General features: G+C 42.5%; 83 protein-coding genes and 1 pseudogene (1 of these 84 only partly in view). 30 read left to right on the top strand and 54 right to left on the bottom strand.

What is annotated here, in order from left to right; genetic code table 11:
- On the top strand, window positions 1–2,741 hold the 3' portion of the coding sequence (locus J2T16_RS25095) for an ATP-binding protein (RefSeq protein ID WP_499019458.1). Its footprint begins 397 nt before the window's first position; the window shows 2,741 of its 3,138 coding nt (coding positions 398–3,138); the start codon falls outside the window, past its left edge; it ends in the stop codon at window positions 2,739–2,741.
- Complete coding sequence (locus J2T16_RS25100; RefSeq protein ID WP_154891665.1) at window positions 2,738–3,856, top strand: response regulator; 1,119 nt, start codon at window positions 2,738–2,740, stop codon at window positions 3,854–3,856. Before J2T16_RS25095 ends, J2T16_RS25100 begins: the two co-directional genes overlap by 4 nt.
- 106 nt (window positions 3,857–3,962) lie before the next feature.
- On the opposite strand, the gene J2T16_RS25105 is transcribed toward J2T16_RS25100, so the two are convergent.
- The gene (locus J2T16_RS25105) at window positions 3,963–5,135 is read right to left on the bottom strand and encodes a DUF4317 domain-containing protein (protein WP_221788447.1); all 1,173 of its coding nucleotides are present in this window, start codon (window positions 5,133–5,135) and stop codon (window positions 3,963–3,965) included.
- A gap of 178 nt (window positions 5,136–5,313) precedes the next feature.
- Between J2T16_RS25105 and J2T16_RS25110 the strand changes: the two genes are divergently transcribed.
- From J2T16_RS25110 to J2T16_RS25125, 4 genes are all read left to right on the top strand, one after another.
- Window positions 5,314–8,118, top strand: a complete 2,805-nt coding sequence (locus tag J2T16_RS25110) for an AAA family ATPase (protein ID WP_499019459.1) — start codon at window positions 5,314–5,316, stop codon at window positions 8,116–8,118.
- Window positions 8,115–9,041: a hypothetical protein gene (locus J2T16_RS25115; protein WP_221788445.1), complete on the top strand. Its 927-nt coding sequence runs from the start codon at window positions 8,115–8,117 to the stop codon at window positions 9,039–9,041. The genes J2T16_RS25110 and J2T16_RS25115 overlap by 4 nt, the downstream gene beginning before the upstream one ends.
- 376 nt (window positions 9,042–9,417) lie before the next feature.
- Complete coding sequence (locus J2T16_RS25120; protein WP_221788444.1) at window positions 9,418–10,587, top strand: glycoside hydrolase family 27 protein; 1,170 nt, start codon at window positions 9,418–9,420, stop codon at window positions 10,585–10,587.
- Window positions 10,588–10,791, top strand: coding sequence for a hypothetical protein (locus tag J2T16_RS25125; RefSeq protein WP_090923182.1), 204 nt, complete (start codon window positions 10,588–10,590; stop codon window positions 10,789–10,791).
- Here the strand turns inward: J2T16_RS25125 and J2T16_RS25130 are convergent.
- Entirely contained in the window at window positions 10,788–11,624 is an 837-nt protein-coding gene (locus tag J2T16_RS25130; protein WP_312027606.1) for a helix-turn-helix domain-containing protein, read from the bottom strand. The genes J2T16_RS25125 and J2T16_RS25130 overlap by 4 nt on opposite strands.
- A 198-nt stretch (window positions 11,625–11,822) precedes the next feature.
- Between J2T16_RS25130 and J2T16_RS25135 the strand changes: the two genes are divergently transcribed.
- Window positions 11,823–13,358 (top strand): carboxylesterase/lipase family protein, encoded by a 1,536-nt coding sequence (locus tag J2T16_RS25135; protein WP_499019460.1) that lies wholly within the window; start codon window positions 11,823–11,825, stop codon window positions 13,356–13,358.
- 238 nt (window positions 13,359–13,596) lie between these two features.
- On the opposite strand, the gene J2T16_RS25140 is transcribed toward J2T16_RS25135, so the two are convergent.
- Window positions 13,597–15,414, bottom strand: coding sequence for an ABC transporter ATP-binding protein (locus tag J2T16_RS25140; protein WP_499019462.1), 1,818 nt, complete (start codon window positions 15,412–15,414; stop codon window positions 13,597–13,599).
- Entirely contained in the window at window positions 15,407–17,143 is a 1,737-nt protein-coding gene (locus J2T16_RS25145) for an ABC transporter ATP-binding protein (protein WP_499019463.1), read from the bottom strand. Before J2T16_RS25145 ends, J2T16_RS25140 begins: the two co-directional genes overlap by 8 nt.
- A 131-nt stretch (window positions 17,144–17,274) precedes the next feature.
- Between J2T16_RS25145 and J2T16_RS25150 the strand changes: the two genes are divergently transcribed.
- Entirely contained in the window at window positions 17,275–18,111 is an 837-nt protein-coding gene (locus tag J2T16_RS25150) for a MerR family transcriptional regulator (RefSeq protein WP_090923194.1), read from the top strand.
- A gap of 117 nt (window positions 18,112–18,228) precedes the next feature.
- Here J2T16_RS25150 and J2T16_RS25155 read toward each other — a convergent pair whose 3' ends face one another.
- From J2T16_RS25155 to J2T16_RS25170, 4 genes are all read right to left on the bottom strand, one after another.
- Window positions 18,229–18,807, bottom strand: a complete 579-nt coding sequence (locus J2T16_RS25155; protein WP_253497247.1) for a DUF4256 domain-containing protein — start codon at window positions 18,805–18,807, stop codon at window positions 18,229–18,231.
- 75 nt (window positions 18,808–18,882) lie between these two features.
- On the bottom strand, window positions 18,883–22,263 hold the full coding sequence (locus tag J2T16_RS25160; protein ID WP_499019464.1) for a HEAT repeat domain-containing protein: 3,381 nt from the start codon (window positions 22,261–22,263) through the stop codon (window positions 18,883–18,885).
- 177 nt (window positions 22,264–22,440) lie between these two features.
- A complete protein-coding gene (locus J2T16_RS25165; protein ID WP_221788431.1) occupies window positions 22,441–23,766 on the bottom strand; it encodes a sensor histidine kinase in 1,326 nt (441 codons plus the stop codon).
- Window positions 23,759–24,457, bottom strand: a complete 699-nt coding sequence (locus J2T16_RS25170; RefSeq protein WP_154960339.1) for a response regulator transcription factor — start codon at window positions 24,455–24,457, stop codon at window positions 23,759–23,761. The genes J2T16_RS25165 and J2T16_RS25170 overlap by 8 nt, the downstream gene beginning before the upstream one ends.
- A 159-nt stretch (window positions 24,458–24,616) precedes the next feature.
- Between J2T16_RS25170 and J2T16_RS25175 the strand changes: the two genes are divergently transcribed.
- Window positions 24,617–25,447, top strand: coding sequence for a TVP38/TMEM64 family protein (locus tag J2T16_RS25175; RefSeq protein WP_499019465.1), 831 nt, complete (start codon window positions 24,617–24,619; stop codon window positions 25,445–25,447).
- Window positions 25,448–25,562: 115 nt separating this feature from the next.
- A complete protein-coding gene (locus J2T16_RS25180; RefSeq protein ID WP_221788429.1) occupies window positions 25,563–26,171 on the top strand; it encodes a GNAT family N-acetyltransferase in 609 nt (202 codons plus the stop codon).
- Between the two features lie 139 nt (window positions 26,172–26,310).
- Here the strand turns inward: J2T16_RS25180 and hemG are convergent, their stop codons facing one another.
- From hemG to J2T16_RS25205, 5 genes are all read right to left on the bottom strand, one after another.
- Window positions 26,311–27,867 carry a protoporphyrinogen oxidase gene (gene hemG, locus J2T16_RS25185; protein WP_308723295.1) on the bottom strand — a complete coding sequence of 519 codons (1,557 nt, stop codon included), beginning with the start codon at window positions 27,865–27,867 and terminating at the stop codon, window positions 26,311–26,313.
- A 24-nt stretch (window positions 27,868–27,891) separates the two neighbouring features.
- The gene (locus J2T16_RS25190) at window positions 27,892–29,082 is read right to left on the bottom strand and encodes a TIGR04053 family radical SAM/SPASM domain-containing protein (protein WP_499019518.1); all 1,191 of its coding nucleotides are present in this window, start codon (window positions 29,080–29,082) and stop codon (window positions 27,892–27,894) included.
- A 188-nt stretch (window positions 29,083–29,270) separates the two neighbouring features.
- Entirely contained in the window at window positions 29,271–30,431 is a 1,161-nt protein-coding gene (locus J2T16_RS25195; RefSeq protein WP_154891652.1) for a cobalamin-independent methionine synthase II family protein, read from the bottom strand.
- Window positions 30,432–30,578: 147 nt separating this feature from the next.
- Window positions 30,579–31,688, bottom strand: a complete 1,110-nt coding sequence (locus J2T16_RS25200) for a winged helix-turn-helix domain-containing protein (RefSeq protein WP_260510831.1) — start codon at window positions 31,686–31,688, stop codon at window positions 30,579–30,581.
- Window positions 31,689–32,183: 495 nt separating this feature from the next.
- Entirely contained in the window at window positions 32,184–32,753 is a 570-nt protein-coding gene (locus J2T16_RS25205; protein WP_221788425.1) for an SF0329 family protein, read from the bottom strand.
- Window positions 32,754–32,982: 229 nt separating this feature from the next.
- On the opposite strand from J2T16_RS25205, the gene J2T16_RS25210 reads away from it, so the two are divergent.
- The gene (locus J2T16_RS25210) at window positions 32,983–35,133 is read left to right on the top strand and encodes an ATP-binding protein (RefSeq protein ID WP_499019468.1); all 2,151 of its coding nucleotides are present in this window, start codon (window positions 32,983–32,985) and stop codon (window positions 35,131–35,133) included.
- A gap of 4 nt (window positions 35,134–35,137) precedes the next feature.
- Complete coding sequence (locus J2T16_RS25215) at window positions 35,138–35,824, top strand: response regulator transcription factor (protein ID WP_221788423.1); 687 nt, start codon at window positions 35,138–35,140, stop codon at window positions 35,822–35,824.
- A 94-nt stretch (window positions 35,825–35,918) separates the two neighbouring features.
- On the opposite strand, the gene J2T16_RS25220 is transcribed toward J2T16_RS25215, so the two are convergent.
- From J2T16_RS25220 to J2T16_RS25235, 4 genes are all read right to left on the bottom strand, one after another.
- Window positions 35,919–40,847 carry an S-layer homology domain-containing protein gene (locus tag J2T16_RS25220; protein ID WP_499019470.1) on the bottom strand — a complete coding sequence of 1,643 codons (4,929 nt, stop codon included), beginning with the start codon at window positions 40,845–40,847 and terminating at the stop codon, window positions 35,919–35,921.
- Window positions 40,848–41,186: 339 nt separating this feature from the next.
- Window positions 41,187–42,302, bottom strand: coding sequence for a response regulator (locus tag J2T16_RS25225; RefSeq protein WP_221788421.1), 1,116 nt, complete (start codon window positions 42,300–42,302; stop codon window positions 41,187–41,189).
- Window positions 42,303–42,336: 34 nt separating this feature from the next.
- Complete coding sequence (locus J2T16_RS25230; protein ID WP_499019471.1) at window positions 42,337–45,417, bottom strand: hybrid sensor histidine kinase/response regulator; 3,081 nt, start codon at window positions 45,415–45,417, stop codon at window positions 42,337–42,339.
- A 315-nt stretch (window positions 45,418–45,732) separates the two neighbouring features.
- Window positions 45,733–46,725, bottom strand: coding sequence for a tRNA dihydrouridine synthase (locus J2T16_RS25235; protein WP_154891645.1), 993 nt, complete (start codon window positions 46,723–46,725; stop codon window positions 45,733–45,735).
- Window positions 46,726–46,936: 211 nt separating this feature from the next.
- Here J2T16_RS25235 and J2T16_RS25240 point away from each other — a divergent pair, with 211 nt between their 5' ends.
- Together J2T16_RS25240 and J2T16_RS25245 are read left to right on the top strand one after the other, a co-directional pair.
- Window positions 46,937–47,410: a DinB family protein gene (locus J2T16_RS25240; RefSeq protein ID WP_154891644.1), complete on the top strand. Its 474-nt coding sequence runs from the start codon at window positions 46,937–46,939 to the stop codon at window positions 47,408–47,410.
- A 110-nt stretch (window positions 47,411–47,520) separates the two neighbouring features.
- On the top strand, window positions 47,521–47,727 hold the full coding sequence (locus J2T16_RS25245; RefSeq protein WP_090923228.1) for a DUF2536 family protein: 207 nt from the start codon (window positions 47,521–47,523) through the stop codon (window positions 47,725–47,727).
- Between the two features lie 158 nt (window positions 47,728–47,885).
- Here the strand turns inward: J2T16_RS25245 and J2T16_RS25250 are convergent, their stop codons facing one another.
- The 3 genes from J2T16_RS25250 to J2T16_RS25260 form a co-directional block, all read right to left on the bottom strand.
- Window positions 47,886–48,701 carry a VanW family protein gene (locus J2T16_RS25250; RefSeq protein ID WP_445260136.1) on the bottom strand — a complete coding sequence of 272 codons (816 nt, stop codon included), beginning with the start codon at window positions 48,699–48,701 and terminating at the stop codon, window positions 47,886–47,888.
- Between the two features lie 161 nt (window positions 48,702–48,862).
- Window positions 48,863–49,690, bottom strand: a complete 828-nt coding sequence (locus J2T16_RS25255) for a prenyltransferase/squalene oxidase repeat-containing protein (RefSeq protein ID WP_221788418.1) — start codon at window positions 49,688–49,690, stop codon at window positions 48,863–48,865.
- Window positions 49,691–49,726: 36 nt separating this feature from the next.
- Window positions 49,727–51,691 (bottom strand): ABC1 kinase family protein, encoded by a 1,965-nt coding sequence (locus J2T16_RS25260; RefSeq protein ID WP_336121129.1) that lies wholly within the window; start codon window positions 51,689–51,691, stop codon window positions 49,727–49,729.
- 221 nt (window positions 51,692–51,912) lie between these two features.
- Between J2T16_RS25260 and J2T16_RS25265 the strand changes: the two genes are divergently transcribed.
- The gene (locus J2T16_RS25265) at window positions 51,913–52,797 is read left to right on the top strand and encodes a GNAT family N-acetyltransferase (RefSeq protein ID WP_336121130.1); all 885 of its coding nucleotides are present in this window, start codon (window positions 51,913–51,915) and stop codon (window positions 52,795–52,797) included.
- A gap of 202 nt (window positions 52,798–52,999) precedes the next feature.
- Here J2T16_RS25265 and J2T16_RS25270 read toward each other — a convergent pair whose 3' ends face one another.
- Complete coding sequence (locus tag J2T16_RS25270) at window positions 53,000–53,785, bottom strand: CPBP family glutamic-type intramembrane protease (RefSeq protein WP_336121131.1); 786 nt, start codon at window positions 53,783–53,785, stop codon at window positions 53,000–53,002.
- 70 nt (window positions 53,786–53,855) lie between these two features.
- A complete protein-coding gene (locus tag J2T16_RS25275) occupies window positions 53,856–54,428 on the bottom strand; it encodes a TetR/AcrR family transcriptional regulator (protein ID WP_154960354.1) in 573 nt (190 codons plus the stop codon).
- A gap of 490 nt (window positions 54,429–54,918) precedes the next feature.
- Here J2T16_RS25275 and J2T16_RS25280 point away from each other — a divergent pair, with 490 nt between their 5' ends.
- Window positions 54,919–56,574 carry a leucine-rich repeat domain-containing protein gene (locus J2T16_RS25280; protein WP_312027605.1) on the top strand — a complete coding sequence of 552 codons (1,656 nt, stop codon included), beginning with the start codon at window positions 54,919–54,921 and terminating at the stop codon, window positions 56,572–56,574.
- Window positions 56,575–56,706: 132 nt separating this feature from the next.
- Here the strand turns inward: J2T16_RS25280 and J2T16_RS25285 are convergent, their stop codons facing one another.
- The gene (locus tag J2T16_RS25285; protein ID WP_336121132.1) at window positions 56,707–63,231 is read right to left on the bottom strand and encodes an InlB B-repeat-containing protein; all 6,525 of its coding nucleotides are present in this window, start codon (window positions 63,229–63,231) and stop codon (window positions 56,707–56,709) included.
- Between the two features lie 427 nt (window positions 63,232–63,658).
- On the opposite strand from J2T16_RS25285, the gene J2T16_RS25290 reads away from it, so the two are divergent.
- On the top strand, window positions 63,659–63,844 hold the full coding sequence (locus J2T16_RS25290; RefSeq protein ID WP_336121133.1) for a hypothetical protein: 186 nt from the start codon (window positions 63,659–63,661) through the stop codon (window positions 63,842–63,844).
- A gap of 206 nt (window positions 63,845–64,050) precedes the next feature.
- Here J2T16_RS25290 and J2T16_RS25295 read toward each other — a convergent pair whose 3' ends face one another.
- From J2T16_RS25295 to J2T16_RS25325, 7 genes are all read right to left on the bottom strand, one after another.
- Entirely contained in the window at window positions 64,051–64,770 is a 720-nt protein-coding gene (locus J2T16_RS25295) for an ABC transporter permease (protein ID WP_221788408.1), read from the bottom strand.
- On the bottom strand, window positions 64,770–65,558 hold the full coding sequence (locus tag J2T16_RS25300) for an ABC-2 transporter permease family protein (RefSeq protein ID WP_221788406.1): 789 nt from the start codon (window positions 65,556–65,558) through the stop codon (window positions 64,770–64,772). The genes J2T16_RS25295 and J2T16_RS25300 overlap by 1 nt, the downstream gene beginning before the upstream one ends.
- 1 nt (window position 65,559) lies before the next feature.
- Window positions 65,560–66,273 carry an ABC transporter ATP-binding protein gene (locus tag J2T16_RS25305; protein WP_418792670.1) on the bottom strand — a complete coding sequence of 238 codons (714 nt, stop codon included), beginning with the start codon at window positions 66,271–66,273 and terminating at the stop codon, window positions 65,560–65,562.
- Window positions 66,274–66,400: 127 nt separating this feature from the next.
- Window positions 66,401–68,662: a lasso peptide biosynthesis B2 protein gene (locus J2T16_RS25310; RefSeq protein WP_221788404.1), complete on the bottom strand. Its 2,262-nt coding sequence runs from the start codon at window positions 68,660–68,662 to the stop codon at window positions 66,401–66,403.
- Window positions 68,662–68,910, bottom strand: a complete 249-nt coding sequence (locus J2T16_RS25315) for a PqqD family protein (protein WP_221788403.1) — start codon at window positions 68,908–68,910, stop codon at window positions 68,662–68,664. Before J2T16_RS25315 ends, J2T16_RS25310 begins: the two co-directional genes overlap by 1 nt.
- Window positions 68,907–70,667, bottom strand: coding sequence for an asparagine synthase-related protein (locus tag J2T16_RS25320; RefSeq protein ID WP_221788402.1), 1,761 nt, complete (start codon window positions 70,665–70,667; stop codon window positions 68,907–68,909). Before J2T16_RS25320 ends, J2T16_RS25315 begins: the two co-directional genes overlap by 4 nt.
- A 133-nt stretch (window positions 70,668–70,800) precedes the next feature.
- Complete coding sequence (locus tag J2T16_RS25325) at window positions 70,801–70,929, bottom strand: lasso RiPP family leader peptide-containing protein (RefSeq protein ID WP_221788401.1); 129 nt, start codon at window positions 70,927–70,929, stop codon at window positions 70,801–70,803.
- Window positions 70,930–71,283: 354 nt separating this feature from the next.
- Between J2T16_RS25325 and J2T16_RS25330 the strand changes: the two genes are divergently transcribed.
- The 3 genes from J2T16_RS25330 (at window position 71,284) to J2T16_RS25340 (ending at window position 74,435) form a co-directional block, all read left to right on the top strand.
- On the top strand, window positions 71,284–71,994 hold the full coding sequence (locus J2T16_RS25330) for a LytR/AlgR family response regulator transcription factor (protein WP_221788400.1): 711 nt from the start codon (window positions 71,284–71,286) through the stop codon (window positions 71,992–71,994).
- Between the two features lie 185 nt (window positions 71,995–72,179).
- A complete protein-coding gene (locus J2T16_RS25335) occupies window positions 72,180–73,262 on the top strand; it encodes a sensor histidine kinase (protein ID WP_336121134.1) in 1,083 nt (360 codons plus the stop codon).
- Window positions 73,263–73,454: 192 nt separating this feature from the next.
- Complete coding sequence (locus J2T16_RS25340; RefSeq protein WP_221788398.1) at window positions 73,455–74,435, top strand: serine hydrolase domain-containing protein; 981 nt, start codon at window positions 73,455–73,457, stop codon at window positions 74,433–74,435.
- 66 nt (window positions 74,436–74,501) lie between these two features.
- Here J2T16_RS25340 and J2T16_RS25345 read toward each other — a convergent pair whose 3' ends face one another.
- The 3 genes from J2T16_RS25345 to J2T16_RS25355 form a co-directional block, all read right to left on the bottom strand.
- On the bottom strand, window positions 74,502–75,203 hold the full coding sequence (locus tag J2T16_RS25345; RefSeq protein WP_499019473.1) for a CPCC family cysteine-rich protein: 702 nt from the start codon (window positions 75,201–75,203) through the stop codon (window positions 74,502–74,504).
- A 63-nt stretch (window positions 75,204–75,266) separates the two neighbouring features.
- Window positions 75,267–75,992 carry a hypothetical protein gene (locus J2T16_RS25350; protein WP_499019475.1) on the bottom strand — a complete coding sequence of 242 codons (726 nt, stop codon included), beginning with the start codon at window positions 75,990–75,992 and terminating at the stop codon, window positions 75,267–75,269.
- Window positions 75,993–76,216: 224 nt separating this feature from the next.
- Complete coding sequence (locus J2T16_RS25355) at window positions 76,217–76,795, bottom strand: TetR/AcrR family transcriptional regulator (RefSeq protein ID WP_499019476.1); 579 nt, start codon at window positions 76,793–76,795, stop codon at window positions 76,217–76,219.
- A gap of 158 nt (window positions 76,796–76,953) precedes the next feature.
- Here J2T16_RS25355 and J2T16_RS25360 point away from each other — a divergent pair, with 158 nt between their 5' ends.
- Window positions 76,954–77,889, top strand: a complete 936-nt coding sequence (locus tag J2T16_RS25360) for a ketopantoate reductase family protein (RefSeq protein WP_499019478.1) — start codon at window positions 76,954–76,956, stop codon at window positions 77,887–77,889.
- 140 nt (window positions 77,890–78,029) lie between these two features.
- Here the strand turns inward: J2T16_RS25360 and J2T16_RS25365 are convergent, their stop codons facing one another.
- From J2T16_RS25365 to J2T16_RS25415, 11 genes are all read right to left on the bottom strand, one after another.
- The gene (locus J2T16_RS25365) at window positions 78,030–79,076 is read right to left on the bottom strand and encodes a hypothetical protein (protein WP_499019480.1); all 1,047 of its coding nucleotides are present in this window, start codon (window positions 79,074–79,076) and stop codon (window positions 78,030–78,032) included.
- Window positions 79,077–79,280: 204 nt separating this feature from the next.
- Window positions 79,281–80,237, bottom strand: coding sequence for a class I SAM-dependent methyltransferase (locus tag J2T16_RS25370; protein ID WP_499019481.1), 957 nt, complete (start codon window positions 80,235–80,237; stop codon window positions 79,281–79,283).
- A gap of 5 nt (window positions 80,238–80,242) precedes the next feature.
- On the bottom strand, window positions 80,243–81,091 hold the full coding sequence (locus tag J2T16_RS25375; RefSeq protein ID WP_499019482.1) for an FkbM family methyltransferase: 849 nt from the start codon (window positions 81,089–81,091) through the stop codon (window positions 80,243–80,245).
- A 38-nt stretch (window positions 81,092–81,129) separates the two neighbouring features.
- Window positions 81,130–81,942, bottom strand: coding sequence for an ABC transporter permease (locus J2T16_RS25380; RefSeq protein WP_154891621.1), 813 nt, complete (start codon window positions 81,940–81,942; stop codon window positions 81,130–81,132).
- A gap of 4 nt (window positions 81,943–81,946) precedes the next feature.
- Entirely contained in the window at window positions 81,947–82,756 is an 810-nt protein-coding gene (locus J2T16_RS25385; RefSeq protein WP_167375794.1) for an ABC transporter permease, read from the bottom strand.
- On the bottom strand, window positions 82,734–83,738 hold the full coding sequence (locus tag J2T16_RS25390) for an ABC transporter ATP-binding protein (RefSeq protein ID WP_090923301.1): 1,005 nt from the start codon (window positions 83,736–83,738) through the stop codon (window positions 82,734–82,736). Before J2T16_RS25390 ends, J2T16_RS25385 begins: the two co-directional genes overlap by 23 nt.
- Window positions 83,739–83,770: 32 nt before the next feature.
- A complete protein-coding gene (locus tag J2T16_RS25395; RefSeq protein ID WP_221788390.1) occupies window positions 83,771–84,949 on the bottom strand; it encodes a radical SAM/SPASM domain-containing protein in 1,179 nt (392 codons plus the stop codon).
- 42 nt (window positions 84,950–84,991) lie between these two features.
- Window positions 84,992–86,080, bottom strand: coding sequence for a radical SAM protein (locus J2T16_RS25400; RefSeq protein ID WP_221788389.1), 1,089 nt, complete (start codon window positions 86,078–86,080; stop codon window positions 84,992–84,994).
- 27 nt (window positions 86,081–86,107) lie between these two features.
- Entirely contained in the window at window positions 86,108–87,223 is a 1,116-nt protein-coding gene (locus tag J2T16_RS25405) for a UDP-glucuronosyltransferase (protein WP_499019483.1), read from the bottom strand.
- A gap of 44 nt (window positions 87,224–87,267) precedes the next feature.
- Window positions 87,268–88,626, bottom strand: coding sequence for an ATP-grasp domain-containing protein (locus J2T16_RS25410; RefSeq protein WP_499019484.1), 1,359 nt, complete (start codon window positions 88,624–88,626; stop codon window positions 87,268–87,270).
- Window positions 88,623–88,874 (bottom strand): acyl carrier protein, encoded by a 252-nt coding sequence (locus J2T16_RS25415; RefSeq protein ID WP_090923305.1) that lies wholly within the window; start codon window positions 88,872–88,874, stop codon window positions 88,623–88,625. The genes J2T16_RS25410 and J2T16_RS25415 overlap by 4 nt, the downstream gene beginning before the upstream one ends.
- Before the next feature lie 423 nt (window positions 88,875–89,297).
- Here J2T16_RS25415 and J2T16_RS25420 point away from each other — a divergent pair, with 423 nt between their 5' ends.
- On the top strand, window positions 89,298–89,555 hold the full coding sequence (locus J2T16_RS25420) for a hypothetical protein (RefSeq protein ID WP_499019486.1): 258 nt from the start codon (window positions 89,298–89,300) through the stop codon (window positions 89,553–89,555).
- A gap of 61 nt (window positions 89,556–89,616) precedes the next feature.
- On the opposite strand, the gene J2T16_RS25425 is transcribed toward J2T16_RS25420, so the two are convergent.
- The 3 genes from J2T16_RS25425 to J2T16_RS25435 are packed head-to-tail and all read right to left on the bottom strand — an operon-like array spanning window position 89,617 to window position 92,448.
- The gene (locus J2T16_RS25425; protein ID WP_221788386.1) at window positions 89,617–90,669 is read right to left on the bottom strand and encodes a hypothetical protein; all 1,053 of its coding nucleotides are present in this window, start codon (window positions 90,667–90,669) and stop codon (window positions 89,617–89,619) included.
- A gap of 49 nt (window positions 90,670–90,718) precedes the next feature.
- Window positions 90,719–92,212, bottom strand: coding sequence for a class I adenylate-forming enzyme family protein (locus J2T16_RS25430; RefSeq protein ID WP_499019487.1), 1,494 nt, complete (start codon window positions 92,210–92,212; stop codon window positions 90,719–90,721).
- Window positions 92,209–92,448: a phosphopantetheine-binding protein gene (locus J2T16_RS25435; RefSeq protein WP_336121145.1), complete on the bottom strand. Its 240-nt coding sequence runs from the start codon at window positions 92,446–92,448 to the stop codon at window positions 92,209–92,211. Before J2T16_RS25435 ends, J2T16_RS25430 begins: the two co-directional genes overlap by 4 nt.
- Before the next feature lie 222 nt (window positions 92,449–92,670).
- Between J2T16_RS25435 and J2T16_RS25440 the strand changes: the two are divergent.
- Window positions 92,671–92,825, top strand: a pseudogene (locus J2T16_RS25440) (IS256 family transposase); the annotation flags it as partial.
- A gap of 215 nt (window positions 92,826–93,040) precedes the next feature.
- Here the strand turns inward: J2T16_RS25440 and J2T16_RS25445 are convergent.
- The gene (locus tag J2T16_RS25445; RefSeq protein WP_499019490.1) at window positions 93,041–93,217 is read right to left on the bottom strand and encodes a hypothetical protein; all 177 of its coding nucleotides are present in this window, start codon (window positions 93,215–93,217) and stop codon (window positions 93,041–93,043) included.
- A 285-nt stretch (window positions 93,218–93,502) separates the two neighbouring features.
- On the opposite strand from J2T16_RS25445, the gene J2T16_RS25450 reads away from it, so the two are divergent.
- From J2T16_RS25450 to J2T16_RS25460, 3 genes are read left to right on the top strand one after another with little or no spacing between them, the layout of a single operon-like run.
- Window positions 93,503–93,688 (top strand): hypothetical protein, encoded by a 186-nt coding sequence (locus tag J2T16_RS25450; RefSeq protein ID WP_499019491.1) that lies wholly within the window; start codon window positions 93,503–93,505, stop codon window positions 93,686–93,688.
- A gap of 32 nt (window positions 93,689–93,720) precedes the next feature.
- Window positions 93,721–94,830 (top strand): DEAD/DEAH box helicase, encoded by a 1,110-nt coding sequence (locus J2T16_RS25455; RefSeq protein WP_499019492.1) that lies wholly within the window; start codon window positions 93,721–93,723, stop codon window positions 94,828–94,830.
- On the top strand, window positions 94,758–94,955 hold the full coding sequence (locus tag J2T16_RS25460) for a hypothetical protein (protein ID WP_499019494.1): 198 nt from the start codon (window positions 94,758–94,760) through the stop codon (window positions 94,953–94,955). The genes J2T16_RS25455 and J2T16_RS25460 overlap by 73 nt, the downstream gene beginning before the upstream one ends.
- A gap of 660 nt (window positions 94,956–95,615) precedes the next feature.
- Here the strand turns inward: J2T16_RS25460 and J2T16_RS25465 are convergent.
- The 4 genes from J2T16_RS25465 to J2T16_RS25480 all read right to left on the bottom strand — a co-directional run bounded on the left by J2T16_RS25465 (window position 95,616) and on the right by J2T16_RS25480 (window position 101,820).
- Window positions 95,616–96,611, bottom strand: coding sequence for an RNA-binding domain-containing protein (locus J2T16_RS25465; protein ID WP_499019496.1), 996 nt, complete (start codon window positions 96,609–96,611; stop codon window positions 95,616–95,618).
- Window positions 96,608–99,718 (bottom strand): ATP-binding protein, encoded by a 3,111-nt coding sequence (locus J2T16_RS25470; protein WP_499019497.1) that lies wholly within the window; start codon window positions 99,716–99,718, stop codon window positions 96,608–96,610. Before J2T16_RS25470 ends, J2T16_RS25465 begins: the two co-directional genes overlap by 4 nt.
- A gap of 1,245 nt (window positions 99,719–100,963) precedes the next feature.
- The gene (locus J2T16_RS25475) at window positions 100,964–101,566 is read right to left on the bottom strand and encodes an HNH endonuclease (protein ID WP_499019499.1); all 603 of its coding nucleotides are present in this window, start codon (window positions 101,564–101,566) and stop codon (window positions 100,964–100,966) included.
- Window positions 101,567–101,568: 2 nt separating this feature from the next.
- Window positions 101,569–101,820 carry a helix-turn-helix domain-containing protein gene (locus J2T16_RS25480; RefSeq protein ID WP_499019500.1) on the bottom strand — a complete coding sequence of 84 codons (252 nt, stop codon included), beginning with the start codon at window positions 101,818–101,820 and terminating at the stop codon, window positions 101,569–101,571.
- 136 nt (window positions 101,821–101,956) lie between these two features.
- Here J2T16_RS25480 and J2T16_RS25485 point away from each other — a divergent pair, with 136 nt between their 5' ends.
- Window positions 101,957–104,218: a DNA-methyltransferase gene (locus J2T16_RS25485; RefSeq protein WP_499019501.1), complete on the top strand. Its 2,262-nt coding sequence runs from the start codon at window positions 101,957–101,959 to the stop codon at window positions 104,216–104,218.
- Between the two features lie 278 nt (window positions 104,219–104,496).
- On the opposite strand, the gene J2T16_RS25490 is transcribed toward J2T16_RS25485, so the two are convergent.
- Complete coding sequence (locus J2T16_RS25490) at window positions 104,497–104,739, bottom strand: recombinase family protein (RefSeq protein ID WP_499019502.1); 243 nt, start codon at window positions 104,737–104,739, stop codon at window positions 104,497–104,499.
- Window positions 104,740–104,767: 28 nt separating this feature from the next.
- Between J2T16_RS25490 and J2T16_RS25495 the strand changes: the two genes are divergently transcribed.
- Together J2T16_RS25495 and J2T16_RS25500 are read left to right on the top strand one after the other, a co-directional pair.
- The gene (locus tag J2T16_RS25495) at window positions 104,768–105,394 is read left to right on the top strand and encodes a recombinase family protein (RefSeq protein ID WP_499019504.1); all 627 of its coding nucleotides are present in this window, start codon (window positions 104,768–104,770) and stop codon (window positions 105,392–105,394) included.
- A 61-nt stretch (window positions 105,395–105,455) separates the two neighbouring features.
- Window positions 105,456–105,689: a hypothetical protein gene (locus tag J2T16_RS25500; RefSeq protein ID WP_499019507.1), complete on the top strand. Its 234-nt coding sequence runs from the start codon at window positions 105,456–105,458 to the stop codon at window positions 105,687–105,689.
- A gap of 222 nt (window positions 105,690–105,911) precedes the next feature.
- On the opposite strand, the gene J2T16_RS25505 is transcribed toward J2T16_RS25500, so the two are convergent.
- The gene (locus J2T16_RS25505) at window positions 105,912–107,279 is read right to left on the bottom strand and encodes a hypothetical protein (protein WP_499019510.1); all 1,368 of its coding nucleotides are present in this window, start codon (window positions 107,277–107,279) and stop codon (window positions 105,912–105,914) included.
- Window positions 107,280–107,566: 287 nt separating this feature from the next.
- Between J2T16_RS25505 and J2T16_RS25510 the strand changes: the two genes are divergently transcribed.
- Window positions 107,567–108,379: a hypothetical protein gene (locus tag J2T16_RS25510; RefSeq protein ID WP_499019512.1), complete on the top strand. Its 813-nt coding sequence runs from the start codon at window positions 107,567–107,569 to the stop codon at window positions 108,377–108,379.
- The last annotated feature ends 139 nt before the right edge of the window (window positions 108,380–108,518 follow it).

Below are 108,518 nucleotides of genomic sequence, written 5' to 3' on the forward strand. Positions count from 1 at the left end.
GCTTTGCCAGTGAAATTTACGTCAATGGCACCAAACTGATGGAAGACGGACAAGCCGTGGAAAAAAATGCAGGATACCAGGCAGGCAATTCACCACAAATCGCATTTTTCCCGTATCATGGCGGTGATATTGAAATACTGGTTCGGGTCGCCAACTATGACTATCCGAATGCAGGCATCTCGGGTCCGCTTTTTTTTGGAGAACAGGCTGCCATGCTAAAAAGCCATCAGAACCGCACAGCCATTGAACTGGCAACTATGGCTGTATTGGCTACCATATCCATCATTTTTCTCATCAGTTATTTGGGATCTGCGCTATATCGAAACCGGGATGACTCTCTGTTACTGCTCGGCCTGGTATGCCTGTTGTATGCCCTCTACAATGGCATGATCAGTGAACGAGTATTGGCAGCAGCAAGCACAGATCTTTCATTTAGTACGTTATATAAATTAAAGGATTTTTGCTCCGTTGCCTGTCTCGGCTTGTTGATCTTTTATTTCTACCGTTTCAGAACGGGCATGTTCTCAGGGGTTCTCACTTCTGTAACGCTGTTTATTTTTGGCGCATATATCAGTTTGCTCGTACTCTTTCCTATCTCCGTCTACGTGCTTACCGCACCTTATGTTATCGGACTGTACACGTTGATTCTGCTATGGCTTTTGGTGCAATGTGCTTTGCGGTTTGTGCTTAGCGAGAAGGGAGAACGGTTATCAAGCTTTCTATGGTACGCAGCCATGCTCTGTATCACGCTGTACTGTCTGGACATCAACCTGTTCTCGATCTCACTAAAGGAAAACGTTAATATCGGACAGGTATGTATCGTACTGTTCAGCATCCTGATGTTATTTCTAGCCGTCCTGCGGCTCTTCGAGGCCTATCTTACGGTTCGCTCTCTGAAGGATCAGCTTCTCCTACTCGATCAGGTTAAGGATGATTTTCTATCCAACACGTCACATGAGCTCAAAACACCGCTCAATGCCATCGTTAATATTAGTGAAAGTCTGCTCAAGGGTTCGGAAGGCCCGCTCACCGATGAACAAGCACATAATCTGGCGATTGTGACGGGCAGTGGCAGACGTTTGACGTACCTAGTGGATGAGCTGCTGGACTATTCCAAAATGAAGCATGGGGACATCTCACTGCACCGTTCAGCCACAGACCTGTCCTCCTATGTCGAATCGGTGTTGCGCATGCACTCCTTCCTGCTTGGTACCAAAAAGGTGGAACTGATCAACTACATCCCAGCCTATTTCCCGGCAATTTATGCAGACGGGAATCGTCTTGTTCAGATTCTGCACAACCTGATCGGTAATGCCATCAAATTCACGGAACAGGGTTCTGTCCGGATAAGTGCTACACTCGTTCAGGGAAAAGCAGCACTGCGCATTACCGATACGGGACGCGGCATCAGCCCCCACAAGTTGGAGCATATCTTCCTGCCTTTCGAACAGGAAGCAGACGCGGGGCCAATGGTTGCCGGAGGCACAGGTTTGGGTCTAAGCATCACGCGCAAACTTGTTGAGATGCACGGAGGAACCATTCACGCCGAATCAACGCTGGGTCAAGGCGCCACATTTATTTTGACGTTCCCACTGGCTGAAGGTAAAAAAGAGAAACGTGCCAACGTGACGCCTTTCAGCATGGCGCCTACGGTTTCGGGAAATCGAGCACTGAGATATGAAGAACCTGTCATTATGCAAGGGGTACGGAATGAGTGGATTCTCGTGGTTGACGATGATGCAGCCAATCTGCAAACGATCGTGAGTATGCTGAAGCTGGAAGGGTACAGTTATGCCGTTACATCCCGTTCCCAATCGGTAATGATGCTGCTGGACAAACTTCCTGCCGTGCATCTGGTGATTGCCGATATCATGATGCCAGGCATATCAGGTTATGAATTGCTTGATCGGATTCGGGAGCGCTTCTCCCCTTCCGAACTCCCTGTGCTCATGCTAACCGCAGGCAATAAAGCTCATCAATTAAAGCTTGCGCTGGAGAAAGGTGCCAACGATTTTGTATCCAAGCCTTTTGAGTCGGAGGAATTGCTTGCACGGATCGGGGGTCTAACCCGGATGAAAACATCTGTTCAGGCTGCACGCAATGCCGAAATTTCCTTTTTGCGGTCCCAGATTAACCCGCATTTTCTGTATAACGCCTTGAATGCCATTGCCGAATTATGTGTGGATGCGCCAGATGAGGCAGAACGATTGATTTTACAATTATCCAGTTATTTGCGAGGCAGTGTTCACTTCAAACATCTGGATTCCAAGACCAGTCTGGAGAACGAACTGGGTATGATCGAGGCCTATGTAGCCATTGAACAGGCACGCTTCGGATCAAGACTCGAAGTCATTATTGATGTAGATGCTGATGTGGATCGAACTATGCAGATTCCGCCGCTGATTCTGCAGCCCTTGATCGAAAATGCTATTCGGCACGGTCTAATGTCCCGTGTTGGCGGCGGCCGTGTGATGCTATCTATTCGCAATCTCAGCGAAACGGAAACCAGATTTACCATTGAAGACAACGGCATAGGTATGACGAAACAGAAAATGAAAGAGCTCCGCCAGGTCGCCGATGGTAGCACAGGTGTCGGTTTATGGAATATATCCAGCAGACTCAAACTGCTGTATAACAGGGATTTTCGGATGGAAAGTCATGATGGTGAAGGAACCCGTATTACGCTCGATCTTCCCATTCAACACCAGAGTATGAAGGGTAACGGGGGGTACATTACATGATAAAAGTAATCATCGTAGACGATGAGGATCTATCGCTCAAACGACTAAAACGGATTTTGACTGAAAGTGGAGCCATTGAGGTATGCGAAGTATTCCATGATCCCGAGAAAGCTTGCGAATATGCAGCAAATCACAGTTTTGATGCTGCTTTCCTGGATATTACCATGCCACGAATCTCCGGGATGCAACTGATCGGCGAATTGCGCAAGCATCACCCCTCCCTGCCGATCGTGCTGGTGACAGGATATGAGGAATATGCCGTACAGGCTTTTGAAAAAGAAGTCATCGACTATATCATCAAACCTGTGACAGCCGAGCGTGTAAGTCGTACGATTCAGCGCTTGCAGCAACTTCTCCGGGACACAGCTATCTCATCGGAGCCGGTATCCCCATCCCCACGTCTGACTGTGCGGATGTTAGGCGAATTTACCGTGCTTGATGGAGCGAATGTGGACATCCCTGTGAAGCTACGAACGCCGAAAACAGAGGAGTTACTCGCATTTCTTTTATGTGCGAAATCGACTAGCCGTGATGTACTGGCTGATACGTTATGGAAGGATCTCAGTCCGCAGAAAGCCTGGACTAATATCAACTCAACACTTTACTACGTCCGGCGTGCGGTTGGAGATAACAGCGATGTTCCCCTTATCCAGAAGGATCGAAACGGGATTCGGATTGACCGGGATTCCATCGATTGTGATCTGTATGAGTTTGAAGCGTTATTTCGCCAGATCCGTCAAACTTCAACCTATTCACCTGAGATGTTCGAAAGAATAGATACCTTGTACCGGGGTGAACTTTTGAAAGGGCGGCATTATGAATGGGCACTCGCATGGTCAAGGCAGCTCGAGAGGGACTTCATCACAATGATGGAAACGGCTGCTCAATATCATATCCAGCAAAAGCAACCCCTGCGTACACTGCATTATTTGGATCGAATTCTGCAGATCGATTCGATTCGGGAGGATATTCACCGTGAAAAAATCGTGATCTATCTTTCGCTGGGGCGGCGGACTGAAGCCCAGTGGCAATACCAGTTACTCGAGGAATCGCTTCACGAGGAGCTTGGCTCCCGCCCAGCAGCCGATATTCAGCTGTTGTTACGTCAATCTTAGCTGAGACAGACACAAAGACAGAGACAAACAGACCAAGACAACAAAGCCCAAGCCTGGCGGAATGACCGCAAGCTTGGGCTTTTTGAATGTTTAAGCTGAAGTTTATTTAGAGATTCTCCGTAGCCAGCGTGAATCCCTCAATCACCGCATCTTCATCCACTTCAATCATAATACAGCGTCTTCCCTGATAGTTGACTTGTCTCACATATTTGAGATCCTGCGGACTGATCGAGATGGTCGCCACCTTGGTATCAATCTTGATTGATTTGGAAGTGTACTTCGGCATCACGCTGTTCGCCTTCAGTTCATAGTTTTTATTGTCGACGATTGTTTCGAATGCACGTTCCACTTTCTCGGTGGTCAGTTCTTCTACGCCGCTGGCTGTAAGCAGACGTTCTACGTCTTTGTAATCCAACTTCGGTGGCTCTTCCTCATGGGATTCCTCGTTCACTTCAATAACCCGGTTGATCTCTTCATATACATGAGCCAGGGTTGTGGCATCCATCTGCTCACCCGTGATTTCTTTGACGATATCCTCGAATATTGCGCGCTCCTCCAAGGCCGTCACCGAACGTTCCCCATTCAGCACATTTTCAACAAAATGAGGGTCCGGGAAATTGGATTTGCCCGTGCAGTACAGCACACGATTTACGTCGGAATAGTTGTCCGTAACGCTTGGATATAGGAAACCCTGTTCCGGCGTGCTTAATTTGATGATCGGATCAACGATGATGTTGTACTTGAATTCCCGCTCTACATAATCGAAGAGCAGCGTCTTCCGCTGTTTCTCCGTGGAATTCACACTACACAGGATGAAGGGATGAGCAAAGACCTCATTTTTCTCGCTTTCCTCTGTTGCCTCATTTCTCGCCTTCGTTGGCAGATAATACTGCCCTTTAATAAACGTAACCACCATATCCCGTTCAAACTTGGCATCAGCCATCATACGATCGACAAGCAACAGCATCAGATCCTGCCACTCATCCGGGTCACCTGTGACGAGTGCCTGGTGAAGCATCACCTGTGCCGGCTCCTCCGCTTCTTCTTGGAACTTCAGTTCGAACAGTTTCTGATCCAGTTCACCTGTCAGCAATTTTTTGAAATTACCCATGTATAACTCTTGCTTCTCCCGATCCACCAGTTCAAACGGATGACGTTCCCAGTGATAGACTTCATTGGTTTCTTTCGTAATATAGACATTCAGGATGTCGTAAATGTTCAGCAGGTCATGATCCAGCTTGAATTGTTTGCGAATGTGCGCGACTTCTTTTTTATTCATGATTCGTTAGACAACTCCTCAAGTAAATTGGCTTTACAAGTATAAACGATAAAAAAAAGCTTCGCCAGAAGGATAATCTTTGTAACCGATTTTTACCATATTTTAACTTCACTCTTTTAATGACCCTAAATAATATATAGTAAGCAATTAAATTTATTAAAGAAAGGAATCTTCAATTATGGAGGAACAACAATTAAGAAAAATCAAAAAAGCAATAATGAATTTTCAACAATACATACCCGCAGGAAAAAAAAAATTGTTAAAGATTTACTCTATGAATATAAAGGAGTTGTTATCTTCTTTAGATAATGTCTTTGAATTGGAAGAACAAGCTATAGAAGTAGTACATTCCAGGCCATATGTAACTGACGATTATGAGAATGATATTATGTTTTTTGCTATACAATTGTTAGATTCCATGGTATCAAGCCACAATGAACTTAAGACCTATGATGAATATAAGAATTTACTTCGCCACAGACATGTGGCTTATGGGTTTTATAATACGATCGAGCAAAAACGTATAAAAGTAGTCGATGTGTTGGATGACCTTCTAATAGAAAGTTTGCTCTACTCAGGCTTGGTTAAATTCTACCAAAATTACTTTGGGACTTTCACGGATAATCAAAGAGCAATCAAATTTCTCTGTAAATTTTATCCTAAAGACAACAGTTCAATTGGACAAAAAGAAAAAGATGCTACAGTTAAAGCAATTTATAGACATATTACTAATGCTGGAACACCAAGTGATTTCGGTTTCGCCTTCAGTGGGATTGAAAGTATTCGGGAGAATATAGAATATCTTCCTGTAGAAATTATTGATCTTTTACTTCAAAAGTACGAGTTATATAAAATCGTTAATAAAGGTGTATACAGAAACCAAGTATTCACCATCATTAATTACTCTGCATTACCTGTTTCAGAAAAGCAAAAATATAAATTCAGTTTTTTGGACAGTTTACTTATAGCAGATTTAATGAACTCTGGTCTTTATCAAAAATACGGAGTCCAAGAACATTTAATTAGAAATTATCTTCATCTCGATGAAAATCTAACGTCGGACAAGCTTGGATTAATAATAGATAATCATAAAAAAAGTATTTATGGCTATTGGACAAATTCTTGTGCTTTCGATAGACAGTTTATCATAGATGAAAAAGCAATTATTAATATGCATCTTCATTCTGACAATAAACAGGTATCTATTACCTACATAGATAATCCTAGTACAGAGGTAATTTTCGAATACTCCTATCAAGATTGGATGTTAGATAACTACCGCTCAATAGAATCAGAACAAAAAGTTTTGGAATTCATAAATGAAGATTATTCAAAAGAATCAGAGTACATTCACAGGCCTCTTAAGTTTTCACTTCTTTATCTTAATCGTTATAGAGGTATTAAATCTCAGCTAATTGATTTTGACCATAAATTCACTTATGACGTTAACACTAAAGAACTCAAAATTTCATTAAACTCCGATGAGATCCCAAACTTTTATGGAAATAAAGTCTACTCACTTTCATGTATAGTTGGCAAGAATGGTATGGGCAAAACCAGTACGGTAGATTTTTTACGAGATACTTTTTTCCGTCTTATCCATATCATAAAAGAGAAGCGTATTTCATGTAATAACGGAGTCGTAAATGAACTTGAATATGAGCCTTATAAAATAATGGAGAATAACATCGAATTTTTTATTGTATTCCATTTAGGAGATCAACCATATTATTTGACAAATATAAACAGTACCATGACTTCAGGTGCCCATTCCTTTAATCACAAAGCATATAAAAGTAGAAATGAATTAAGCAAAGTTGTATATTTCTCAAGTATGCTCAGTGTTAATCAAGATAGTCTATTTGATATTGAAGAACTGATAAAAAGAGAAAAAGAAGACAATGAAGAGGATTATGCCAAATCTCTTATTGATTCAAGGCACGTTGATTATTCTGAAAATTCAAGTTTCATTGAAAAAAGAAATGTTATAAAAAACGCTATAATTAATAAAGATACACGAGACAGGCCATCTGAAACATTCAACAAGGATCTATGTTATCAACTTGCTTTTTTAGACTATTTGGTACAAGAGGAACTTTTGAAATATTTTGATTTCCCAGAAGATAAGAATTTTTTTGTGCTAAGTACCTTATCTGAACCTCCTGAAACACAAATATTAGTTGAAAATCTAGATGAAAATCTTAACTCTATAAGTCAGTTTCTTACTTTACCTGATGCCAAGCTTGGACATTTTTCATCTGGACAGCATGCTAAATTTTCTTTTCTATCTAAGCTCTACTGGTTTCTAGAGGGGCATGGAAAGTATTCAAAAACTTTTGAGAATTTAGCTGGGACCCAACTTTTTAGTGATGATCAAGCATTACAAAAAGGAGAAACTGCACTTCTATTTGTCGATGAAGGAGAGCTTTATTATCACCCCGAATGGCAGCGAAACTACATTAAGATTCTTATTGATCTCATACATGCTTCAAAAACCGAATCTAAGTTCCAAATCGTTATTACGACAAACTCACCATTCATTATCTCTGATGTTCTTAGTGAGGACATTTCTTATCTTTCAAAAGAAGATACCGAGTTTGACCAAACATTTGGCCAAAATATACACAAACTCCTTACACATAATTTTTTTATGAATTACACCATAGGTGAATTTAGTCGTAAATTCATTGTAGATGTCAGTGAATTACTGAGTCCTGATGAAAACAATAACATTAAGCCCAAAATCAGCACATTTCTAAAACAATACTTTGACACTCCTTTTGAATCTGAACAATTATATGAAAAAATGAGCCAATTGATTAATAAAATTGGTGAACTAGTATACAGAGAAAAACTGATGCTCACTCTTAGCCAAAAGTTAGGTGAGGATGCTGAGTTGGATCTTTTAGTTAAACAGAGAGATGAACTAAATCTCAAGATTAAACAGTTTAAATTAATTAAAGAAAGGAAAGAGACAGAATGATTCAAATTCAAAATTATTCAGAAAAGTTTGAAAGTGAATATTGGAAAGCTGTTATTGACAAAATCCCCACCCCTTGTCAAAAACTAATTTTGAAAAGTTGTAAAAAATATCTACCCACTAACTTCTTTGATGAGAGCAGTGATGAATTTAAGACCCTACTTCTTGCACCTTTGCAAAAGTTAAAGGAAGCATACTCCTTTATCAATGAAAATAGCCTTGAAATAATGAATAAAGAATCCTTTATAAAATCAGATAAAAATAATCCTCCTATGAAGAAATTATATAAAAAACTACATGACTCCTACTCAATTATTGCAAATTCGGAGGTTAACAAGGTTTCTGTCCGTGTTAGATTAGTTCGAAGTTCCGGTCTTAATGTATGCCCCTATTGCAATAGAGATTATATCAATTGCAGGGCAGACAATGTTGCAGGAGCACAATTAGATCATTTCTTTAGTAAAGCTAAATTTCCTTTGTTTTCAATTTGCCTGTATAATCTAATACCAGTGTGTGGAAATTGCAACAGAATAAAGGGGGCACAGAAATTAGAATTCTCCTCTCCTTTTGATAGTTCAATCAACTGGATCAATGATATAACGTTCACTTATGATGGAACCACTTCAGATGATATGAAAATTATTGTAAAAACAGAAAGTGGTACCGAACATAATATTGCAGGAATGAGAATTCGTGAAGCGTATCAGATTCATAGCACTGAGGTACTTGAACTAATCGAAAAAAAACAGATGTACAACAACACACAAAACGAGGAAATTCAAAAAGTATTGGGCAAAATCAATTTATCTGATTCAGAAATCAAAAAAATTATTTTCGGACCCGAAATTACTGAGGACCAATTTAAAAATAAACCTCTTACAAAGATGATGTATGATCTACATAAGGAATTGAAAATTTATCCCTGACCATCTGCAATTTTCTGAGAATTATACGGGTTATATTACATAGTGATGGTAATTCAATATTTGTCGCCTTTCGAGATATCGTATTTCACGGTATCTTTATTTTTACTCTTAATGTACACATCCAGATCAGAATTAACAGTGGGACACTAGCTCCCCTCAACATACATTATCTCCTTCCATATACCATTTATTAACCTAAACAACATTTGTCCATGTCCAAGCAACGTCAGGCTATGGTTGAAATGCCCCTTAATCCGTTAAGTTCATGATAGTTATACATGATAATTAATCCCCCTATTTGTAACATGGAGAAGATGGCATTAGGTTTTTTTTAAAAAATTTAGGAATCAGGACAAGGAAGGAAGCGAGTCAGTTCATGAGTATTAACACCAATGCAATGATGGGATTTGCCCCTGCGCTGGGCTGGAATTCATGGAATACGTTTACGTGGGACATCAATGAGCAATTGATTCGGGATGTTGCCGATGTGTTTGTAACGGAAGGATATCGTGACGCCGGGTACGAGTACATTGTCATTGACGATTGCTGGAGCCTGAAGGAGCGGGATGCGGACGGCAATCTGGTCGTAGACCCTGCCAAATTCCCGAGTGGAATGAAGGCGCTTGCAGATTATATTCACGACAAAGGTTTGAAGTTTGGCATGTACTCCTGTGTCGGAACACATACTTGTGCCGGGTATCCAGGCAGCTTCGAGCATGAATTTCAGGATGCGGCATTATTCGCCGAGTGGGGCGTGGATTATTTAAAATATGACTACTGCTTCAAGCCGCGCCATATCTCTGGCGAATTGTTATACAAACGCATGAGTCTTGCGCTCAAAAACTGCGGCCGCGATATTCTTTTCTCCGCCTGCAACTGGGGAGAGGACAATGTCTACGAATGGATTCGTGAATCAGGGGCCCATATGTACCGTTCCACCGGGGATATCCGTGATAACTGGGATTCGGTCAAAGAGCTTGCTCTTTCACAGCTCGGAAAACAAAGCTATACGGGCTCCTTCTGCCACAATGATATGGATATGCTCATCGTTGGTATGTACGGCGGGAGTAACAATGACTTTATCGGTAGCATTGGTGGCTGCAACGATATTGAGTACAAAACCCATTTCTCCCTCTGGTCGATGATGGGTTCACCGCTTATGATTGGGTGTGATGTGCGCAAAGCCAATCAGGTTACCAAAGACATTTTGCTGAACCCCGATCTGCTTGCCATTAATCAGGACGCAGAGGCACGCGGGGCTTACCGCATCAAACCTGAGCCGCAATGGTTCCATACCGATGATGTATTCATGCTGGTGAAGGTGCTTACGGACGGTGATCTAGCGATTGGTTTCTTCAATCTGAGCGACAGCCAGCGCGAACTATCCCTGCAATTTTGGGATATGGGACTGCCTTACGCATCAGGCTACTCCCTGTCTCTCTATGACTGCTGGGAGCACAAGGAACTCGGTGTATTCCGCGAGCGTTATGCTCCCGTCGTAGCGGCCCATGATTGTCTCGTCGTGCGAGCCAAACTGGTGAAATAAATGGCACAAAGCCGGCTGTGCACCAACTGTCAGGTTCCGCTCACTTCCGACGATGTCGGCATCTATCTGAAATTAGTCTCATTAACAGCCCGGCAATTTGTCTGCATCGACTGTCTTGGGGTGAAGCTGAATTGCGGGCGGGAGCCGATTGAGAAGCTCATTCGTTACTTTCGTGAGTCCGGGAACTGTGCACTTTTTCGCTAAACGTTACTTGTAAATGTCTTACTAGTTATTTTTTTCTGGTGCAACATCATATATGCAGATGGCGTGTATGATGTTGCCTTTTTGAATACCCTAGAAAAATAAAGCGGATCATTATATCCTACCGAATATGCTATGGATTGAATGGACAATTGAGATGACTCAAGGAGCTCGCAGGCACGCCGGATACGACATGCCGTTATGTACGTTGACACCGATTCACCTGTAGCTTCCTTGAACTTGCGGAACAGGTAACTTCGCTCCAGATTTACGGCCTGTACAATCTCTGCTACCGTCAAGGATGATTGCCAGTAGTTTTGCTCGATATAAGTTTTCGCCATCCATACCTCATCTCTGGTTTCTGTCTGCTTCTCGCTCGGAAAAAATTCAATGTAATAGGACAGTAACAGCTGCAAACGTGCATCCGCTCTTAATACTTCACTTGGTGATGCACCTGCATTCCAGGCCAAATGAAACCACATCTCCATCGTTTCCGGTGCGGCTGGCAGTACAGGGTGCTTAACCGATAGTTGTGTCAAATCTACGATCCGCCCTGCGTCTCGTCCGTTGAACTCAATCCATACGTACTCCCACGGGTCCGCCGGGTCGGGGTAGTAATAGATTTCTTTTTGCGGAAAAATGATAAAGCTCTCTCCGGCACCCAGCCGATAATGCTGGCCTCCGGTTTCCAATGTACCCTGCCCTCGAATGATGTAGTGTAGCGCATAGACGTCACGTACACCTGGTCCCCACTGATGAAGGTTTACAGGTTTGTGTCCGCCGCTGATAAAAAAAAACTGGCTCGCCCTGCTCCCGTCTCGCCATAATGTGTCCACGTCAGCAACTCCTTTCGTGATCCCAGTCATTATATATCATTATGAGGGGTTATTGGTTTAATTTCGATGCTGGAAACAACGCTTCAAGTTGCTTATGATAGAAACAGAGGGCATATTGCCCAGCAGATTTGTAAGCGCAACCAAACATCTTGGATCGACATACATGAACGATGTTCAATTCAGAGAGGAGAATGTTGTGTGCTTAGAACTGTTACGGTCGAAAATGGTCAAGTTCAGGGACTGCCTGCCGCAGATCCACGTATTACAAGCTTTAAAGGTATTCCGTTCGCCGCGCCCCCTGTAGGCCGGAATCGCTGGCGTGCGCCACAGCCTGCTTCCGATTGGGATGGTGTACTGCAAGCCTTTGATTTTGCACCGACCTCCATGCAGGCACCAACCGTCATTGATGATAATAACATCTATACACGAGAATGGGCGGTTGATCCTGATCTGCCGATGAATGAGGACTGTCTGTATCTAAATGTGTGGACACCTGCCAAACGAACCGATGAGAAACTACCGGTCTTTGTCTGGTACTTTGGTGGGGGGCTCCAAGTCGGTCACACGGCCGAGATGGAATTTGACGGTGAACGTATTGCGCGCAGAGGCATTGTGGTCGTGACCATCAATTACCGCTTGAATGCATTTGGTTTTCTGTGCCATCCAGAAATCAGTGCGGAGTCACCTCACGCACCGGCGAATTTTGGACATCTGGATCAGCAGGCAGGAACAGCCTGGGTGAAGCGTAATATTGCCGCGTTCGGCGGTGACCCGGATCAAATTACAATTGGGGGACAGTCTGCTGGCGGTGGCAGTGTTCTTAGTCAGATGACCTCTCCGCAAAATAAAGGCCTATTTCAGCGAGCTGTCATCATGAGCGGTATTGCAACAGAGTTATATCCAAACGTTCCTGTACCCGCTGTTCGCAGTACGCTGCGAGATGCCGAGCAGAAAGGCGTTGAATTTTTTCGTTTCCTTGGTGTATCTTCTCTGGATGAAGCCAGACAGCTGGATGCCGTCACACTACGGGATAAAATTCTGGAATATCGAAGCTTCTGGGGAACGGTCATTGATGATCAGTTCTGTATAGGTGATCCGTTCACTCGTTTCATGCAACATAAGCGTGAACTTGTTCCCGTCATGCTTGGGCATACGTCCACCGAGTTCTGGACCCGGCCTGCGGTAAACAGTGTGGAGGAACTGAAACAGATGGCTACAGAGCTATTTGACGAGGATGCTCCTTCCTTTTTAGAGCGATGTGAAGCCGATACTGGCGATCTGGATCATGCCTTACAGCTGGCTTCTGTGCGCATGATTGAACATGCGATTCAGCTTGTAATCCGTTCTAATAGCGGTCATCCGTCGGAAACACCGCTCTATTATTATAATTTCGACGCAGACATTCCGGGCTGGGATCAACCAGGCACGTTCCATTCGGTCGATCTGTGGTTCTTTTTTGAAACACTCGCCAAATGCTGGCGTCCTTTCACGGGTAAACATTATGATCTGGCACGCCAGATGTGTAACTATCTCTCGAACTTCATTGCGACAGGTGATCCCAACGGCTTGGACTCCACCGGTAAACCACTTCCCTACTGGATTCCGAGCAGCACCGAGCAGCCGTATCGCATGGAATTTGGTGATCTGGCCCAGCTACAGCGTGCCGTACCGGAACGTGTGCTTGAATTGATCATTGAGCAGTATTTTAAAAAGCAGACTAAACCTGTAGTTTGATGTAGTTGCTGTAAACCACATCGTTCTTGAGCAAACTTCAGAGTATCCGTCCTAAACGCATATCTGCTTCTTCCTTCAGCAAGTATCTGTCCGACAAAAAAGAGCCATGCAATATGCACGGCTCTTTTGGTCTTGTCTATCTTATATTTCGCTATTTTTCTATCTTACCATTTAGCTGTTTACTGTTTTACTGTTTTACTGTTTTACTGTTTTACGAGCACTCTCTGGATCAGTCCCATTAATCCCACTCAAAAGCTCCAGTATACAATTGATAATACGTACCTTTCGCCGCTAACAGCTGTTCATGGTCGCCACGTTCCTTGATCTTACCATGCTCCAGCACCATAATTGCATCGGAATTCCGCACGGTAGACAAACGGTGTGCAATGACAAATACCGTTCTGCCCTGCATCAGATTATCCATCCCCTTCTGAACCAGCGCTTCGGTACGTGTATCGATAGATGAAGTGGCTTCATCCAGAATCATGACCGGCGGACTCGCAATCGCTGCTCTGGCAATCGCTAGCAACTGGCTCTGTCCCTGTGACAGTCCATTGCCGTTACCATCCAGCCGGGTCTCATACCCGTCAGGCAGACGTTCAATAAAACTCGCCGCATACGACAGCTTCGCCGCCTGAATGACCTCATCGTCACTGGCCTCCAGCCTTCCGTAGCGAATATTCTCAGCGACCGTACCCGAGAACAGATGGGTATCCTGCAGTACAATTCCCAAGGAACGCCGCAAATCTGCTTTGCGAATACGCTGAATGTTGATGCCATCATAGATGATCTCACCTTCAGTTATATCGTAGAAACGATTGAGCAGGTTGGCTACAGTAGTCTTGCCTGCACCCGTTGCACCCACGAACGCAAGCTTCTGTCCAGGCTTGGCATATAACGTAATATTCTGGAGCACTTGTTTCTTTCCGCCATACGTAAAACTGACATCCTTAAACTCCACTTTGCCTTTCAGAACAACGCTTGTTCCGTCCTCCAGTTTCCAGACCCATCCGGCCTGATCCTTGTTTTTTTCCAAGGTCACACGGCCTTCATCTGCTTCAAGCTGTTCATCCATCATGTTAAATATCCGCTGAGCCCCTGCAACAGCTACGACAAACATGCTGACCTGCGAGGAGATTTCGGCAATCGGCATTGTGAAATTACGGGATAAACTCAAAAAAGCTGCAATAATCCCCAGACTCAGACCGGCGTTCCAGCCCGATATGGACATAGCTCCGCCCGCAATAGCCACAAGCACGTAGATTAATGTCGACAGATTCTCATTGATTGGCATGAGAATATTCGAATATTTGTTAGCTGTCGCCGAGTCGTCAAACAATTTTTCATTCAGATGTGCGAATTGTTCCATCGCTTTTTGCTCGCGACCAAACACTTGCACTACCTTTTGCCCATGAATGATCTCCTCGATATATCCATCCACAACCCCGATAGACTCCTGTTGCTGAAAAAAATGCTCGGTTGCCTTGGTACCGACGGTTTTGGTAACCCAAAGCATCGCGAGTGCACCTAGCACAACCACGATCGTTAAAGGCACATCAAGAAACAACATCGTACCGAGAACGACCACCACTGTCACGGCAGTGGACAACAGCTGGGGCAATCCATCCGTCAGCATCATGTTCAGCGTATCCACATCGTTCGTGTAATGACTCATAATATCCCCGTGGGCTTTACGGTCAAAATATTTAATCGGCAACTTCTGCATGTGATCGAATAAGCGGTCACGAATCCTCTTCATAATCTGCTGTGAGACGGTAATCATCAGCCGTTTCGAGACAAATGTACTGATGACTCCAGCAGCATAGATCACAGCCAGAATGATTAAAGCCTGTAACAAGGCATCAAATACTGGATTTTGATTTCCAAGTAGCGGCGTAATAAAGTCGTCGATCAGCAATCGCAGAAAGGCCGCTGAAGCAACAGAGACGGCAGAACTCACCAGCACCAGGATCAGCGCTAGTGTCGTTCTGAATTTGTAATACTTAAAGTAGGTTAGCAGACGTTTTATCGTCCGGCCATATTGAATGTTATCCATCCAGTGCTTCACCGCCTTTCGTCTGTGTATAATAAGCCTCTTGATAAATTGTATTTCGACCCAGCAGTTCCTCATGGGTTCCGATATCTACCATCTTGCCTTCATCCAGCACGACAATCTGATCGGCATCTTCCACAGATGCAATACGCTGGGCAATGATAATTTTAGTTGTATCCGGTATGCTTTCTTTGAAAATGTTGCGAATTAACGCGTCGGTCCGTGTATCTACCGCGCTGGTAGAGTCATCCAGAATCAGAATCTTCGGTTTTTTGAGCAAAGCTCTGGCAATACACAGTCTCTGCTTCTGACCTCCCGAAACGTTCGTACCGCCTTGTGCCAAATGAGTGTCATATCCATCCGGAAACGTGGAAATAAACTCATGTGCCTGCGCTGCTTTGCACGCTTCGATCAACTCTTCATCGGTAGCATGTTCATTGCCCCAACGCAGATTCTCCTTAATCGTGCCTTCAAACAGGACGTTTTTTTGCAATACCATCGCGACCTGGCTGCGAAGCAAACTTAGATCGTACTCCTTCACATTGACACCACTGACAAGCACTTCACCCTCACTGGCATCATATAGACGTGGAATCAACTGTACCAAGGTAGATTTTGCACTGCCCGCAGCTCCAATAATACCAATCGTCTGTCCCGAAGAAACTTGCAGATTGATGCCAGACAGGGCATAATTCTCGGCTTTGCCTGAGTAACGGAAGGACACATTGCGGAATTCGATCTCCCCGTTGTGTAGCTCTGTAACGGGTGACTCCGGACTGGTAATGTCCGGCTGTTCACTTAACAGGTCATTAATCCTTCCCGCCGAAGCCCGAGCAATGGCAACCATGATGACAACAATACCCAGCGTCATCAAACTCATTAGAATTTGCATGGAATACGCGAATACACTCGTAAGCTCCCCGGTAGTCATGTTTCCGCCCACAACCAGTTTGGCTCCAATCCATGAGATCATCAGCATCACGGCATACATCACAATTTGCATCAATGGAAGTTCATACGACAGAATGCGTTCTGCCTTAGCCATCTGTGCAAATATTCGCTGGGATACGACCTGAAACTTGGATACCTCACGCTCTTCTCGCACATAGGATTTCACAACCCGGATACCGCGTACGTTTTCCTGCACAACTTTATTGAGATCATCGTAACTGTCAAAGGCACGCTCAAATATCGGAAAAGAATACTTCATGATAATCATCATGCCAATTGCCAGCACGGGTATAACAATCACGAACCATGTAGCGATGGACGGGCTGATACGATACGTCATAATCGTTGCAAAAATCATCATGACCGGGCTGCGGAAGGCAATCCGGATAATCATCAGAAATGCATTTTGCACATGCGTAATATCCGTAGTCAGCCTGGTGACGATCCCTGAGGTCGAGAATTTATCCATATTGGAGTACGACAGCTGCTGCATATGACGGAACAGGTCATAACGCAAGTTTTTTCCGAACCCCGACATCGCAATCGCAGAATGCTTACCCGCCAGCGCTCCAAAGACCAGAGACACCAGGGCAAACAACACCAGAATCAAGCCATACTTGGTCACCTGATTCATCTGGCCCCCCGTGATCCCCTGGTCGATCAATTCAGCCATAAACAGCGGAATAATGACTTCCATGGCCACTTCACCTAGCAAAAACAAGGGCGTCAGCCACGTATCCTTTTTATATTCGCGTACACTTTGCAGTAATTTCCTGACCATAAGCATTCTCCTCATCTAAAAATAAACACCCTGATCTGCGATCTAAAGGTAGATCGGCGGTCAGAACAGCTGTATTATAAACTGTATAGCAACTATACAGTCAATCCATTATTTTCGACCTGGAGGTACTTATGCATTCCAATGAAATGTTGTCCATTAGCGCTTTTTCCAAGCTGTCCGAGGTTTCGCGCAAAACCCTCATTTACTACGACCGCATTGGTCTGTTCAAGCCTGCCTATGTTGCAGATAACGGTTATCGCTATTACAGCCACAGCCAGTTTGAAACAATCGGCGTTATTCATATTTTCAAAGAGCTTGGCATGTCCCTGGAGGAAATTCAGCAACATCTCGGTGAGCGTTCTCCAGAAACGACTCTTCAACTTTTGCGCAAACAGGAGGAGAATCTACAGTTGCAGATTGCCAAACTGACTCAGGCCAAACAAATGATTATTCAACGTGCGGAAAATATAGAGCAATCCATGCACCTCGACACCAGCCAAATGCATGTCATCTGGCAACCTGAAACCCCCTTGCTGCTGAGCCGCCGTATCTACTCATCCAAAAAGGAGTTCCCTGAGGAACTTTGGGAGGATTTTCGAGTACGTTTGAACAAGGAACATGCCCCGCTCGGTTATCCCGGCGGCGTCATCATTCCTAAAGCGGATCTGCTACGCAAGGATGGAGATATGATCTCCCATATGTACAGCTATATGACAACAGAGCATCATGAACAGGCGTATATGCCGGAGGGATATTATCTTGTTTCTTATGCCAGAGCCGACTATGGAGATACCGAGAGGTTTTTTCCGCAAATCTTTGATCATATAGAGAAGAAACAGTATGTCATTAAGGGTGATGCTTACGAGGATTACATGCAGGATGAGATTGTGCTGCAACATGCGGAAGATTATCTGGTTCGGGTTATGGTGCATATTGAGGAGCCAAATGACAAAGGAGATATAGCTTAACTTAACTAGGCTTAATTTAAATCAAAAAGAGGAACAATTCGCAACCTGCCGAATCGTTCCTCTCTATCCCTGTTGGGACTGCCCATTTCATCTAATATAATCCAATCTATATTTCATTTACACCCTTAACAAACCACGGAAACCTCTTGCAGCGTAATAGGACTCTGCCCCGTTATGGTACATAAACACGGTATCGTAACGGCGGTCGCAAAAAATGGCTCCACCCCGCTGTCTAATATGTTCAGGTGTCACCACCCAGCTGGATGTTTTCAGATCAAAGTTCCCCAGTTGCTGAAGTTCACGATACTGGGTCTCATCCAAAAGCTCAATGCCCATCTCGATGCACATTTGAACAGCGCTATGCTTAGGTTTGTTCTCTTTGCGTGCATCCAGTGCAGCCTGATCATAACATACACTACGGCGACCCTTGGGACTCTCTGGTGAACAGTCTATAAAGATATATTCACTTGTCTCACTGTCCAACTCCACAACATCCGGTTCGCCGCCCGTCTTCTCCATCTCGTGCAGTGACCATAGTTTGTCCGGGTTTGCTTCCAGTTTAGCCTCTACGTTAGCCCATTCCAGATCGGAATGACGACTCATATTCTTTTCAAAACGGGTCTTTAATGCCTTGAACAATTCATCACGTTGTTCCGGTGACAGATCTTTTTCATTTTCAATGGAGTTCATGGTCATCCTCATTCTCCCCCGGTTCATTAGCATATAGTGGCAGCGCACTTATTCTACTCGATTGTAGTGAAAACTATGATGTTATTCAAGTATTGTCCAACTGTCCAACGCCAGCAGACGAACCGCTTCTTGTTCATGCTGTCGGTAAGCTCTTAAGCAATTGCGGCAATCCTGATTCCATAGTAAATCCTCACCAGCGACCTTGAGCAAAGATAGTCCAATCCAGGAAGAAGCAATATCCGTCCGCGTTCTCAACACATCTACGATGTGGAGTAGCTGCTCCGGTTTCCAATATCCTTTCCCATCAAGCACCGTACGCTTAATCTGCCGATCGACCGATTCAAGTACATACGGATGCGCATTAGCGATATCAATAACAGGATACAACTGAAGTAGCGCCTGATCCGGCTGGCTCCAATCCATTGCAGCCAGGTGCAGACGAATCGCCGTGAGCTTCAGCGATTCATGATGCTGAAGAGTCCTGATAATGGATGCATATAATGGAGCAAGTCGCCTTTTCACCGATATAGAACCCGAGACAAGCTGATCAATTAACTCCAGCAAACGTTGACGATGAGGTAAATCCCGCTCTCTACCTGCGTTCCAGTCGTCCTGGGCCTCCACTTCAGCCAACTGCCGGATGACTTGTACGACCTCATCATTCACTTTCCCGTCCCTGCTAACCGTGACCAAGGCAAGAATCGCGGCTTTCCAGCGCGTACCATCCTGTAGATCGATTAGTGCTTTGCCAGCACATTGTGAAATGACCTCTGCACTTACATGTCCCCAGCGTGACATCGCATGAAAGGCTTCCATCGATACCATCGGGTCATCATGCCCCGCAATTTCGGTAATCCACTGTAAATATCGCAGTCGCGCTTCCACCGGAAGTTCATCCGGACGCTGATTCAGCAAACTGCGCGCGATGTCTCGATCCGAAGAGGACGCCATGATACTCATCATTGTCCAGCTTCGCTCATCGTCCAGACATTGTCTGGCCGCATGACCAATGGCAATAATGACATCCTTGTGCCGCTTCGGCTTCTCAAATTCACGGATGAGTAAGGTCACACTTTCACTACTTTTATAAGTTCCCAGCAACCGAACCGCTTCTTTCCGCACCGTAATCTTGAGTTTTTCCCGGTCCAACAGGCTCGAAAGCATGGACGTGAGCAACACCGGGTTCACCCTGCGTGCGCACCTCGGAATGGAGTACATCGCTACTCGTGCACGATCTCCATCCAGATTATTTAACAACACAGGTAGGGCGTCTTCCGGTTCCTCCGTTAACGAAAAAGCATGCAGGGCAGCCTCCACGATATGTACTTCCGGATCAGTTAGTAGCTTCTCTAGCAATGGATTCGAACGATAATCCGGCATACCCGCCAAACTCCGCATCGCATTTGCACGCTCATAGAAGTTTCGCTTGTTGTCTTGTGCCACTCGGTCAAGTAGCGAAGCCAGCGCTTGTTGCTGACGAGGCAACCAGCGATAAAAGCCATGATATGCTGGAACCAGATAGATGGTTTTCCCCGTTAAATGCTTGCCTTTGAGGACTTTGCCAGAGATAAACGGATCTAGCCACTCCTGACGTTTCCGGTGTAAATGCTCAAACACTTCATAAAATGAGATGAATGTCGGATCAAGATCCAGCAGCTCCCTAACCCGTTTATCCCTGGTCTTGTAGGGAGCGAGCCAGTACCTGACGGCTTGAGCCGCTGACTTTTTACTCTTCACCAATTCCTCGAGCAGGTCGTGCAGTTTGGGCAGTCGATCAATCGCTTTGCCAAATGCACTAGCCATCTGTAGAACGACGTAGTCACTCTCCCGCTTGTTCGCTTCTACACCTATAGCATAGATCTCATCAAATAAGGTTTCGAGTGCGGCCTGCGGCAGACTGTTCCACTCTCTGGAAAATAACATAAACTGCCCATCACGCATCGCCATGCGCTTGATCGCTCTAAGCGCAAATTGGAACAAGCGACGCCCAGGTTCACTTGCATGCTCCAGCAGCATGTCAAAAGCCAATTGCTCGACTCCCGTTCTGGTTCCATACGAAGTATCTCTGGCCTCAATGACTCTGTCCACCAGGATCGTCAGATGTGGCACATGCTCTTCCTTAAACAACGTGACCGGACATCTCGATAGTTCTGTCATTACCATAAAACGTACCGGGTCCTGATCGTTTTTCACTCTCGTCAGGAACCGTAACGTGTCCTCCATCCCACTACGGGACAGAGCCGTGCTTTGAATCAGCCGGGAACAAGCCATAGCACGCTCATCCGCGTTCGATACCTGAACAGCCTGCTCCAGCGTCTCTCTAACTTGTGCAATCAGACGACGTGTTGTCATTTCGAACGTTCTGCCCCGGTCTTCCCGGACTTCTCGCAGGGTGAGCATGCGAACCGCTTCTTTGTCGCGTAACTGATGCGGCAGTACATCGAGCAGGGCCATAGGGAACATTCGATTCGTTCGCTCCTGCACCGGGTACGCTGCATCAAATAACGCTTCACGGCTTGAAGGCGCGAGCGTATCCAGCACCTTTGCCACTTGAAAAGGAGCTTCGGCAAGCATAGTCACCAGTGCAGTCCATTGTGCAGTGGTGAAGTATCTTCTCTTTTTCAACACACCCGCCGGAACTCCGTTATTCAGCAGATATGCCCTTGTCTCCTGCCTCGCGAGCAGTTCAAATACTTGCTCAGGGCTGGTCCGAATCAGGATACCCAGTTGATTCTTAATCACAGGATGAATCTGTTCTTTTGGACCATAAGACAATGCATATTCCAGGACTGCTGCTGGTCTCAATATACTCAGCTTCTCTACTGCCGTGCCCATCTCATACCACACACTGGACCTGTCGCTCTCCGATACTTGATTCAAGGCATTTTCTAAGTAAGCAGCGACCAGGTCCGGGTTCCGGGTTGTTATGGTTCGCCAATTATCAATTGCATATCCAAGCTGTGGCAATCGTGTGCGAACCGTTGCTTCACCACACATGGATAGCAGGAAAATAGCGTCATCTGCGCCCCAACGTTCCAATACGACCGGCAACAGCCGTTCTGCCCAGTCCTGTCTGGTATACTTCACAATGCTCCGCAACAGTTGTTGACGACAATGGTGCGACATCGAAACGATCTCGGTTTCAATGTCATAACCCGGATCAGTGACCACCTCTGCGAGCATCCGGGCAGCCCGGCCCCTGACCCCAGCCTTGGGATGATTTAACGCATGTATAACAGCTTGTGCATCCTTTACCGCGCCAGCTCCGGTTAACGCCAGATGTGCCTCGTACGCTGTCCCGCTGTCCAGTAGCTCAATCAGAAGCATAGCGTAATCTTTCGCGCCCACAGCCAGATGATGCCGTCCCAGTCGTGCAATCTCTTTCATTCGGTTCGAATAACCAAGCGAGTCCAGTTCTTCTAAAACTCGAGTTTTACTCAGTGGAGTATGATTGTTCTTCATGAAGCCTCTCCCCTCAATCACATTGTGTTCCTTACTTTTAAATCATTTTCATTTACACTTTTTCCCCTTTTGCTACTCTCTTATATAACCCTTCCTAACACTTGGAAGTTACATCGAATAATCAAAAATGTATTATTTCTGCCTAGGGCGTGTCTTGAAACCATACGACTTCCGATCTCATTTACTGAGAATAACGGGCAATTCGATCTGTAGGATAAATGTTTCCTCTTGCTCAGATATCTTCAATGTTCCGTTATGCTGTTCGATGATTTTCTGGCAACTGACGAGTCCGATCTCGTTACTGTCCTTCGTTTTATCCACAGGTTTAATCCGGTTCCGAGCGGTCATGATTAAAGTGTGTTGCTCGATAGATAAATCGATATCCACTGGATGAGAACGATCCGCATATTTCTTTATATTCGAGAAAATATTATCAAACACACGACGGATCGCTACAAGATTCAACTCGATCAAAAAGGCCTGTTCCCCGTATTTCTGCTTCAACTCAACATCGAAATTTTCCATTAAGGCCAGTTGCTCATCCAGAAGCTGATCAAGCAACTCTCGCCCATCATAGATTTCGGATTCCACATCCTCTTCCTCTGATGCAGAAGAGACCGTGAAGTACTCAAACAGCTTATCTGATAGAATCTTGATCTGATACGCCTTCTCTCGGCTATTGTGAATATACTGGTGCAGATCCTCCTGTGTCTTGTATTTACCCAGTTCAATGATGTCCATGTATCCAAGCAGAATCGTGAGCGGTGTGCGCAAATCATGAGAAATCGCCGTAATCAACTCTCGATTCGCACTTCTCACCCTCTCCTCGCTACCGAGCCGTTCCACAAAAGATTTTCGCATCTCGTCGATACTCCATGCCAGCGATGACAGCTCGTCTTTACCAGACACCGTAATCTTATAATCCAGATTGCCGCCTTCCAGTATTTTGATCTCCCGCTCAAGCTTGCCAATATAGGATATTTTCCGATTAATCATGAGCAAGAATGCAACAATAAACACAATCAAAGCTGCGAATACCGTCAAAATCAAAAGCAAGTTATAGTACTGATATTCATAGAAACCAACCAAATAAATCTGAGCCGGCTGATCTGCAAACTGGACGGTTGTAATCGGTGTTCTGGACGGTAAGAACTGAGTTATTAGCTCTTTATTTATCGCAGGATCCGCTTCCGTGTTGGATGCATAAATCAATTTATCCTGTTCAAATATGAATAGCTCCAAGTACCGCTCCCCACGAATCCATTCCGAGAGTCTCTGATGATCCTGCGTGGACAAGTGCTCACTGCTTACCATGGTCTGGAATCGTTTCAGCGCATCCTGCTGCCTGTTTTCGATAAACGTCGATTTGCTGAGATAACTGTCCAGTGCCGTCTCACCAACCACCTGCAAGACGATGAATGTACCTACGGCAACGAACAGCGAGAGAATAATGGCAAGTACCAGCTTGAGCTTCAGTTTTTTTCCGATGAGCAGTTTATTCAATTTTGTACCCCTTCCCCCAAACGGTCTGCACATATTTAGGATGCTGCGGGTCGTCTTCCAGCTTGTTTCTCAAATTCCGAATGTGAACCATTACCGTGTTATTACAAGTATAAAAATAAGGCTGCTGCCACACGCTCTCATAGATATTTTCGGCTGAGAAAACCTTTCTTCGTTTGGACGCCAAGAGCAACAGAATCTGATACTCAATTTCCGTCAGCGAGATTTCTTTCTCACCGATATACACCGATTTGGCATCCTTGTGAATGGTCAGATCCTTCACCGCAATGTTCTCAGCCTCTTCGATCTTCTCCTTGCCCCGGTAGACATAATATCGGCGAAGCAGCGCTTTGACCCTTGCCACCAGTTCGGTATACGAGAATGGCTTGGACAAAAAGTCATCGCTCCCCGACGAAAAGGCTAGTTGTTTATCCGAATCCTGTGTTTTTGCTGTCAGGAACAGGATCGGCGCACTCGTTTTTTCACGAATCTCCAGACATGCCTTCAGTCCAGACTTATTGGGCATCATCATATCCAGAATAATAAGATCTGTCTCTTCCGTTACTTTATCTACCGCATCTTGGCCGTCGACGGCTTCAATGACTTCGTAGCTTTCACTTTCTAGCAAAATCTTCACGATCTCACGAATCTCACTATTGTCATCTGCAATTAAAATCTGCTTGTTGTTGTTCATTCGAAATCCCTCCGTTCATTCCAGTATAGTCTGCGTGTTTTAACAGAGCCAGCGGATCAGGATCGCCTTAAGAATTCTTAAGAAGTTAAGTAGGTATCTCTTCATGATTTCGTTTTATACTGTTAATAGTCAAAGTAATTAAAAAAGGAGTCCTCAGCTATGCCGCAAACTTCAAAACGTATCGTGATGAAAGTACTGCTGGGTCTGATCGCTGTCGTATCCACGGCTCTACTGATCTATTATGCACCAGCTATCATTAAAATCATGTCGTCGATGGATAATTTCAGAGCTTATATTCATTCAACGGGACACTGGGGCCCGATCATGTTTATTTTATTTCAAATTCTACAGATCGTCGTTGCGCCTATTCCCGGAGAGGTCGTACAGATTGCCGGTGGATATATCTACGGTACTGCACTCGGCTCCTTCTATACTACGGTCGGTCTGATCATAGGATCAGCGATCGCATTCTATTTCACCCGTTTTATCGGTCGTGACTTTGTATCGCGCCTGCTACGGAAGCAAAATATGAAATGGATGTCATTCATGCATGATGAGCGAAAATTTGCTGCCTTTTTGTTTATCTTTTTCCTCGTTCCCGGGTTGCCCAAAGACATGCTCGTCTTTGTCGCTGCGCTGACATCCATCAGCTCTTTACGCTTCTTCACTATTCTGCTGATTGGACGTTTGCCCTGGATTATCGCTTCGGCCGTGGTAGGTTCCAACCTTCATATGCAACAATATACCATTGCCATCATCATATCGGTTATTGCTGTCGTTGGATTTATATTCGGATACATCTACAAGGACAAATTAATGAATCTGTTCTCCAAAGCGGATAAAACGAATCCGACAATTAAGAATATGGAGAACAATGAAGATAGTGAGATCAAGGAGATAAACGAGACAAAGGGACTCAACACGACGTTAAAAACAAAAACTGCGCCTGCTTTAGTTAAGCCGAGAGACTTGGCACCGAAAAAAGGATAAAGATGACAGAAGAGTTGAATATGTACGATGCCATCACACACACAACAAAACACGAAATACGGAATATGGATTAGATATGCATGATCTATTTCCGTCATCATTGGAGGAACCATATATGCAAAACATTGTAACGGATCGATTGATTTTACGTAATTTTGCCGCAACGGATGCGGCCGGATTGCTCGAGTATACCGCGAATCCACGAGTGAACTGCTTTATGGATCACCAGCTGTCAACACTTGAGGAAGCAATCGCTGAGGTAGAGAAACGAAGCAAGGACGACTCCCATATCGCCGTCTGTCTAAAAGACAGCAATGAGATCATTGGAGAATTGTTTGGGATGACAGAGGGCCATGATCCAGATTCAGATTCAGATTCGGACTCGAAATCGAATTCAGACTCAAAATCAGACCCAGATACGTATAGTGTCGGCTGGAATTTTAACGGGAGGTTTGAGGGAAAAGGATACGCCAGCGAGAGTGCTCGTGCCTTCATGGAATACCTCTTTATGGAGCAGGGAATTCGGAGAATTTACGCTTACGTGGAAGACGATAACTTCCGGTCTCAGAAGCTATGTGAGAAACTCGGCATGCGCAGGGAAGGTCTGTTCCTTGAGTTTATTTCTTTTGTGAAAAATGAAGACGGCACGCCGAAATACGAGAATACGTATCAATATGCGATATTAAAAAAAGAATGGCTGGCGCAGCAGGCTACTGCGAAATAGCGTGATCCAAATCCCCGGATCGTGTGTATATATTCCTTGAGCCGATCATTACAGCGTAAGTAAATTCAGCGCCCTGCCAATAAAAAAAGCGGCAGCTTCCCCCGATTGAATTTCGGGACAGGCTGCCGCTTCTTTATGTTTATCTAGTTCCCAACAACGTGCCAATGACTTTCTCCGCCATAGCCTTGCCCTGAGAGATACAATCCGGAACGCCAATTCCGCGGTAACCTCCGCCACCAACGTACACTCCAGGCATAACATCTTCCAGTAACTTCTCAACCTCTGCGATTCGTTTTAGATGCCCGACTTGATATTGGGGCATGGATAACGGTAATCGGTTGATCTCTGTAAAAACAGGCTCTGCGGAGATCCCCATGGTATCCTGTAATTCGCGGCGTACTTCAGCAATGATTTCTTCATCGGTAAGCTGATGACTCATCGGTTCACGGCCGTATTTCCCCACATATGCTCGCAAAAGAATGTGACCTTTCGGCGCTGTATGCTCCCACTTAGATGATGTCCAGGTGCAGGCTGTAATTTTGCGTTCTTCCTTGCGCGGTACAACAAAGCCGGATGCATTCAGGGAAACACCCACATCCTGCTCGCGATAAGCAAGTACGACGTTCATCACCGAAGCATACGGGATCGCACGCAGGTGTTCTGTAATCGCCTCATGCTCATGTGCAAGCATATCCGCTGCTGCATACGCTGGAGTCGCAATCACTACCGCATCCGCCGCAAGCGTCGTTCCATTGTTAAACTGAACCGTATAACGTATAGTGTCTTTTCCTTGCTCTTGTTCTGCTTTCGACACACGGGAAATTTCCGTGTTCCTGATCAAATGCGCTGTGGAAGAAAGTGTCTGTTCAAGTTGCGTTACCACACCTTCCAGTCCGCCCCGTGCACTCAAAAACATGCTTCGAGTGGCCGTGCCCGATGGTTTTGATGCGGGTTTGGGAGCTGGACGGGTTGCCGATATAGTTGTAGGTTGTGACGTAGACTCCGTTGTGGTTTGAGCCGTAGGCTTGACTGTTTGCTTCGGGGCGCGGCTTTTTCTCACACCCAGCATGCCCACGATCAGGCTACGGTGTTTTTGCTCCGTTTCCTGTAGCATTGGAAACGTTGCTTGTACACTCAGTCCGTCCGCATTGCCAGCATATATGCCTGCCAAGAGCGGCTCGGCGATCTGCTCCAGTACTTCATCGCCAAGGCGTCTGCGTAGCAGTTGCCCCAGGGACTCATCCTCCCTGCTCGACCTCCGCGGCAAAACAAGATCTGCCGCTGCTCGCACCTTGCCCCGAAGGGACAATAAACGAGTTGTTACGAAGGGTTTCCACTTCGTAGGCACACCGAGCATAAAGCCATCCGGGATCGGATGCAGTTTATTACGATAGGCGATATAGCTATGCGACACCCCTGGACGCGTACCAACGAGTTCTTCACCCATACCGAGCTCCTGCATAAGCTCAATGATGGAGGTTTTCCGTGCGAGAAAAGAATCGGGCCCCCGTTCGATCACGAATCCATCCCTTTTACCGGTGTGCACATGTCCACCGAATCGATCATTTTTTTCAACAATAATAAGTTCTGCTGCAACATCATTCGCTCTGCAAAACTGTTCGATATAATAAGCTGCGCTCAATCCGGTAATGCCACCGCCAGCGATGACAACTTGTTTCGTGCGTTGATTATCCATGCTACACTTCCCGCCATATAAACTTTAACGCAGCGCCGCCGGGATATAGGCACAGGAAGGATCACTGGCCATATAATCTCCCGTCATTGCGTACGCTCTTGCTCTGGAGCCACCACACATCGTTTTGTACTCGCAGACTGCACATTTTCCGTTCAATTTCGACTTATCCCGTAAGGTCTGCATCACCGGTGAATTCCGGTACACCTCAATTAGCGACTCATTCTTCACATTACCGCACACCACGGGCAAGAAACCGCTAGGATAGACGTCCCCCGTGTGACTGATAAACACAAACCCGTCCCCATCATTGACCCCTTGCGGTGCACGTCCCAGCATATCTTTGCGTTTGGCGAGACCCTTGGTAAGATCTGCATGATTTCCTGCGCTCTGCTCGGATTGAAGTTCTAAGCCTTGCTTGGAGTTCTGCTCTGAGGCCTGTTCTGCTCCTGCTGTCCGTTGCTGTATCATTACTCGTCTGTAGTGAGGCGCCTCCGTTGATTTCACACCGTAAGGCATCTCATGAGCAAGCTGCACCATCCACTTCATGACCTGTTCATGCTCTTCCGCTGTGATCATATCTTTCTCCTGAGCTCTGCCTGTCGGAATGAGGAAAAACAGACTCCACAGCACAACGCCCATCTCTTTCACCTTACGGCTGATGGCCTCCAGATCGTGGAGGTTATAACGGGAAACGGTCGTGTTGATTTGAATCGGAATGGCTGCTTCCTGCAAAAATCGAATGCCCCTCATCGTCATATCATAAGAACCTCTGGTTCCGCGAAAATGATCATGGATCTCGGCCGTTGACCCATCCAGACTAAACGCCCAGCGGGATAAACCGACTTCCTTCGCTTGCATAATTGCCGCTTGAGTGACCTTCGGGGTGGCACTAGGCGTCATGGACACGGGTAGCCCCTTCTCCCGAATCGCATACTCCGCCAGTTCAAACAGATCTGGCCGCATTAGCGGGTCACCCCCCGTGAAAACAAATAATGGTTGTTCCTGCATAGCGGCAATATCATCTATCAGCCTTTTTCCCTGTTCGGTGGTCAGTTGACGTGGATCAGCCCGATACTGGGCCTCTGCCCGGCAATGCACACATTTCAGCGTACATGCCCGGGTCACTTCCCAGATCACGATGAACGGATATTGGGTATAATCACGTGGCTTCATCTGCGGCCTTAACTGCTGCATTTGCCCCTTGATCTGTGGCATCGTCATCCATTCTCCCCCTATCTACATGCCATTAAGTGTAGAGCAGATGTCGGGTCAGGAAAGTGAGAAGAATCACAAAACGGACATAACGATCACACGGCAACGAATCAGTTAAAATAAAAAGGCGACCTCTCCCGAATCCTGCTCGGAAAAGATCGCCCTATGAAAATATCTATATGTTATAGAAATTAGTTGCCCCAGTATTGCTTCGCAATTTGCTGACCCTGATGAATCTTCGCCCACTGCTGGGCTTCGCTCAGTTCGTTCCCGCCATCACAGGAGGCAAAACCACATTGGTGAGACAGCAGTAGCCTATCTTTGTCAATGATCTTGGAGGCTTCGTCCAGCAGACGAACCACGCGCTCCTCATCATCGAGCGTACTTGTTTTGGAGGACAGCAGACCCAGTACAATTTCTGTATCCGGTCTGTCTTTGAACACTTCCAGCGCTTCGATGGAACCCGCACGATCATCATCCCACTCCAGGAAGAAACGATCATACTTCAATTGCTTCAGGAACAGATTCGCAATCTTCACATACGATCCGCCGCCCATGTTACGGGAGTCATAGTTGCCGCGGCAGTTATGTGTCCACATTTTCAGACCCAGACTATGACCGAAGTCAATGACCGTATTGTTGATATCAATAAACTCCGTGGCGAGACCCTGTACTTCCTCTTGATTAATATGCTCTCCGGTAAAAGGCGAGTTCGGATTGTCATCGGCAAACAGCTCCCAGAGACAGTCATCCATTTGCAGAATTTTACCACCCGCAGTTGCAAACTCCTGCACAAATTCCTTATAAGCACTTACCAAGCCGGCTTTCAGCTCCTGTGTATTCTGGTATACGGCATCCTTGCCCCCAATGTTGTCCGACCACGATAATTCACCGAAAATATGGGACGGCGATGGAATGCAGAGTTTGGTCTGCTGGTCACCCGCTTGGTCTTGTAACTGCTTGAACAGTTGAATGAAATGATGATTCTTGCCGCTCAGTTGCCCCGTAATACGCAGCCCGATATCTTTACGTGTTTCATATTTAGAAGTGCCGTCCACATCCCGGAAAAAGTACCCATGATCCGCAATATACCGCTCCACTCCGCCAAATCCCCACACAAAATCGAGATGCCACATCGATTTGGAAAATTCGCCGTCCGTGATAACAGACAAGTCGTTCTCGATCTCTTTTTGGATCACTTGTTCAATCGCTTTCGTCTCACATTGCTGGTATCCTTGAAAGTTTTCATAGAATGGATACTGGATATCATCCCGGTGTTCAATCTGTGTTTTATATGTCAGCAGCTCTTCCGGCCGCAATAAACTGCCTACGATCTGGAACTTGTCAGTCATGTAAATAACCCCCTCGTTGTATATGATTATCATATCACGCGGAGCGGGGTTAGAAGAGATACCAAAAAAGTATGACTGGTTATAGCTTCAGGCTATAACAACTGGGGAACAAACACATGTATGCTCTTCAATTTTGATGTTTAGTTTTTAGTCTTTTCCCTCTATTGAAATCGTCTCACAGTCATTGAATATTGCAAACCGCTCGAAACATTCCTTCACCACGGCTACAAGTTCTTCGGTTGGCTGCATGTCTTTTTCGTACCAGACATGTTTAACAACAAGCCTTCCAGATTTCCGTTCCACGATAATCTCGGCTCTCCCAATGAACCGGTCTCCATACAGTAAAGGCAACACATAATAACCAAATTTCCGTTTGAGAGCTGGCGTATAGATCTCCCATTTATAGTCGAACTCAAACAATGCATAAATAAGCTTTCTATCCCACATTAAATTATCCAGTGGAGCAATTAATTCGCAACGCTCTTGTAACTCCGGATTTTGCAGTATGTGTTCAATCATAGGTAAGTCTTCTGTCCGGCAGTATAAACGTTCCTTGAGTTGTTCTACCTCAACAGCAATAATGCGATCTTCCAGCAATAGCTCATGAAAAGCCCTGTTCCGCTGCTCTGTCTTTAACCCCCATATATTAAGCCAGGCATCGGATGCACGATTCCACAGTAAACCAACCGCACCGATTCGGCGCAATACTCTCCACTTGTGATGATCTAATTCGTTCAATAACGGTTCCGGAGCGTGCAATAAATCAGATTGTATGTGCTTCTCAGCCAGATCATAATATTTACGTGTTCCTTTTTTATGATGGATAACCAGTTCACCTGTCGAATACATCTGCTCCAACACCGAGCGCGAAACATTGTTCCCACTACTCCAGTGAATGGCTGAACGCCAAGTGAAATCTCCTTCTAGTTGCAATGCATTTAATTCATTCGAACTTACCGGACCAACTTGCTGTATATAATCCCGTACTTGCCTTGTGAGCGTCTCCATCTGGGGATAGCTTTCGGCATGCTGTCTGGCCGCTTGTCTGTACCGTTCGAAATAAGGCCAGTCCTCAATAGATATTATAGCGAGATTCTTATCGGGATAATCCATCAGTAATCGATCTTCATACAATAACTCTTCAAGCATGTTCTTGCTAAATCCACGAATGCGTGACTGCAATACTAACTCGGCATTTTTTCCACAGATATCGATAGGATCATATTGAAGGCAACCAACCTGTCTTGTAAATTCCATGACCCCTGACTTTAAGACATATTGATGCTCCCCCAATAACCCATGCTTTAACAATAAAAACCGCCTGGCTTGCCGTCTGGTTAATTGTATCATTGGACGTATTCACCCCTTAACAAGTTCAACCACAGTAATCCCCCGAATATGTATAAAATATAGTATTAACAAAACGTATGTTCTTATTATATCTTATCTTTGTTGAAGTATAAAAACAATATGTAGTACAAAATACTTTGTTCTAAACCGCTCTACATTACATTCTCTACCCTTTGAGCTTGCCGATGATAACCTTTGGTTGGCTAAGTTACAGCGTTGCGGTCTGATAAACACAAGTAGACCGCCCCTTACAAAGGTCGCGGTCTACTTGGTCGTGTATGCTCTTGTTTGAAGTCCACCGCTCTTAGAAGCGGCTATTTCGGCAAAGAGTCGTGTTACAGCACGGCTCTCTTTGCTTTATAAGCTGTTTGTAAGCTTGATTTAACATGCGAAATAACGATTTCACACTGTCCTGCGGCGCAGTTCGTAAAAATACTGCACGGCAGAATGCTTCATTTTAATCGAATCCGACATGTTCAGAATCCGCTTTTTGCCCACCCGTCTGTCGATCAGCGCCAAAATATTGAGCAGAATGTCATTGCTCTCCAGATTGTCCTCGATTGAAGTGGCCAGAAACATTGTTGCTACCGACGTAAAATTCGATTTGCTCAATGCGGCTTGAGCCGATAACAGTTCCTTAGCATGAGATGTGCTTTTTCTACCTCGCACCATGATCTCAAGTCGTTCTTCCGGCACAGCCCCTTTCGTTTCTTTACGAATGGCTTCAATCTCTTCCATACTTACAGGAATTACGATATTGGGATCATTCTTGATCTCCTGATCGGTCTGATACCACCGTATGGGTGTCGTCGTATCCGCCATATTAAGGATATTCTTCTGATCCACGGTCAGATAACCACTCCCTGATTTATCCGGTGAATAGCGGTAACTGGTTGCCCGGTACGCTACTGTGCCGGCCAGTGCGGGGCTAAGGAAACTCTCTAATTGTTGTTTTAATTTACTCCAGGACATAGTTCCTCCTATTCTCAGAAAAGCTTCAACAGAACATTTACATAAAGTATAGCACAGCACAACGATACGCCCCTCTAATAGCTACAGCACAAAAGAATAGTTCACCTTTGAAGTCATCTGGGTCTTTCTTGAAGTTTTTATCTCCATGACTCACACATTTTCTTTTGTTGATGCTATCATGAAGATATTCAGATATTTATAGCGAATTTTGTAGATTGGGGTCAACTTCATGTTCAGGGATATTCTGCGAGTCAGTTCTCGTACGATCTTGCTTCACATCATTTTTGTCGTTGTTATCGGTTTGGTCATAAGCTACGCCGTGATGTCTGCACCAGATTCCCCTCCCGTTAAAAGCGAACAAGGCATACTCGATTTAACTCAGGGTCATATTCGTACAAATCCTGTAAAGTTAGAGGGAGAATGGACATTTTACTGGCATCAGTTGCTTTCGCCTGAGGATATACGAAGTCGTATGGAAATGGGTGAACAGTCTGACCGATATATCAATATACCTGGATCATGGCTAGGCTACCAATCGGATGGTCAAGAACTGACAGGAGAAGGCTTTGCCACTTTTCGTCTGCTCATTAAGCTTAGCGAGCAGGACAGAAATGAGCGACTTGCGCTGCGGTTACCTACCATTTTCCATGCTTATAAACTATGGGTGAATGGAGAACTGCTTGCAGAAGCAGGTAGGGTTGGTCAGGACAAAAGTAACATGACACCGCAATTGGCAACAAAACTGGTGTTCTTCCAGCCCGAGAGCGATACGGTAGAACTCGTGATGCAAGTATCCAATTTCTATCATAATCGTGGCGGTATCACCAAAGAAATAGAACTAGGTGGCAGTAACGTATTAACGGTCCAGACTAAACTGAAGGTTGCCACAGACATGTTTATAACAGCAAGTCTGCTCGTCATTGGCTTATATAATCTGATGTTGTTCTTGCTCCGCCGTCAGGACAGAGCACCGTTATACTTTGGTCTGTTTACCTTGTTGTTTGGCATCCGATCCATGCTGAATGGCGAGCTGATGTTTACACAATTTTTTCCTGATTTTCCGTGGGAATTGCAGTTTAAAATGGAATATCTGACTCTTTGTCTTGGTGGGTATGTCATTACCAAGTATTATGAATGTATTTTCCCGAATTATGTCTCACGATGGTTCCGTCTTGGCAGCCGAATCGTAACGGGATTACTCTGCCTGGTTGTTGTCATAACCCCTGCACTGATCTATACCAAAATGTTAATGTTGATTGGTGCGGTCGTTGTTCTTCATATGGCATATCTGATGGTTGGGCTAGCCAAAGCGGCTATGCAGCATATGGAGGGAGCTCTGATTTTCCTGCTCGTATCCGTGGTTGCTTTGGTTACGGTGATTAACGACTTCTTATACTTCAATGAGTGGTCGCCAATCGGAAATACTTCTCCGGCAGGTCTGTTGATATTCACGATTGCACAGCTGATTCTGCTTTCTTCCAGATTTACAAGGGCAGCAACAAACGAGGTGCGGATTGCCCATGAGCTTCAGGAAGCGAATGACAGGCTTACCGATATGAATACCAATCTGGAGCAACTGGTGAAGGAACGTACACATGCATTATCTGCGGCTCACGAAGACCTGCGTAAGTCGTATGAGCAGTTACTCCGCTCAGAGCATGGCAGAAAGAAGCTACTTGCCTACATTACACATGATTTGCGTCTGCCGCTGTCCAGCATGCTTGGTTATGTCGAGGCGGTAAAAGACATGGTGAAGCCAGAACGCAATGAACAGTACCTAAAGTATATTCGTGATAACACGATACGGATTAATCATATGATCGGGGAGTTGTCCTTCTTGTCTCATCTGGAGACAGGACAAGTGGAATACCACATGGAGCCAGTTCATGCAGCCGACTTCTTACATCGTTTTTTTGAACAATATGAGCTGGTTGTGCTTGACGCAGGATTGGATTTCACACTGGACATCGGCAGAGGGGAAGATCAACGGGCTGACTTTCCGCACATTGAGATTGATGAGCAAAGATTAGAGCAGGCTTTGTTTAATCTCGTATCCAACGCGATGAAGTTCACCTCTACTGGTGGAATCATACGTCTTGCTCTAGCCGTGGATGAGACAGAAGATCCCTCTATTGTGATCATTAGTGTACAAGACTCTGGCATGGGTATTCCCCCGGATCAACTCGAGCAAATCTTTGATCGCAATTACCGATATGATCGGCCAAGCACGGACATGAAAGTGGAGGGCAGTGGACTCGGACTCGCGATTTGCAGGGAAATTGTTCAGGCACATGGGGGAAGCGTTCATGCAGACAGCGACGGCGAGACGGGATCGATATTTTATATATCGCTGCCGCTCTATTCAATAGCAGGAAGGTGACCACATGAAGGACTCGTACAAAATTATGATCGTCGATGATGATCCCCATATATGTGAGATTGTTCAGGCGTATTGCGAACGTGAAGGTTTTAATTGCACTTATAGTCATACCGGGACAGAAGCCATGCAGCTGCTTACATCGTTTAATCCTGATTTGATTGTACTGGATGTGATGCTAGCCAATGAAAACGGCATTGACTGGTGCAGGAACGCAAGAGGCTACACTGATGCGCCGATCTTGTTTCTGAGCAGCCATGAGGAAGATGAGGTGAAGATCAGTGCATTAACGGATGGCGGCGACGATTATGTGACCAAGCCGTTCAGTCCAGGCGTACTCATGGCCAAAATCAAGGCTCATCTTCGCAGAGTATCGTCAAGCAGGCGGGAACAACTGCTGGAGTTACCAGGGTTGCAACTGGATTTCTATGCTCAGTCCGTCAACATAGGTAGTAAAACCATTTTTTTATCCAAAAAAGAATTCAGTCTCCTGTCCTATATGGCACAGAATGTGAACCGGGTGATCTCGGTCGATACGTTATTCAATCTTGTCTGGGGCATGGAAAGTCTGGAGGATACGAGAACGGTCGCTGTACACATCAGTAATTTGCGCAAAAAAATAGAGGATGACCCCCTCCATCCAGAGAGAATTATTACGATTCGGGGAGCAGGATACATGCTGGCTTCTTTATAGCCATTCCGGTAACGTCTTTTTTATTATGCAAAATACACAAAAAGGGTTGCCCCTGATGCAGTTAGTTCTGCACGGAGCAACCCTTTGAAGTGCATTAAATTAAACCGGATACCTTCAGTAACCGTTGTACAATCGTCGCAACTTCAGCACGGGTAATATTCGCCTTCGGAGCCAGTTGTTCTGCTCCTCTGCCGCTCACGACACCTGCTTCCAAGCTTGCTTCTACACCAGCTTTCGCCCATGCTGCAACAAGTGAGGCATCCGTGTAAGGTTTCAGCATTTCATCGCTGCCCTTACCTGCAAGCTTCTCTGTTAGCCCGGTAATTGCCATCGCTTTGGACAGAATCACCATCGCTTGTTCACGGGTAATCTTCTCTTGCGGACGGAAAGTCCCGTCCTCGAAGCCATCGATCAGCTTGTAATCATAAGCCGTCAGCACGGCGGAATGATACCAATCGGAAGCTTTTACATCTGCAAAAGGTGAATTTCCTTCAATTGGTTTCAATCCCAAGCCCCGCATCATGATAGCTGCGAATTCAGCACGTGTCATATCTACATTCGGATTGTAAAGATCATTACCACTGCCATTTACAATTAAACGGGAACCCATGTCATTAACAGCATCCTTGGCCCAGTGACTTTCTACATCTTTGAACGTCAGCGGATGCCAAACTACCGAGTACAAGCTATTGGTCAAGCTGTTAATGTGGGCAAAATACTTGCCATTCTCCAGTGTTACTTTGGTTGGAACATGACGTACAGATCCATCTGGATCTGTTACGATCCCTGTCGTAATTTTGCTCGGATCAATACCTTCGGGCAGAGCTATAGACCGTTCCACATACACATTAAACTTATTTATATCCACTGACTTTCCTGCATACTCTGCTTTGACTGTAAAGTCAATTGAAGGTGCTACCAGTGAAAGTGCATTTTGTTTCGCCGCATCTTCGGCAACCTTCATCATTGCTGCTTCCGGAGAAGCGATACGTAATGAGAGCTTGATGTCCTCCAGTGTTGCCGCCTCACCCAGTTGCTTGGAGATTGAATCAATATCAAGCTGCTGCGCAGGAATCGAGTAGCTTGCATTTCCTGTTTTCACAACCAGAATCGCCTGTTTGTCTTCCATCTTCTTGATCATCTGTCCAGTGAGTTCACCTATAATGATATTGGACTCAGCAGAAACAGGGATTGTTACAACAGCGCCTTGCCCTTCTGCATTCAGCTTGGTGTCCAGTTGCTGCTGATCGACAGTAATCGTCGTTATCGTACGCTCACCTTCTTTAGAAGCTACAGACTTACCAATGCGCTCCTCTTTGCCATTCACCAGTACTACAACCGCATCATTGGTCGGGGCTGGCGTGCCTGCAGGAGTTGCTCCTGCGCTAACACTGTTGTTGCTTCCTGCATTGCCAGCACTTCCACTGTTTCCACCAGCGTTGCCGCCAGTGTTGCCACCTTGATCTGTTCCACCGCCGTTGCTAGTGGCAGTCCATTTTGCATATAAAGTAACATCGCTATTCACAACATCTGTATCGTTATTCCATTTTAATGTTCCTGCTGCATCCTTGTACCACCCTTCAAAGGTGTAACCTGCTCTTTCCTTAACAATCATTACTGGAATCTTGGAGCCTTGTGTTACCCCCATTGAGAATGGAGCAGTTCCATCCTGCCGATTAAAGAATACATTGTAAGCCGGAAGATTAGCTGAATTGACAGTCACCGCCACAACCAAACTATTGACCGTTGACGTTTGATTCTGAGCAGCCAAATCGTTTGTGTTCTTCACTTTCACATAATAGTACACCTTACCTGCTTGATCTGTAGGTACGGAAAAACTACTCTCTGTTGCACCCTCAATCAATGTAGCGCCTTCAACGCTATCATTTGTGTTACTGTACCATTGATAGCTCAATGTACCACTGTCACTTACCGTGGCATTCACGCTCAATTGCGGGCTCTCGCTTCCCTGATCTACCTTTAAGTCCACCAGATCCGTATGAATTACCGGAGTTGCTGCGTTGATGATGAGCTTCTTAACCTTGCCGAGCTGATTATCAACAGCATACAAATTACCAAGGGAATCTAAAGCGAGCCCATACGGAATACTGAAATCGGCTTTTGTACTAATTGGCGTCGCTTCACCATTTGACAGTTTTTTCACGCCTTCACTGTCTGCAACATACACATTACCGTTCGCATCCGCTGTCATTCCTATTAACATGATAAACTGTACGCCAGGTGCGACTTCCTCCGAACTATCGTTCCACAACGTTTTGACCGTAACTCCATTACTATGACTAGCATACATTTTCCCACCAGTCACTACTAAACTAGAAATGTAACTATTAATTGAACCGAAGTTCTCCCAAGTACCATTAACCAGTTTTTTAATTACGTCGCCTCGATCAACCACATAGATCTGATCTTGCTCATCAACTGCCAAATGCGATGGATTGATAAGTCCATTACCAGGAACAGTATCCCAAATATTATTAGCGTATTTCAAGATAGAGCTGTCACTGCTCCTAGACACATAAATTGTACCTTTGCTATCTGTTGCAATCCCTGTATAAAAATCTTCTCTTTCCTCTCCATCAGCAGGAGTGATATCCTGCCAGTCACTGTCTATAGTGCGCTTAACAATTTTCATTCCACTTATTACGTACACCGTACCATTCGGATCGACTGCAATACCATTTGCACCAATAAAAGATGCCTCTGGCCCCGTGATATCTTGCCAGCTCCCCTTACTTACAAGTACTGTAGCTACAGTGCTCGGCGTTGTTGTGGAAGTTTCACCTAGCGAATTGGTTACCTCAACAAAATAATACGTTATTCCCACAGTTGATGCGGGCGCATCATACCTGCTTTCCGTTGCTCCTGCGATCTTTTCAATGTTTCCACTCTCGACACTTTTCTTCGTATTGCGATACCATTGATAGGATAGCTGACCACCATCATTTACGTTTGCAACGACTTTCAACTGTGGACTTGGATCATTCAGGCTTACACTTCTGTCCGCAGGTTGTCGGGTAATCTGAGGGGATTGTGCCTTTGCTGGTTCCGTAATCACTGGTCCTGTTCCACCACCAGTGTTGCCGCCGCTACTCACCGTCACTAGCGCAAGGGAACTATTGACTGATGCGGCTTGATTTTGGGCAGCAAAAGTATTCATATTTTTCACATTCACATAATAGTAGAGAATGCCAGGTTGAGTTGTCGGTGCGGAATAACTGCTCTCCGTTGCACCCTCAATCAATGAGGCTCCTTCCACGCTATTTTTCGTGTTGCTGTACCATTGATAGCTCAATGTACCACCATCGTTAACTGTGGCATTAATGCTCAATTTCGGTTGCTCAGCTCCCTGATCTACCGTATCGCCAATGGGCTGTGCATGAATAACCGGAATTGCTGCATTAACAATCAGCCTTTTAATATGTCCGCTCTCATAATCTGTGACATACACGTCTCCATTGTGACTTATGGCTACACCATATGGAAGGCTGAAATCACTTACTTCACTGACCGTTGTCCATACGCCTGCAGACCGCTTCCTTACAACATGATTATATGAGTCTGCTACATACACATCCCCACTTGCATCGGCTGCAATTCCTTGTGGCATATTAAATTTTGTGCCAGCTGTGATACCTTCCCAGCTACCATCCATTAATGTTTTAACTCCAAATTCAACAAAGTTATCATATGTTACATAAACATTCCCATTACCTACTGCTAATCCAACAGGAGTAGAGACATTGAATTCACTGATACTTTCCCAGGTTCCATCGACCAGTCTTTTAACGTTTCTGAACTCTCTATCTGCTACAAAAATCTGGTTATTCTCATCCACTGCCACATCAACTGGCGTGGAGAGACCTTCATTAGTGCCATTAACAACTTCCCAAGTACCATCCATATATTTCAAAATAGAACTACTGCGGCTCCGCGACACATAGATTGCCCCTGTGCTATCTGCAGCCATACCCGAGATATATTCGAGACCTTCTTCTGGTGTTATATCGATCCAGTTACCATTGTTGGACCGCATCTTAATTGTTGTGGAACTAGCCACGTACACCGTACCATTCGGATCAACTGCGATATCAATTGGTCCATTAACAGGTATCTCTGGCCCCGTTATATCTTGCCAATGCCCTTCAGCCAATGGGGGTTTCACCGTTACACTGACTACTTGGCTAGAGTCTATCTTGGAACTGGCACCGAGTGTGTTCTTTACCTTAACGAAATAAAACGTTGTTCCTGCCGTCGTTGTCGGCACATCAAAGCTACTATCCGTAGCCCCATCAATGGCCCTCTCTCCAGTCGTAATTAAACTGTACCATTGATAGCTTAACACTCCGCCGTCACTTACCGTTGCATTTACACTCAACTGCACACTATCATTCAAATTCACTTCTTTATCCAAAGGTTGCTGGTTAATTTGAGGTGATTGTGCATCCTTTGGTTCCACGTCCCCCGTGCCTGTTCCAGAGGCAGGATTTATTGTGACAGAACCCGGAGTATTATGGTCAATACCTACTATGGATTCATTAGATCCAATGTATGTACCTGAATTCCAAATCACATGGGCTGAACCCTCACTCGCTGTTTCCTTTATTCTAAAATGTAAAACAAATATCTCTTGCTTCCCATCCTTAATGGGGTGTTCTTCTCCGAAACTGGAGTTCACATAAACTTCAGTACTGGCTGGAATTTCACCTTTATCAAAGGTAGATGTGTTCCATTTCGTACTTGCTACCCCTGGCATCGGCTCAAGTTTATTAGGATTATAGGTAAAATTAAGCTGATAGCCATATATACTATAATCCCCCGGATAGATATATACAGGAACTTCTACTATATCACCAGGAGATCCGGAAGCAGTTCCGATCTCAAGTGATGCTGGATCATCCGCAAAAGCAATGGATGGAAACGAACTCAAAAGTAAACTGAAAACAAGAACAACAACAGAAAACAAGGATCGAAGCTTGTTCCTGCCCATAACATGTTGCATCATTCTGTATTCCTCCCTGATTAAACATTCGTAATCTTCTTCATATCATTACTATCTAATTTTTCCGGTGCCATCTATGTACAGGTACACAGTCAAACATCTCAAGCCCGTCCTTCTCCGGCCTTTCCCTGCTCTCACCTCAGGTGCTCTCCTCTCAATATCGCTGTATTCACCTCAACACCAATAAGTCGCGTAATTCCCCTTCTTTCGACATTCGTGGGTCCCGAGAACTAATTTTACTTACGTACGCTTACAAAACACTTACAAAGAACCTCAGAAAACGCCACAAAAAAAGCTCCGCAGAATCCCATTTATCAGGGAGTACCGCAAAGCTTCTTCTAACTATGATTTTCCCATCATTTCCACATACATCTGCTCCATGAAGGCAGGCGGTTCCATTCCCATTTCCTGCTGGAACACCTCTTTCATTTTGTTAAAATGCATGGAAAAGGAAGTTCGATCCTGCCGGTGCATAAAGATCCTTAGCATCATTTCATGACCTTCTTCATCGTAAGGAACGATGGAGAGAAAGAATTGCAGAAAATCCTGTGCTTGCCGATACTCTCCTCTTTTCATATATAAGCGAGCCAGCGTTTTGGACATATCTCGAAAGCTTTGATTAGCCCGTTCCTTATCCGCTTCACACCAGGCGTAATCTTTCCAGTCAAAAAGCGGCCCCTTATACTGCCTTAAAACCTCTTCTGCATCCGCAGGATATCTATCAATCTGGGCAGATCCTCCCCTCCTCAGCTCTTCGAAGCGCACATAATCACAGGATTCGAGGAGTTGAAAATGATAAAAACCCTTTTTGGAGCTTAATTGAATATGGATGCCGTTATCCAGCAAGGTTTTCTTCATGCGAAATACGGTTGTATGCAGATTTTGTTCTGCTTTCTGCGGCTCATGCTCCGGCCATAGACTTTCACATATGCTCCATTTAGAAAGACTCGTATCCCTGTGAATCAGAAAATATGCGAGAAGCTCTTCTGTCTTTGCCGTCGGGAAATCGACCGGGCTCCCATCGTTTAAACGAGAGACAATATACTGACCGAAACATTGGATACGGGCATGCGTTTCTTTTTTCCTCATAGAAGCCCGTCTTTTACGCTTGAGAATTCGCCGAATGGTATCACGCAGCGCCACTTCATCTACAGGTTTCAAGAGATAGTCCAGCGCATTCACCCGGAATGCATCCAGTGCATATTGATCGTAAGCTGTAATAAATACAATCTCCGTATCCAGTTCCATGCCCTGCAAGTTAGCAGCCAGTTCCAGACCGTTCATACCGGGCATATCAATATCCAAAAAAGCTGCATCCGGTTGCAGACGGGGGAAATCATTCAGCAACTCCATATAATTCGTGTAAGTGCCGACGACCTCCACTTCCTCGATGCCCTCCAGGATGTGTTGCAGCCGCATAATAGCCAGTCGCTCATCATCCACGATGACAACTCTCATGAATATCATTCCCTTCTCTTCACAGTACACGAGTTTATATTTTGAACTGGAACCTGACGCTAGTCCATTCTCCTTCTACACTCGTCACCTTTAATTCTTCTTTACAGAAGTGTGCCAATCTCCGGCGGATATTCATCAGACCTACTCCCCTTCGTTGAGATGAAGAGTTACTCGCTACCCATAATTTTTGTAATTGATCCGGGGTCATGCCGACGCCATCATCCCATACTTCGATCTGAACCGTATCATCATGCAGAGTAATGGACAAACGAACCGTTCCTCCAACGACCCTTCTCATGACACCGTGCCGGATCGCGTTCTCCACCAAAGGCTGTATCGTTAACGGAAGGATTTTTTTCTCCAGCGTTGCTGGCTGTACATCATATATAACCGTCAGTCGATCCTCGAATCGGGCTTGTTCAATCGCCACATAGGCCTCAACCAGCTGAAGCTCGTCTCGTAGCGACACATAACGATCCGGTCTGGGATCAAAGCTCCTTCTTAAATAATGACTAAGATGTGTAATGAGATTCTCTGCTTGTATCGGATCTATACGGCATAAAGCCATAATGGAATTCAATGAATTAAACAAAAAGTGCGGCTTAATCTGTGACTGGAGAAAATCAAGCTCTGACCTCATGGCATCCTCAACGGACGTCTTTAACCGCAGTAGCGTTTCTGTTCTAGCCCGTACTTCGGAAGCGTCAAAGGGTTTGACTATAAAATCGTTCGCTCCTGCCTTTAACCCTCCCTCAATATCGCTGGAAGAATGAAGCACCGTCAGTAAGATAATTGGGAGCTCAAACAGACTGAACTGCTTTCGTATCTCTCTGCAGACCTCAAAACCGGACATTCTGGGCATCATCACATCCAGTAGAACCAGATCAATATCCGAGCGGCTATGAAGCAACTCCAGTGCCTCTACTCCGTTATTTGCCCACAATATATGATAAGGTTCACTCGCGAACAACCGGGACAAAACATGGAGATTCGAGGTTTCATCATCCACTGCCAATATCGTGAACCTACTTTCAACAGACGGAGACGGATTAACCGAATGTTCTGGAATGGATGTAACTGCTGAGATCTGCTTCTGCTCTAGTATATCATTCTCATAAGTCGCAGCAGCTTCCGCACTGCCATCCCATTTCTCATCCGCAAGCGGGAGTGTAAAAGCAATCCTTGTTCCTCTTCCCTGCTCGGACCAATCAATATAAATGTCTCCATCCATCAGGTGTAGCAACTTTCTGCAAATAAACAATCCCAAGCCCGTTCCACTATACTCATACGGGGAGTGGGCTTGCTCGAAAGGTTGAAAGATCGTATCCCATTCCGACCTGGCAATTCCCACACCGCTGTCCTCAATCCAAATGGTAACTCGATCAGCCGTTGCCCGTGCACTCACAGTGATGACACCTTCCTGAGTGAACTTGGCCGCATTGCCCACCAGGTTGTAGATAATCTGTTTCAACCTGTTCTCATCTGCATACACCAGAGGCAGCTTATCCGGTACGGCGTTAACCAGCCTGATTTTCTTCCCTGTGATGAGATGTTCGAACAAATGGAATACAAGAGACACCGTAACGCGCACATCCACCTTGGCAGGAAGAACAGTCAATTCATTGCGTTTAATTTTTTCCATATCCAAAATATCATGAACCAGCGCGGACAATCTTCTGGACGTATCCCGGATTAAAGACAGATTCTGCATCTGAACGTTGTTCAGTTCTTCTGCACCTGTCTCCAGCATGTTCTGGGACAAATTGATAATACCGTGCAGTGGCGTTTGAAACTCGTGCGAAGTCTGAAGCAGAAATTCATCCTTCTGCTTGTCCGCCTTCTGGAGTTTGGCCGCCATATTCTCAATGGTATTATATGCTTCAGAGAAGCGGTAAGACATGATGAACGATGCCAAGAAACAAAAAGCCAAAATCGCATAATACCCCAATTGGTAACTTGTCGTCAGACTGCTCAAATACAGAGCATAATCGAATAGACCCACCAAGTAACTGCATAAAGCCATGATAAAGAGCGCCAGACTTTTTTTTCTGAACTCGCCGTATCGTTCCTTGCGGTAGGAATAGAGCAGAACACCAATCATGATGATGTAAGCCCCAAGTTGAAAGGTACTGGCGATGATATTGAAGTCGGAATACCATTGAAACGGGGTGACCAGGACAAATGCAATATACAAGGCCATCCCATATACAAGGCTTCTGGTAAACCAGCGAGCAATCAATCCTTCACACATGGATTGGATAAACATCACCATCGTAATTAAAGAAAGATATAATGATATGGCCTGAATTTTATAATAAAACTCGGTGGGCAGATCAAAGTATTCTACGATAATCCGTTCGCCGTTACTGGCAAAGGACCATGCGATTACAATACAGCTTAACCCGAAATAGAGAAGACCTTGTTCTTTTTTGCGAATAATGTATACACTTAATTGATAACATCCCAGCATCAGCAGGGATACAATTAGCGTTAAATTAAGGACCGTTGTATTGATGTTAAAAGCTTGAATGCCCTGCGCACTTCCAAAGTAAAGGCTATAGGGAATGCCGCCTTGCGTATTTTCAAAATTGGCTACATGAATCAAAATCTCTGCCGTATCCCCTTGTACTGTAAAAAAGGCATTATACGGCCTGTTCACATATTCATATGTATGTTGATCTAAAGTCGGGACACCGCTCTCTCCCACCTTCTCGCCATTTACATAAACGGTACTCGCCATTCGGATGTTCGAAATTCTTAGACCATATACCCTCGAAGAAGGCTCCAGCTTCACCTTCAAACGGTAGGTTCCACCACCCTTGGCCTGAAGAGTCCCATCTTGTGCTGTATGTCTCCAAAATCCGGGTACATGAATGAATTGTGCACTTGAAACGGGGTGAACTCCTGGACTCAGTAGTTCATTCCAGTAAAATTCCCATTGCCCGTCCAGTGGTGCTACTTCATCGGAATTAAAATTCCATGTGGTCATATCCAGGATTCCATTCTTGGATGGCTCTGGCTTCATGCCTTTATTCTCCGTTGCTTCCTGTAATCCAAATAACAAAAGATAACAACCAAGACTAACCGCAACCAATGCCACGAGCATTCTTCTCATCTAACCATCTACTCCGTTTCATATCCTAGCGTAAAGGCACGTGGGATCAGCCTATCCGGTTCATTATATCAGCTTAACCCAAGCTGCAGAAGGCAGATGTAAGGTCTCATGTCAAATGGTTAAACCATATAAAAAGCCCAAGCGATCGTTCCACTTGAGCGATTTATAGAGCTTATAGAAGTTAGATATCTGTTCATTTAGACATGGTTATCTTGCATACAATTCAGCCATCATCATTCTGAAATAGCGATCAAGCAGTTCCATTTTGTATCGAGGATTCACTTAACAGAACTTTACTGTGATCATGCAACTGTTTTATATGCTGTTCCCCTCTGTAACTGACTGATCATTCCTTGCAAATTCGTCCAACAAATCACGTACTTTAGCGGTTGTTTTAGCATTCATCAGGTTACCTCTCAACTCACTTGCACCGCGGAATCCACGAACGTATATTTTGAAAAAACGCGCCAAGGGACTGAACGAACGAGGTTCCAGTTCCGCATATTGATCATGCAGATCCAGATGCAGCCGAAGCAGATGAAGGAACTCCTCCGTCGTGTGCTCCCGCGGCTCCTTCTCAAAAGCAAACGGATTCTGGAAAATTCCCCGCCCGATCATTATGCCGTCCACACCATATTGCTCTGCCAGCTTCAGGCCAGCCTCACGGTCGAGAATATCCCCATTAATGGTTAGCAGTGTATTCGGTGCGATTTCATCCCGCAGTTTTTTGATCTCGGGAATCAATTCCCAGTGGGCATCCACCTTGCTCATTTCCTCTCTTGTGCGCAGGTGAATGGACAGATTCACGATGTCTTGCTGCAAAATATGAGTTAACCAGTCGCGCCATTCATCGACCTCGGTGAAACCAAGTCTTGTTTTGACACTCACCGGCAAGCCCCCTGCTTTTGCGGCCTGGATAATCTCTGCGGCAAGAGCTGGCCTGCAGATCAAGCCGCTTCCTTTGCCATTTTCCGCTACATTCGCTACAGGACAGCCCATATTAATATCGATGCCTTTGAAACCTTCCTTCGCCATGCCAATGCTCATCTCACGGAAAAACTCCGGCTTGTCTCCCCAAATATGCGCCACGATCGGCTGCTCATCTTCGGTAAACGTTAACCGCCCGCGCACACTTTTGTTGCCCTCCGGGTGACAGTAACTTTCCGTATTCGCAAACTCGGTAAAAAACACATCCGGTCTGCCCGCCTCACTGACCACATGCCGAAACACCACATCGGTCACATCTTCCATCGGCGCAAGTATAAAAAATGGTCGTGGCAATTCACGCCAAAAATTGTCTTTCGTCATATCCAAAACCTCTCTATACATACTAGGGAAATTATTTATCCCGAAATACCAATCAGTTGTAGCTCAATTATATCACACCCCTGAACGAAGCATACTTCTCCTGTAAACTTGAAAATATTTGACATTAATATACAATAAAGATATTATAGATACGTTTAGTCTTTAATTAAAAAAGCGAATCGTTATTCGCTTATAAAGGAGATTAATGAAAATGAATATACTAACGAATCAATATGAAATGATTAAACGAACAAGAGAATCCCTCTTCCAAATGTGTGAGACGATGTCCCCTGAATCATACTTGCAACCCGCCGACGCTTTAGGTGGAGAATCCATCCGTAACCTGCATGTTCATGTCTCGGATTGTTATCGTGTATGGCTAGGTGTTCGTGGTCTTGGACGAAGCATTCCCAAGTTAAAACCAGAATCTATCAGAGATGTACAGGAAATGCGTGCATTGTTCGAGAAGACAGATTTACTGGTAGATGAATTTCTTCATCATTTCAAAGACAATTGGGACGCAGGCATTCAAGCCAGTTGGATGAGTGAAACAGCTGAATTAAGTGAATTATGGCTTTTCACCCATTGCACCACCCATGAATTTCATCATCGAGGACAGATTACGAAAATCGCAAGACTTCTCGGAACCATTCCTCCTAAAATGAATTTATCTAAAATAAAATAATCACATTCAGCTTCACTGGTTTTCACTTGCTGATCCCCAGAGGCTCAACTACAATGAAACTCGGGTAGCTCATTATTAACATTCATATAAAGTGGAGGTCTACATCACATATGGAAATTTCATTAGATATCATGAAGGACAAGGTTGAATGCCTTCAAGCTTATGACTTTCAGGAACTGGAACGAGCGATCGATGAACGAATGGGCGTGAACAAAGCCCTCCTTTTACGTGTGAAGCAGGTTCAACATCAAGTTACGTTTGATCCCGTTCGGAACAAAATGTTGTACAGTGCTGTGGTACATTTTGCTGTAGATTAATGGGTTCATGCGAAGTTAATGCATAATCTAATTGAGGTACAACCAGCAGGTCTTCCAAGATGGATCACCTGCTGGTGATGTATAACGGATTAGAATCCGGTCAAATTACAAGTTAAAAGGACTATTACACTACCCTCTTCGTCACGAGCAATATACTGCTAATTACTTTTTGCGGATTCCGTTAGTAATGGAGAGTACATCATAAGGGCATTATTCTCAGTGATGAATTCATCATCAATCCATTCTCCCTCTGGATTAAAAATACGCCGATGTAACACATTACTCCTGACATATCCTCCCCAATGCTGTTGTTCAATGCGGTGCTGTTTCTCGTAGATTTCATAAGAATATAAGACTTTCTCTTCTGCACGCCATTCTCCTCTCAGCACATGATCTTTCAACTCCAGATGAAGCTGGTAGGATATTGACGTAGGATTGGAGATCATCAGATCCAGGTAGTTATACGCACACGTTGCCCCGCTGCCAAACGGTTGTGTGCGGTTTGAGTCCGGGAAAACATCATAACTATGTCGATGTCGCTCAACAACAGCAAGCGGTGTGTGCAGTGTTATCCAGTAAATAAGGTTTGAGAGCTGACAGAGTCCTCCGCCAACCCCTGGTTTGAAGCCACCATAAAATAATATCATGCCCGGAACATAACCTTTGCGCGCTGTCGTTTTGCCGATCAGCTTCCAGTAGGACATCGTTTCACCCGGTTGAAGGATAAGTCCATTGAGTCGCCCGATCGCGATCGACAGATTGATTTCTTTGTTATGCTGTAGCCACATATCCACGTCCTTCAGCTTTCGAAGGGTGGGTGTTTCATGATGAAATACAACATGTGGAAGATTTTTAGCTGAGAAGGTTTTTGCAAATGAAGTACCGTCAACCAGCCATCTCGCATACCTTCGCCAAGTATAATATGTTTTCCCCAACATTAGTCGCAGTCTGGATCTCGGAATAGGTTTCCGCATGGCTTCAATCCCCCTTTGTAGACAATCTACTGCTAGGCGTTTATTCCTCTATAATATGACGTCTTCATTTTCCATAGAGTTACGGCCTAACTGCTTTTCCGATGAAAAAAAATAAAGCAAAAAGACCCCAATTCAAAAGCTTGAGGTCTGATTAAAGCGAACTACAACCTTCCGTAATTGCGCAGCACCGATAACGTAAAAATCGTATTATACGCCTGCCAATGCTTCAAGTCATGCTCATCACTCCAGCCACCATCTTCCCGTTGTGAGTTTTCTAGATCATTTAACAACTTATTCAGTAAATCCTTGGGCATGACTTGAGCAACTCTGGTGTCAGGTGAATTAGCAAATTGGAAAAGAGTAAACTGATTTTTCTCCGTTGCGCTTTGAGCACATTTCAGAATATTATCGATCGTTGCTTCTATAAAAGGTCTATTCTCAGGGGTATCTTCCAGATTGAGATAGTAGTCATGAGCATGGTACGCCATAAACAGCCAATCATTGGCCTGAATGTGCTCTAGCGTGAGGTTAGACTTCGCCCACTTTGATGTCGATGCAGCTAAGGAAGCGGAGCAAATCCCCTGTTTAATCAAATTACCTGTAATTGAATCGGGTGTGGACTGCCCACCATCACTCCACCATGAAGCATGGGGATACTTATGTAAGGAATCCGGATTTTTCAAAGAACCATCTTCATTTCTATTGCGTTCAACCCAATTCACCGTACCCATCAACACCTCGGTCAGCGACAGATTCATATCCCTGCCCATCGTCAATAAAAACTCCAGCGCAAGAGGATGCGAGTCCGGACATTTAATATCATGTTCCAAACCATGCCCCCACCCGCCGTCCGCATTTTTGTAACAAAGCAGGCACTGATACAGTCGTTCAACCGAGCCGCCATCAAAAAGATAACTAAATAACGCTTGCTCCCAGAGCACACCTTTAGCATATACAAAATCCCTTGCCTTATCTATCGATACGGACATGCTATAGACTCCATTCTGTCTCATTCTCCATCCTACTTACACCTTCGGTTTCAACTGTTTAATTACAGCCATGATCAATATGATCATGCCTACGCCAAAACCAGATATCGATAGCGGGGCAAGTAAAAATCGCATCGCTTCACCCTGTACCACAAAGCTGGCAAGCATGACAACCATACAGATCACCGTGAAGATTCCCACTGTCAGAGTGCCCATAAAATCATGTAGTGAATGATTTTCCTCACGAGCAATCGTAATTTTATTGTCCTTCAGAATAGGCAGTTCCAATAACTTCGGAATGTAGTCCGTAATCTGCTCTTTGACCTTTGTTAAACGCTCTTTGACTACTTGTCCTTTATCCATATGAGTTGCGTAAGATTGACTGGTTGCGGATAAAGAGTACGTATCATCTACAGATGAGAGCGTGCCATCCAACGTAATGATGGCTCTGAATGCTCCGGCAATCGTAGGTTTTAATGACATCCCCATCTCCGTGATCATGGACATCATTCGTTTCATCATGACACTTGTCGGGTCTGGTGAGAAAGACGCTTCAGACAAAAGTCGGCCCAGACGCTGTTCAATCAACTTTTCATCCAGCAGATGCCCATCCTCACAAACTCGTGTCAAACCATCCGCCATCTCTTTCGTATCTCGATTGCTGTATCCCATCAGGAAGCTTAACATCCCACCTCGTTCTTCATCTGTTAAGTAGCCCACTGAACCGAAGTCGATCAGCGCAACCTCTCCATCAACGGTCAGCATCAGATTTCCGGGGTGCGGGTCTGCATGAAAGATACCTATCACTAGAATCTGATCCAAAAATGCGTGCATGACCCTCTCCGAAACATCGCTTGTCACCGCTTTCGTGAAGCTGGTTCCTTCGATATATTCCATGGTCAAGATCTGTTTTGTCGAATACTCCGAATAGATTTCGGGGACACGGATACGAATGTTGTGTTCTTCGAATGCTTTGCGGATCAGATTCGTATTCAAAGCTTCAATATCAAAATCCGTTTCCTCGATCAAATTCTGTTTGAACCCTTCAGCAAGCTGAATTAATCCAAGTCTTTTGATTTTGACAGAGCGTTCGGATAGCCATGATACAAACTGGATTAAAATATCCAAATCGACCGTCATTTTCTGCTTCACATCAGGTCTTAAAATTTTGACAACAACCATCTCTCCCGCCAATTTCAGCTTCGCCAGATGAACTTGTCCAATCGAAGCCGCTGCGATGGGTTCCATGCCAAAGGATTCATACGTTTCATCCATATTGCCGATCTTGGTATCGATAATCGCTTTCAGCTCCTGTGGGCTTAGCGGTTTCACCTGATCATGTAAACTGGAGAAGGCTTGGATGTAGTTTACAGGTAACATATCCTTTTTAGTTGATAACACTTGGGCAAACTTCACAAATACACCACCCATGTTATCCAGTACCTCAGCAATAACATATGGCAGTTTGGCATGATCCTGCTGAATCAAATGAGCCAAACCTTTGCGTGAAATAATCCAGAACATGTACATCATCCGCCGCCACGCACGAAATTTATTCAATATATACAGGAGCGGATTGGTCGCCTGCAATATTTTAAAATTAAACAGGTTAAGAAGCATATAGGCATAACACGCGATGAATATAACAAGCAACGGATAATAGATAAACATGACTCTAAGAATCTCGGCATCTGGTGGTGCTGTCTTTTGATTAAAATATGTAAAAGAAAGTACGAGCGTTACGATCGATGTACTGAATAATATCGCCAAGCTCAGCTTCAGTTGATTACTTTTCAGAGTATTGATATTTCCGATGATAAAGTAAACCAGGAATGCCGCCACCAAAATACTGCTCAGATAAAATTGCTCCAACACCTGAAGTAACATGCTCACCGCAAGAGCACTGGCGAACGAGATCAGCACTTTATGTTTCCTGTTGAAGAACGACGTCAGCAACATGAATACAATGAAACACACGAGTAATGTAACAAAAAAGAACATCTTACATCCCACCTGTTATGTAATGGTAATGAATGAATGGTTGCTCCCTCAATATAACACACCAAACTTGGACTTGGGATGGTGATCAAAGATGTTATTAACATAACATGAGGATATGGAATGAAGGGGTTTAATCGTTTTTGTTGAATAATATCTGGTAGAAATGTAAGAGTAATTGGGCTTATTGATATACATAGAAAAAAAGCTAAGGAGAACATACCATGCAGGAATTAATCTTTACGAAAAATTTTAAAAACAATGATACACTTCGAAACAGTTTTTTCGAACTCGCTGCAAGTACATTTGATATCCATTTTGAAAATTGGTACCAACAGGGTTGCTGGGGCGAAGGATACATCCCTTTCTCGTTTGTAGATGGAGATCAGATTGTTGCTAATGCATCCGTGAATATCCTTGAACTGATCATCGAGGGGGAGAAGAAAAAAGCAATCCAAATTGGCACGGTGATGACACATCCCGACTACCGCGGGAAGGGTCTATCTGCAAGTCTAATGAACAAAATTTTGGAGGAATACGAAAACAAGTACGATCTCATGTACCTTTTTGCCAATGAATCCGTTCTTGATTTCTACCCCAAGTTTGGGTTCAAAGCTGTAGAAGAACATTTATTTTCAATAGACTTTCATTGTACAGCTACCCCATTAGAATCTGCGAACCTGCGGAAACTAGATGTGACTGACGCAGAGGATTTACACCTTATTCAACAATTCGCATCGCAACGACTGCCTGTTTCCAAGCGGTTTGCAACCGATCATACTCCTGGCATATTCATGTTTTATTGCTTGAATGTGTTTAATAATGATATTTATTATTTGGAAAACGAAAAGGTCATCGTTATTTATCAGAAAGAAAACAGCAGTATCGACCTCTTCGATGTTGTCAGCTTAAACGAAATCAATATGAGAGATATTCTGAATAAAATTGCTGATGCAGATACCGAGAAAGTAACGTTTCATTTTACACCGGATGAAAATAAAGATATGGAATTAAAAAGTACACTGACCGATGAGGGCTTATTTGTAAGAACACCTGGTGACCATATCTATCCTGTACGCGTTAAACATCCAGTTACATCTATCGCATAAAGGTAGATAGGCTGAGCAACATGAACTGTTATTACACATAGAGTCAGGACTGGAATGGCGAATCGTTGCTAATACTTAGGAGCAGCATTTTATACACAAATAGGAGCAGGGATAGTACAATATAGTACAGTTCCAGCTCCTTTTTGATGTGTCTTGAATACCACCGGAATCAGGCGATGTGCTGTCTAGGTCTTTCTAATGGTCACAGGATTCGTTTCTGTTCATTCTTGACTCGGACCGATCTGAGCCATAAGCCGAATCCAACGAATAAAACTGTTGTAATGACACCTGTCGTTGGACTGAGCCAAAATTCCCCTGCTTTGGTTAGTGTAATGATTCCCGCTGTTGATATTAGCAAGGTAGGTAGCCCATCCTCCACAGCATGCATGAGTACACACGGCCAGACTGATTTCGTAAGACGATATATTTCAACGTACATGATTGACCATGCAACCATCAACACACAGCCTAAGAAGAGAAAGCTCGTTCTTGTGGTTGTTTCAAAGTAAGCATTCGGAAGGAAGACCATATAATATGCAGCATGCCATAGAGCCCATACAAGGCCAGACACGAGATAAAGCGTCCAGTCATTAAACTTAAGCTCAATCAGTTTTGGAGTTAAATATCCACGCCAAGCAAACTCTTCAAATATGTTTTTTATAAAGCTGCCTGCAATGGATACACCAACGAGGGATAGAAGTGTGCTTACTTCAATATCAGAAGCAGAGGCGCTATTTATAAGAAATGCAAGACCAACAACGATAACTGCTACGCCCGGATAGATCGCAATAGCTGCAGCATACCATTTCATATTCCCTTTAAAATTGAACCTCACGCCAATATCCTTCCAATCCCGATTCACTATTCGTAGCACGAGCATCGTGAGCACCGGCAATACCAGCCACAACCCCATGCCTAACGAATTTTGTTCCGGTTGTTCGGGCATCTTCGTATCTACCCATACACCAATCCAACCGCTTGCTAACACCACCGCGATGAATACAAATACACTGAACTTTCTTCTCCCTGCTAATATGTTAACGATAATCCCCTCCCATTTATGACTGTTCTATTCTCCCCCTCGCTGTGCTGATGACATCTTGAGCCGCACTATTCATAAGCTGAATCATCTGTTCCTCTGTATAATCCTCAGGCAGCAAATCATTCGCAGCCATCACACTTATTCCAACCTGAAACGTCTTCATCTTGAGCAGGATGGTCTTCAGTTCGTCATCCGATAATCCATTCAGATCAGGGTCCATTCTCATCATGTGTATGAGATTTCCCGTTTCTTCCTCATTGTGCTTCGCTTGATCATTTTTCTGCATCACAATATCCCGAAACAATACAGGATATGCTCTGGCAAAGCGAATGCTGGCCGCCCCAATATCCTGAAACGGATGCCCGGAGTTTTGCTCCAGCAGTATTTGTCTGCTCACCTCAAAGGTTTTCTGATACACACCTTCAAGCAGTTCGCCTACCTCCTTGAAATTCACATAAATTGGGGCAATTGAACTCCCCAGCTTCTCTGCCACTCTGCGAATTGTAATGGCATCAACCCCCTCTATTCTTGCAATTTCGAATGCTGCATCAATAATTTGATCTTTAGTAAATTTCTTTTTGGGTGCCATGTGTGATCTCCTTCTGAAGTGGAACGTTCGATTAATTTCATTCGATATATATCACATGATATGTATTGGACAACCTATTCGTCAATTCCTTTTGAGAAAGAAGGTGAATCCGGACTGCATGATGTGCGTATAAAAATATAAATTCTAATTCCTCTTTTATGATAAAATCACAATTGATATTCGGGCATACAAAAGGTTTGATAGAATAGACAAGTTATAATGAAATCAGATACCAGTTCAATATGATCTTACAATCATCATCATGAAGGGGGAGGCATTCGTGGCATTTATTCCGTTAAACTGTCCCAATTGCAACGGAAGAATTGAATACAAGGAGGGGCAGGTTTTAAAGTGTCCGTACTGTGAGACAGAGCTTTTGTTGAAGCAAAATAATGTCTACTATGTAGACCAAACTATTAATCATTACCACGGAACGCCTCCTAAGGCAGCACCAAAGCCGAACGTCTCCGTAAGGCTATTACTAATACTGATGTTAGTCCTATCGGGTGCCATCGGTGCTTACCTTTACTCGAGTACAAGTTCCACGCTTCAGAAGACAGAAGCCAATCTGCCTGTACGCAAGATGCCGGAAAGCGAGGTTCTGCTCTCCTTTTTGCGAGATATTTTTGATAAAGGGTCTGCCTTGCCGACAGAAGAGGAACTCGCTCGTGTACGCTATCTGACCGTAGATTATCTGGATAGTGACCAATGGCAATTTACCTATAGCTTCTCCGATCCCTTCAGTGATGAAAAGGCTGAAAAGATCACTTATGTTACTCAGGACAAGAAATTGAACACACAGGAGATTGACCAGCGAGATTTTGAAGCCTTTACGGGACTGACGGCACTCGATCTGACGGGAACCTATGAAATTGCCCAGACGGATCAAACCACGTTTGCTCATATGTCCGGACTGAAAAGCTATGGTGGCGCTTTTAACGAATCCTTTAATTCGTTTTCCGGCTACTTTGGCGACAAATCTAAAATTACGCACCTGACTACCCAGCTTCGTAGCAATCAGGAACTAGCCTTACTGCTGGAGTTTCCTAACCTGAACTCTTTATCGATTACTTATGTCGATGAGTCCATAACGGATTTTCACCTGTTAAGCAAACTGCCGCTCAAGTCCCTGTCGCTCACGTTTGTCAATGAACTGGGATGGTTGTCGTCCATGACCGGGCTGACATCCTTATCCATCAACTACAGTGAAACTACAGACTTGCAGCCGTTATATGCGTTAACCCAGCTTCAAGAACTTCAGCTTTCCTATTTAAACAACGTGAAATCCATAGACTTTGTGCAAAATATGCCTGCTCTACAGAAGCTGGACATCGAGAGTTTAAACTTTTCCAGTCTGGAACCGTTAGCTGGTAAAACCTCGATTACCAAACTGCGCCTGGCTTCCTTAAGCAAGCTTAGTTCAACAAAGGCCATAAATAGTCTATCCTCATTGCGGGAATTAACGTTGTCCGGTTATTACGAGAATGCAGAAGCACTGACATTACCCAATGCAGGAAGGGTAGAAATCCCTGGCTCCTTCCTCTCCGGGCTGAAGGCACCTGCCACAACCAATCTGACACTCCGTGGCGGAAGCGGGGAGTTAAATCTGGCAGCCCTAGGAAAATTTCCGAAGCTGGAACAACTCTCCCTCTGGGAAATCAGTGAAATCACTCAACTCAGCTCGCTGAACAGTTTATCTCGCTTACAAAAACTAAACATTAATGATTCATCATTGTACAGTGAAAGTGATGCCTTATTTCGTTTGAAGCAGGTAAAATCGCTAGTATGCTCGGAGTGCAGGCTGAATTTCGAACAAAAGGCAGGAGCGGAGAACAAAGTACTTGAGCATCTGACCTTAGAGGAGCCCTATTTTAACATCAATAATACCTCCGTTAGTGAAATTGACCAGATAATGCCTTACTTTTCCAAACTGTCTGCGCTGCGTTCTTTCACCCTGCAAGACAGCAACCTGGCTTCACTTGGATTTATGAGCAAATGGCAAGCCATTGAAGAACTCCATCTCGAGAACAATGCCATTTCCACTGTGGAAACCTTAAGCAAGCTGCCCAATCTGAAGAAAGTATATCTGTCCGGCAATTCGGTGCAGAACAAGTCCGTGCTTGGAACGGACGTGAAGGTATATTAGCCAATTGTAAAGATCATTGGAGATTTTTAAACTCCTGTGATTAGCCATGACATGATACAAAAAGCCGACTGCACTGAGTTTCAGAGCAATCGGCTTTTGATTTAACTTTTCATGTTTCAGTCAAACTATTTATTAGAGTTCAGTCCACTTTGCGTATATGGTACGTGTAGTGTTTCCGTTTATGACAAATTGCCCGAAATCATAAGGAACGGTCAAACCTGAATTTTTGTACCATCCTTCGAACACAAATCCTGGCTTTGTCGGAGGTTCAGGTACTTTGACTAAATTTTTGCTACCGAGAATCTGAGTCTCTACTGCTGAACCACCATTAGTCTCGAAATTCACCGTGTAAATCTGACTCCACATTGCAATCAAGTTAAAGTTCCCTGTCACCGGTGTTTCGAAATCGTAAGGAATTTTAGTTGTAAAATCCTTAGTCCATCCGTAGATTATATTCCCTGGGTATGGTGGAAGTTCAGATGGGTCAGGTGCATGAACCACATCGCCCTCTATCACGATCTTCGGAAGCGGTGGGGTAGAGTCAACACCTGCAACGAACTTTATCGTGAACAGAGCCTTCCACTTTGCATACAACGTGATGTTTGACGTCACCGGAGTTGCAAAATCATACACGGTGGTCAAACCTTCATCACTGTACCAACCCCCAAACACATAACCTTCCCGCACCGGTTCGACAGGGGTCGTAACTAAACTTCCTTCGACCACGGTCTTCGGATCGACTACTGGTGCCCCACCCTTAAGGTCGAAGTTTACTGTGAATAAAGGTGTCCATTTCGCATACAACGTAACGTTTGTCGTCACTGGCGATGCAAAATTGTAGGCATCCGTTAAACCTTCATCGCTATACCAACCACCGAATACATAGCCTGCCTGCGTTGGGGATGCAGGTGTCGCGGCCTTGGCATTGTACTCCATCTGTTGGCTATTAACTGTCGAACCGCCTTTACTATCGAAGCTTACCGTGAACATAGGCACCCACTTCGCATACAGCGTAATAGGGCTTACGACTTGACTGCCGAAGTTGTATGCGTTCGTCAAGGTCGTATCGGTATACCAACCTTTAAATACGTAACCCTCCTTCGTTGGCGTTGAAGGAACCTTGGCCGCTTCTTTATAATTCACGGATTGACTGCTCACCTTCGTGCCCTCACTCATAAAATCCACTTCATAAGCGTTTATTTTAAACATGGCGTGCAATTCGAAGCTCTCACTGACCGGTTTCGTAAAATCATATGCCCTGCTTGTGTTTCCTTTCGGGCTCCAGTACAGGAATGTATAACCCTCTCTTGGTTTTGGAGCAAATTCCTCTGCTACGCCCCCTTCTTTCACCTGCTGATCTGTTATCGCAGTGCCATCGTAGAAACGCACTCGATACTCATTTTTCTGAGCAATTGTCCATTTTGCATACAGTGTAATATTGCCTTTCATGATTTCGGTCGTGAAGTTATAGCCTTTAGTCAAACCTGCATCGCTAAACCAACCTCCGAACACATATCCTGCTCTTGTTGGCGATTTTGGTGCTACGGCTTTCTCTCCCCCGTAAACCGTCTGGTCAGGCACCATTGATCCCTCATTACTGTCGAAGCTAATCGTGTAACTGCTCATCCATTTCGCATACAGTGTAGTCGGGCTCACCACTGGCATCGCAAAATTGTAAGGCTTCGTCAACGCACTGTCGCTGTACCAACCTCCAAATGTATAATCTTTCCGGGATGGAGGCTCTGGTTCACTTGCCGCTCCGCCATAATCCAACATTTGATCAGGCACTTCTTCCGCTCCGCCATTACTATTGAAGCTGACGGTGTATTGTTCAATGTCCCACTTCGCCGTATACTCGACATCCTGCGCAGGCATCGTTGCTTGAGGAACAGGCGACCATCCTTTGAATTGATGGCCTTGCCAGATCGGATCACCAATATGGATTGAAGTCGTTGATCCATACGGTACGTTTTCGACTACCTTTTTAGGTGTGCTTTGATCTTTATAATCCATTGTCAGCTTATACATATTACGCTTGTAGTACACTCTTAGGATCGTTGTACCGTTGCCCGCAATGTTGGCTTCCAGCACAGTACCCGGAAACGCTGTGTCTACAGTGAATCCTTCGTAAGACTTGATGGATTCGACAGGCAGTGTTGCCTTTGTATCGGTTGTACCGTAACGCGTTTCCGTATCTGCAACCGTATACGTTGGTTGTCCAATATCTTGCTTCAGGTATACGACTTTGTAAGGCATGTCATCCTTGGCTGTCCACTTTGCCGTAAAAGTCGTAGACTCTGTCGGCATCGTAACTGGCATATACGGTGACCATCCTGCAAATTTATACCCCTGTCTTGATGGGACCGGAATTCGACTTACGATATTCGTATAGATCAAGTCGGTAATTTGTTTTTCTAAAGCACCCTCATAACCTAAGTTGAAAGTCACCGTCTTACTGATTGGCTTAAAGTAAACGTTCAAAATCGTTGAACCGTCTCCCTTAATAATCCCTTGTGTCGTACCTTCCATATAACCATGATCCTTGTATCGGTCAGTGGTGATACGAGCAAGTTCATTCGTTGTGCCTGACTGCATTTCCCAATCTGCAAGCGTTGGCGATTTACCACCATTTGGATCCATCAAATAATAATTAACTCTATACGGTGTATCGGTGTTCACTTTCCAATGTGCATACAGGTAGGATAAACCTGCAGGCATCCGATTCGGAATGTCTACTTTGGTACCACCAACTCTAGCCGTATACCAACCATCGAACGTGTATCCTGGATTTTTAGGAATTTTGTTTTTCACCGTGAGTACTGCATTAAAGGCCGCCGTTACGGTCTCGGTTGGTTCTCCATTCGTTGGATTGAATTGGATCGAAATGTCACCATCTTTATTCTTGATCCAGTTCAATGGAATGGTACGCTTGATCGCAGTGGGCTTGAATGATAGAGGTGCTGCTTTCCAAGTAATTACCAGCATTCCTGTACTTGATTGTTTTCTCCAGTCTTTCACACTAATCTGTTTCTTCTCCGGGTTATAGATGAAATCGCCGCTAATTTGAATGTCAAAATGCGAAATATCAAATATTTCCTGGATGTCCATACCTGTTTTCAGATCGAAACCTTTCATTTTGAGCCATGATTGTGGCAAATCTATAATGCTGGCCCCGCCAGGCCCTCCCCTAAAGATCAAACCAAGCTCATCATCCTGCGGGTAGGCAAAGTCCTCGATGCTTTCTTGCATGCCCGCTGTATATAGCGGCCACGTATTCTCATAGAGTGGAAGGCTATCTTCTAGCATCCCATCACCCAATTGAGCACCTATTTCAACTTCCAAATAAATTCCAATTTCTATAAACAAGGCACCTAACGTTTTGCTGCTCTGTACCCCGCTCACATTCTTCAACTGATAGTAGAAAAAACCCCATAGATTCACATACACCCCGGGTTCGACGGCGAGCCCGATGCTGTTCAAATCAACACTACCAATCCCTGCTTTGAGCTCCATATGAATACCGGCTCGTAAGCCTATTGTACCCATGACATAGAAGGTAAACTGGTAGTCCCCGTCCCCCGGCAAGCTTACCGTATTGCTCGATCCGCTAAAACTTAATATGCGCAAAGTCACCGAGTAACGCTTGGCGCTTTTATAATAGAAATCCGCTCCAATGGACAGATTCACTTGAGCGCTGACAACAAACTCTGCTTCGAATTTGACTTCGATGATTCCGTAAGCCACTCGCTTGCTTTTTTCAATGAGCGTCTTCTTGATTAGCGTTACCCATTCGGTTTCATCCTCCAGCATCTCTTGATACTGTTCCTTCAGCTTCTGCTCATCCATCGCATCTTTATCATCTACACCATTCATGATGGCTTTGATCTCGGTTGCGATATCTCGCACTTGGCTTAACTTGCCGGAAGTCTTGGCATCCAACCAATTGTCTAATGCCGCTTCTAACTTATCAACTTCGACAAAACCTATCTCTGCGGTAATATTGATGCCGGTATAGCTATAAGCATCGAGATTCGCGGTGATCACATAATCATCAATGCTATACCAATACGGAATCCCCCACGCTTTCAGCCAATGCCCTTGCATATCGCCGTTAATGCCGAGATCGAGCCCCATCTCTTGAACAAAAGCACCCGTCATATGGATGACGAGATCATTCTCTTCATTAGCATCTACGACGATATCAGCACTCACTTGCAAGGTTGCGCTCACCCCGGAGCTCCGGCCGCTAATATGTTTCAACTGTGTGCCTAGCGACGCAACAACTTCCAGATTTTCCACGCTTACTCGACTATTTTTACTGGAAGAGGACTGAGCTTTAATCTTCTGGATGCCCTTCAGTTCTTCCGTTTCCATTGCCAAATTGGAAAGGTAATCTGCGGCTTTATTGACGAATCCACTGGCGGTTGCTTGCTGTTCGATCTGCTTTTCAAGTTGTGCAATTTGTTTGTCCGATAACAGATCATCGCCGTCAATGGCCTGCTTCTGATAGATATTAAAGGCATTCTCGATGTCTTTAATCGTGACGTTCTCATACGTGATAATATCCATCTCTGCTACAGGTGTTATTGATGTAATGCGCCCATAATGAGTAATCCCGGAACCTTCTGCGGCGAATTCTCCTCTATAAAACCCGATAAAATCGCCCACATCGACTGTGGTCAGCTCATTTAATCCAAAAGGTTCATACAGGCTGTCGCTATAGTTCATATCGGTGTGTTTGATTGTAATGGAGTTGTTGTCCGGATCACCATCTGTATCCGCCTCTGTGCTAACTGGCAATACATCTGGTCTGAACATCACTTGATCGGCATTAGCTCGTCCATAAGTATAAGTCGTTCCATTCACCGCTGTAATTTGGATGTAGGCCACATCTCCATTATCCGCATCAGTCGTATTGACTGTACGTTTATCCGGGCGAAGTCCTTGATAGATTGCTACGATATCACCAACCTGGATCGAGGTACTACCGTCATACTTAAACGTACCTCCGCTTGCATTCGCTTTTCCAAGCGAGTTCCCGCTACCGCCTACTGTTGTAGTGATAACTGGAATTGCGGGTGAACCCACCTCTGCACCGTTTAGCATCATATCCGTGACTTCTTGGAAGTCTAGATAGATCATATTCGCATTAAGCGGAACGTTCATGGCTTCTTGCTTGGCAACACTGAACACATAAATGCTTGTGGTTGCGTCTTGGCCCTGGAAGGACAAGTTCTCATCCGTCAACGTCAGCTGATACGTGTTACCTTCAACAAACTTGCCGTCTTCAGCACCGGAAGCGACGGTGAAGAGACCGTTGCCTCCCGTGACTTTTACTCCTGCAAAATCAGGATTCGCTGTGTCAATAAATGTAAGTCCAGCTTGGACATCCGTTGCTGACAAATTGCCCGAAGCATCTTGCAGCGTGATAGTGAAGTCCGGCCTGACATTCAAGACAGAGTAACTCGGCGTCTGCTGTACGGCATTTTCCACGCTATCTGTATATTTTGCATACAGCTTGGTATCTGCAGTTACCGTGCTTCCTTCCGCAAAGATAGACGAGAGATCACTTTCGGTAAACCAGCCTTGGAAGATGTAACCTTCCTTGATCGGCACAGGCAGGTTCGTTAGCTTTTCGTTGCCGCGGACCTTCTGTGCTTTAACTGCCGTACCTCCGTTGCTATCGAAAGTAAGTGTATACGTCTTATTATCCGTGCCGCCGGTTCCTCCTGGCGTTCCGCCACCATCGTTGCCTCCTGGTGTTCCAACACCATTGTTGTCATTAGGTGTTCCTCCACCTCCACCTCCTCCGCCACTGCCACTATTGTTTCCTCCAGGGCTTGGCGTTGAATTCGGATTTGGCGTCACCGTTGGTGTTGGTTGTGGAGTCGGTGTTACTGTCGGCGTTGGTGTAGGGGTAACCGTCGATGGATTCTGACTTCTCCACGCCTCCACGACCGCATTGTTGCGCATGAACAGAACCGCCGCTTCCGCGCGGGACGCTTGCACACGTGGGTTAAAATTGCCCTTTTCATCACCCGTGAACACGCCCGCTTGCCACAGCTTCACAACGGCTTCCGCTGCCCAAGTCGAAATGTTAGCGAGATCGGCGGGTTTTGTCGTGATCGGATTGCCTGTCTGATAAGGAATCTTTTCGCTTTCCAAATACCGCAACGTCATTGTTGCCATTTGTTCTCGGGATACGGTGGCATTCGGCGAGTATTTACCTGCGCCTGTACCATCGGTAATGCCTTTCTGTACTGCCCATTCAATATATGGCGTATACCAACTACCTACCTGAACATCGGCAAAACTCGAAGTCGTATACGCCCCTGTATCTACCCCGGCCATCCGTCCGAGTGCTGTAACATACATGGCACGTGTCATCGTGCCTTTAGGCGAGAAGGTACTGGCGGTCGTACCGCTAAATATGCCCTTCTCCTGTACCTTGGTGATTGCATCGTAGAACCAATCTGTTGGACTCACATCCTGGAATTCACTAGATTTGGTTAATGTTGTCTGCTGCATCGGCAGGTCAGCTGCTGCTGCAGACTGCTCTGGCAATACAGGAATAGCAGACATGACTAAGCTGATGACCAGCAACCAAACCAGTATCCGCGAACTTACCTTCCACCCCTGTCTTATTACTTTTTTCACTTTCATTCATCCCTTCTATGTATAGATCAGACTTAAAAAAACTGAGAAGTCCCTCCATCGCAAACTTGCAATACTCTACCGCTGTCTAACCACTCTCTGACCAAACAGATCAACATGTACAATCAAATGAAGATCAGTGACCCACATGTGGGTCACTGATCTCATGCGATTCATATTCGCTAGGACGTAGGGATCAAGCGGGGGTAACCTTTACATAACATGGCATTGTCCAAGCTACAGCGTTCATCACGTTCGGGACACCAGTATCCATTCGAGCACCCGAGCTGAGGGGCTTTCGGTTACTTTAAGATACGGGCGTCCTCTAGAATCACTGGAAACCGCAGGAATGGCAGGAGTCTTGCATATTACGAGTGGAGTGCTTCCAAGCGAGTCAGCATGGATTCCCTAAAGCTACTAACTCTATGGATTGAAGTTGTTAAGCCACCTTTCTTCTCCTTCGAATGGTGACCACCACACTGGCGAATCATGTCGTTTTTTCTTCCGTATTTTAGCATGCGAAATGGGAGCTTTGGTGGATTGTAAAGAAAACTTTAAGTTTGATCAAAATCAGCAAGGTGGTGGTGGTGGTATAGAAGGACAGCGTCAATTGTAAAAATGAGCATATAAAATAATAAAAAATAGCCGCGGTAGCGTCAAATATTTTTGTAGTAAGATTATCTAAAGGAACGTCGAATGGAGTATAGATTGTTGTTGGGGTTGCGGGTATAGCAAATAAGGGTAGGAAAGAACTCCTACCCCTCGTTTGGACTGCTCCAGTAACATATTGGATACATTGATTTATACGCTACTTTGGTATAATTAACGAATACTACGTTGTGAGAATAGTAAAGTAGCAATTACTACCATGAGTAATACCCAACAAAATTGAATCCCCAATCCCGACCATTTATCTAGAAAAACACTAGACTCAGGTATAGAGAAAAAATTCATTGTAGCAAGCGTCGGTAAAAATTTTGCTGATTGACTAATTGAAAAAAACATGTGACTAAGCCCCAACATAAGAGGGAGCATTATAGCAAGAGGCACTATAAGTGATTTTGTAATTACAGATATAGCTGAAGTAATTAAAGCAATCTGAACCCAACTAATTATACTCACAGACAAACTTCCAGTTATCATCAATTCATAGACAGAAGACAGTTTCATATCATGTTGAATGTAAAGAACAAATAAGCAAATTACACTGGTAACTACTCCTGTGATTACTATAATTAACACGTTATTTAGAAATTTAACACATACTATTTTTAGCCTAGATGGTTGTGTAAGAAGTGTTGTTCTTAACGCAGAATTCGAATATTCTTGGCCAAAATAGGCTGCACTAGCAAAAATAACACCTGGGTGACCTAAATAGAGGGCTTGCAAACAAAGAGAGAGAATTTCTTTCTCTCCCCCAGTCTTGGGTACATTTAGTGTTAGTAGATAGCAAAGAGGGACAACAACCGCTCCAAATATACCTAAAATACACCATCCAAATGAAAAAAATTTGGTCTGTTCACTATGTAACGCAGCATACATCAATATTTCCCCCCTACATCACTACGAATAAAAGTGTAATAAGAAGTAGATAAAGCTACAATCACCCATAACAGAAGTATAACAACCCCTTTTAAAGGATCATGCTCAAAAGGATCTGTTGGTGATGCAAAGAGAAGATTACCCGCTGCCACAGGAAGATATATCCCCCATTCCCATTTTTGGGCTAAGTATAGACCTAAATTGTAGACTTGCGGGATCAAAAAAGCTAAGGGTACTATAGCATTTTTAAAGACCATGCCTAATCCAAAAGAAAGTATAGTAAGTAAAATCCAATCTAGAACAACATAACCAATATACTGCCATGCTATCGGACTCAAAAAAATGGGATGCAGCCCCTGATCACCTAAGGTGAGATGCATTACAGAGATCGTTAAATAAACGGCTATACTCGAAATAAATAGAGCACAGACTGCCACTGCAAGTACTTTCGCACCAAACACCTTAACCCGACTACTCTGACAAAGTAATGTTGTACGTAGTTGATGATGTAGATATTCACTCCCTCCAATCACACCCCCAAATACAATCATAAGCAATACACCAAAAGGAGCTAATTCAAAACCTAAATAATCCAAAGAGGGTAAGGCACTTACTAGACCTGGTTGAGTCTCTGGCGTGGCATCTAAACCAATTTTAAGATAGCTTCTCGCTGCTATTAATGCACTTAATGGTTGAAATCCAAGTGCGATTACACAAATAATCCACCACAATCTCATGGAAATAATCTTATTTAGTTCAAATCTTACGCTTCTAAGAAAAGAGTTCATACTATACCCCACCCTCAGTAAGAGAAAAAAATACATCTTCCAATGATTCCAAGTCCTTCATAACATCCTTGATCTCACCAGTAGTTATGATTTTCCCATGATTAATAATGACTACATCGTCCGCCACAGCCTCCACTTCAGAAAGAATATGTGAAGACAACAACACCGTTTTTCCCATATCTGATTGTTGGCGGATAAATTTTCTAAACCAACGAATCCCCGTTGGATCCAGTCCATTAGTTGGTTCGTCTAGGACAAGATACTGTGGGTCTCCTAAAAGTGCAGCTGCAAGACCAAGTCGTTGTCCTTCACCTAGTGATAAAGTTCCTAATTTAGCATTACCTTTATCTGATAAGCCAACGATGTCCAATACCTCTGATATACGGTCCTTAGGAATGTTATTGCTTTGTGCTATAATTTTCAGATGAGTTCTCACCTTTCTAGAAGGAGCTCCACCCACCCCGTCAAAAGCTGCTCCTACAACTTTCAAAGGAGTATCGTATGCTGCATACTTTTGTCCTCCAAAAGTTGCTGATCCAGTTGAATTATCAAGTCCTAACAAAATACGAAGTGTTGAACTTTTTCCTGCACCATTTGGTCCTAGAAAAGCTGTGATTCTTCCTTCCTTCGCTTCAAAAGACACATTATTCAGTATTTGTCTCTCTCCATGTTTCTTATATAATTTTGATATTAAAATTTTATTTTCTTTATTCACCAATATAATGCCTCCTTAGAATAGAATTCCAGTTGCAAGTAAAAAAAAAGAGCGAAAATTTATAGCATCCTATTTCAAGTTATTCTTAAATAGAATTCTCAGTAATCACTCTCCAATCACCATATATTTAAATAACTTTGTCAAGGAATTGCTCTTTAGCTAATTTTCTATATAAGGGAACTCTCTCCAACAACTCGTTATGGCTACCTGACCCGATAATTCTTCCATGTTCCAAAACATATATCATATCGGAATCAACTATTGTCGATAGACGATGTGCAACAACAATAACTGTTTTATTCTCTCTCATTTTGTCGATCGCCTTCTTCATTCCAATTTCATTTAAACTGTCTAAATTGGATGTTAATTCGTCTAAAAGAACAATTTTCGCATCAGATAGTAGAGATCGAGCCATAGCTAATCGTTGGCGCTCCCCTCCTGATAAAGTCGTGCCCGATTCTCCAATAATCATATCTAACTTTTCAGGAGATCGCTCTATCAGGTAGCTAAGATTTACCTCTTTTAAAACATTATAACATTTTTCTTCAGTTACGGTAGGGTTTCCTAACAAAAGGTTTTCTCGTAAGCTTCCTGCAATAATAGGAGCATTCTGTTCCACATATGTGATAAGTTTCCGAAGATCTTCACGAGAGTAACTTCGGTAATCTTTTCCGTTCACATAAATATGTCCACTATCTGGATCATAAAATCTTTCTATTAATTGTAAGATAGTGCTTTTCCCTGCACCCGAAGATCCAACAATGGCCGTTCGCTTTCCAAACTCTGCATGCAGATCTATCTCTCTAAGTATGAGATTATCATTTTGGGAGATTATATCCGTTCCAAAATCTAACTTGTTATACCCGAAATTAACTTTATGAAAAACAACCATTCCATCTTCGTTAGAAGAGTTGGGATAGGATGTTTTTGCAGGATTATCATCTTTAGATGTTTCCAAATCAAGATCTAACAATTCTTTAATTCTAGCAAAAGCTCCGAGTGATTCTCCAACCCCGGAAAAAGCTCCAAATATTTGAGTCAATGGTCCTATCATTATAAAAAGTAGCAGAGCAAAAGCAATCAAATCTGCAAGAGACATGGATCCTATAGAAACACGGTACCCGCCAAAACCTAGGACGATCAAACCGCATATCTGTAAGCTCATATTTGAAATAGGTGTCATAAATGACTGTATTTTTGCTAAACGAATTCCTAAGTTTCTTAAATAATCTGCCTGTAGTTTAATCTTATTTTCTTCAGCTAAAGTAGCATTCGTAGAACGAATAGTTCTGATTGCGTGTAAATCACGCTCGATCATACCGCTAAGTTTCCCAAGTTCTTGTTGTACACGGAAGCTAGACTTTTGTATAAGGTTACTCATCATAAAAATCCCAATAAAAGCTAAAGATATGCAAAATAAAGCAGTTAAAAATAAAACCAAATCCTTTAGCGCCAGACCAATTGCAGCACCAACTACAATAAAGGAACCGCTAGTGAAAGCAATTGTCCCTTGAATCAGCGCCATTCTTAGTCTAGACGTATCACCGCTTACTCTGCTTATTAAATCTCCTACACTTCTTTTATCATATTCAATTATCGGAAGTTTTAACAAATGACTTATTACACTACTCCGTGCTTCAAAAACAACGCCTTCTCCGATCTTCTGCAACAAATAATATTGTATAGTAGTAAGAATCATGGAAGCTGCTAATACAATCACAAGAAGAATTAGAGTTGAATTCACTACAAAACCCGAACTGTATTGCTGAACTAAATCTGCCACTAGGTTAGGTTGCAAAAGTGTTAGACATGCACAAATAATACCTAGTATGACTACTAGGAACAGTTCTAATTTATAACCATTAGCTAAAGCAAGTAATTCTCTCAAATTTGATTTTCGATGCTCTGATTTCCCCTTCTCTTCTTGGACTTTTTCAGGTGCTGACTTTATTTCTTTTTTAGGCATCTCCTCACTATGAGCTGCCACACTAATAACCTTAGTATACAAGCTAATTTCATCCGGCTCACCAATAGGTTTACCCTTTACTTCAACCCATGCATGAGCCCTAAAAGGTTCTAAAGCGAATCCTGTATTCCAACTTGCAGAACTTCTCTTTAACCACGCTGCCACTACAACAGCAATAGAACGCCTCAGACACCCCTCTTGACTTCTACACCTTCTGCTTACTGTACATACTGCATCACGGATTTCTAAAACTTCTTTCTCTGAAGCTGATGGTTTATTTTTTGTTATACGAGAAAATATCTTTTCGATTCTATTTGGACTAAGCCAATTCAACGGCACTGATATCAGAATTGCTAGTAGGGCAAGGAGTCTCATTTTCATTGACACTTTTTTTGGTTTCTCTGAAAAAAGTGCTACGTCCATTACACTATTCCCGCCTCTCTTAGCATAGAAAGAAATTCATCCACATCATTCTCTGCATTAGGTTTCTCTAGAGCGAAAGTTTCTTCCAATTTTTCCACTAATTCATTTCTCGATTTCCCATCAATTAATCCTTCTAATAAAAGTTTTCCCACATGATTTACTTGAAAATACACCCCTATACTTTTATCAAAAACCATAGCCCCGTTCTCTTGTTCAATAATTTTAACATTTATTCCTCTTTTTCTCACAACTTAACCACCTTTGCTTTTTTTTTGTTGAAATCAATTGTATTCTTGAGCCATCGTTCCACAGCGCATAGTCTCTCAAAATCAATAATTCGGTTGTGTAAAGCAGATGGCATAGATAACTCAGAGACCAGTATGTCTGGATCAACAACCCCTAGTTTGACAACATTAAGATCTTTAACGATAGAAATAATTGCATTCGCTGCCTCTTTATAGCCCCTATATAAAGCTGTTGAATAATCTCCTTTAAAGCCTCGAGTGAAAACTTCACGGGGAACAATCCCCATTGTAGCCTCATGAAGCATGGGTTTAGTTATCCCTGACTTTAAGTGATGCTGCATAGGTATCGATAGTGCAGATTCAATGATTTTTGTATCTAAAAATGGAGATTTCCATTTGTATTCTTCCCCGTAAATCAGGTTAAGTTGACCAATTACACGTGTTTGAAACAGCAGTGACTCTAGTGCTTGATGTTTAGAACGGTCAGAATCAAGACCTCCAGAAATTTTATCTACAGCATTTACTGCCGCTTTATAACTCAAAGAAAGACTGTCTTTGTTAATCCATGCTGGAACATTTATTTTTCCGGACCAATCCAACGCCGATTCCTTTTTGTTTGATCTATTGTATCCAAATCGGATTCCTATTTCTGATTTTATTGCTTCCTTAAAAGGCATATTGTTCATGAGATCAGACATACCCTTTAAAAAAGATATCCTTGAAATTAAGCAGTATCTAAAGCCAAGTGATAAACTCCTTAATTTATTTTGCCTTACTAGGGTCCAGGCATAAGCTGGCATAGGTGTAAACAATTCATCACCACCAAGACCAGTAAAATGAATTGAATTCCCGGGATTTTCGTTTAAACTAACGATCTTTTCAACATATCCCTCTGTATCTGCCCAAAAAATTGGGTGGTCGGGTAATTTTGATCCTGAGTATGGTGTATTGCTATCATATCTCTTACCAGACTCGCTTAAAGATGAGAGCGTGTTTAGAGGTGTATTCATATCCTCTGCAAACGAAGCAGCCCATTTAGAGTCACTATTCCAATTATTATCTGTTTTTGTGTGGTATAACTTGACATCTGTATCACAAAACTTTAGAAGGTAAGCAACCGATGCCGAATCAACACCTCCAGAGAGATCCGCTGATACATTGGCATAACGATTACTGCTTCTTATAACCTCAAGAAAGCCCTCTCTTATATTTTTCAATGTCAGATCCATGTCATGGTTCAAACCAGGTGCATCCCAAATTTTAACTTCTTCGAAAGTTTGATTTTTTCCATTTTTCAAAACACAAAACGGTTGTACTTTTTCTATATTTTCCCACATGGGTACATTTTGGAAAGGATAATAAGGCAAACTACTTATCAGATTTAATGCAACTGCTGCTTTTGAAATATCTAAATTAAAATATTGTGCTATATTCCAGGCCGAATCACTAACAACCATCGTGCCATCTAATTTACTCCAACATAGAGAGGTATCAAACAAAGCACCCCCTATAATTATTTCCTGACTATTAACCAGAACAAAAATACCCTCAGTAATTTTTTTTTGTATCATCAATGCCAATTGGGTAATTTCATGTGTTTTAACATAATCAGAAAAATTAGAGTATTCAGTAGACATACAATAAATTTCCATATCTCCATCAGTGTACTTAACATACTTTTGGTGAGAAACAATCATAACATCACATTTTTTTTTTATATGTAATTGATAAAGCAGTCCACCAGAGCTTAATTTTTCCATATCATTTAACAACATGCTAATAGTAGTCCACCCTCTCATTTAATTTTTATTATCATAAATAATGGTCACTGGACGTTCTCTCATTGTCCAATGACCACTTTTTAAAAAATCTAGATTAAGTATTTATTCCATCTTAGAACTCAATGCGTACGATAGCCTTACCGCCAAAAACATCTGTCCACTTACCGGCAAAAAAACCTTTAGTAGACTCTTTAAAACCAGCTACTTTCTCGATTGTTGGTTTGGAGTAAACATTTTTCATTGATTTCCACCTCCTTATTATCATATTTTTTTGTTACATACATTTACAAACAGAAAGTAAATAATCTATTTGTAATTTCATAGTATACTATTTATTAAAAAATTTATAATCAATGTAACAATATGCAATATACATGTAATAATTGACACTTATTCAATTGTAGTGTAATAATTTTACCAAGGAAAAAAAATCCTAATTTACAGTTTGACTCCAATCAAACATAATAGAATCGAATTTATCCAATGAGACTTGAAAGCTAACTTTTCAGAAGATTTACATGAAATTTTTGATGGTAGTTTGTATATTCCCAAATTAATCTCTTGCAGTTCACATTATTGAAGGAGTGTATTAACGTTGTTAAAAGTTGCAGTATGTGATGATGTTCCAGTTCTCGCAGAAGTAATTGAAAACTTGATTTTAGAATATGATTCTTCATTATTTGAAATAGATGTATTTAATAATCCTTTTAGATTAATTGAGTTCCTCAAATCGAATACATATGATTTGTTTATTTTGGATATTGAGTTTGGCAATATATCTGGAATTGAAATCGCAGAGGCCATTAGAGAAAATAATCTCACTTGTCCAATTATTTTTGTAACAAGTTTCAATGAGTATATGGAGAGAGCCTTTAAAGTTAACACTTTCGATTATATTTTAAAACCTGTAACAAAAGACAAATTATATCCTGCTTTAAATCGAACTATAAATTATTTAAACATAGACGATTCAAAATTCACTTTCACATTCAATAAAATTTTCTATAGTCTATCTCACAGCGAGATCATATACTTCGAGAAAAACAAAAGAAGGGTTCTGATTCATACCGCTTCTGATACTTATGAAACACTTCTTCAAACCAATGCACTTTTGTCTAAAATCAATGATCATTTTGTACAAGTTCATACTTCTTATATTGTGAATGCCAGACATATAAAAAAAGTTAGCAGTAATTCAATTACTGCTAACTTAGATGATACGAGAACTGTCGAAATACCCATGAGTCGTAAATTTATTGATAGCGCTAAAAAGCAAATTTTGATGAAAATAAGAGAACTTATGTAATGAACGATACTACTACAATTTTATTTAACTTTTTTATTAATTTATTTTTGACTAATTATTGGTTGTCTAGCAAAACCATTTTTTCAAAAAAAATCATGACGAAACTATTATTATGTTTCTTTTTTTATTCGATGATCTTATTATGCTTATTCTCTTTTCATAATTCATTTTTATTGGTGAATCTTATGTCCGCTATTATATTATTATTCATTATTAAGAAACATAATTTTGAAACAAAGAAAAAATTTATTCAGTTAACTTTTCTAGTTTTAACTTTTTCACTATGTGACTCTTTACCTCTCTTTTTTTTAAGGAAAATGTCACTATCAGGAATATTTGAATTTAATTTCATTCTCGTATTTTCAATGGTTTTCTCTTCAGTAATTTTGAAACTAATATCCATTTCTATTTATAGGATCATTTACTTACAGCAAAACAATTTAAGAAAAATATTAAATATCGCATTGTTGATGACCTTAATATTGACACCATTAATATCGTTACTGATCCTAGGAACATCTGTAGCAAACCTGAAAGAGGAATATCATGTTAATGGTAGCATTTTATTCATTATTATAAATATATGCATACTATACTTATATTTTACCCTTGGAAGCACCTTCGAAAAACTTGAGAAAACGAGAGCAGAAAAACATTTTTATGAATCAGAATTAAACTTTTTTAAACAACTTCAACATTCACAGTCTAGGTTATATTCAATCAAGCATGACTTGAAAAATCAATACATCGTTCTATCGGGGATGTTAGGCCAAGGAGATATTAGCGGAGCTGAAAAATATATTCAGGAATCAGTAAATAAGCTTCATAATATCAACAATTTTTATACTAACAACTATGTACTAAATTATCTACTTAATCAAAAAAAGACTGTGGCTCAAGAGAACGGAGTATCTTTGAATATTGAATCTTTTTTTCCTGAAAAGATTGAATTAGATAACGATATTCTTGCAATAGTTCTGGGAAATTTAATAGATAACTCTTTAAGTGCAGTCTTACGTCTAGATGACCCAAATGAGAGAAAAATCTCCCTTATCATTAAACAATTCAATAAAAACTTACTAATTGAAATTTCGAATGTATTTGACTTAAACGAGATTAGAACTCGTAAAAAAAGACTAAAAGAAGGCATAGGAATTAAAAATATCACGAGAATTGTTGAGGAAAATGGAGGGATATATAGTCAATGGGTGAGTAATAATCAATACATTGTAAGTATATTATTATTGAATGTATATGATAACGATTAAAGGGCCAGAAAGAGATATTCTCCAGTGCTCGTCTCTGACTATTCCGTCATTATATCTCAATTATTAGTCGGAGGTTTTTACAGACCTCCTCGTTCTATTTTACCACACTGGTGAAAAAACGATAAGACTTGTTTTTTCCAATAAATGCCTATATGATCAAAGATACAAATTGGGAACTTGGAGGATGAATCATTGCGAACTCTAGAAAGCCAAATTCATGATTTCTTTATATCTTTGGAAAAGAACGAAGAATACAGTGGAAGTGTATTGATCTCCAAGGATAATAAAATATGGTTTAATCGTGCATATAACTATGCCAATCGAGAGCACCAAGTGAAGAATACAACTGAGACAAAGTTCAGGATTGGATCAATAACTAAACAGTTTACAGCAATGGCTATCATGATACTTCAAGAGCAAGGTGAATTAAGCGTGTTGGATCAGGTCTCCAAGTTCATACCCTCGTATAAATACGGTGCTCAGATTCAATTGCATCATTTATTAACACATTCATCTGGGATTCCCAACATCACACAACTCCCTAATATTAAAGAATTAATGAAGCAACCCACGACAACCGAGAAAATAGTTCATTTGATCACGGATTTACAACCTGAATTTGTTCCAAATTCTACTTTCCAGTATAGTAATTCAGGTTATATTTTACTGGCGTACATTATAGAAAAGATTACAGGATTTACTTATGAACAATTTTTAAGTAAACACATCTTTTCACCCTTGGGAATGAAAAATTCAGGCTGCGATAACCATGGGAAAATTATACCTAACAGGGCGCAGGGCTATGAATACGATAATGATATCGTTAATGCGGCGTATATTGATATGAGTTTTCCCATTGGTGGTGGAAATCTTTATTCTACAACAGAAGATCTATTTAATTGGGACCAGTCATTGTATACAGAGAGATTAGTCACAAAGGAAAGCCTCAAAAAAATATTCACTCCCCATGGCTTTGGGTACGGTTATGGTTGGTTTGTAGATGAAGGTAAGAATCGGAGAAGAGTCTATCATGGCGGCGGTATTGTTGGATTCAAAAATGAGATCATCCGTTATGTCGATGACAGGATTACAATCATCATGTTGAACAATTTATCAACGACCAATGTGGAACGGATTAGAAATGATATCACAAAAATGATTTTTCAAGAATAGATATAACAAGCGCGATAATAGAAACAAAGAGGGGTTCAGCGCCCCTCTCTACGATTTCCAAGTTACTTACCTGCAAAACATATTTATATCATCCAATGCTGAATCAGCATGTCCTCTAACCAATGAACTCTCATCTCTTAATGCATCATGGATAAGTGGAATAATCAACTGTTTATTCACTGCCCCATGTATTCTTGCGATATGGCCAAAACAAAGAATGGCTATTCCTCTTATATTTTCATTTTTATGCCGAGTATATGGCACCATCAGTTCTTGTACGAACTCTCCATCATCCGCATTTAATGCTAGATATAACAAGCCATTTACGATTGTGTCAGGGTTTTCGGAGTTGATTCGGTTTATAATCTCTTGATTCTTCTCTATGTTGTTGCTGTAACGTTCTACTCTTTCGTGAACAATATCATCCAGTTCCTTTTCGAAGGAATCGATTTCCTGCCATATTTGTTGTGCAGATTTATTATCTGCGCTTCTAAGCTTTTCAAATGCATGAATTAATCTTTTCTTTGTTTGAACTTCTTTATCCGTTTGTTTTAAAATGGTTTGTTTATCTCTATACATGATGTAGTGTTTTTTGAAGTTCTCACGAGCCTCCGCAAGTGAATAGTCTTGATTGGGTCCGCCCCAAACTTCATCTGCATGCGGATCATCTTGCCCATCGTCTTCCCAGTCACATAAACAACATATCTCCCAACCTTGTCTTTCCTCCAGTGTGGGATAGCCACAACAAGGGCAATGAAATCTGTTCATATTGGTAGCTCCTTTTCTTACCAGCATCGCCACCTACTCTACATTCACTATTCCAATAAAGCTCTATTTAACATGGTCCTCAAAAGAAATCTGATATTCAGAATAGTTTGAAGGATTACTTTTTTCGAATATTTTCAGAATAGCGGGTTCCCGGAAATCGATAGCATCTACGGAAAAATAGATCATCTTCATATCTCCTTTCACCGTATTATTAATCTTATATGATTCAATGACTGTTCCGTCCTGTATCAATTCGGTAGCTAGCATCCTAGCCGTTCCTCTCTGCACATAAGCAGCAAATGAAATAGAATTATAGTTGATCAAGCTCATAACATCATCAATAGATGCCGTCTCATCGTACAACATATATTGATTATATGAGTGTGCTGTCACCAATCTGTACGGTGTGTTGATAAAAACATCCATGTATTCAAACGTACTATCCTTGCTGGTCGATGATAATAAAGGTAATTTAAAACTCTCACGAAACACCTCATCCGTTTCTTTTCCGTCATTGATCGCCTCAATGATTTTATCATCTGTTAAATAATAGATGTATTCGGTATCAGCTGGTTCTGTTTCGGGTTTCTTGTCAACTATTTCGTTTGTTGCATCTGATCCATATGTATTCTCTTCTTCTATAACATGTTCACTTGCTGGTAATTCTAGTGAATCTGAGTTACTATTTGCACTTCCCTTTTCAACCAAATCATAATTCGTTAATACATACAGCGAAACACTTACTCCTACAGAAACTAATAATAAAAAGTATAGAATTTTAGCCTTCATTGAATGTGCGCCACCCTTTAGTTTAGCTTATCGTCAAAATGTACAACGCAATTACCATACCATATTCATTTTTCGCAACAGTCGGAACGAAATGGTGAATTGCGACTCTCTATATAGACTCCCTCCTTCAATAAATTGAATTTAAGTATATACTACCATCATGGACCGAGAACTTGTAATTATATTATCGTATTATGTCAAAAAGTAGCGTGTTCCCCCTTTGCTCAAATTTTGCCCCGCGGATTGACCGATCCAAAAATGTGATATGGCGTTATCCCCTTTGTAAATAAGCTGTCAATCAGTCCGACCAACTCTTCTGACGACAGATCTTTGCCGTTTCGTATCCAAAGGCGAAACATAGATATTAATGTTGATATGTAAAACTCAATGATATATGGTGCTAAAACATCATCGGATGGAAAATCCACAATCAATCGTTCAAAGGGAATTTCCCTTTTTAGGCGTTCCACAAAATGAACAGAGCCATAGTCGCCCAAGAGGGCTTTCAGAATTGCAATGTCCTCTGCATTTTCCAAGCACTGAAGTGCATCTTGGAACGTATGTGTAGAGAACTCTCTGCCTGCCATTTCCTCGTTAATGGACTTCAAAATACGCTCTTCAACGTAGTCCAACAACTCATAGATATCTGTAAAGTATTGATAAAATGTACTGCGATTATATCCTGATTGGTTAGCGATCTCTTGAATGGATATTTTTTCGATTGGTTTCCGGCTATATAAATCGCAGAATACATTTACAAACGTCTGCCTCGTTTTGTCCGTGATTTCAGGTTGCTTATGCATGATTCCCCTCCATTTTCTGTTCAATCTGTTCAACCCATGATACGACAGATATTAAAATTCTGATGGTTGATGACCATATAATGAATCCATACAATAACATTATACAACACGTTGTTGGATCATCAACAAGAGCTAAAATATATTTTCAGGGAGGCAATATGAGAATTTTATTCTTTGGTAGAGGTTTAATATCCACCCAATATGCTTGGGCTTTGGAAAAGGCAGGGCATACCGTTGAGTTCTATGTTAGGAAAGGGAGAAAAGCAACCTTCGGAGGCTATATTGAGCTTGAAATGTGGGACGCACGAAGAGGAAAACAGTTCATAAAGGAAAGCTGGAACGTCCAACTTCATGAAGAGATACGTCCTAATTATGATCTCATTATTGTAAGTGTCCACACGGAACATCTTCCAGAGGTAACACAATTACTGTCGACTGTTGGAGGAACCACTCCTATCTTCATATTCAATAACATTTGGCAAGATTTGAAATCAGCCATCTCACCCTTGGTTATGAACAATGTTGTCTTTGGCTTCCCAGGAGCAGGAGGCGGCATCACGGACAATACACTTAGAGGCGGCTTTTTTAAAATGATATTTCTTGAAAAACCACGGGCTGGCACGGAACAAATAAACAACATGGTCAAGGAACTATTTGAAAGTGCCCATTTTAAAATTAGTTGGATCAAGGATATGCAAAACTGGCTATGGAATCACTTTGCCATGAATGCGGCTATGGAGGCCGAGGTGTTGAGACGAGGAAGTTTTCCAGCTCTTTTGAATCATCGTGACTCATTCGCCAATGTGGGGAAACATATGAGGGAAATTGTACCTGTACTTAGAGCAAGAGGTGCTAAGATTGATATCATTTCTCTACTTCTGACTAAGATCCCACCACCACTTCTCAGTATGCTTTTTAACAAGGTTATTTTTGCAAAGGGCAGCCTAGCACGACTTTCCATTGAATACAACAATACCAAAGCAGGTTTTTCAGTAATTGAAGTTGTGAAAGAAGCCAAAAAGTTAGGAATATCTTTACCCCGTCTTACTGCAACTCTTGAAAACAATCAACGACACAACGTTACTGACAATTGATCCATCCGACGAACAGAAGCTACAACCGATGCTTTACGCTAAACATGTTATTTTGGTAAAAAACAACAATGGCCCGAACGCTAGAAGCTTCGGGCAAAGTAGCTATTTAATCAGGTTCATACGGCTTATTTCTAGCCATATTAGACGTGACTCGACCTGAAAGCCTTTAACATTAAAAACAATTGATTATGAAAATGGACTTCATTCGTATAGATTTTTTTAAATAAACCAATGCACTTATCTATGATTTCCCCAGTGAACTTTTGGGACATGATGGCTTTATTCGAATAGATTCTTACTGTCTTCCAGTCATGAATAATTTGGTCCAATAACGGGTCAAGCGTATGTTTTGCATGGATATGATCCATGTTGTACTTATAGAGCGTATTTAACCTGTATTTCTCAGAACATTTTCTATAAATCGTACTACTCAGTGTTTCTATAATCGTTTCATTTTGTAGAATGAGCTCGTAATTTTCTGCGAGCAACAGTATATTATTCAAACTTTTCGTTATTTCATGTTGATACCTACACATATTTTCAACGAATGTATTGATGGTTGTGTCTGCTGACTTCTTATTGTCCAAGATCTCATGATTACCGGGGGGCACTAGCGCATATTCCCAAAAGTAGTCTGGCATCTTTACATGTTCCGAAGTCATGCATGACGATTTAAATTCTGAAAATGGCAGAGAATATTGTCTATATTCCGTAATATCATCAACCGTATATATTTCCTCGTTCGTAACATTGAAACCATAGACAAAAACAGGGTGCAATCCATGTTTTTTGTTATAATAAAAGTCTCTCCCGCGTTGATAAAATAAATCAATGAAGATGGAAATCGGATGACCACTAGAAATAGAGCTTATGATCTCATCTTGTAACGTATCTAGTGCAGGAGATTTTTTACGAATAGAGATCCCCATTTCCTCAAGGATCTGATCTCCCTCCTCAAGATCCAACACCTCTAACTTGAAATATCCTCTTGTTTGTATTTTTTGTTCATTAAATCTATAAATACTAATGACATTATTCAAAATCGGCAATTCATTTTTTCTGAAATATCTAGCAAGTGTTAACATCAAATTGTAGCCGCAATTAAAATAAGGAAAATTATGATGAGGAAACATTTTTGTCATACCGTCGAAGGGCTGAAAGGTGTCCAGGGAAATCATTTCTTCCATACCATATTTCTCCTATACTAGGACGTGTCTTGAAACCTACTGAAGTGCATCTTTTACCGCCTTTTCGCCCCCTGCTACGTCACTTTCCCTTGACGTGCCCCGGCACGCCTGCGGAAAACTTCCTGGCTTGGAACGAAAATTCAGCAAAATCTGCCGCCTTCAGAGTTTTCAGACACGCCCAAAATTATTGTTGATATTACGGCTTTATTCCCTCTTAACAAGGTTCATCATACGGTATTGCCGCGTTCCAGCCTTCATCTCTTCATATTTCTTCGAGCCAGGCAATGCGATGAAATCATTAATATCTCCAATATTCGTGCTCGCTTTGGCGTTGCTCGCAATCCCTTGTGTGCCAGTACGCTGCTTCGCACTCTCATCACATGATAGAAGAACATTCGAAGTCACATCCTGATTACGGATTACAGACAGGCCTGCTTCCTCTAACAGTCTGACGTTCTGCGCTACCTGATCTCCCAGCATCAACTCCGTATACAGAAATACACCGCCAACTCTCATGATCCGATACACCTCTTCATAGAATCGTGATCGGTTCGGATAGGCATGTGCGGATTCTATATTTAACACTACATCGAAGCTCTCGTCTGCAAACGGTATATTCTCCGCATCGCCGACGAGATAGAAAGATTCCCCCCCTCGGGATTTGGCATTACAATAGGCTATATTCGCTGGGCAGATGTCGAGACCGACAATAGACAGCGGCTTGAAATATTTAGACAGAGCTGCTATGTTCCCTCCCCTGCCGCATCCGATGTCGATCACCTGCCGCTCCCGAATCTCCGTCCTGCCCACTGTCTCCAGCAGCAGCTTGACTGAGTTTCTATTCCATGCATCGCCCGGCTCGATTACCGCATGTTGCTCACTCCCGTCCGGGACGTAACCATAATTTAAGAAGGTGGCGAATCGGCCTATACCGGACAACGCAAGGGAGTGCGAAATCTCGCTATAATCCCGAATTTCAGCCTCTTTCCGGTTCCATTCGGAAGGGTGGGCAACCTGCTCCCGCCGGTCGAGCATCGATACATAACGATCATCGATCGTATATACCGCATCGCAGTTGCAGCATTGCAGCAACGCCTCCGACTGGACCAGCACACCCTTGCAGCTGGAGCATACCAACTTTGCATACAGATGCTGTATCATGACTATCACCCTGCCGATATATGCATTTGATTCATCGCGTACACATTGAAGTAATTGGGGATATTCAAATCTTCGTAGTAATCGATCACGACATTGAAGCCGTTGGTTCGGAAAATGTTCTCTAGCCTGCTGATCTGTTCTCCGTCCAGTCCGTGCACCTCCATTACAATTTGCCTGATTTTGCCCCAATCCTCCAGCTCTATGCCTTCCAGCGCCTCAAACTCACTTTTTTCCACATCGATTTTGAGCAGATCAATGACGTTCATATCATAATAACGGATCATTTCAGAGATCGTAGTTAACTTGCATCGATGGATTTGTTCATTCAGAAACTTCGGCGACATCATTTGATCCACAAACCGGTTTAGCATGCGCGGGTCGTCGAAATGATCCCGGTAATGGTTGATTAACCCGTATCGGAGATCCTGATCGTGGTTCTCCCGGTATCTGATCTGGACAGAATCCGTGGACATCGTGGGGAAATAGGCAAACTCCGCTTCCTTGATCTCATTGGAAAGTCCGACGTTAACTGTTGTTACGCGAGGCAGCGAGCTCGTATTCATCTCCAAGAGCTTAAACGTCGGAGGCAGTGGCTCAAAGGCATATACCCTGCAATTGCTCTTGCTGCTGACATACAGGGTGAACATGCCGATATTCGCACCAACGTCCATGACCGTGCCATGATCCGGGAGCGTAATCCCATGCTTAAAATACATCTCCTTCTGGAAAATCTCGTTGTAGAGGAACTCGGTCTCGCCTACGTTGTTTTGATAGATTTCGATCCCGTTGTGCAGCCGCTTCTTGGTAGTAGTCTCTGTCTGCGGCGAAAAGCTCTTGAACTCCATCTTGCTCATGCACTTCACCCTCTCAACCATTTGTTATTAGCATTTCTCTAACTGCTGGCACTCTCATAGTGTCTGACGGCCAGCTTCCAGAACAGCCTGACGACCAGAAGCGATATCACAGGAGCTACAAAAATCCATATCCCAAGGAAGAAGTCCAAACGGTCGATCAAATAAACCGACGGCATGTTGGTAATAAACAAGATAGGCACGACATACAGCCCTATCCTCTGTAGCCATTTGGGGTATATGTACATTGGCATATTGTTGAAATCCCAACACTTATCAATTATGTCGAAGATCGAACCGGACTTCACCGTCCAGAAAGCAAGGATTTGCGGAAGCAGAAGCACCGAGTAGGTCACGATCGTGCTGCTCAATATCACGCCGATATATCCGGCCACGTGCATGAAACTTGGCTCGATGCCAAGACGCCGCCAAGCCACTACGATCATCGTGATCCCGGCGATCAGGTTCGGAATCGGAAACGCGTAGTTAACGTTTCGGAACGAAATCATGAACTGCAGCGATAGTGGCTTCGTCATATACAAGTCCAGCGTTCCGTTGCGGATATGGCCGGAAAATCTATAAAAGTTATCCATAAACAATCCGGTATAGATTGCGATCATAATCGTATAGGTCCCGGTGAAGATCATCATCTGGTCAGGAGAAATTCCATTAATTTCGATCCCCAGCTGGAAAACGAAGATGACATAGATCAGCTTGGAAAACAGAAATACGGTCTCCATGATCAAACCGGAGTAGAAATTCGCTTTGTATTCCATATAACCGACCAAACTGTTCTTTGCGAAAATAAAAAACATACGTACGTGCTTCCGAATCTCACTCAAGCGGATACTCACAGATCTAACCTCCAACGGCTACATATTTCTTCATCCCGGAATCCCAAGCCAACTTGGAAATGACCAAAAGCACCGTTACCCAAACGGCCTGCAAGAGGAGCCCGCTCACGATCTCATGAACCTCCAAGCTCCCGAGGATGATCTTAACCGGGAAGAATACGACATACTGGAACGGTAAATAGCTGGAGATTGTGGCAAACGTATCTCCGAAAATATTAAGCGGAAAGATGGCGCCGCTGAGCAGATAGACGCCTTGATTGAACGCGATATACACGCCCCAAACCTCAGTAATGATGAACGCGAGCGCACTAATCGAATAAAAAAGCAGGAAGTTGATGAGCATTCCGAACAAAATACTAACCAGGAACATAACGATCTGTCCCACTCTAAGCTGAAACCCCCAAATCTGAGTAAACACGGTCATCAGTATGACGAATAAGACAAGGACGACCCCGGTCTGAACCGTTTTCTCACCGAAGAAATTGCATATCCGATAGCTGAAATAATGAATGGGCTGAGCGATAAATTTGCTTAGTCCGCCCGTCTTGATGTCATTCGCGATCTCCCCCTCGAAGCCGGCAGAAACCAGCTTGGAGACGACGCCGGACAACACGGAATAAATGATGATCTGTGAATACGTATAGCCGTTAATAATCTCTTGCGGCGAACTGCGGAACACAGCTGTCCAGAGAAAGCATTGGACGAGTATGATAAAGCCGCCGCTGATAATGCCCATCAGGAAATCGGTCCGGTACTCCATCGCGTTCTGAAGCGCAAGGATGTACGTCCTTTTATATTTCTGCAAGGCTTTCATGTCTGACCCCATCTTTCTGATATAAGCTTTCGATGCCTCGCTCGACAGGTATATCTTCAACTGTGAAATCGAGGATCGGGAACCGGTCCAGTATCATTTTGGAAAGCCGCTGGAGGTCATGCTTGTCAATTTCCATGACGGCATTCATGCCGTCATGTTGAGTAATCGTGCCATAGTCGCTTAGCGCTTGCCTCGGCACTTCATCCGTAAATTGCAGCTTGATAATCTTTTTGGCATGCAACAGCTCGTTCACACGCCGAAGATCGCCGTCGTATACGATCCTCCCCTGATTGATGATAATCGCTCGTTTGCATAGATCCTCAATATCCGCCATGTAGTGGCTTGTCAGAATGACCGTTGCCTTCGTCTGCTCGTTATAATCTTTCAGAAACTCCCGAATGCGTTTCTGCGAGATCAGATCGAGTCCGATTGTAGGCTCATCCAGGAAAATCACCTTAGGCCGGTGGATGAGCGACGCAATAAGTTCCATCTTCATCCGTTCCCCCAGCGAGAGTCTCCGCACCTGAATATTAAGCAGATCTTTAACGTCAAGCATCTCCGTAAGCTCATCAAGAACAAGGTTGTAGGGCTTATCCTCGACCTCATAAATGCATTTGTTCAGGTACAACGATTCGTTCGCCGGTAAATCCCACCACAACTGTGATTTCTGTCCCATCACGATTGAGAACTGCATCTTGAATTCTTTTTTTCGTTCCCAAGGGACATAGCCTAATACCTTCGCTTGCCCGCTTGTCGGATACAAGATGCCGGACAGCATCTTAAGCGTAGTTGTTTTGCCAGAACCGTTCGGGCCTAAAAATCCGACCATCTCACCCTGCTCGATTACAAGGGATATTTCGCTAACCGCTTCTTTGATCAGTGATTTCCGCCTCACTAAATTTTTGAGCGATTTTTTGAGCCCCAGTTCTTTCTCGTAATACTTGAAGCTTTTGGATAACCCCTCCATCTGGATAATACTCACTTGTGCACCTCATTTATGTGAATTTAGAATCGTTATACACCGTGCAAATGCAAGACACTGCACTTGGAACAAGCCGGTGTCAGTCGTTCATCCATCATTTCCCTTATCCTTCTGTAGGTCATGCTATGCCATAATTCCTGTACAGACGTATCATGTAATTTGCCGATCTCGAACTCCTTGAAAAATTTGCATGCGATAATTGTTCCATCGGGCGTAATGTCCATCCGATTCGAGAGCGCCAGGCACTTCTTGTTCATCGTGCCTTTACCCTTCACCTCTTTGCCGAGCACGAAATCTTCAATCTGGTCATGATCCAGATTCGGCTGGTAGCGTAAACGCATTTTCCAGACCCGATTATTCACCCGATCCAACTCGCTCATCAAAGCAGGGATACGCTCCGGATTGAGCTTGTAGTTAAAGGCGTGCCAGCTTCGTTCGCCTTTGTGCTCGCTCGCCGGAAGGAAGTCGAACTTCTCGTCAAAGTAATTGTCCATTCCCTGCGTGCATTCGTCCGAGATGTACCACGGGAAGCAGACCATGACCATATCTACACCGACGCCCTCCAGAAAGTCCAGTAGATCGTAAAGCTTGTCAGTCATACCATCGTTAACGACGGTATGGATCGTAATTTTGCCCTTGAACCGGTTTTCCTTGCGCAGCTCGACCAGCTTCCGGATCGCATCTATCGCCTTGCTGAATACCCCTTTGCCGCGAAGCGCATCATTCTCTTCTTCGAATCCATCAAGCGCAATGAGCAGCTCCAGGTTGTCGGAGATTCTCAGCAAGGCGTCCAGCTTTCGCTCGATCAGCACCGCGTTCGTACAGATCGTCGTCTCACGAGGATGGGCTTCAAGCAAATCGGCTAAACGGTCGAAATGGCTGTATACGAGCGGCTCGCCGCCCCAGATATAGAGTCTCGACTTGGCTGGTTCCGTCTCAAGGATCAGCTTCTCCAGTAGCCCGTAGTCGAGCTGTTCGCGTTGCTGCTCCGGTGTCATGAAGTGATGGTAGCCGGTGTCATTCCATTGATAGCAATGTTTGCAGCGCAAGTTGCATTGGTTCGTCAGTTTAATCCCGACCGACTCTGGCAACGGTGTCGCGTAACCCGCTATTTTCTCCATGTTCCGCTTGGTTTCCACCGTATTCTTGATCGTACGTTTCAATATTTGCAGATCCTTAGCGGAATGCTTAATCTCAGATTTCGGATTCATATCAACACACCCTTCTTAAACGTAATAGGTCATTCACATGAATCAGTAGATATAATACCTTGAACAAGCCGTACAAATCGGAAGCATATTTTTTTTCATATACGCGCGATACTCTTTGTAATTGTCACTGCGCCAGATATCCAGCAAATTCTCTTCGTTCACGTTGCCGAAGGTCAAATCATAGAAAGCATGGCAGGGCGAAACATCACCTCTTGCCGTAATCTCCGCATAAGTCCATGGAAGAGAGCAACGGTTTCGTTTATCCGCCATCTGATGGAAATGTCCCGAGAAATAGTTGTGCAAGTTCTGTTCATCTATCGTCTTCGGATAGGTAATCACATCGATACTGTTTTTCAAGCAATACTCTTTAACATTATTGAGCTGTCTCGTCAATTCGGGAATATCGATCTGGCTGAACGAACTATTGTCTTTCCAGACCATCCCCTTGGCATACGGAGCTTCATGCACGCCGAATTCCTCACGAAGAACCTCCACATATTGGGCATACTGCTCTTCCGTGGCATAGAGCTGCACTTCCATGCTGATATGGTCCAACATTGACAAGTCGATATGCTTAAAGAAAAATTCCTCGACGTACATATAGGTCAAGGGTGTGATGATAAAGGATACACCCATCTTCGGAAATTGCTTGCCTTTGCTTTGCCGGAGCTCATAGAGCTTCTCGATTCCTTTGATTACTTTCTTGAATACGCCTTTGCCCCTCTGCCTGTCGTTGATTTCCTCAGGGCCGTCGAGCGACACCCAGATCTTATTAGGCGGAGTCTCGACTAACATCTCGGCATGCTTCTCAAGCAGTGTGCCGTTCGTGGGGAAGTCCGCTATGCTTCCATAATGATTGATCATGGCGAGAATATCGCTCAGCCAAGGGTACATCAGCGGCTCGCCGCCGAAGAAATCGTAATATGGCTTGCCGGGGCTGCACTCGACAATGATCTTTTTGATCAGCTCCGGGTCCAGCTGCGCTAATGTTTTTTTGCTTTTGTAAGGCCCTTCGAGTCCCCATTCATAACACATCTTACATCGTAAATTGCACTCCTCTAGCAGCTGCAAGACGATCCATCTCGGATAGCTTACCGTATCCTTGGCAACACTCAATTTACTTAAGCTCATTGCATTACCCCTTCTGCCATTGATATCTTACGTCTTCGTTAACGCAACCCTTGAGCAGTAGTGATCCACATAGTTCGTCCGTTCACCGGGTCTGTTCTTGATCGCTTGATGCATCTCTTTAAGGATATCTACAGAAAAATCCATCTCTCGCCACTTCTCGTAGCGTATTCCAAATCCAAGCGACTCCCACAATTCCAGATTGCTAAGCTCATGACTGCCGAACGGCTCCAGAAGAATAAGAGGCGTTTCGGAGGCAAGCGAGTCGATCAATGTGCCCGCTCCCGGCTTGGCTACGATAGCCATCGCCTCAGAAGCGACGTCAAATAACCAATGATGATCAGCCTCAGCGGTATATGAATTCGTATCTTCTCCTGCTATTTCAATGTATGGCGGAAATTCGTGCAGACCGTTCGCGCTCTTCACCCAAGAACACCATTCCGGATCGTTCATCCAATATCGGTGATCGGGATCGGGCTTCGCTTCCTTCCAGTCGTAAGCTACAATATCAAGCCCATAGTTATGACTGGCAAGCTCTGGAATTGTACTTTGATAAGTGCCCATCCCCCAACCGCCGCCATGAACAACAAGCCGCCGCTTCCTTGATTCGAAAGGCAGTGTCGTACCAGGAAGAACCGGGATTTCGTATCGAATTGCCATCTTATCGGTGTCATAGAGACAAGCATTGTAATAATGCTCGTCATACCGGGGATGAAACTTCTTCAGGCTCTTCCAGGACGGAGCCAGATCTGAATCGACGTAGAGCAGGTCTACATGAATCGGATTCGGCAACATCTTCTCCCTATACAAATCCAGAATATAGATCCAGTGTCCGGATAGCGATATGAATTCGTAGCGTTCTTCCGCTTTCCAGGTCTCCAGCAATAACTCAACCTGGGCATAATCTATACTATTGCGGATATCCATCGGCATTCGAGCCGAAATATTGGCAAGTGCGAAATTACTGTGGTAAGCCGTCCTGCTATCTGCAATATGCTCCCTCTTGTCGTGCTCCAAAAAGCTTTCGAACACGAGCACTTCCGCCTTGATATCCCTTTTCCCGAACTCGCTTGCAGCTAACAGACCGGGTATATAGAATCCCAGACCGAAACCCGAGCATAGAATCGTTACTTTACGCTTCCCCATAAACTCTCTTCCTCCATCCATGGTTTCAAGCACTTCGGAATGCATCAGGGGGCGATCTTGAAGGATAACGACAACAGAACCTCCTTAAGTTTCGCGGACAATCGTTCGTTATCCCCTGTCCCCTCGATCAGCGAATAATACAATCTGCCCTTCACTTGCTTATTCCGGATTCCCTTGCACTCGCTGACGGCCTTGTTAATAAAGAGTGTATTCGCGCTTAACGGTAGCATGCCAAACCCTCGATCAGGCTTATATAGAACACCCTCGCGGTCCAGCAATTCCAGCAATCGATCAAATGATACATCCCCTGCAAACTGTAAGGTCGCATGTGTCATGCTGCCGGCCGTATCGTGCTTCTCGAGATACCGGTCAACATAATGCTTGATTAGACTCATTGATTTTCTTGCGTTGACCTCAACAATCGGAACGATACGGCCGTCTCTTAGTAGCATCGAATCGACGCATACGTCGCCGTGATAACCCGACTGATAAAGCTCGCGGGCTACCAGCTTCATTACATCAAAGTACTCCGCTTCGTGTAGCCTATGAAGCAGCCTGTCATCGGCTGTATAGGAGCCTTGGTAAGCGAATTTGTGATTGACCACTTGCTGCACAGAGACATGACGGTACGCACCGTCCGGATCGATGTGGAATTGGCAAGAGAAATCCAGCTCTTTGAGGAGGAACGGCTCAATAATAAACCGAACCGTTCTTCCCTTTCTGCACTGATCGGCGAGATAAGAGGTGACCCGTTGCAGAATCGCTTCCGACTCGATTAGCAAATTCCCCTTCCCGGATACCCCAAACTCATCTTTGATCAGAAAGGGGCCTTGTTTCAGCAGAGCCAAGCCGCTTGATAGCAACTCTTCGTGGGAATAGACCGTCTGGCTGTCACACTGAAGCCCCAGGCGACGGTTCAATTCGGTTGAATACAGCTTAGAATTAACCGTCTGAACCGTCTCGACAGCTAGACAATCCTGTTCCAGCCCGAAACGCGCAGCAGCACGGTCCACTCCCGGAATGACCGCAAAGGGCGATAACCGAGCGCCGTTTAGCCAATCGGGATCAATGTCACCCACTTGATCCGTTGAGGTGAGCAGGTCGAATATATTGGCGGTTCTGCCTGCGCTTCCTCCATCAGGACTCTCAAGATCGCTTGAATTGGACAGAAATTGGAATCCGATCTCATGCAAATACGCTTTATGAGAAGCGTTCATTCGATAACGGGTAATGAGCCTATCCTGCGCCCCGCAAAATGGGAAGAGTAGCTCATCCATGGCCATCACGACATTCTCCATTTCAGGATCGTGAACCGACGGCAGTTTGGCTTGATTAGGGTCGCGCCAGAAGCGTTCCGCGTCAAACATCCCGATAATGAGCTCGGACTTGCCTCTATCGTTCATACAGATGCCGTCTTCTGCAGCTCCGAGATATAATTGCAGAAGATTGTAACCGATTCCATGCAATCGAAGTCGAATTGTTCAAAATCGATTTCAATGCCGAAGTTCTCCTCCACCTTCAATAAGAAAGTAATTAGCTGTAAAGAGTCCATTCCCCCGTCTTCCATGATGCTGGAATGCCCATTCAAGCTGTTCTCCAGCTGGGCGTCATCCTTGACTTCGCTTATCATCGCTATGATTTGTTCCTGCATAGGTACCTCCCGTTTAATGGATAAATTGACCCTATATAAGTTGAACTAAAGATTTTACACATTCCACTCCGATGACAGAACAACCTTCCCATCGCTGTTATCCCCAGATTTTTTTCGATTCCCTTTTTAAAAGGGAAAATCCGGTGAACAGCGTATGCTTCCGATGCAGCTTTCTTGCAGAAAGCTTTTAAGCGACCGCTCCGCTTTTTCAGGTTTTTTCTGTCCTCTTCGTTCACGTGTAAATGAATAGTTAAACTTATATAGTGATAATGGATCGTTCAAGTGAGTGCATTATGCAAACTGATCGCCGGTTCCAAGTCCATGATGGTGGCTTCCGGAAGATTCTTCAAATTAACTGGCTGTTCATACGTAAGGTTGGTGAGCGTTGCGTTGCTCCCAAACGAAATAGGAATGGTTCTATGCATGATTCACAAGATGTCGGGTCAAATACTAGGAGAGATTCTTGAGGTGATTGGATTCTCTGTGGTGTGGTTGTGCCGGAAAAAGCGCTTGAAGCAATGCGGATCGTTGAAAGCTGAGACGGCAATAGCCTGCCAGCAAACGGAATCTTTAAGACAAGAGCAAAGGTTTGGCTTACGCAATACGCTGTATCGCAACGATTATAATCCCGGCATCACTCCCTCCATGAATATGCCCTGTTCACCACGGGCTTCGGGTTAAGGATTCTATTCGAGTGCAGAAGAGATATCCACAATTAACATCATTGGCTCCCGCAACATTACTAACTGCCTACCTTCTTCAGCCATCGTTCAAGGAATATGGATTCTTCATTTTCTATATTCGTAATCAGCGTTTGTAAGTTTTCGGAAATACTCGTATCCCTTGTCAAATTATATTTAATCGCTAGATTCACAAGGATCTTTGCTTTAAGTTCAATGGCTGTGAATTCATCTATATGCTCTTGATTTAATTCAATCAAATGCCGATTATCGTACAAGTACTTGAGTCTTAGCGTCATGATCTTCTTATGATCATAAAGTAAATGAAAGGGTCTTATATCAAGCATAGCCTTATGTTCGGATGTCTCTTCCGCATAATTAAATAGAGTTGTGTATATTTGCATGCCGAAGTCAAGATTATGCCTGTCGCCCCCATAGTTGAACATCTCCCAATACTCCGGCGTTTTGTTAGTGAAATAATTTCTTATCGAATTCACTAGGGTATCTGCACTGAATTTATCCTGATATTGATTATTAAATGTATACAGATAAACCATTTCTCTTAGATAATCATGATTCGTTGTTAGATGATTCATGTCAAACGCTAGATTGAAATCATTAAATGATATCTCAGCCTGACTATATACCCCGTTCTTAAAAAAATCGGAAACATACAATATCTCTCTATCCAAATCATAGCCATATACAAATATGTCATGATGCAATTGAAGTTTATTGTAGCGATCGCTTAGGGGCACGTAGAAATAATTGATCATGGTATGGACATAGTTATTCGCATTAATATTTTCTATAATAAAATGAATAACAGAGTCCCATTTAGTTGTTACAGTATCTCTATGTATCTTTTGGGTAGTAATCCATTTGCACGAATCCGAAGGCCGCAGCTCATAAGTCACAGGGAAATAAAAATCTCCCCAATGATGTTTATAATCTTTGTTAATGAATAATTGGATATAATTGTTGAATATCCATGGGTGAGCGCACTCGTAATGGGTAAGTATGGACAAGAGATGAGCATGTTGCGTATAGGTTGTAATCATCGGATAACTGACCGGCAATAATTTTCTGCCTAACGTTTGAGTTGAATTTTTCAACCTTTCGTTCACCCCTGGTTATTTGGTTAAATGGCTTAAAGATTCCGAATCAGTATATCTCATTTAGCAATAAGTGCTTCGTACTTGCCCTGTCCAGTTTTCCTGTTTTTGTTTTTGGAATGTTATCGATAATCCTCCATTGCCTAGGCACTTTATACGATGACAAATGCAATTTGCAATGTCGTGTCAGTGCATCTATATCAATCAGGCATTCATTAAAAACTTTCAGAAATGCGATGGGAACCTCGCCTAACAGATCATCGTGTACACCAACAACCATGACCTCCTCCACTTCTTTCAAGCCGTACAAAAAATCCTCGATTTCTTCCGGATAGATATTGATACCGCCAGATATAATGATATTCTTCTTGCGGCCTGTCAGTATAAGACACCCTGATTCATTCCAATATCCCAGATCCCCTGTCTTTAACCAGCCATCGACAATGGTAGCGTTCGTTAACTCCGGGTTTTTGTAATAACCGAGCATCACATTCGGGCCCTTGACCCAAATTTCTCCGATTGCTGCTCCTTCAACCTCATTCTCTTCTTCGTCAACAAGACGAATCGAAACGTCATTGATGGGTGTTCCACAGGATAAGTAGCGCTCTCCCCGTTCCATCATGCTCACCCGCGGAGAAGCTTCGGTCAATCCATAGGTTTGAATAATGTCCGCATGAGGAAATACAGTTTGAAGATGGTCTACTAATTTCGCGGGAGTCGCCGAGCCGCTAATTACAATACATTCAATGGAATCAAAGGCACTCCAGTTCTTTGTCTGATGAAAATCGGAAACAAAGTGCATCAATTGCGTAGGCACCGCCGAGAATGCCGTAACCGCCTTATTCTGAAACAGTTTAAACGCGGTGCGTGGCAGCATGGGCAAGCTGATAAGTTTAATTCGGGTTCCATATAACATGCAAGAAATCAATTGCGTGACAATCGTAGAACTGAAATGAACGGGCATCGTTACCAGAAACGAATCTTGATCCGTATACCCCACCTTTCCGCCATGTGCCAGCGCATTCGTTAATACATTCCGATGGGATAACATAACGATTTTAGATTTTCCGGTTGTGCCCGATGTAGGAAGGAGAACCGCACATTGATTGGGATCGGACTGATTGGTTAACGAGATCGATTCGAACGAAGGCATGGGTTCTTGCGATACATCCTGAGCGGTAACCCAAGGAATGTCACAATTTAAATAAGCAGGCTGTGCAGATTTGCTGATAACCAATTTGGCGTCACTGGCATTTAAAATATTTTCAATCTCAGTATTGGATGCCGAATAAGGCACCGGTACTAACACATAACCGCAGAATTGAATGCCAAGCGCCGCAAAAATGAACAAGGGCTCATTATTTGTGTATAAAGCAATATGACTTCCAGGCTCAAGCTGAAAATTCTTGCGGATATATAAAGCAATCAAGTAAGCTTCTGTCATCATCTCCGCGTAAGTCCATTGCTGCTTTAGATCTTCAAGGATAATATGATTTTGGCGATTAGAGGCCTCCAGAAATAGACGCTCAATGATCGTCATCATAGCGTTTTCTCAGACAAATAATTAAGGATTAATCCAGCCGTGGAGAACTTCTCAAATAACAGATCTTCATCAGGGATCGAGATGTTAAACTTCGATTCCACTAAAACAATAAGCTTGACGAAGCCTACGGAATCGATCCCTTGGTCCAACAAACGGGTATCGTGGTCTTCCGGATACTCGATGTCCAGCTCAGCAAAAATTTCGTCTTTCAAGATCAATTCTATTGATTTAGACATCATGTTTCCCCCGTTAGATAATCTTTAGAAAAAGGCTAATTAAAGAGGATCATATACGTGATGAGCAAGTGAGAGTGATTGTGAATAAGTTCATAACGATAAACAAGGTGAATTTGCACTGAAAGAGTTGTTTACAGAGTTGTTTGCAGGGATGCTGCAATTCATGTTGGAGGCGGAGTATGACACGATGCAAGACATAAACAGCTTGACGCGAAGAGTACAACGACGGAAATAATTGAGGGTTACCATCGTCAACATCGCAAAGCCTAAAGAAAAAAAGCATTTTCCCAAGCAATGAAGCGTTGCTGAAAATGCTTTACAAAACGAAGAGAAATATCATTCGTAAATGGATAGGTTTAGTACAAAACTGGGACTAAGTCCCTCATCACCTCTCCATTTTCTTCCTCGATGGAATCGAATTATATTGCGTAAAATTTTGCTTAGAGAGCGTTTACACTAGTGATTTACAGCACTAATTGATTGATATATTAAATATAATTACATATATGCCAATTGTCAACAGTTTTGAAAAAAGACCTTTGATGACAAGGAAGATCTTCAAAGTAGTCTGTGGGGCTATCAAGAACGAACGTCAATCATTTAAGAATAACGGCTCGACTTCAAACTGGAATCGCTCCTGAACACGATACAGAATCACGTGTATTGGCGTCCAAAGCTGAGTTATTGAAGTATACATCGCTTGACGTCCAATCAAAATCAGTTGCAACTCTAGCACATGGGTAAACACTTTTTCCAGTATCTCTTTCATCCGTTCGGAACACGAACCGCCATACTTCATTATTACAGGTACAAAACAAGACACGGAAGAACAACTCCGTGCCTAACCCTAAGAAAGTTGGAACAACAAGAGGCGCAGGAATTAATTCTGCCCCTTCCATTTTAGCATCGCCACCGACTCCACATGTGTTGTCCGGTAGAAACTTTCATTACAAAAAGAAGCATTACATAAAAAGCAGATCGAACACAACGAATTTGCTAAACAACGGCAGAATGTGTTGAAGAGTGGAAGGAAGTCGCCCGAACGCTCGATAAGGTGAAGTATGGATTTTGGGAGAGGTTATGGAAATGTAAGGAATTTAAAGCTCACCGTATTCGGCATCGGGAAGCGAATCTTATGTTGTCGGAACAACTTCAAGATCAAACGAAGTCCAAACGCTTGTGCGAAGACTTGAAGCAAAGCATGGGACAATTGGAATCCCGGCTGCATAATCTCGCATAGGTGAACTCAGGCAAATTATTGACCTGGATAAAGTGAATACTGGCAGAGTTGTCATGGATGGAGTGTTCTGGGAATTGTCTCATGATGACAAACAGAAGAGTACACCGTGGATGACGAAAGAATGGGCTAGCGCCCGTGAACTTTTGTTTTTAGAGGCTCTGCGGCTTCACGAGCAGTTTTTATTTGCTGCACAACCTCAGATCCTAGGGAGCTTCTATGAGTTTTTGAATTTGAGGAAATTGGTTAATACAGAGGAACCTGAAGTCATTCGTGAAATCTGGGATATATTCACACTTGCCGTGCCTGTCGTCTCCACTGCATTTGCTTCAGTCCAATCTATGTTCCGGGGACTTGATAAGGAATCCTTCGGCTGGTTATTCATTGACAAGGCGGGACAAGCAGTACCTCAAGCGGCAGCTGGTGCAATATGGCGGGCTCAGAAAACAGTTGTTGTCGGTGACCCGAAACAAATCGAACCTGTTGTAACTCTACCTGACTCCATTTTCTCCGATCAGCAGCAGTATTATAACGTAAATGCTGCATACATTTCCTCCAAAGCATCCGTTCAAACGCTTGCGGATACGGCGAACTCGCAAGGAACGTGGCTAAAAGATAGTTGGCTGGGCAGTCCGTTATGGGTGCATCGCAGATGCGATAATCCAATGTTTGATATTAGCAATGAAATTGCTTATGACAATCGGATGGTACTTGATAAACAGCCTCCATCGTCAGCTGTTGCGAAAACCTTCGAGGATTTGGGAGAAAGCCGATGGATAGATATCGCTGGAGAAGCCACCTCAAAACAGTATGTTCCACAGCAGGGAGTGGAAATTGTACGTTTAGTTAGCGAAGCATTCGCCATTATGGCGGCGCAAAATACGGAAATTAAGCTTCCTAACTCATTCGTCATCACGCCATTTACTGCAGTTAAACGAAACTTGATTGAATTGTTGAGACAACATTACCTACACATTACGAAAGGTGTCATATCAAAAGCACGTTTATCAAGTGGTTATATCGCTCAATCGGGACAGTACATACATTCCAAGGTAAAGAAGCCAATGTGGTGGTGCTTTGCTTGGGTGCTGATTTCACTCAAAAACCTGCTGTTCAATGGGCAACGAATGAACCGAATCTACTAAATGTTGCTGTTTCTCGTGCCAAACACCGACTTTTTGTTGTGGGCGATAAGCAGCTTTGGATGCAATATCCAAATGCTGAAGTATTGATAAACAGATTGAGACTTTTTAATTTAAGTCTGGTGTGATGAAACGGAAACGGTATGACGGCTTATTGACACTTGTATCAATACAGTGCAACCGACATGTGGCCAATCCATACTCATCCTCATGAAAATTGAAACAGACACAAACAGATGCATCAAGCGCGTTGTACTGCGTCTCATCTTGGACACACACTGTTTTTCGTGTACTCCCTACTTCAAAACGCCTTACGGGATACCGCGATATTTTCGACAGAAATACAGACACGGCAGTATAAAACTCGGTAAGCGAGTACTACACTGCCGTTTTGTTAAATTTTCAGCACTCATTTTGACGCCAATTCGCTGGCTTCTTAACTTTAGAACTTTTCACTGTCCAGTAATTCAATTTAAATTTACATATGTTGAACGATTGATTCGCATAGGGGCGATGGTCGTCACTGCGAGAAAGGTCGATGCTTACGAAGCTGCGTTCTTATAGAACGCTTTAAGCGGACGCTAAGCCAATGCTTACGAGGTAGCTTTCCTACGGAAAGCTGAAGCTCTCTCCAGTTCCAACCTTTCTCTTTCGTTCCCCCGCCCTCTTGCTGTCGTTCAACTTATATAGAAACCAGAATCGTATTAGACTCTCTAATCTCTTTCTGAGGCAATGTGACAACTATATCGACAAACATCAACCTGTTACAGCTCATCATTAAATTAATTTTAAACAATCCACTCTACAATATCTATAAATTCATTTGCATATAGCTTTTCAAAACTTTTCCCATTCTCATCAGATAAAAACTGCAGTAATTCCCCCATATCCTTTCTGTATATCTGACCCATTATTTGAAGATCTTTAGCTGCCTGACGTGTCGCTTCATAATCCCCAATTTTATTCATTGTTTCCCGCAGATTATCATGTTTTTCTTTCCAAAATCCTATATACTCCAGTTTTGCCTGAGCCCCATTATATATACCTGTTCCAATCTTTTCTGGAGCGTTCTCACCATAATATCTTCTTTCATTTTCGCTTAAAACAACAAACAAAAGCTTGTTCTTGTAGTGATGATCTTTTAAAGTTTCACCCACCTCATACATACATGCCTGACTTTTCAAATACGCATCACTTATAATTATTAATACATAATCATGATCCTGCAATGTATTCATAAATGCCATAAAACTATCTTTGTATCTCAATCCGGTATATCGTGAAACTTCTACTTCATTCTCCAACTTCTCGCGTATTCCCTTTTCAATAATATCCACAATTGGTGTATCACACTCCGTATATGAAATAAACAAAGTTGGAGGCTCGTTTGATACCTTTGCACCAATTATCTCAACACCATTATTCTTATAGCAATAATAGGTACCATCCACTATTATTTTTCTTTTTGATTTTTCAACTTTAATAGCAAAAATATTTATCCCTGCTACACTAACGTACTGATATATGCTATAGGCGTCACCTGTCAATTTCTTATATGTCGACTCCATAATACTATTCATGTCAAACGCAAGTTGTAGTCCTACTGGTTTCAATATCCCATTATCTTTTTCAACTCCGATAAGAATGTAGCCCCCTTCGTTATTGGCTAATCCACATATAAATTTTGCTAATTCCCCGGGACGAGACTCCAATGGTTTACAGATTAAATTATCTAATTTTCCTTTATTAATTATTTCTATAATATCTTTTTCGTTCAGTTTCATTCACCCATCATGCCCTTCAATGGTATCCTGTTTAGTTTAGTCAACTTAATTATTTTTCCAAAGGTAAGTTTCTGCGGTTCGTCTTTTCCATTTTCGACCCATAGTTCCCAATCCATAGAGTAATCAAGAATATCCTTTTCTGTACTGTAATGTATTCGAACTTCGCCACCATCTGATGGTCTTGCCAGTAAATATATTTCTTTTCCATCTTTCTTTATTACAAATATCGTGTTAATCGCAAGTGTAGAGTTGACTAAAGGTTGAATATCAGAGAGATCATATCCATCTTTCTCTTTCTTTTTCAGATATGTAAGAATCCTCTCTGTTGATCTATCAAGTATAGATTTTACATACTCAAATGACTCTACTTTATGTTTCGATGGTCTTATAAATTGGCTTGCAAAGTCAGCACTAGTAAAAGCTGTTTCTAATGCATCTTCTGAGTCAATACCATATTGTAATAGTATATCTTCTGTAATCTCAATTCTTACATCAGTATCCTCATTCTTATGGACATGACTCTTACGTATAATTTCCTCGAGTTTTTCTGGACTACAAATACCGAACTCATTCATTATATTATGCAATATCTCAGCCTGCTTAATATTGAAAGAAATTTCTTCATCGTCATATAAATAGTGCTTATTACGATATAATTCCGGAAAAATATCTTTTGCCTTCTCCTCATGATCAGATAACCACATTAATAACTTCGTAAAATTTTTTCTAACTTCAGACTCTTTTGAATTCCTATATTTACTTACATATTGTGAAATCACTTGCGATACATCGCTATCATTTTTCCATCTACTTTCAGGCAAATCAAGATAAATATTTCTTATTAGTAAATCAGACTTAATATCTTGTCCTGCGCTGACTGCTAATTCTTTCAATGTTTCATCCATCTCATTATCAAGGAAAATGTCATCTTTTATCATGAATTTTCCGTTCTGATTTGGAAGAATAGGTTTCGTTGACTTATTAATAAGGTTGTCATATCCTTGTTGTACTGCAAATTCAACAAATTCTTTCAATATTTCTATAGCGTCAGTTTCGGGCAAATTCATGTATTGTGCAAAAACAGCAACATCTCCAAATTCACTGATTTTGTCTGCCACACTGGTCATTATATATCTTAAAGCTTCCTGCAATAATTTCCCCGAAATCACAGGTACCTCTATCATTTGATTATCAGTTACAAGTATTTTATTTGCATATTGACAAATTTTCATCTGAACACCAAGAAGTTCATGACTATTTCTATACAAATAAATCAATTTCGAAAAAATATCTGTTTTTTGCTGTCGAGCAGCGTCATCTAATTTACCCTCAATAAGCTTTAAAGTCTGCTCGTTATCAAATTCTTCAAACTGAAACCACTCTCTGTTTTCAACATTTAAATCAAGAAGCCATTCCTTACAATCATTATCAAGAATATTTAATATATCTTTATACTCTGCCAAAATCTCATTATCTAATTTTAATTCTTCAATACCACAAAACACTCCATTTTGATTTGGTATTACCTTAATCTTATTTAAAGCGATATATGTCTGAAAGTTTTTATTTTCACTTATCAAATTATAATAATCTGACAACCATGTTTCCCATTTCTTATCTGCAATATTATTTTGTAGTTGTTCTACATCTCTATAATCCTGCAGTTGCTTCGTTAACGATTTAAAAGTATAACTATTACAATCACTCCATAATGAATGGTACCAACTGTGAATATCTTCCTTACACGGAATGCGTTCCGGCATTATTTCATGCATCAAACCCCATACATTTTCACGTATTTTATCATCTCGTTCAGAAATGATGAATACTTGCTCGGAATCAAAACAATTTAGCAATTCCATCATAGAATCACTACCTGTTCTGATAATAGGTGTATGGAGAATAGTATCCTTGCAACACTCAACTATTTTATCTACAAATTCCTTATCGTACCATTCTTTTTTTAAAAATGGATTGATACAAGTTATATTGTATATTCCACTCCATTCCTCTTCCGCAACATGAGCTAATAATTTCTTGTATAATTCACATGCCTTCTCAAGGATATTTCGATTTTGCTCTATTTTATTATCAATCTTCATTTTTGAATTGAACATAACAATACCATCTCTTGGTTCTGTCGGATTAAAATCCTTCGAGCAAACTAATACTGGAAAAGGGAAATCCTCTGTACCAATCAGTGGAAAATCACAAAACAGCTTAGATTGTGCATCTGCAAATGGCATAATGTTCATTGTATTATCGTAACAATCCAATGCAATTGATATTGTAGTATCATCCTGTTCTAAATTCAAAACAAAAATACTCTTTTTCTCAATAGAAGATTCATACAATATTTCATGAATAAATGCATTTTCCAATCCACATGAATTTTTATCTATATATCTATACACTTCTCCTGTAGACTCAAGTGTAATTTCTTCAATATCTTTGAGCATGGACAAAACATATGGAGCTGAGACTCTTAAGTTCTCAATTCCTTGCCGCGCCACTTCCACTCCATACTCATCTAACGCATACTCAAACATGGTGTTGTACGCATTTGAATCCAAATCATCCTCCAATAGTGGCTTACATTCCTGAAGCTGCTCAACAGATCTTTCCAATGCTTTGATAATTTCATTTTTCTCGTGTCCAGTGCGATCTAAAGTGATATCAAATCTTGAATATTTGCCTGTTTCGGATTCTAAAACTCCTGATACATTAACTATTTCAGATAACAAATGCGTTGTAATAAATCCCGTTCCAAACTTTCCACTTTCTCTGTCAACTTCATCAGTTCTATCCTTAGAAGAAGATTGATTAATGAGCGACATCACATTCATCATAGAAAAAGCTTTACCGTTGTGCTTAAATGCAACAATTTTGTTTTCTTCATTAAAGTTAATACTTATTTTCACTCTGCCAGTATTGTTACTCACATCTTTGGCATTTTGGCATAACTCCCAAATCCATCGTTTAGCACTATTCTCGTTATTGCTATGTCGAAGTTTATCTAGTAATTGAACTATACGATTTGCAGCACCTATTCTTAATGAATTATTATCTGCTTCCACTATACTTCTCTGTAAATGTTCTTTATCCATATTTCCTCCTCCAAAAAAAGTGAAATGATATAAGTTACTTTGAACTTACGAATAAAAATATGTATTTATTCAGCTTCAGTAGTCTTGTTCTTAAACAGAACAATTATTTAACCTCCACTCTATAAATGGGCAAAAATAATGCTAAAATCATACTATTGCCTATACAATTTTGAACAGCTCGCAATCGACATGAAATGAAAAGCAGTTTCGTCCGCATTCATAAACTACTCGGAAGCGATCCTGTTGGAAATCCATCACTTTACCGTTAAAACCTGTCGCGCTGCGGCCGCCATATACGCCATATAAGATTCGATGGGCTCCAAAACCGACTTAGAACACTTAAGCGTAAAACGGTGGTGTAATAAAAAGTCGCAAATTAATCTGGTACGATGGCGGTTTGAGACATTGCGGGTTCTCTTTGGGGTAAATGGAGTTGTGGTGACTAATTTTTACCACAAAGAGTGCTTGCCTCCATTCTTTTTTTTACAGTTTACTGGAAGTAAACTTACTCATTTAAAGTTAGAATTATAAAATACCCATTCCGCTAGAATTACTTCTATAAAACGGGTACAAAGTCCTGCAAAATTTGACAAATTGCAACTAGCGATAGATTCGAATCCGTCCAGCCGATCATGGGGAATTTTGATCTTCTGATCGCCATGCTTGGTGTGCACCGATTATCTTACCATAGCCATTTCAACTATTCTCAAAGTTATGCGAATTCGAAGCGAGAAAAACAAAGTAGTGGAATAGAGACACGCCTTATTGAATAAGGGATTTCAACCTTTTTGATGGGTCATAAAATGGTTCGCATAATTTTGTATTATACGAAAGACCACCTTTGTTTTTCCCTACAAGGTGGTCTTTCAACGTTTTGATGCTTATTCATTTTCAACGTTCATGTCATAAATAGTATCAGAATAATGATCCTTGTATGTTAAAAATCGCTCGTCATATCTACCCATTTTAAATCCAGCACAACCGAAACCTTAATCGTATCCCTCATTACCTTATTTTTATAGTCACTCTCATCCCTGTACAAAGGAAAAATACTTCGCCGAATGCTGAAAACTATAGACTTCTAGGTATCGACTCGACATATCCCCACCACGCACTCCACATGTGACGAGTAGACAGTGACAACAAATAATTTATGTGTCCGAAGGATTAGTGTTTGCTCTTCCAATTTGTACATTTTAGGGATTGAAAAAAACACGGTCCTACAAACCGTGTTTCACATTATGATTAATATTTTGAATTAGCATCTATTTCATACAGCCCTTCGGCATTTAACCATCTAGCCATTGCCCAGGCTTCCTCAAATCTTACAGTTGCCATTGTCATTCCGTATTCCCTACATAAAACGGCGAATTGTTGATAAGTTTTAGGTTTCTTCGTGAGCAAAATCCACATTAAAGCTGATTCAGCAGTGAGGAAAGTTACACCACCATTTCTATGTGAAGGTCTTCTAATGACATTACAGCGTCTACATCTAAGGGTGATATTTTCAAGACGGTCTGCAAGGTCACCTTCTACTTCCCTTGGGACAATGTGATCTGCTTGCAGTTCAAGCCTTGTCCCACAGTCATGGCATTTACCAATCTGTGCAAAGTGCCAGGTCCTGACAGCTTCCCAAGTTTTTCGTTTTGGAAAATGCGCCTGAAATGTTTTTTTACTTGCAATAGAAGTACCAACTTGTGAAGGATTTAAGTGACCAAGAACAAGTGAAGCAATTTCTTTATAATTCACCATTTGATTTTCAACGAGATAATCAATCATGGCTTTCCAATTATCTTCAGACCATTTCGAATCATCGGAAGGAAAATTCTTGAAAGGATTTTTTGCCATCTTCAAAGCCCCCGTTTTTCTAGTTCATTTTCCACGTTGCTAATAAAGTCAATAAAATGGATACCTAATGCCTTGCAAATTGCTCTGATTTCAATTACATCTAATCTGCGCTCCGCTCGTTCATACTTGCTCACATAAGTTTGATCACGATTGATTAGTCCAGCCAACTCAATTTGTGTGAGCTTTTTCACTCTTCGCATTTCCTTTAAGCATTCAAGTAACACTGCATAGGAATCACTATGAATTGATTTCATACATCGACCTCGATTGGGATTAATAAACAATCATAAGGCAATAAAAAAAATATGCCAAAATGGCATATTGACAGCAGTGTGTGTCTTGTTATAATAAAATAATCATTAAATTAAGATGGATGGAGACATTAAGAAAATGGTACAAGTTACTCCACAAGATATCCTACAAGAGTTCAACAAGACATTAGGTATAAACTGGACAGCACCTGAACAATATATACTGGAACTTAAATCGATACTAAATAAAGATCTTATATTTCACATTGATTCACCGACTAAAATTAAAAATAGTTTAATTGAAATGATTAATCACAAACTCCTGTTAAATAAACAAGTATCAAAATCAATTATTGACACTGCCGCTTCTTTTGGTATCATTTTCAATTTTCACGAAAAAGATCGACTGATGAAGAGCCTTGATGTCAATGATAAAAAGGCATTTCAGGCTATTATTAGAGGAAAGACTGAAGATTTAAGTTTAATTGAAAAACTAATGTCATTATTCCTGCCGTGTTCAGAGAATGAGACGTTGAACAAACTTAATGAAGAATTGGAAACGGACGCTAGAAGAGAAGAAATTCTTCAATCACTTTTCAGTGGATATGTTTTCCACTATTTCTCGTTAGAACAAATTCATAAACACTTCTCAAATTCACCTGAGAATGAGGTATACTATAACAACTTTTATGATTATTTAAAGACACACCATCCTTCTTTTTTTGAACGCAGTTGCTCAATAATTTATCTTGAGATAGACCAAGAAACTTTCAACCAAAGTAGCTCAATAGATATTTTTCGGAATAGGTTATTCAAGGTAATTCAAGATAGCTTCAAGCGACTAAATAACCACTGCTACTTGGGAGTAGTAATTAAGCCGATCTTTCATAATAACAAGAATATTCAGTGGGATTTATATTCCGACACCGTACTGTATGCAGAAAAGTTTCTAGAGGTTGAACTTAAGAAGGGATACTTTAAACCCGAAAAAATTTCCAAAACTACAAGTGAATACATCAGCGAACTAAATCTCGATAAAGCTAACTTTCACATATCGAATGAAGGCTTTGCTTATAAGGACTGTTTTATTCTAAGTAACAAAGAGTTGTATGGTGAGAACTATAGTATGCTCTTACTCTTCGAAAAGAATGAACGTGATGAAACCGTCGTACCCTGTCCTGCTTGTAGAAGTTATAACATTCAAGGAAACTCCTATCCAATAATCAATGTAAGAAGTTGGGAATGCAATAATACCTTCTGCCCCGACAAGAGCAAGTACAATAGAGGTAAAAGGTATTCCCTTGCTTCATTACTCAAACAAGAGGCAATTGAAAAGGATGAAAACTTGATTCCAGTTGAGAGTCTTCGAAAATGGAAGCATGACATTACCGCTATTGAGAGTGAAACCGAAGTTCTTAGCATGCTATTAAGGCACTATAGTCTTTTTAATGATAATGTTTTAATTATCAGTAATTTGTCTTTAGGTAATAAATTGCTAGGAAGAAACTTATCTTACGAAAATTTCCCACAAGAATCGCAAGTGGATAATCTCGTAGGTGCTTTTTACAACAGTGCATTTTTTCAACGGTTTAGATTAGAAAAGGAAACTATTCAAACCACTAAATTTGAAAACTTGTCCTCAACGGAGAGAGTTAAGGTTTTCAACGGCAATTCTTTTGATGTATTAGGAACATTGGAGGGCAATTCCATTGATGGCGCTGTTACTTCCCCACCATACTATAACGCCCGAGAATATGCACAATGGCCCAATATTTATTGTTACCTTTATGACATGTTTAATATTGCAAAGGAAGTTTATCGTGTCCTAAAACCAGGCTCTCCTTTCGTCTTCAATATTTTTGATTACTTTGATAATGAAAATAACCTAGTATTTTCTTTGATGGGAAAGAAACGCATGATATTGGGTGCTTACATTATTCATCTTTTCAAACACATTGGGTTTTCCATTCAAGATAATATCATTTGGACTAAAGGCGAGATTGAAGGAAAAAGGAATTTTAACCAAGGAAACCTATCGCCATACTACCAAGCACCTTTTAATAGTTGGGAACATATTTTTGTATTCTCCAAAGGTGAGACAGCTAACTTTAATAAGGAGTACCCAAAGATATTAAATTTAAGACCAGTAATAAAAATGGTCAAGGGAAAGAATGTCCTTGGGCATACCGCCCCATATCCGAAGGAAATTCCTAATTTATTATTCTCCATGCTTCCTGAAAAGGGCACAATTCTAGACCCCTTTTCAGGAAGCATGACTACAGGTAGGGCTGCTTTTGAATGTGGCTATAGTTCGATAAATATTGATTATCTAGAGGAGTATTGTAAATTAGGACTTGAGCTATTGGATGAAGAGCAAGGACAAATAACATTAAATCTATAATTCCAATGTAGTATCCGACTGCACAAACTATTGTGCGGTCCTCTTTTTATGTGCGTACAACGGTACTTCAGGAAATTTTTGTACAGAGCAAATGAAGGTAAACTCTGTCACGGATAAAAACAGCAGATCAATCGCCACCGGGTGGGGTCTAAATTACAAGACATACACGACATACAAGCCACATAGAACACAAAAATGAGCCACCCTGATCTTGGGTGGCTCTGCTCATATCAGTCCTCATACAGCCAGTAAACGGCTCTCAGACTGGTCTCTGTCCATTACGTTACTTCTTGCTTCCGTCGATTAAGTTCACGATAAAGCGAACCCTTGCTTACTCCTGTCATTCCCTCAATTTGTGTTACTGTAAATTCTCCATTCGCATGTAGCTTAATGGCTTTGTCTAGTTTCTTTTTATCCGTCATTGGACGACCGCCCTTCCTCCCTCGCGCTCTAGCCGCTTCAAGCCCTGCTACTGTGCGTTCTCGAATGATTGACCTCTCAAACTGCGCGAATACCGCCATGGAGCATGGCTACCCCACGCCTAGAACAGTGTCTAATACAGGTAATCAAGGTACAGTGTGGCACCAGTCGAGTATTAAATGTATTCTGACCAACGTGACCTATACTGGAACCTTATGCCAACATCGGGGAGAGGTAGTTAGCCACGTATCTAAAGAACGGGTTAAAGTTCCCGAAGATAAACAGATTATCTTTGAGAACGCCCACCCTGCCTTGATTTCCAGGGAAGATTATCAAGCGTTACAAGAACTAATGAAATCCAAGGGAAAGAACCATAGCAACGGTCAGGAAAGCCTTTTTGCACATCTTATGATGTGTCCTGATTGCGGGCACGGAATGACATTCCGAAAGGACAGGCTAAAGAAGCAGAATGGTGCTTACGTCTGCTGTGGCTATGTAAAACGTGGGAAGGCGTTCTGCTCTTCCCACATCATCGGCTATAATACGTTGCTCGCGGCGGTGAAAAGTGACTTGAAAGAACTGATTGGCAGTAATGTCAGAATGGACAGACTAATTGATGCTGCTAAAGGGAATGTAGGTCAAAAACAATCTGCTCTAATAAAAGAGTTACACAAGCTGAACAAGCAACAGGAGCAAACTAGAGAAGACTTTACAAGGACTCATTACTCTTTTCTCAACTCAAGCCGTAACTCTTGAGCAGTTCACCGCCCAAAATCAACGTAATCAGACAGAGCAACAAACCCTTGCCAAACGAAAGATGGAACTGGAGTCCATTCTCGAAACACAAAAAGACACGGAACAGCAATTCCGTGCTTTTCAAAAACAAATCGCTTCATTTGCACGACTTGACATTGATGATGGGCAGGTATTAAAGCAATTGCTTCATCAGGTCATTCAAAAGATAGAAGTCAATCAAGACGGCTCTATCAAAAGAATACATTATAACATCGCTCAACCTCAAGGGATGGGCGAGTTACTTAAAGGGGCTTAATCGTTCGCCCCTTTTAATTTAAGTAACACTGTACACTCCACATGTGTTGAGTGCTGACGGTAGATAAAAAATAAAACGAGATGTTGCTGTGTTCACCCGACATAAACATCTTATACAAGATTCAGTGTTTGAAAGGAGGATTAAGGTCTCCTCTTTTACTCTATCGTATCCTCAGAAACCTATTACTGTACATAATATTTACCTACAAGCATCCCCTAAAAATTAGTCATTATTAATCAGTTCGTTAATATGGGAATAATCCGCTAAGCTAATATCATGATCTGCACAGAGCTTTACAATTTTATCACTACAGTTAGATATTATTGACTTATAAGTATCTATCCTTGTCATACCATTAGCTTTTGAATCAGTATTGCTTCTGCTTTTAACATTATCTAATAGATAACCAAAGCTTGAATTAATCTGACTAAGCAATTCTAAATCCCATTTCACATAATCAAAACATTTTACCACATAGATGTCATTCTTTATATTACCCCAGGCATAATAACTCCAATGATCGGAAGAATCATTATTAAACAAGTCTCTACCAGCACCAAGAATAAAAGACTTAAATACATTGTGTTCATTCAATATAGCCTTTTGATACCCATCCACTTCAATATGTTCAATCAATATAAAATTTTCATAGTTAGATGTTATTGTATTAATTGCAATGCTTTGAGCCTGTATTTCTAATGAACTAATAAGTATGTTCCAAAAATAAGTTTTATATGCATAATTGAATCTAAGTTCTTTACACAGTAATGGGTTAATATAATCTTGAATAAACCTTGAATCAATGCTTGTTATTAAATTCAAAAGTGTTGGATAGTATTTATAAAAATCAAGAAATATTTCTTTCTTCTCATAAATACTCGATACAAAAGCATCTGTAATAGCTTCTTCAACACAGTTTATAATCTTACCCCAAAATTCATAATTTACATCATCTATTATGTCTCTGCTTTCTGCCATTAATTGATTTAAAAACTCAAGAAAAAACTGATTAAGTTCTTGTTTATATACTATCTTTATATCCAATAATAGACGAGCAATGTCTTTCTTATTATCAGATATATAGTATTTATAACACTCGATCAGTTCACTCATTAAATATTTTTTACCACCAAGAACATAAAATTCACTCAAATTATCCCGTAAATAGTTCCAGAATTGTTCAACCGTGGCTGAAGTTATAGTCTCGTCTTTTGCATGAGCACAGCTATTTCTAATATTTTTCCAATAATTATATTTGTTTAGGCTATTTTCCCTATTGCTATAAACGAAAATATCTTTGAGTTTACCTGTATTTGCTTCAACGATATCATTAATGAAATTTTCCCACTTGTCACCATTTTCAAGCACTTTTAGAACACTTCTATCCCACTCGATTCTATTTGCATAACATTCTGGGTGTGCTGGTGACCTAAGAATTCTATCTTTTAATGTTTGCTTGAATGCAAGATATGACATAAGGTAAGCCGAGCGATACGCACCTATTTTATAGCAAACTACTGATTCTTCCATTAGACTTAGAGCATCTTCTTCCAAATTGTTTTGTGCCCAATTTTCTATTTCAAGTTTCATCTAAAATAACTTCCTTTCATTTGGAATATGGCTCCTCAGTCCCCAAAGTGATTTTATTTCAGCTCAGTTCTGATTCAGTTTGTGACATCCCGACTACAACTTTTAAGCATTTTTTTATTCTTATCTTAGTCAATATTCTATTTTTCCGAACCCATCTTATATATAAAACAAGCTTCCTTATTTCCTGTGTTATAATTCTATTAATTGCCTTTACTTACATACAAATCATTATATAAAAATAAGAGTTCTATTTTCTAATATAGAATATCCTTACAGGAGGTAACCCAATGGAAGATAAAAACATGTTGAATTGTTTGACTCCAAATCTATTGAAAAAATCTCTTTCTACTATTTTAAATAAAAATACAGATGATATTGATAAATTTATAATTAGTCAAAGATTTCGTGTGAAACAAGATGGTAATCGTTGGGATTACGATAACTTGGATTTGAATAGTATTCTTTCCTTCTTTAATGTGTCAATTGAAGAACTCACCTTCGATTCGATAACCGTAAGCCATATCGCCGCCATATTAGATAAGGAGAGCTTCTTTAAACACGGCATGTTAAGCCTGAAAGCTCTGTTTACAACCGAAAACACATTCAAATCGTTTTTGGCAGAGCATGGGGTGACACTTGAGGTCGAAGAGGATAATATATCTATTTATGTACGTGAGAAAAAGACGTCTACTGACTACCTTAATTACCGAGTAGAAAAAGATAAATGCATCAATGGTTTCATGTTTGGTGATGATCCAGAAAACGATCGAAATATATCGAACATTAAGCGTTGTCCTGAAATTGTTAGTCATATAGGACGAGAACTTTTACGAGATTCCAAGCTGGAGGATGAATGGATTAAGTGTTCAACCCCTTCTGTCATTACCTTAAAAGTCAAAATCGATGAGATCGTTCCTACAACACTCCCATGGGCGGTTGTGGATGATACAGGGGGTAGAGCGTATTTGTTACTGAAAGCATTTGAACGACTATTGTTTATTAATACGAACTATCCGTCTGACAATCCAATGATCTACCTAAAAGAGACAGTAAGCATCAGTGCTGAACGCATTTTTGATATAAGGAAAATAAGAGAATAATATTGATAATAGAGAATTAGCGATAGTCTCATAAAGGATTAAAATGGAGCTAGAATAAAAAGTGGACAACCGTTAACGGACGGAAGGATAATAAGGCTAACGGAGGTGTGTCCACATGGGAGAACAACGGCAACGATAC

Origin of the sequence: Paenibacillus intestini, assembly GCF_030803945.1 — a bacterium.
Taxonomy (GTDB): Bacteria; Bacillota; Bacilli; order Paenibacillales; family Paenibacillaceae; genus Paenibacillus; species Paenibacillus polysaccharolyticus.

Excerpts from the sequence above, each read along its gene's own strand:
- J2T16_RS25360 (WP_499019478.1), top strand. The coding sequence starts at position 76,954 with ATGAGAATTTTATTCTTTGGTAGAGGTTTAATATCCACCCAATATGCT.
- hemG (WP_308723295.1), bottom strand. The coding sequence starts at position 27,867 with ATGGATAATCAACGCACGAAACAAGTTGTCATCGCTGGCGGTGGCATT.
- J2T16_RS25150 (WP_090923194.1), top strand. The coding sequence starts at position 17,275 with ATGCATTCCAATGAAATGTTGTCCATTAGCGCTTTTTCCAAGCTGTCC.
- J2T16_RS25220 (WP_499019470.1), bottom strand. The coding sequence starts at position 40,847 with ATGATGCAACATGTTATGGGCAGGAACAAGCTTCGATCCTTGTTTTCT.
- J2T16_RS25205 (WP_221788425.1), bottom strand. The coding sequence starts at position 32,753 with ATGTCCTGGAGTAAATTAAAACAACAATTAGAGAGTTTCCTTAGCCCC.
- J2T16_RS25260 (WP_336121129.1), bottom strand. The coding sequence starts at position 51,691 with ATGTTCTTTTTTGTTACATTACTCGTGTGTTTCATTGTATTCATGTTG.
- J2T16_RS25230 (WP_499019471.1), bottom strand. The coding sequence starts at position 45,417 with ATGAGAAGAATGCTCGTGGCATTGGTTGCGGTTAGTCTTGGTTGTTAT.
- J2T16_RS25395 (WP_221788390.1), bottom strand. The coding sequence starts at position 84,949 with ATGAATCCGAAATCTGAGATTAAGCATTCCGCTAAGGATCTGCAAATA.
- J2T16_RS25465 (WP_499019496.1), bottom strand. The coding sequence starts at position 96,611 with ATGAAACTGAACGAAAAAGATATTATAGAAATAATTAATAAAGGAAAA.
- J2T16_RS25420 (WP_499019486.1), top strand. The coding sequence starts at position 89,298 with ATGATTCACAAGATGTCGGGTCAAATACTAGGAGAGATTCTTGAGGTG.
- J2T16_RS25120 (WP_221788444.1), top strand. The coding sequence starts at position 9,418 with ATGAGTATTAACACCAATGCAATGATGGGATTTGCCCCTGCGCTGGGC.
- J2T16_RS25210 (WP_499019468.1), top strand. The coding sequence starts at position 32,983 with ATGTTCAGGGATATTCTGCGAGTCAGTTCTCGTACGATCTTGCTTCAC.
- J2T16_RS25470 (WP_499019497.1), bottom strand. The coding sequence starts at position 99,718 with ATGGATAAAGAACATTTACAGAGAAGTATAGTGGAAGCAGATAATAAT.
- J2T16_RS25510 (WP_499019512.1), top strand. The coding sequence starts at position 107,567 with ATGGAAGATAAAAACATGTTGAATTGTTTGACTCCAAATCTATTGAAA.
- J2T16_RS25235 (WP_154891645.1), bottom strand. The coding sequence starts at position 46,725 with ATGACGAAAGACAATTTTTGGCGTGAATTGCCACGACCATTTTTTATA.
- J2T16_RS25140 (WP_499019462.1), bottom strand. The coding sequence starts at position 15,414 with ATGGATAACATTCAATATGGCCGGACGATAAAACGTCTGCTAACCTAC.
- J2T16_RS25200 (WP_260510831.1), bottom strand. The coding sequence starts at position 31,688 with ATGGAATTTACAAGACAGGTTGGTTGCCTTCAATATGATCCTATCGAT.
- J2T16_RS25265 (WP_336121130.1), top strand. The coding sequence starts at position 51,913 with ATGCAGGAATTAATCTTTACGAAAAATTTTAAAAACAATGATACACTT.
- J2T16_RS25415 (WP_090923305.1), bottom strand. The coding sequence starts at position 88,874 with ATGCAGGAACAAATCATAGCGATGATAAGCGAAGTCAAGGATGACGCC.
- J2T16_RS25180 (WP_221788429.1), top strand. The coding sequence starts at position 25,563 with ATGCAAAACATTGTAACGGATCGATTGATTTTACGTAATTTTGCCGCA.
- J2T16_RS25105 (WP_221788447.1), bottom strand. The coding sequence starts at position 5,135 with ATGAATAAAAAAGAAGTCGCGCACATTCGCAAACAATTCAAGCTGGAT.
- J2T16_RS25405 (WP_499019483.1), bottom strand. The coding sequence starts at position 87,223 with ATGGGGAAGCGTAAAGTAACGATTCTATGCTCGGGTTTCGGTCTGGGA.
- J2T16_RS25475 (WP_499019499.1), bottom strand. The coding sequence starts at position 101,566 with ATGGCAAAAAATCCTTTCAAGAATTTTCCTTCCGATGATTCGAAATGG.
- J2T16_RS25170 (WP_154960339.1), bottom strand. The coding sequence starts at position 24,457 with ATGAACAACAACAAGCAGATTTTAATTGCAGATGACAATAGTGAGATT.
- J2T16_RS25335 (WP_336121134.1), top strand. The coding sequence starts at position 72,180 with ATGTCCGCTATTATATTATTATTCATTATTAAGAAACATAATTTTGAA.
- J2T16_RS25275 (WP_154960354.1), bottom strand. The coding sequence starts at position 54,428 with ATGGCACCCAAAAAGAAATTTACTAAAGATCAAATTATTGATGCAGCA.
- J2T16_RS25320 (WP_221788402.1), bottom strand. The coding sequence starts at position 70,667 with ATGGAAAAATTAAGCTCTGGTGGACTGCTTTATCAATTACATATAAAA.
- J2T16_RS25245 (WP_090923228.1), top strand. The coding sequence starts at position 47,521 with ATGGAAATTTCATTAGATATCATGAAGGACAAGGTTGAATGCCTTCAA.
- J2T16_RS25345 (WP_499019473.1), bottom strand. The coding sequence starts at position 75,203 with ATGAACAGATTTCATTGCCCTTGTTGTGGCTATCCCACACTGGAGGAA.
- J2T16_RS25115 (WP_221788445.1), top strand. The coding sequence starts at position 8,115 with ATGATTCAAATTCAAAATTATTCAGAAAAGTTTGAAAGTGAATATTGG.
- J2T16_RS25400 (WP_221788389.1), bottom strand. The coding sequence starts at position 86,080 with ATGAGCTTAAGTAAATTGAGTGTTGCCAAGGATACGGTAAGCTATCCG.
- J2T16_RS25355 (WP_499019476.1), bottom strand. The coding sequence starts at position 76,795 with ATGCATAAGCAACCTGAAATCACGGACAAAACGAGGCAGACGTTTGTA.
- J2T16_RS25160 (WP_499019464.1), bottom strand. The coding sequence starts at position 22,263 with ATGAAGAACAATCATACTCCACTGAGTAAAACTCGAGTTTTAGAAGAA.
- J2T16_RS25410 (WP_499019484.1), bottom strand. The coding sequence starts at position 88,626 with ATGAACGATAGAGGCAAGTCCGAGCTCATTATCGGGATGTTTGACGCG.
- J2T16_RS25145 (WP_499019463.1), bottom strand. The coding sequence starts at position 17,143 with ATGGTCAGGAAATTACTGCAAAGTGTACGCGAATATAAAAAGGATACG.
- J2T16_RS25310 (WP_221788404.1), bottom strand. The coding sequence starts at position 68,662 with ATGGACGTAGCACTTTTTTCAGAGAAACCAAAAAAAGTGTCAATGAAA.
- J2T16_RS25300 (WP_221788406.1), bottom strand. The coding sequence starts at position 65,558 with ATGAACTCTTTTCTTAGAAGCGTAAGATTTGAACTAAATAAGATTATT.
- J2T16_RS25505 (WP_499019510.1), bottom strand. The coding sequence starts at position 107,279 with ATGAAACTTGAAATAGAAAATTGGGCACAAAACAATTTGGAAGAAGAT.
- J2T16_RS25190 (WP_499019518.1), bottom strand. The coding sequence starts at position 29,082 with ATGCCACAGATCAAGGGGCAAATGCAGCAGTTAAGGCCGCAGATGAAG.
- J2T16_RS25125 (WP_090923182.1), top strand. The coding sequence starts at position 10,588 with ATGGCACAAAGCCGGCTGTGCACCAACTGTCAGGTTCCGCTCACTTCC.
- J2T16_RS25215 (WP_221788423.1), top strand. The coding sequence starts at position 35,138 with ATGAAGGACTCGTACAAAATTATGATCGTCGATGATGATCCCCATATA.
- J2T16_RS25225 (WP_221788421.1), bottom strand. The coding sequence starts at position 42,302 with ATGAGAGTTGTCATCGTGGATGATGAGCGACTGGCTATTATGCGGCTG.
- J2T16_RS25480 (WP_499019500.1), bottom strand. The coding sequence starts at position 101,820 with ATGAAATCAATTCATAGTGATTCCTATGCAGTGTTACTTGAATGCTTA.
- J2T16_RS25110 (WP_499019459.1), top strand. The coding sequence starts at position 5,314 with ATGGAGGAACAACAATTAAGAAAAATCAAAAAAGCAATAATGAATTTT.
- J2T16_RS25370 (WP_499019481.1), bottom strand. The coding sequence starts at position 80,237 with ATGATACAGCATCTGTATGCAAAGTTGGTATGCTCCAGCTGCAAGGGT.
- J2T16_RS25100 (WP_154891665.1), top strand. The coding sequence starts at position 2,738 with ATGATAAAAGTAATCATCGTAGACGATGAGGATCTATCGCTCAAACGA.
- J2T16_RS25430 (WP_499019487.1), bottom strand. The coding sequence starts at position 92,212 with ATGATGACGATCATTGAGCGTCTATTTCTGGAGGCCTCTAATCGCCAA.
- J2T16_RS25250 (WP_445260136.1), bottom strand. The coding sequence starts at position 48,701 with ATGCGGAAACCTATTCCGAGATCCAGACTGCGACTAATGTTGGGGAAA.
- J2T16_RS25435 (WP_336121145.1), bottom strand. The coding sequence starts at position 92,448 with ATGTCTAAATCAATAGAATTGATCTTGAAAGACGAAATTTTTGCTGAG.
- J2T16_RS25445 (WP_499019490.1), bottom strand. The coding sequence starts at position 93,217 with ATGAAAGAGATACTGGAAAAAGTGTTTACCCATGTGCTAGAGTTGCAA.
- J2T16_RS25155 (WP_253497247.1), bottom strand. The coding sequence starts at position 18,807 with ATGACCATGAACTCCATTGAAAATGAAAAAGATCTGTCACCGGAACAA.
- J2T16_RS25485 (WP_499019501.1), top strand. The coding sequence starts at position 101,957 with ATGGTACAAGTTACTCCACAAGATATCCTACAAGAGTTCAACAAGACA.
- J2T16_RS25350 (WP_499019475.1), bottom strand. The coding sequence starts at position 75,992 with ATGAAGGCTAAAATTCTATACTTTTTATTATTAGTTTCTGTAGGAGTA.
- J2T16_RS25295 (WP_221788408.1), bottom strand. The coding sequence starts at position 64,770 with ATGTATGCTGCGTTACATAGTGAACAGACCAAATTTTTTTCATTTGGA.
- J2T16_RS25325 (WP_221788401.1), bottom strand. The coding sequence starts at position 70,929 with ATGAAAAATGTTTACTCCAAACCAACAATCGAGAAAGTAGCTGGTTTT.
- J2T16_RS25365 (WP_499019480.1), bottom strand. The coding sequence starts at position 79,076 with ATGGAAGAAATGATTTCCCTGGACACCTTTCAGCCCTTCGACGGTATG.
- J2T16_RS25240 (WP_154891644.1), top strand. The coding sequence starts at position 46,937 with ATGAATATACTAACGAATCAATATGAAATGATTAAACGAACAAGAGAA.
- J2T16_RS25195 (WP_154891652.1), bottom strand. The coding sequence starts at position 30,431 with ATGACTGACAAGTTCCAGATCGTAGGCAGTTTATTGCGGCCGGAAGAG.
- J2T16_RS25175 (WP_499019465.1), top strand. The coding sequence starts at position 24,617 with ATGCCGCAAACTTCAAAACGTATCGTGATGAAAGTACTGCTGGGTCTG.
- J2T16_RS25500 (WP_499019507.1), top strand. The coding sequence starts at position 105,456 with ATGGAACTGGAGTCCATTCTCGAAACACAAAAAGACACGGAACAGCAA.
- J2T16_RS25280 (WP_312027605.1), top strand. The coding sequence starts at position 54,919 with ATGTTAGTCCTATCGGGTGCCATCGGTGCTTACCTTTACTCGAGTACA.
- J2T16_RS25375 (WP_499019482.1), bottom strand. The coding sequence starts at position 81,091 with ATGAGCAAGATGGAGTTCAAGAGCTTTTCGCCGCAGACAGAGACTACT.
- J2T16_RS25490 (WP_499019502.1), bottom strand. The coding sequence starts at position 104,739 with ATGGCGGTATTCGCGCAGTTTGAGAGGTCAATCATTCGAGAACGCACA.
- J2T16_RS25385 (WP_167375794.1), bottom strand. The coding sequence starts at position 82,756 with ATGAAAGCCTTGCAGAAATATAAAAGGACGTACATCCTTGCGCTTCAG.
- J2T16_RS25255 (WP_221788418.1), bottom strand. The coding sequence starts at position 49,690 with ATGTCCGTATCGATAGATAAGGCAAGGGATTTTGTATATGCTAAAGGT.